The organism is Nocardiopsis codii (assembly GCF_036327455.1).
Taxonomy (GTDB): domain Bacteria; phylum Actinomycetota; class Actinomycetes; order Streptosporangiales; family Streptosporangiaceae; genus Nocardiopsis; species Nocardiopsis codii.
Genome location: NZ_JAUZMY010000001.1, coordinates 1 through 115,343 on the forward strand (window position 1 = coordinate 1; position 115,343 = coordinate 115,343).

Annotated in this window: 95 protein-coding genes (1 of these 95 running past the window's edge); 52 read left to right on the forward strand and 43 right to left on the reverse strand. The window is 72.1% G+C overall.

The window, feature by feature from the left end; all coding sequences use genetic code 11:
- Window positions 1-30: 30 nt before the first annotated feature.
- Window positions 31-2,727, reverse strand: a complete 2,697-nt coding sequence (gene ppdK, locus Q8791_RS00005; protein ID WP_330089442.1) for a pyruvate, phosphate dikinase — start codon at window positions 2,725-2,727, stop codon at window positions 31-33.
- Between the two features lie 550 nt (window positions 2,728-3,277).
- Between ppdK and trhA the strand changes: the two genes are divergently transcribed.
- A complete protein-coding gene (gene trhA / locus Q8791_RS00010; protein WP_330089776.1) occupies window positions 3,278-3,955 on the forward strand; it encodes a PAQR family membrane homeostasis protein TrhA in 678 nt (225 codons plus the stop codon).
- Window positions 3,956-4,481: 526 nt separating this feature from the next.
- Here the strand turns inward: trhA and Q8791_RS00015 are convergent.
- The 3 genes from Q8791_RS00015 to Q8791_RS00025 all read right to left on the reverse strand — a co-directional run bounded on the left by Q8791_RS00015 (window position 4,482) and on the right by Q8791_RS00025 (window position 10,175).
- Window positions 4,482-5,870: a glycine--tRNA ligase gene (locus Q8791_RS00015; protein WP_330089443.1), complete on the reverse strand. Its 1,389-nt coding sequence runs from the start codon at window positions 5,868-5,870 to the stop codon at window positions 4,482-4,484.
- A gap of 179 nt (window positions 5,871-6,049) precedes the next feature.
- A complete protein-coding gene (locus Q8791_RS00020; protein ID WP_330089444.1) occupies window positions 6,050-6,346 on the reverse strand; it encodes an antibiotic biosynthesis monooxygenase family protein in 297 nt (98 codons plus the stop codon).
- A 130-nt stretch (window positions 6,347-6,476) separates the two neighbouring features.
- On the reverse strand, window positions 6,477-10,175 hold the full coding sequence (locus tag Q8791_RS00025) for a CDP-glycerol glycerophosphotransferase family protein (RefSeq protein ID WP_330089445.1): 3,699 nt from the start codon (window positions 10,173-10,175) through the stop codon (window positions 6,477-6,479).
- Window positions 10,176-10,515: 340 nt separating this feature from the next.
- Between Q8791_RS00025 and Q8791_RS00030 the strand changes: the two genes are divergently transcribed.
- From Q8791_RS00030 to Q8791_RS00045, 4 genes are all read left to right on the forward strand, one after another.
- On the forward strand, window positions 10,516-10,905 hold the full coding sequence (locus Q8791_RS00030; RefSeq protein ID WP_330089446.1) for a DUF6703 family protein: 390 nt from the start codon (window positions 10,516-10,518) through the stop codon (window positions 10,903-10,905).
- A gap of 71 nt (window positions 10,906-10,976) precedes the next feature.
- Complete coding sequence (locus Q8791_RS00035; protein ID WP_330089447.1) at window positions 10,977-11,816, forward strand: metal ABC transporter ATP-binding protein; 840 nt, start codon at window positions 10,977-10,979, stop codon at window positions 11,814-11,816.
- Window positions 11,809-12,711 carry a metal ABC transporter permease gene (locus tag Q8791_RS00040; protein ID WP_330089448.1) on the forward strand — a complete coding sequence of 301 codons (903 nt, stop codon included), beginning with the start codon at window positions 11,809-11,811 and terminating at the stop codon, window positions 12,709-12,711. Before Q8791_RS00035 ends, Q8791_RS00040 begins: the two co-directional genes overlap by 8 nt.
- Entirely contained in the window at window positions 12,708-13,079 is a 372-nt protein-coding gene (locus tag Q8791_RS00045; protein ID WP_330089449.1) for a Fur family transcriptional regulator, read from the forward strand. The genes Q8791_RS00040 and Q8791_RS00045 overlap by 4 nt, the downstream gene beginning before the upstream one ends.
- Window positions 13,080-13,331: 252 nt before the next feature.
- Here Q8791_RS00045 and Q8791_RS00050 read toward each other — a convergent pair whose 3' ends face one another.
- The 4 genes from Q8791_RS00050 to recO all read right to left on the reverse strand — a co-directional run bounded on the left by Q8791_RS00050 (window position 13,332) and on the right by recO (window position 16,608).
- Window positions 13,332-14,153 carry an SGNH/GDSL hydrolase family protein gene (locus tag Q8791_RS00050; protein ID WP_330089450.1) on the reverse strand — a complete coding sequence of 274 codons (822 nt, stop codon included), beginning with the start codon at window positions 14,151-14,153 and terminating at the stop codon, window positions 13,332-13,334.
- A gap of 111 nt (window positions 14,154-14,264) precedes the next feature.
- Complete coding sequence (locus tag Q8791_RS00055) at window positions 14,265-15,059, reverse strand: SGNH/GDSL hydrolase family protein (protein ID WP_330089451.1); 795 nt, start codon at window positions 15,057-15,059, stop codon at window positions 14,265-14,267.
- The gene (locus tag Q8791_RS00060) at window positions 15,059-15,880 is read right to left on the reverse strand and encodes an isoprenyl transferase (protein WP_330089452.1); all 822 of its coding nucleotides are present in this window, start codon (window positions 15,878-15,880) and stop codon (window positions 15,059-15,061) included. The genes Q8791_RS00055 and Q8791_RS00060 overlap by 1 nt, the downstream gene beginning before the upstream one ends.
- Window positions 15,877-16,608, reverse strand: a complete 732-nt coding sequence (gene recO / locus Q8791_RS00065; protein WP_330089453.1) for a DNA repair protein RecO — start codon at window positions 16,606-16,608, stop codon at window positions 15,877-15,879. Before recO ends, Q8791_RS00060 begins: the two co-directional genes overlap by 4 nt.
- Window positions 16,609-16,944: 336 nt before the next feature.
- Between recO and Q8791_RS00070 the strand changes: the two genes are divergently transcribed.
- The 3 genes from Q8791_RS00070 (at window position 16,945) to Q8791_RS00080 (ending at window position 19,170) form a co-directional block, all read left to right on the forward strand.
- Window positions 16,945-17,781, forward strand: coding sequence for a CAP domain-containing protein (locus Q8791_RS00070; RefSeq protein WP_330089454.1), 837 nt, complete (start codon window positions 16,945-16,947; stop codon window positions 17,779-17,781).
- A gap of 165 nt (window positions 17,782-17,946) precedes the next feature.
- Window positions 17,947-18,411, forward strand: coding sequence for a GNAT family N-acetyltransferase (locus Q8791_RS00075; RefSeq protein ID WP_330089455.1), 465 nt, complete (start codon window positions 17,947-17,949; stop codon window positions 18,409-18,411).
- A 48-nt stretch (window positions 18,412-18,459) separates the two neighbouring features.
- Window positions 18,460-19,170, forward strand: a complete 711-nt coding sequence (locus Q8791_RS00080) for a DUF2625 family protein (RefSeq protein WP_330089456.1) — start codon at window positions 18,460-18,462, stop codon at window positions 19,168-19,170.
- Between the two features lie 126 nt (window positions 19,171-19,296).
- On the opposite strand, the gene leuA is transcribed toward Q8791_RS00080, so the two are convergent.
- Entirely contained in the window at window positions 19,297-20,997 is a 1,701-nt protein-coding gene (leuA, locus tag Q8791_RS00085; RefSeq protein ID WP_330089457.1) for a 2-isopropylmalate synthase, read from the reverse strand.
- 676 nt (window positions 20,998-21,673) lie between these two features.
- On the opposite strand from leuA, the gene Q8791_RS00090 reads away from it, so the two are divergent.
- Window positions 21,674-22,936 (forward strand): M14 family metallopeptidase, encoded by a 1,263-nt coding sequence (locus tag Q8791_RS00090; protein WP_407941932.1) that lies wholly within the window; start codon window positions 21,674-21,676, stop codon window positions 22,934-22,936.
- 52 nt (window positions 22,937-22,988) lie between these two features.
- On the opposite strand, the gene gcl is transcribed toward Q8791_RS00090, so the two are convergent.
- The 3 genes from gcl to Q8791_RS00105 all read right to left on the reverse strand — a co-directional run bounded on the left by gcl (window position 22,989) and on the right by Q8791_RS00105 (window position 26,606).
- Entirely contained in the window at window positions 22,989-24,704 is a 1,716-nt protein-coding gene (gcl, locus tag Q8791_RS00095) for a glyoxylate carboligase (protein WP_330089458.1), read from the reverse strand.
- 112 nt (window positions 24,705-24,816) lie between these two features.
- Window positions 24,817-25,701, reverse strand: a complete 885-nt coding sequence (locus Q8791_RS00100; RefSeq protein ID WP_330089459.1) for a 2-hydroxy-3-oxopropionate reductase — start codon at window positions 25,699-25,701, stop codon at window positions 24,817-24,819.
- Between the two features lie 107 nt (window positions 25,702-25,808).
- Window positions 25,809-26,606: a hydroxypyruvate isomerase family protein gene (locus Q8791_RS00105; protein WP_330089460.1), complete on the reverse strand. Its 798-nt coding sequence runs from the start codon at window positions 26,604-26,606 to the stop codon at window positions 25,809-25,811.
- 370 nt (window positions 26,607-26,976) lie between these two features.
- Between Q8791_RS00105 and uraD the strand changes: the two genes are divergently transcribed.
- The 6 genes from uraD (at window position 26,977) to alc (ending at window position 33,032) form a co-directional block, all read left to right on the forward strand.
- Entirely contained in the window at window positions 26,977-27,531 is a 555-nt protein-coding gene (gene uraD / locus Q8791_RS00110) for a 2-oxo-4-hydroxy-4-carboxy-5-ureidoimidazoline decarboxylase (protein ID WP_330089461.1), read from the forward strand.
- Window positions 27,528-27,872 (forward strand): hydroxyisourate hydrolase, encoded by a 345-nt coding sequence (gene uraH / locus Q8791_RS00115; protein WP_330089462.1) that lies wholly within the window; start codon window positions 27,528-27,530, stop codon window positions 27,870-27,872. Before uraD ends, uraH begins: the two co-directional genes overlap by 4 nt.
- Before the next feature lie 248 nt (window positions 27,873-28,120).
- Window positions 28,121-29,017: a factor-independent urate hydroxylase gene (gene pucL, locus Q8791_RS00120; RefSeq protein WP_330089463.1), complete on the forward strand. Its 897-nt coding sequence runs from the start codon at window positions 28,121-28,123 to the stop codon at window positions 29,015-29,017.
- Window positions 29,018-29,231: 214 nt separating this feature from the next.
- Window positions 29,232-30,737 carry a nucleobase:cation symporter-2 family protein gene (locus Q8791_RS00125; RefSeq protein ID WP_330089464.1) on the forward strand — a complete coding sequence of 502 codons (1,506 nt, stop codon included), beginning with the start codon at window positions 29,232-29,234 and terminating at the stop codon, window positions 30,735-30,737.
- A 154-nt stretch (window positions 30,738-30,891) separates the two neighbouring features.
- Entirely contained in the window at window positions 30,892-31,818 is a 927-nt protein-coding gene (locus tag Q8791_RS00130; RefSeq protein WP_330089465.1) for a LysR family transcriptional regulator, read from the forward strand.
- Between the two features lie 86 nt (window positions 31,819-31,904).
- Window positions 31,905-33,032 carry an allantoicase gene (alc, locus tag Q8791_RS00135; protein ID WP_330089466.1) on the forward strand — a complete coding sequence of 376 codons (1,128 nt, stop codon included), beginning with the start codon at window positions 31,905-31,907 and terminating at the stop codon, window positions 33,030-33,032.
- Between the two features lie 87 nt (window positions 33,033-33,119).
- Here the strand turns inward: alc and allB are convergent, their stop codons facing one another.
- Together allB and Q8791_RS00145 are read right to left on the reverse strand one after the other, a co-directional pair.
- Entirely contained in the window at window positions 33,120-34,469 is a 1,350-nt protein-coding gene (gene allB, locus Q8791_RS00140; RefSeq protein ID WP_330089467.1) for an allantoinase AllB, read from the reverse strand.
- Window positions 34,470-34,475: 6 nt separating this feature from the next.
- Window positions 34,476-35,777, reverse strand: a complete 1,302-nt coding sequence (locus tag Q8791_RS00145) for a DUF6986 family protein (RefSeq protein ID WP_330089468.1) — start codon at window positions 35,775-35,777, stop codon at window positions 34,476-34,478.
- Window positions 35,778-36,070: 293 nt separating this feature from the next.
- Between Q8791_RS00145 and Q8791_RS00150 the strand changes: the two genes are divergently transcribed.
- Window positions 36,071-36,805, forward strand: coding sequence for an IclR family transcriptional regulator (locus tag Q8791_RS00150; RefSeq protein ID WP_330089469.1), 735 nt, complete (start codon window positions 36,071-36,073; stop codon window positions 36,803-36,805).
- A gap of 65 nt (window positions 36,806-36,870) precedes the next feature.
- Here Q8791_RS00150 and era read toward each other — a convergent pair whose 3' ends face one another.
- The 6 genes from era to Q8791_RS00180 all read right to left on the reverse strand — a co-directional run bounded on the left by era (window position 36,871) and on the right by Q8791_RS00180 (window position 42,046).
- Window positions 36,871-37,839 (reverse strand): GTPase Era, encoded by a 969-nt coding sequence (era, locus tag Q8791_RS00155; RefSeq protein WP_330089470.1) that lies wholly within the window; start codon window positions 37,837-37,839, stop codon window positions 36,871-36,873.
- 9 nt (window positions 37,840-37,848) lie between these two features.
- A complete protein-coding gene (locus tag Q8791_RS00160; protein WP_330089471.1) occupies window positions 37,849-38,193 on the reverse strand; it encodes a cytidine deaminase in 345 nt (114 codons plus the stop codon).
- Window positions 38,190-39,596, reverse strand: coding sequence for a hemolysin family protein (locus tag Q8791_RS00165; protein ID WP_330089472.1), 1,407 nt, complete (start codon window positions 39,594-39,596; stop codon window positions 38,190-38,192). Before Q8791_RS00165 ends, Q8791_RS00160 begins: the two co-directional genes overlap by 4 nt.
- A complete protein-coding gene (gene ybeY, locus Q8791_RS00170) occupies window positions 39,596-40,081 on the reverse strand; it encodes an rRNA maturation RNase YbeY (RefSeq protein ID WP_330089473.1) in 486 nt (161 codons plus the stop codon). The genes Q8791_RS00165 and ybeY overlap by 1 nt, the downstream gene beginning before the upstream one ends.
- 143 nt (window positions 40,082-40,224) lie before the next feature.
- Window positions 40,225-41,352 carry a PhoH family protein gene (locus Q8791_RS00175; RefSeq protein ID WP_330089474.1) on the reverse strand — a complete coding sequence of 376 codons (1,128 nt, stop codon included), beginning with the start codon at window positions 41,350-41,352 and terminating at the stop codon, window positions 40,225-40,227.
- Between the two features lie 343 nt (window positions 41,353-41,695).
- Window positions 41,696-42,046: a histidine triad nucleotide-binding protein gene (locus Q8791_RS00180; RefSeq protein WP_330089475.1), complete on the reverse strand. Its 351-nt coding sequence runs from the start codon at window positions 42,044-42,046 to the stop codon at window positions 41,696-41,698.
- A gap of 342 nt (window positions 42,047-42,388) precedes the next feature.
- On the opposite strand from Q8791_RS00180, the gene Q8791_RS00185 reads away from it, so the two are divergent.
- Together Q8791_RS00185 and Q8791_RS00190 are read left to right on the forward strand one after the other, a co-directional pair.
- Entirely contained in the window at window positions 42,389-42,919 is a 531-nt protein-coding gene (locus Q8791_RS00185) for a SigE family RNA polymerase sigma factor (protein WP_330089778.1), read from the forward strand.
- Window positions 42,916-43,647: a hypothetical protein gene (locus Q8791_RS00190; RefSeq protein WP_330089476.1), complete on the forward strand. Its 732-nt coding sequence runs from the start codon at window positions 42,916-42,918 to the stop codon at window positions 43,645-43,647. The genes Q8791_RS00185 and Q8791_RS00190 overlap by 4 nt, the downstream gene beginning before the upstream one ends.
- A 144-nt stretch (window positions 43,648-43,791) precedes the next feature.
- Here Q8791_RS00190 and Q8791_RS00195 read toward each other — a convergent pair whose 3' ends face one another.
- The 3 genes from Q8791_RS00195 to hrcA are packed head-to-tail and all read right to left on the reverse strand — an operon-like array spanning window position 43,792 to window position 46,689.
- Window positions 43,792-44,529 carry a 16S rRNA (uracil(1498)-N(3))-methyltransferase gene (locus Q8791_RS00195; protein WP_330089477.1) on the reverse strand — a complete coding sequence of 246 codons (738 nt, stop codon included), beginning with the start codon at window positions 44,527-44,529 and terminating at the stop codon, window positions 43,792-43,794.
- On the reverse strand, window positions 44,526-45,671 hold the full coding sequence (gene dnaJ / locus Q8791_RS00200) for a molecular chaperone DnaJ (protein ID WP_330089478.1): 1,146 nt from the start codon (window positions 45,669-45,671) through the stop codon (window positions 44,526-44,528). The genes Q8791_RS00195 and dnaJ overlap by 4 nt, the downstream gene beginning before the upstream one ends.
- Before the next feature lie 4 nt (window positions 45,672-45,675).
- Window positions 45,676-46,689 (reverse strand): heat-inducible transcriptional repressor HrcA, encoded by a 1,014-nt coding sequence (gene hrcA, locus Q8791_RS00205; protein ID WP_330089779.1) that lies wholly within the window; start codon window positions 46,687-46,689, stop codon window positions 45,676-45,678.
- Between the two features lie 175 nt (window positions 46,690-46,864).
- Between hrcA and Q8791_RS00210 the strand changes: the two genes are divergently transcribed.
- From Q8791_RS00210 to Q8791_RS00220, 3 genes are all read left to right on the forward strand, one after another.
- Window positions 46,865-47,704, forward strand: a complete 840-nt coding sequence (locus Q8791_RS00210; protein ID WP_330089479.1) for a DUF3097 domain-containing protein — start codon at window positions 46,865-46,867, stop codon at window positions 47,702-47,704.
- A gap of 1,097 nt (window positions 47,705-48,801) precedes the next feature.
- Complete coding sequence (locus Q8791_RS00215; protein WP_330089780.1) at window positions 48,802-49,131, forward strand: DUF4870 domain-containing protein; 330 nt, start codon at window positions 48,802-48,804, stop codon at window positions 49,129-49,131.
- A gap of 46 nt (window positions 49,132-49,177) precedes the next feature.
- The gene (locus tag Q8791_RS00220; RefSeq protein ID WP_330089480.1) at window positions 49,178-49,984 is read left to right on the forward strand and encodes a DUF4870 domain-containing protein; all 807 of its coding nucleotides are present in this window, start codon (window positions 49,178-49,180) and stop codon (window positions 49,982-49,984) included.
- Here Q8791_RS00220 and hemW read toward each other — a convergent pair.
- Entirely contained in the window at window positions 49,977-51,209 is a 1,233-nt protein-coding gene (gene hemW, locus Q8791_RS00225; protein WP_330089481.1) for a radical SAM family heme chaperone HemW, read from the reverse strand. The genes Q8791_RS00220 and hemW overlap by 8 nt on opposite strands.
- A gap of 276 nt (window positions 51,210-51,485) precedes the next feature.
- Complete coding sequence (locus Q8791_RS00230) at window positions 51,486-52,571, reverse strand: LacI family DNA-binding transcriptional regulator (RefSeq protein WP_330089482.1); 1,086 nt, start codon at window positions 52,569-52,571, stop codon at window positions 51,486-51,488.
- 92 nt (window positions 52,572-52,663) lie between these two features.
- On the opposite strand from Q8791_RS00230, the gene Q8791_RS00235 reads away from it, so the two are divergent.
- The 4 genes from Q8791_RS00235 to Q8791_RS00250 all read left to right on the forward strand — a co-directional run bounded on the left by Q8791_RS00235 (window position 52,664) and on the right by Q8791_RS00250 (window position 58,576).
- Window positions 52,664-54,265, forward strand: coding sequence for a glycoside hydrolase family 13 protein (locus Q8791_RS00235; RefSeq protein ID WP_330089483.1), 1,602 nt, complete (start codon window positions 52,664-52,666; stop codon window positions 54,263-54,265).
- A 542-nt stretch (window positions 54,266-54,807) separates the two neighbouring features.
- Window positions 54,808-56,055, forward strand: coding sequence for a sugar ABC transporter substrate-binding protein (locus Q8791_RS00240; protein ID WP_330089484.1), 1,248 nt, complete (start codon window positions 54,808-54,810; stop codon window positions 56,053-56,055).
- A 2-nt stretch (window positions 56,056-56,057) separates the two neighbouring features.
- On the forward strand, window positions 56,058-57,671 hold the full coding sequence (locus tag Q8791_RS00245; RefSeq protein ID WP_330089485.1) for an ABC transporter permease subunit: 1,614 nt from the start codon (window positions 56,058-56,060) through the stop codon (window positions 57,669-57,671).
- Window positions 57,671-58,576, forward strand: a complete 906-nt coding sequence (locus tag Q8791_RS00250; protein WP_330089486.1) for a sugar ABC transporter permease — start codon at window positions 57,671-57,673, stop codon at window positions 58,574-58,576. The genes Q8791_RS00245 and Q8791_RS00250 overlap by 1 nt, the downstream gene beginning before the upstream one ends.
- 143 nt (window positions 58,577-58,719) lie before the next feature.
- On the opposite strand, the gene lepA is transcribed toward Q8791_RS00250, so the two are convergent.
- On the reverse strand, window positions 58,720-60,561 hold the full coding sequence (gene lepA / locus Q8791_RS00255; RefSeq protein ID WP_330089487.1) for a translation elongation factor 4: 1,842 nt from the start codon (window positions 60,559-60,561) through the stop codon (window positions 58,720-58,722).
- Window positions 60,562-60,814: 253 nt separating this feature from the next.
- Between lepA and Q8791_RS00260 the strand changes: the two genes are divergently transcribed.
- The 4 genes from Q8791_RS00260 (at window position 60,815) to Q8791_RS00275 (ending at window position 66,820) form a co-directional block, all read left to right on the forward strand.
- The gene (locus Q8791_RS00260; RefSeq protein WP_330089488.1) at window positions 60,815-61,789 is read left to right on the forward strand and encodes a hypothetical protein; all 975 of its coding nucleotides are present in this window, start codon (window positions 60,815-60,817) and stop codon (window positions 61,787-61,789) included.
- A gap of 528 nt (window positions 61,790-62,317) precedes the next feature.
- Entirely contained in the window at window positions 62,318-62,587 is a 270-nt protein-coding gene (rpsT, locus tag Q8791_RS00265; RefSeq protein ID WP_330089489.1) for a 30S ribosomal protein S20, read from the forward strand.
- Between the two features lie 938 nt (window positions 62,588-63,525).
- Window positions 63,526-64,422, forward strand: coding sequence for a helix-hairpin-helix domain-containing protein (locus Q8791_RS00270; protein WP_330089490.1), 897 nt, complete (start codon window positions 63,526-63,528; stop codon window positions 64,420-64,422).
- 55 nt (window positions 64,423-64,477) lie between these two features.
- Window positions 64,478-66,820 (forward strand): ComEC/Rec2 family competence protein, encoded by a 2,343-nt coding sequence (locus Q8791_RS00275; protein ID WP_330089491.1) that lies wholly within the window; start codon window positions 64,478-64,480, stop codon window positions 66,818-66,820.
- Between the two features lie 79 nt (window positions 66,821-66,899).
- Here the strand turns inward: Q8791_RS00275 and Q8791_RS00280 are convergent, their stop codons facing one another.
- Window positions 66,900-67,556, reverse strand: coding sequence for a pyridoxamine 5'-phosphate oxidase family protein (locus tag Q8791_RS00280; RefSeq protein WP_330089492.1), 657 nt, complete (start codon window positions 67,554-67,556; stop codon window positions 66,900-66,902).
- 61 nt (window positions 67,557-67,617) lie between these two features.
- Entirely contained in the window at window positions 67,618-68,367 is a 750-nt protein-coding gene (locus tag Q8791_RS00285; RefSeq protein WP_330089493.1) for a globin domain-containing protein, read from the reverse strand.
- 736 nt (window positions 68,368-69,103) lie between these two features.
- Between Q8791_RS00285 and holA the strand changes: the two genes are divergently transcribed.
- Window positions 69,104-70,066 carry a DNA polymerase III subunit delta gene (gene holA, locus Q8791_RS00290; RefSeq protein WP_330089494.1) on the forward strand — a complete coding sequence of 321 codons (963 nt, stop codon included), beginning with the start codon at window positions 69,104-69,106 and terminating at the stop codon, window positions 70,064-70,066.
- A gap of 118 nt (window positions 70,067-70,184) precedes the next feature.
- Here the strand turns inward: holA and Q8791_RS00295 are convergent, their stop codons facing one another.
- Together Q8791_RS00295 and hflX are read right to left on the reverse strand one after the other, a co-directional pair.
- Entirely contained in the window at window positions 70,185-71,393 is a 1,209-nt protein-coding gene (locus Q8791_RS00295; RefSeq protein ID WP_330089495.1) for an amidohydrolase family protein, read from the reverse strand.
- A 430-nt stretch (window positions 71,394-71,823) separates the two neighbouring features.
- On the reverse strand, window positions 71,824-73,362 hold the full coding sequence (hflX, locus tag Q8791_RS00300) for a GTPase HflX (RefSeq protein WP_330089496.1): 1,539 nt from the start codon (window positions 73,360-73,362) through the stop codon (window positions 71,824-71,826).
- 350 nt (window positions 73,363-73,712) lie between these two features.
- Between hflX and aceB the strand changes: the two genes are divergently transcribed.
- The 6 genes from aceB (at window position 73,713) to Q8791_RS00330 (ending at window position 81,712) form a co-directional block, all read left to right on the forward strand.
- The gene (gene aceB / locus Q8791_RS00305) at window positions 73,713-75,317 is read left to right on the forward strand and encodes a malate synthase A (protein ID WP_330089497.1); all 1,605 of its coding nucleotides are present in this window, start codon (window positions 73,713-73,715) and stop codon (window positions 75,315-75,317) included.
- Between the two features lie 142 nt (window positions 75,318-75,459).
- Window positions 75,460-76,950: an FAD-linked oxidase C-terminal domain-containing protein gene (locus Q8791_RS00310; protein WP_330089498.1), complete on the forward strand. Its 1,491-nt coding sequence runs from the start codon at window positions 75,460-75,462 to the stop codon at window positions 76,948-76,950.
- A gap of 44 nt (window positions 76,951-76,994) precedes the next feature.
- Window positions 76,995-78,419, forward strand: coding sequence for an FAD-binding oxidoreductase (locus tag Q8791_RS00315; RefSeq protein ID WP_330089781.1), 1,425 nt, complete (start codon window positions 76,995-76,997; stop codon window positions 78,417-78,419).
- 39 nt (window positions 78,420-78,458) lie between these two features.
- The gene (locus Q8791_RS00320; protein ID WP_330089499.1) at window positions 78,459-79,784 is read left to right on the forward strand and encodes a (Fe-S)-binding protein; all 1,326 of its coding nucleotides are present in this window, start codon (window positions 78,459-78,461) and stop codon (window positions 79,782-79,784) included.
- A gap of 288 nt (window positions 79,785-80,072) precedes the next feature.
- The gene (locus Q8791_RS00325; protein WP_330089500.1) at window positions 80,073-80,651 is read left to right on the forward strand and encodes an RNA polymerase sigma factor; all 579 of its coding nucleotides are present in this window, start codon (window positions 80,073-80,075) and stop codon (window positions 80,649-80,651) included.
- Window positions 80,618-81,712, forward strand: a complete 1,095-nt coding sequence (locus Q8791_RS00330) for a CU044_5270 family protein (RefSeq protein WP_330089501.1) — start codon at window positions 80,618-80,620, stop codon at window positions 81,710-81,712. Before Q8791_RS00325 ends, Q8791_RS00330 begins: the two co-directional genes overlap by 34 nt.
- A 220-nt stretch (window positions 81,713-81,932) precedes the next feature.
- Here Q8791_RS00330 and dapF read toward each other — a convergent pair whose 3' ends face one another.
- Entirely contained in the window at window positions 81,933-82,760 is an 828-nt protein-coding gene (gene dapF, locus Q8791_RS00335; protein WP_330089782.1) for a diaminopimelate epimerase, read from the reverse strand.
- A gap of 122 nt (window positions 82,761-82,882) precedes the next feature.
- Between dapF and miaA the strand changes: the two genes are divergently transcribed.
- The 3 genes from miaA (at window position 82,883) to Q8791_RS00350 (ending at window position 86,190) form a co-directional block, all read left to right on the forward strand.
- Window positions 82,883-83,884, forward strand: a complete 1,002-nt coding sequence (gene miaA / locus Q8791_RS00340) for a tRNA (adenosine(37)-N6)-dimethylallyltransferase MiaA (RefSeq protein ID WP_330089502.1) — start codon at window positions 82,883-82,885, stop codon at window positions 83,882-83,884.
- A gap of 232 nt (window positions 83,885-84,116) precedes the next feature.
- Complete coding sequence (locus tag Q8791_RS00345; RefSeq protein WP_330089503.1) at window positions 84,117-84,902, forward strand: TetR/AcrR family transcriptional regulator; 786 nt, start codon at window positions 84,117-84,119, stop codon at window positions 84,900-84,902.
- 19 nt (window positions 84,903-84,921) lie between these two features.
- A complete protein-coding gene (locus Q8791_RS00350; protein ID WP_330089504.1) occupies window positions 84,922-86,190 on the forward strand; it encodes a cytochrome P450 family protein in 1,269 nt (422 codons plus the stop codon).
- Between the two features lie 180 nt (window positions 86,191-86,370).
- On the opposite strand, the gene miaB is transcribed toward Q8791_RS00350, so the two are convergent.
- On the reverse strand, window positions 86,371-87,837 hold the full coding sequence (miaB, locus tag Q8791_RS00355; protein WP_330089783.1) for a tRNA (N6-isopentenyl adenosine(37)-C2)-methylthiotransferase MiaB: 1,467 nt from the start codon (window positions 87,835-87,837) through the stop codon (window positions 86,371-86,373).
- A 342-nt stretch (window positions 87,838-88,179) separates the two neighbouring features.
- Between miaB and Q8791_RS00360 the strand changes: the two genes are divergently transcribed.
- The 5 genes from Q8791_RS00360 (at window position 88,180) to Q8791_RS00380 (ending at window position 94,013) form a co-directional block, all read left to right on the forward strand.
- Window positions 88,180-88,923: an amino acid ABC transporter ATP-binding protein gene (locus tag Q8791_RS00360; RefSeq protein WP_330089505.1), complete on the forward strand. Its 744-nt coding sequence runs from the start codon at window positions 88,180-88,182 to the stop codon at window positions 88,921-88,923.
- Between the two features lie 55 nt (window positions 88,924-88,978).
- On the forward strand, window positions 88,979-89,827 hold the full coding sequence (locus Q8791_RS00365; RefSeq protein WP_330089506.1) for a glutamate ABC transporter substrate-binding protein: 849 nt from the start codon (window positions 88,979-88,981) through the stop codon (window positions 89,825-89,827).
- Window positions 89,828-89,907: 80 nt separating this feature from the next.
- On the forward strand, window positions 89,908-90,582 hold the full coding sequence (locus Q8791_RS00370) for an amino acid ABC transporter permease (protein WP_330089507.1): 675 nt from the start codon (window positions 89,908-89,910) through the stop codon (window positions 90,580-90,582).
- Window positions 90,579-91,685 (forward strand): amino acid ABC transporter permease, encoded by a 1,107-nt coding sequence (locus Q8791_RS00375; RefSeq protein ID WP_330089508.1) that lies wholly within the window; start codon window positions 90,579-90,581, stop codon window positions 91,683-91,685. The genes Q8791_RS00370 and Q8791_RS00375 overlap by 4 nt, the downstream gene beginning before the upstream one ends.
- A gap of 168 nt (window positions 91,686-91,853) precedes the next feature.
- Window positions 91,854-94,013, forward strand: a complete 2,160-nt coding sequence (locus Q8791_RS00380; protein WP_330089509.1) for a S9 family peptidase — start codon at window positions 91,854-91,856, stop codon at window positions 94,011-94,013.
- A gap of 70 nt (window positions 94,014-94,083) precedes the next feature.
- On the opposite strand, the gene Q8791_RS00385 is transcribed toward Q8791_RS00380, so the two are convergent.
- The 4 genes from Q8791_RS00385 to Q8791_RS00400 all read right to left on the reverse strand — a co-directional run bounded on the left by Q8791_RS00385 (window position 94,084) and on the right by Q8791_RS00400 (window position 96,570).
- Entirely contained in the window at window positions 94,084-94,416 is a 333-nt protein-coding gene (locus Q8791_RS00385) for a glyoxalase superfamily protein (RefSeq protein ID WP_330089510.1), read from the reverse strand.
- Between the two features lie 64 nt (window positions 94,417-94,480).
- Window positions 94,481-95,080, reverse strand: coding sequence for a recombination regulator RecX (gene recX / locus Q8791_RS00390; protein WP_330089511.1), 600 nt, complete (start codon window positions 95,078-95,080; stop codon window positions 94,481-94,483).
- Window positions 95,073-96,191 (reverse strand): recombinase RecA, encoded by a 1,119-nt coding sequence (gene recA / locus Q8791_RS00395; protein WP_407941933.1) that lies wholly within the window; start codon window positions 96,189-96,191, stop codon window positions 95,073-95,075. Before recA ends, recX begins: the two co-directional genes overlap by 8 nt.
- Before the next feature lie 184 nt (window positions 96,192-96,375).
- Window positions 96,376-96,570: a DUF3046 domain-containing protein gene (locus Q8791_RS00400; RefSeq protein ID WP_330089513.1), complete on the reverse strand. Its 195-nt coding sequence runs from the start codon at window positions 96,568-96,570 to the stop codon at window positions 96,376-96,378.
- Between the two features lie 78 nt (window positions 96,571-96,648).
- Here Q8791_RS00400 and Q8791_RS00405 point away from each other — a divergent pair, with 78 nt between their 5' ends.
- The 3 genes from Q8791_RS00405 to Q8791_RS00415 all read left to right on the forward strand — a co-directional run bounded on the left by Q8791_RS00405 (window position 96,649) and on the right by Q8791_RS00415 (window position 102,830).
- Window positions 96,649-101,364, forward strand: a complete 4,716-nt coding sequence (locus Q8791_RS00405) for a DEAD/DEAH box helicase (protein WP_330089514.1) — start codon at window positions 96,649-96,651, stop codon at window positions 101,362-101,364.
- 120 nt (window positions 101,365-101,484) lie between these two features.
- Window positions 101,485-101,973: a GNAT family N-acetyltransferase gene (locus Q8791_RS00410; RefSeq protein WP_330089784.1), complete on the forward strand. Its 489-nt coding sequence runs from the start codon at window positions 101,485-101,487 to the stop codon at window positions 101,971-101,973.
- Window positions 101,974-102,233: 260 nt separating this feature from the next.
- Window positions 102,234-102,830, forward strand: coding sequence for a hypothetical protein (locus Q8791_RS00415; protein ID WP_330089515.1), 597 nt, complete (start codon window positions 102,234-102,236; stop codon window positions 102,828-102,830).
- Between the two features lie 147 nt (window positions 102,831-102,977).
- On the opposite strand, the gene Q8791_RS00420 is transcribed toward Q8791_RS00415, so the two are convergent.
- Window positions 102,978-104,192, reverse strand: a complete 1,215-nt coding sequence (locus tag Q8791_RS00420) for an ROK family transcriptional regulator (protein WP_330089516.1) — start codon at window positions 104,190-104,192, stop codon at window positions 102,978-102,980.
- 254 nt (window positions 104,193-104,446) lie between these two features.
- Here Q8791_RS00420 and Q8791_RS00425 point away from each other — a divergent pair, with 254 nt between their 5' ends.
- The 5 genes from Q8791_RS00425 (at window position 104,447) to Q8791_RS00445 (ending at window position 110,131) form a co-directional block, all read left to right on the forward strand.
- Window positions 104,447-105,724 carry an extracellular solute-binding protein gene (locus Q8791_RS00425; protein WP_330089517.1) on the forward strand — a complete coding sequence of 426 codons (1,278 nt, stop codon included), beginning with the start codon at window positions 104,447-104,449 and terminating at the stop codon, window positions 105,722-105,724.
- Window positions 105,725-105,785: 61 nt separating this feature from the next.
- A complete protein-coding gene (locus Q8791_RS00430; RefSeq protein WP_330089518.1) occupies window positions 105,786-106,778 on the forward strand; it encodes a carbohydrate ABC transporter permease in 993 nt (330 codons plus the stop codon).
- Window positions 106,775-107,755: a carbohydrate ABC transporter permease gene (locus tag Q8791_RS00435; RefSeq protein WP_330089519.1), complete on the forward strand. Its 981-nt coding sequence runs from the start codon at window positions 106,775-106,777 to the stop codon at window positions 107,753-107,755. Before Q8791_RS00430 ends, Q8791_RS00435 begins: the two co-directional genes overlap by 4 nt.
- A gap of 191 nt (window positions 107,756-107,946) precedes the next feature.
- Window positions 107,947-109,419: a glycoside hydrolase family 3 protein gene (locus Q8791_RS00440; RefSeq protein ID WP_330089520.1), complete on the forward strand. Its 1,473-nt coding sequence runs from the start codon at window positions 107,947-107,949 to the stop codon at window positions 109,417-109,419.
- Between the two features lie 247 nt (window positions 109,420-109,666).
- Window positions 109,667-110,131, forward strand: coding sequence for an RrF2 family transcriptional regulator (locus tag Q8791_RS00445; protein WP_330089521.1), 465 nt, complete (start codon window positions 109,667-109,669; stop codon window positions 110,129-110,131).
- Between the two features lie 117 nt (window positions 110,132-110,248).
- Here Q8791_RS00445 and Q8791_RS00450 read toward each other — a convergent pair whose 3' ends face one another.
- The 6 genes from Q8791_RS00450 to Q8791_RS00475 form a co-directional block, all read right to left on the reverse strand.
- Window positions 110,249-110,605 carry a helix-turn-helix domain-containing protein gene (locus Q8791_RS00450; protein WP_330089522.1) on the reverse strand — a complete coding sequence of 119 codons (357 nt, stop codon included), beginning with the start codon at window positions 110,603-110,605 and terminating at the stop codon, window positions 110,249-110,251.
- Window positions 110,606-110,763: 158 nt separating this feature from the next.
- Window positions 110,764-111,321 (reverse strand): CinA family protein, encoded by a 558-nt coding sequence (locus tag Q8791_RS00455; RefSeq protein ID WP_330089523.1) that lies wholly within the window; start codon window positions 111,319-111,321, stop codon window positions 110,764-110,766.
- Window positions 111,318-111,920, reverse strand: coding sequence for a CDP-diacylglycerol--glycerol-3-phosphate 3-phosphatidyltransferase (gene pgsA / locus Q8791_RS00460; protein ID WP_330089524.1), 603 nt, complete (start codon window positions 111,918-111,920; stop codon window positions 111,318-111,320). The genes Q8791_RS00455 and pgsA overlap by 4 nt, the downstream gene beginning before the upstream one ends.
- On the reverse strand, window positions 111,917-113,365 hold the full coding sequence (gene rimO / locus Q8791_RS00465) for a 30S ribosomal protein S12 methylthiotransferase RimO (protein WP_330089525.1): 1,449 nt from the start codon (window positions 113,363-113,365) through the stop codon (window positions 111,917-111,919). The genes pgsA and rimO overlap by 4 nt, the downstream gene beginning before the upstream one ends.
- Window positions 113,366-113,538: 173 nt before the next feature.
- The gene (locus Q8791_RS00470) at window positions 113,539-114,681 is read right to left on the reverse strand and encodes a helix-turn-helix domain-containing protein (protein ID WP_330089526.1); all 1,143 of its coding nucleotides are present in this window, start codon (window positions 114,679-114,681) and stop codon (window positions 113,539-113,541) included.
- A 193-nt stretch (window positions 114,682-114,874) separates the two neighbouring features.
- On the reverse strand, window positions 114,875-115,343 hold the end of the coding sequence (locus tag Q8791_RS00475; RefSeq protein ID WP_330089527.1) for a DNA translocase FtsK. It continues 2,024 nt past the right edge of the window; 469 of the gene's 2,493 nt are visible here — the last part of the coding sequence; its start codon lies off the right edge, out of view; it ends in the stop codon at window positions 114,875-114,877.

Sequence of the window (115,343 nt, forward strand, 5' to 3'; positions counted from 1 at the left end):
GTCCGTCACAGGCCGCGTCCGGCACCGGTGTCAGACCGCGGGGCGCCCCGCGGCGCGCCCGGCCTCCAGGCGTGCGACGGGCACCCGGAACGGGGAGCAGGACACGTAGTCCAGGCCCACCTGGTGGAAGAAGTGCACCGAGGCGGGGTCGCCGCCGTGCTCGCCGCACACGCCGAGCTTGATGTCGGGCCGGGCCGCGCGGCCCTCCTCCACCGCGATGCGGATCAGGCGGCCCACGCCGTCCACGTCCAGGGACTCGAACGGCGACACCCCGAACACGCCCTTCTCCAGGTAGGCGGAGAAGAAGGAGGCCTCGACGTCGTCACGGGAGAAGCCCCACACGGTCTGGGTGAGGTCGTTGGTGCCGAACGAGAAGAACTCGGCGTTCTCCGCGATCTCACCGGCGGTCAGCGCCGCCCGCGGCAGCTCGATCATCGTGCCGATCGGGAAGTCGAGCTCGACTCCGTGCTCACGCTCCACCTCGCGCAGCACCCGCAGTGCGTCGTCGCGGATGATCTCCAGCTCCTGCACCGTGCCGACCAGCGGGATCATGATCTCGGGGCAGGGACGGCCACCCCCGGCGACCCGGTCGACCGCTGCCTCGGCGATGGCGCGCACCTGCATGGAGAACAGGCCGGGGACGACCAGGCCCAGGCGCACTCCGCGCAGGCCCAGCATCGGGTTCTGCTCGTGCAGCCTGTGCACCGCCTGGAGCACCCGCAGGTCGTTCTCGTGGCTCTCGCCGCGCGCCTCGGCGACCGCGACGCGCACCGAGAGCTCGGTGATGTCCGGCAGGAACTCGTGCAGCGGCGGGTCCAGCAGCCGCACCGTCACGGGCAGCCCGTCCATGGCCTCCAGGATGCCGCCGAAGTCCTCGCGCTGGAGGGGCAGCAGCTCCGCGAGCGCGTCGCGCTGCTCGTCCTCGGTGTCGGCGAGGATGAGCCGCTCCACCAGCTGGCGGCGGTCGCCGAGGAACATGTGCTCGGTCCGGCACAGGCCGATTCCCTGGGCGCCCATGCGGCGCGCGCGGGCGGCGTCCTCGGCGGTGTCCGCGTTGGCGCGCACCCGCATGCGGCGGGCGGCGTCGACGTAGTGCATGAGCCGGTCGACGGAGCGCACGAGGTCGTCGGCCCGGTCGGAGGCGGGGTCGATCTCGCCCTCGAAGTAGCGCACGACGGGCGAGTCCACGACGGGCACCTCGCCGAGGTACACCTCGCCGCTGGTGCCGTCGATGGAGATGACGTCGCCCTCCTCGACCACCTCGCCGCCGGGCGCGGTCAGGCGCCGGTTCTTGGTGTCCACGTCGATCTCCTCCGCGCCGCAGACACAGGTCTTGCCCATGCCCCGGGCGACGACGGCGGCGTGGGAGGTCTTGCCGCCGCGGCTGGTGAGGATGCCCTCGGCGGCGATCATGCCCTCCAGGTCGTCGGGGTTGGTCTCCCGGCGGCACAGGATCACCTTCTCGCCGCTGCGCGACCACTTGACGGCGGTGTAGGAGTCGAAGACGGCCTTGCCCACGGCGGCGCCGGGGGAGGCGTTCATGCCGCGGCCGATGCGGCGGATGCCGGCTCCGGCGACGGCGCCCTCGTCGAAGCGGGGGAACATCAGCTGGGCGAGCTGGTCCCCGGTGACGCGCTGCACGGCCTCGTCCAGGGTGATCATGCCCTGGTCGACCAGCTGGTCCGCGATGCGGAACGCGGCGGCGGCGGTGCGCTTGCCGACCCGGGTCTGGAGCATCCACAGCTTGCCGCGCTCGATCGTGAACTCGATGTCGCACAGGTCGCGGTAGTGGTTCTCCAGGGTGTCCATGATGCCCATCAGCTCGCCGTGGCTGCGGGCGTCGACCTTCTCCAGGTCCGCGAGGGGCACGGTGTTGCGGATGCCCGCCACCACGTCCTCCCCCTGGGCGTTCTGGAGGTAGTCGCCGTAGACGCCCGGCTGGCCGGAGGCGGGGTCGCGGGTGAAGGCGACGCCCGTGCCGGAGTCCATGCCGAGGTTGCCGAAGACCATGGCGCAGATGTTGACGGCGGTGCCGAGGTCGGCGGGGATGCGCTCCTGGCGGCGGTAGAGGACCGCGCGGGGGGCGTTCCAGGAGTCGAAAACCGCGTTGACGGCGAGGGTCATCTGCTCGCGGGGGTCGGCGGGGAAGGGCTGCCCCGTCTGCTCCAGCACGACGGCCTTGAAGCGGTCGACCAGCCCGCGGAAGTCGGCGGCGTCGAGGTCCAGGTCGTCGGTGACGCCCTTGGCGGCCTTGACCTCCTCGACGGCCTCCTCGAAGAGCTCGCCGTCGATGCCCTGGACGGTCTTGCCGAACATCTGGACGAGGCGGCGGTAGGAGTCCCAGGCGAAGCGCTCGTCCCCGCCCTGCGCGGCGAGGCCGACGACGGACTCGTCGTTGAGGCCGATGTTGAGGACGGTCTCCATCATGCCGGGCATGGAGAACCGCGCGCCCGAGCGCACGCTCACCAGGAGCGGGTCGTCGGCCTGGCCGAGGCGGCGTCCCATGGTCGCCTCCAGTTCGGCGAGGTTCGCCTCGACCTCGTCGTCCAGGCCGGCGGGGACGCTGCCGCGGGAGAGGTAGTGGCGGCACGCCTCGGTGGTGATCGTGAAGCCGGGGGGAACCGGGAGGCCGAGGTTGGTCATCTCGGCGAGGTTGGCCCCCTTGCCGCCGAGGAGATCCTTCAGGTCCTTGTTGCCCTCGGTGAACGTGTAGACGTACTTGGCCACGGGGGTTCTCCCTCGATTCTCGACGGCTCCGCGGTGGGCCGGCGCCTGTGCCCGGATGGGCGCGACTCTACCCACCCTCCGCATCATCACCCCTTCATGAACCACCATTTGTCGACAACTCCGCAGGTCAAGGACATTGAAGAGGTCTATACCAATGGTTCAGTCCGGGTACAGCGATTCCGTCCTCCCAGGTCAGAGGGAGGGGGTCCCGGCGCACACGACGCCGCTGGTCACGGGGATACGATCGCAGACTAACCCGTTTCGCCCCCCGCGCCCACCACCCCTGGGGCGCCCGCGACCAATCCCACGAGAAGCCCCACGCCGGAGGCCCCTGTGCCGCGCGACACAGGATTACCAATCAGTAACCTACGCAGCCGTAAGTTAGGCTGTGGAAGAGGCCCGCAGCGGCGCGGACCGCGGGACGGAGGGGAACAACGTGTCGGAGGAACAGGCGCGGAGCACCGGGTACGCGAGGACCGGCGGCGCCGGACCGGACGGAGCGGACGCCCGGCCCGAGGCGGGCGGCGGGAACCCGCAGGGGGACGCGTCCATGCCCGAGAGGGCCGTCGCGGCGGCCGGAGAGCTACTGGAGGCGGTCAAGCCCAGACTGCGCGGCTGGCTGCACCTGGGAACCGCGCCGATCGCCCTGGCGGCGGGCATCGTCCTGGTCGCGCTCTCCCCCACCGTGCCCGCACTGCTGGCCAGCGCCGTGTACGCGCTCAGCTCGGTGATGCTGTTCAGCACCTCGGCCGTCTACCACGTGGGCCGGTGGTCGCCGCGCGCACAGAAGGTCCTGCGGCGCATGGACCACTCGAACATCTACCTGATCATCGCGGGCACCTACACGCCGTTCATCGTCCTGGTCCTCGACGGGACCCTGCGCACGGCGATGCTGGCGCTGGTCTGGGGCGGGGCCATCGCCGGGGTCGGCTTCAAGCTGCTGTGGCTCAACGCCCCGCGCTGGCTGTCCACCGCCCTGTACCTGGCCATCGGCTGGGTGGCGGTGCTGTTCATCCCCGACCTGGTGCACGGCACCCACCCGGCGACGTGGATCCTCATCCTGGTCGGCGGGCTGCTGTACAGCATCGGAGCGGTCGTCTACGGGCTCAAGCGGCCCAACCCGGCACCGCGCTGGTTCGGCTTCCACGAGATCTTCCACTCGCTGACCATCGCGGCGTTCGTCTGCCACTACATCGCGGTGTCCTTCGTCGTGTACACCTCCGCCTGACGCTCCAGGACGGCACGGCCGGGGCGGCGCCACGCACCGGACCACCCCCTGCCGCGGGCCCGCTCGGGCGGGCGGACCGGACCGGACCACCGGAGGGTGGACCGGCGCCCGCCGGAGCGCATGCGCGTCGGTCGGACCCCATCCACGTCACGATTCGCTCACGCGGTAGGACAACCGGGGCGAAACACGCCTTTATCCCCGGTGGTCTGACGCTACGTTGAGAACCGGCGCCCCCGGCCGTGTGCGGCCGGAGGAACCGAAGAGGCGGCCGGAGACCACATCCCCCCGGGTCCGGCCGTCTCGCTGCTCTCCAGGACCTGTACGAACACTGACGCCCGCCTCCCCAGAGGGAGGCGGGCGTCAGTGTTTTCACGTGCTCGCAGGCTCGCAGCGGGGCTCGGCGCGCGAAGAGCCGGACTCTTCGTCGTCGCCCTCGCCTGCCGCTCGTCCCTCGCTCACGGCTCAGCTCCTCCTGCAGAACCCGGCGCGCCCCTCACGGAAACACGCACCCGCAGGCTCGCAGCGGTCAGCAGCCGGGCAGGCGCTCGAACAGGTAGGTCTCCACCCTGTCCAGGGACACCCGCTCCTGGGACATGGTGTCGCGCTCGCGCACGGTCACCGCGTTGTCCTCCAGGGTGTCGAAGTCCACCGTGACGCAGAACGGGGTGCCGATCTCGTCCTGGCGGCGGTAGCGGCGGCCGATCGCGCCGGCGTCGTCGAACTCCACGTTCCAGCGCTTGCGCAGGGCGGCGGCCAGGTCGCGGGCCTTCGGCGACAGGTCGGCGTTGCGCGACAGCGGCAGGACCGCGGCCTTGACCGGGGACAGGCGCGGGTCCAGGCGCATGACGGCGCGCTTCTCCAGCTTGCCCTTGGCGTTGGGCGCCTCGTCCACGTTGTACGCGTCCAGCATGAACGTGAGCACCGCCCGGTCGACACCGGCCGCGGGCTCGATGACGTAGGGGATGTAGCGCTCGTTGCTCTCCTGGTCGAAGTACGACAGGTCGACACCGGACGACTCGGCGTGCGTCTTCAGGTCGAAGTCGGTCCGGTTGGCGATGCCCTCCAGCTCGCCCCACTCGCTGCCCACGAAGTTGAAGCGGTACTCCACGTCCACCGTGCGGGTGGAGTAGTGGGAGAGCTTCTCCTTCGGGTGCTCGAACAGGCGCAGGTTGTCCTCGGCGATGCCCAGGTCGACGTACCACTGGAAACGGGTGTCGATCCAGTACTGGTGCCAGTCCGCGTCGGTGCCGGGCTTGACGAAGAACTCCATCTCCATCTGCTCGAACTCGCGGGTCCGGAAGATGAAGTTGCCGGGGGTGATCTCGTTGCGGAACGACTTGCCGATCTGGCCGATGCCGAAGGGAACCTTGCGGCGGGCGCTCTGCTCGACGTTCTTGTAGTTGATGAAGATGCCCTGGGCGGTCTCCGGGCGCAGGTACGCCAGGCCCTTCTCGTCCTGGACCGGGCCCAGGTAGGTGCGCAGGAGGCCGTTGAACATGCGGGGCTCGGTGAAGGAGGCCTTGGCGCCGCAGTTGGGGCAGGCGATGGCGGCGAGGCCGTCGGCGGGCTCGTGGCCGTGCTTCTCCTCGTAGGCCTCGACGAGGTGGTCCGCGCGGAAGCGCTTGTGGCAGGACTGGCACTCGGTGAGCGGGTCGACGAACGTCGACACGTGGCCGGAGGCCTCCCAGACCTCGCGGGCCAGGATGACGCTGGAGTCCAGGCCGACGATGTCCTCGCGCTCCTGGACCATCGAGCGCCACCACTGGCGCTTGACGTTGTTCTTCAGCTCAACGCCGAGGGGGCCGTAGTCCCAGGCGGCGCGCAGACCTCCGTAGATCTCACTGGAGGGGTAGACCAGACCTCGGCGCTTGGCGAGGTTGACCAGTGCGTCCATTGCCTCTGACTTGGCGGCCATGGGTGACTCTCCATCCGGCTGGCAGTCGGTGGATCGCGGTTCGCGATACATCGTCGTGTGGGAAGCGGTACGTGCGCCGAAACCAGGGAGTGGCACCGTCGGACGTCCGCGTCCACCCAGGCTAGAGCACCGGACAAGCCCTCGCACACGGTATTCGCTTCCGTACGGGGGCCGCCGCCTCAGGCGGGGGCGCCGCCCCCCGCGACGATCTCGTACGCGCTCGGTTCGTCGATGGCGCGGGACAGCAGCGGGACGGCGTTGACCTTGACGTCGAAGTCGGAGAGCGCCCGGCGGTAGAAGCCGGCGCCGTCCCACTCGGTGACCACGGTCCACAGGGCGGGGTCGTCCGCGGCACGGCCGATGCGGTGACCACGGAAACCGGGGCGGCGGGAGAGCGCCTGGACGGCGGCGTCGGCGTCGGCGCGGAAGGCGTCGAGGTCGGCCTCGGGCACGGAGTAGCGGGTGATGACGATCACCGCACCATTGTGTCCCACCCGGGGAGCGCCCGTGCTGCCGCGGACGGGGGTCCGCCGCCCGGAGTCACGCGGGAGCCCCGGCGGCCGTTCGGCCGCCGGGGCTCCGGGTCGCTGTCACCGCTCCCCCGGGTCAGCCCTCGCCGAAGACCCGGTCCACGACGCGCGCCGCGGCGCGGCCGTCGTCGAGCGGGCAGAACCGGTCGACGAACGACCTGTAGGACGGCTCGGCCCGGCGCGCCACCTCGTCGATGTCCAGGAGGGCTCCGATGACGTCGTCGGACTCGGTCAGCAGCGGGCCCGGCGCGGTCTCCTCGAAGTCGAAGTAGAACCCGCGCAGGTTGTCCCGGTAGCCCTCCAGGTCGTACGTGAAGAACAGCATCGGCCGGCCGGTGTTGGCGAAGTCGAACATCATGGAGGAGTAGTCCGTGATGAGCACGTCGGTGACCAGGAACAGCTCCATGATCTCCGGGTAGAGGGACACGTCGTGGACGAACCCCTCTCCCACGATCGGCACGCTGTCGACCACCCGGGGGTGGCGGCGCACCAGCAGCACGTGGTCATCGCCGAGCTTCTCGTACATCCGGCGCAGGTCCAGGTGCAGGTCGAGCTTGTGCTTGCCGCGCGTGTAGTACTTGTCGTCACGCCAGGTCGGCGCGTACAGCACCACCTTCTTGCCCTCGGGCAGGCCGAGGCGGCGGCGGGTGCGCTCCGCGATCGCCTCGCGGTCGGGCGAGAAGAAGATGTCGTTGCGCGGGTAGCCGGTCTCCAGGACCTCGCCGTCGAAGCGGAAGGCGCTGCGCAGGATCGGCGTCGCCCACGGGCTCGGCGAGACCAGGTAGTCCCACTGCCGGGTCTCCCAGGCGAGCTTGTCGAAGTAGTCGCGGGACTTGCCCCGGATGTTCTCGACGTCGAAGCCGATGCGCTTGAGCATCGAGCCGTGCCAGGTCTGCACGACGACCTGCTCGGGGTGCCGGTGGAACCAGGTGGGCTGGCGCGAGTTGGTCACCAGGTAGCGCGTGCGGGCCAGCGCCTCGTAGTACTCCCGGCCCCGGTGCCGGACGGGCGAGAGGTCGTCGGGCAGGCGCACCTGGCCGTCGGCCGCCAGCCACGACATGGGGTAGTCCGCCCACCGCTCGCGGCCGCGCAGCTCCGCGTAGATGCTCTGCGGGCTGTCGGAGTACTGGCGCCCGGTGTAGGTGTCGAACAGGATGCCGTCGGTGACCGGCTTCTCCCGCTCGGCCGGGTAGTACGTCTCCCGCAGCTCGCGCTGGGCGAAGCTGCCGCGCTCGACGGGGCGCAGGTCGCTGCCGACCTGGAGGACGGGGATGCCGCGCCCCTGGTAGGAGAGCTTGTAGGAGCGCTCGCTGGTCTGCATCTCCAGCGGCAGGCCCGTGATGAGCGTGTCGGAGAACTCCACGCCCACGTCCGTGGCGCCGGTCTCGACTCCCTCCGCCGCGCCCCGCACCCGCCCCCACAGCTGGTAGGTGCCCGCGGGCAGGGACAGGTCGCCGGACAGGGTGGGGATGTCCGCCGGGGAGAGCCTGGCCTCGAACCGCTTCCCGGAGCGCTCCACCCGCAGCCCGTGCTCCTCGTCGCGCCCCCGCGCCTTGACGACCAGGCGCAGGTCGGCGTCGGCGGGGAACTCCCCCTCCAGGAGGAGGGCGCGCCCCTCCCAGCGGGCCCCGTCGACGGAGGGCCGGGCATGGCCGGCGCGCAGCCTCAGGTAGCCGGTGGCGCCGCGCTGCACGACCAGCTCCTGGAGGGTGTCCTCGGTCGCGTAGGCGGTGGTGGCGACCTCCTCGGGCATGACCAGGGGGACGGCCTGCCGGTCGGGGGTGACCAGGTGGACGTCCCACTCCTCCTGGCGGATCACGCCGCCGCACTCGCTGACGCTGCGGTCGAAGAGCTCGTCGGCGCGCACCCGGGCGCTGAAGCGGCCCGCGTGCACGGAGACCGGGAGGGTGAGCACCGCGGTCCCCGGCCGCCGTGTCAGGCGCAGCTCGGTGGCCTCGGCGGCGGGCGCGGACAGCAGCTCGCCCTCCAGGTCCAGGTCGCCGGTGCGGGCGTCGAAGCGGTGGGAGGTGATCCGGGCGCGGGCCTGTTCGACCCCCACGACCAGCTGCCGGTCCTTGTTCCAGTGCGGACGGACCCACACGTCCTCGTCGACCTGGTGGTAGCCGGGGCGCTCGGGCGGCCCGGAGGCCGGGCTGGAGAGGTACTTGCGCCGGGTGATGCCGCGGTTGAGGACGACCAGCTCGATCTTCCAGTCCCCGGGCTCCCAGTTTCCGGAGGAGCGCAGCTTGCGCGGGTCGAGGATGACGCTGAAGCCGCCGTAGTCGTGGCGGGCGGCGTCGATGACGTCGGGGAGCTTGTACTCGGCGGCGAGCCGGGTGCGGACGGGCACGCGCACGCGGCGGTGGTCGGCGGTGTTGACGGCGAACGCGACCACGTGCTGCTGCCAGCGCCTGCGGGCCCGGAGGTGGCGGATGCCGACTCTGCCGCTGATGTGCAGGCGGCCGTCCTCCCAGCGGATCTCCTCGGTCTTCTGGCGGACCCGGATGTCCTCGTCGAGCCGGTACACCTCGCGGGGCACGGCACGGTTCGGGTCCTCGGACTCGAAGAAGGGGTAGCGGATGTAGTAGCCGAGGCCGCGCCTGACGACGGTGGCCTTCTTGATCTCCACGCTCTTGGCGAAGGTGGCCGCCTCCAGGACGTCGGCCACCCTCCGCTTGCGCACCAGGTGGTAGAGGAGGCGCGCGAGGACGTTGAGGCCGCGTAGCTGCTGCGCGGGGACGTGGTCCAGGTAGCCGTTGAGGAGGTCGACCGCGGTCTCGCGGACGTCGTCCTCGGCGTCCTCCAGGCGCAGGACCAGGTTGTGGAGCTCCCCGTTGAGGAGGGTGCGGTCCCACAGCTCGCGGTCGGCGGTGGTGAGGCTGGCCGCGAGGTCGCCCATGGCGGTGATGCGGCGGTTGAGGACCCCCTCCTCCAGCGGGAGCCGGACGCGCTCGCGCTCGCGCATGAGCAGGACGGGGCCGGGGAGCACGTCGACGGCGGAGGCCGCGAGGGCGGCTCTGCGCAGGCCCAGGTCGGCGTCCTCGGGGTGGAGCCCGTGGTCGGGCAGGGACTCCCAGAACCCCTTGCGCCAGAGCTTGTTGCCGAGTGTGGAGTCCGAGGCCAGGGCGGGGACGTTCCGGGGGTCCTCGGCCAGGCGGTGCTTGCCGCAGTAGCGCCGGTGGGCCCTGGAGGGGGAGGCCCCGAGCTCGTTGAACTTGTACACGTTACCGACGACCAGGTCGGATCGGCTGTCGGCGGCGCTCTTCACGAGGTAGGACAGGGCGTACCCGGTGAGGGCGTCGGAGCCCTCCAGGAAGAGCAGGTGGGTGCCGCCGGCCGCCTCGGCCCCGCGTGTGCGCGCGGTCGGCCGGTCGGGGGCGGGCTCGCCTCCCAGGAGGACGGCGGTGATGCCGGACGGCGGGGACGCGGCGAACGCGGCGGCCGTGGCGAGCCCGTCCTCACGGGCGGACTCGACGGCTTCGTCTCCCTGTTCGCCGTCCTCGGCCGGGACATCGGGGTCGGGGTCCTCCGCGGCGTCCTCGTCACCGTTGCCGTCCGTGTCCGCGTCGGCGGTGGGGGCTCCGGCGTCGGCGGTGCGGGGGCGGTCGCCGTTCGCGGCGCGGATCGGGACGAGGACGACCTCGATGTCCGTGTGCGGCTCGGAGGCCGCGGCCCCTTCCCTGTCGCCGCGGTGTTGGCGGCTCAGGGAGTCGAGGCAGTTCTGTAGGTGTGGCTCGGTGACGTCGAACGTCACGACGACAGTGGGTTCGGGCACGGAAGTTGACACCCTCCGGAGGGTTCGTTGCCGTGGGCAACGCGCGGGAACCGTCGGCGCGGGCCGCGTTTCTCAGACGACGAATAACAACTGAACGTAGGGGATGCATGACCATCGGTGTGCCGGACCCCGCACGACGGCGCGCCGCGCGGGTCGGGGGAGACGTGCGGCGGATGAGGCCGCGCCGGTGCCCGGCGGCGAGCCGGGGCCCTGCACTAGGGTCAGACACACAAGTATCACAGGCCCGGGAACCCGACGCCCACCGCCGCGGGGCGGGTGACCCCGGCGAACGGCCCCGACCCCCTCCCGGCGGCACGACCCAGAAGCGGATACGGACAGCATGGCCCCTCCTGAGCACGGTGACGAGAAGCGGCGTGGAGACGGGGACCTCCCCCTCCCCGGGGAGGGGGCCCCGTCCGCCCCCGGCCCGGGGAGGACTGGCGGCGCCGGGCGGCTGCGGCGGTCGGTGGAGGAGCGCAGCGCGGTGCCGCTGGTGTGGTTGCACCAGCGTCCTCGCTGGCTGGCGCCGCTGGTGCTGGGCGCACTGTTCATCGCGGGCCTGGCGGCGCCCGGCTTCGTGGGGGCGGCCTGCCTGCTCCTGGTGGCGGCGTTCTTCGTGTGGCTGGCGTTCCTGACCTGGCCCTCCCTGACCGGGCAGCAGAAGGTGCCGCGCGTGCTCATGGTGGGGGTCGTGCTGGTCCTGGCCGTGGCGCGGACCCAGGGATTCTGACCCCCGATCCGCCCTCGACAACATCCCTGTCACGTTTTGACAATCATTTTCGTTTTCGTCATAATGAGTAGGTGTCTGCCCAGTTCACGGACGTCGGAAGCGACGTACCGCCCGCCTTCCACATCGTCGAGGCCCGTGTCGCCTACGACGGCGTACGCGTGCTCGACGGTGTGAGCATCGACATACCCGTCGGCCAGACGATGGCGGTCCTGGGCCCCAACGGCTCCGGCAAGTCGACGCTGATGCGGGCGATGCTGGGCATCGTCCCCCTCACGTCCGGGCAGGTCCTCGTGCACGGCGCCCCGCTCCGGCGCTTCCGGGCCTGGCGCCGGATCGGCTACGTGCCCCAGCGGCTCACCGCCGGGGGCGCCGTCCCCGCCACCGTCCGCGAGATCGTCGCCTCAGGCCAGGTCGCCTCGCGCCGCCGCCTGTCCCTCACCACCCGGGCCGACCGGACCGCGGTCGAGGAGGCCCTGGAGACCGTCGGGCTGGCGGACCGCGCCCGCTCCTCGGTGCGCGAACTCTCCGGCGGCCAGCAGCAGCGCGTCCTCATCGCCCGCGCCCTCGCCGGGCGCCCCGACACCTTCGTCATGGACGAGCCCATGGCCGGCGTGGACGCCGAGAACCAGCGCGCGCTCGCCGACACCATCGCCCGCCTGCGCGACCGCGGCTCCACCGTGGTGCTGGTCCTGCACGAGCTGGGCCCGTTGGAGGACGTGATCGAGCGCGCCGTGGTCCTGGAGTCGGGCCGCGTCGCGCACGACGGCCTGGCGCCCGAGCCCACGGGCGAGTGCGCCCGCCCCGGCCACGAGCACCAGCACCCCCACCCCGACCCCAACGACCCCGCGAGGGCGGCCTCCGACACCGCCCCCACCAACCTGATCCGACTCGAGGTCCCCGGCCGTGACTGAACTGCTCCAGTACGAGTTCATGCGGCGGGCCCTGATCGCCGCCGTGCTGGTCGGCCTCGTCGCCCCGATCATCGGCACCTACCTCGTCCAGCGCCGCCTCGCCCTGCTGGGCGACGGCATCGGCCACGTGGCGCTGACCGGTGTCGCGCTGGGCCTGCTCACCAGCACCTCCCCCGTGCTCACCGCCGCCGTCGTGGCGACGGCGGGCGCCGTTCTCATCGAGATCGTGCGCGTGCGCACCCGCACCAGCGGCGACGTGGCCCTGGCCCTGCTGTTCTACGGCGGCATCGCCGGCGGCGTGCTGCTCATCGGCCTCACCCCGGGGGCGAGCAACGCCACCCTGGTCTCCTACCTGTTCGGCTCGGTCAGCACCGTGGAGGAGGCCGACCTGTGGGTCGTCGGCGTGCTCGCCGCGGGCGTGGTCGGCGTGGTCGCGGTGTTCGGCCGCGAACTGTTCGTCCTGTGCCAGGACGAGGAGGTGGCGCGGGCCCACGGGCTCCCGGTGCGCTTCCTGAGCGTGCTGCTGGCGGTGACCGCCGCCCTGACCGTGGTGATCGCGATGCGGGTGGTGGGGGTGCTCATGGTGAGCGCCCTGATGATCGTCCCGGTGGCCGCTGCGCAGCAGATGACCAGGAGCTTCCGGGTGACCATGCTGCTGGCCGTGGCGATCGGGCTGGTGTCCTCGCTGGGCGGGCTGACCACGTCGTTCTACGCCGACCTCTCGCCCGGCTCGACGATCGTCCTGCTGGCCCTCGCCGTCTACTGCGTCGCGGTGGCGGTGGGCGGCGTGCTGCGCCGCGCCTCCGGCGCGCGGACACCGGAGACCCGCCAGCCCGGGATGGGCGATCCGGCCGATACGATGCCCCAGACTGATCGGGGGAGGGTGAAACCATGAGTACACGACGCGACGCGGTCCGCCAGGCGCTGACCGAGTCCTCCGGCTTCCGCAGCGCCCAGGACCTCTACGCCGACCTGCGCGCCGACGGCTCCAAGATCGGGTTGACCACCGTCTACCGCGCGTTGCAGGCGCTGAGCGACTCCGGTCAGGTCGACGTCCTGCGGACCGACGAGGGCGAGGCCGTCTACCGGGCGTGCGACACCGAGAGCCACCACCACCACCTGGTCTGCCGGGTGTGTTCGACCGCCGTGGAGATCGAGGGCCCCGCGGTGGAGAAGTGGGCGGTCGAGATGGGCGCCAAGCACGGCTTCACCGGTGTGACGCACACCCTCGAGGTCTTCGGCACCTGCGCCCGCTGCTCCTGAGCCGGACTCCGGGCGGCCTCGGCCGTCCGGCTCCGTGCCGGCCTCCTGTGCGCTCCGACCGCTCCGCCCCGGCCGTGGTGTCGGATGATCCCACACGATGGTGCGGACACCGCCCGCGCGGAGACCGCCCCACCGGCGCCACCGGGGGGCGGCCCCCGGGAGGCCGCCGCACGGGGCCTCCCCGGCGCGGGCCGGGAGCCGGCCCCGGTGCCCTCCGACGGATCGCGTCGACGGGCGGGGCCGTGGCGCCCGTCAGTCCCGACGGGCGCGCAGGGGCTCCAGGCTGGGGCGCTTGGCGCTCACGTTGTCACCGGAGGAGCGGCCGGTGAGCCGCCGGTGGATCCACGGCACCAGGAACTCGCGGGCCCAGTGCAGGTCCTCCTGACGGGCGGTCCGCCAGTCGCGCGGCTCGGCGGGCGGCCACGGCTCGTTCCACTCCCCGCCCGCTCGCACGCCCAGGACCTCGCACACGCGCAGGGCGAGGCGGCGGTGGCCCTCCGGGGACAGGTGCAGGCGGTCCCAGTTCCAGGCGCGGGCGTCGTCGAGGACCCGCATGCTCCACACGTCCACCACGTCGCACCCGTAGCGGTCCGCGATGGCCCGCAGGTGCATGTTGTAGGTGGCGACCTTGCCGCGCATGTGGCGCATGACCGGCTGCCAGTTGGTGTCGAAACCGGTGAAGATGACGATGCGCGCGCCGGTCCGGCTCAGCTCCTCGATCGCGCCCGCGAACGTGGCGGCCACCGTGTCGGGGTCCGTCCCGGGGCGGATGATGTCGTTGCCGCCCGCGCACAGGGTGATCAGGTCGGGCGAGAGTTCGACGGCGCGGGGTATCTGCTCGTCGATGATCTGGTGCATGACCTTGCCGCGCACGGCGAGGTTGGCGTAACGCACCTCGTCGACGTGGTCGGCGAGGTGCTCCGCCACCCGGTCGGCCCAGCCCCGGTAGCGGCCGTTGGGCACGCTGCCGCTGTCCGGGTAGGGGTCGCTCATGCCCTCGGTGAAGCTGTCACCGAGGGCTACGTAGGACAGGATGTCCCCGCTCGTCAGATCCTTCGTCCCAAAACCACTCATAGTGCACGATGATCCAACTCCACCCCGTGGTTACGCGACAGTAGGTTGCCGTTCGCGCACGTTTTGGGTGGGAGGTCACACCACGGGAGGGGCGGTGACGGGGCCCGCGGGTCAGCGGTCCTTCGTGACCGGGGTCAGCTCCGGGCGCTTGGCCGTGAGCGCGTCCCCGGACGAGCGCCCGGTCAGGCGGCGTCCGATCCACGGCCCGAGCGAGTCCTTCACCCAGGCCAGGTCGTCGCGTCGGGCCCGGCTCCAGGGCACCTGCTCCTGCTCGGGCCACGGCTCGTCCCAGCGCTCGGCGACCGGCACGTCCAGCACCCCGGCCACGCGCAGCGCGAGGCGGCGGTGGCCCTCCGAGGACATGTGCAGCCGGTCCTCGTCCCACGCGCGGGAGTCGGTGAGCACGTCCATCGACCACTGGTCGACCAGGAAGCAGCCGTACTTGTCGGCGATCGCGCGCACGTTCATGTAGTAGCGGGCGAACAGGCCGATGGTGCCGCGCATGTAGCCGGTGCCGATGTTCACCCCCGTGAACAGCACGACCTGGCTCCCGGCCGCGCGCAGGCGGCCCACCGTGTGGTCCAGGATGCGGGCCATCCGCTCGGGGTCTCCGCCGGGGCGCAGCAGGTCGTTGCCGCCGGCGCTGAGCGTCACCAGGTCCGGTGCCATCTCCAGGACGGGCGGGACCTGGTCGGTGACGATCTGGCGCATCAGCTTGCCGCGCACCGCGAGGTTCGCGTACCCGATCTCGCCCACGTGGTCGGCGAGGTGTTCGGCCAGCCGGTCGGCCCAGCCGCGGAACGACCCTCCGTCCGGGTACGGGTCCCCCACCCCCTCGGTGAAGCTGTCCCCCACCGAGACGAGCGACATGCCCTGCCTGATCAGGGGTCCGTCGGATTCCGCCATCACTTCTCCTCCCCAGCCACCGCGTTGGGCAGGGCTCCGCCGTAGCGGCGGTCCCTGCTCGCATAGATCTCACAGGCCCGCCACAGGTCGCGGCGGTCGAAGTCGGGCCAGAGCGTGTCCAGGAACACGAACTCGGCGTAGGCGGACTGCCAGAGGAGGAAGTTGGACAGCCGCTGCTCCCCGGAGGAGCGCACGAAGAGGTCGACGGGGGGGACGTCCGGGGCGTAGAGGTACTTGGCGAGGGTGTCCTCGGTGATCTTGTCCGGTGAGAGCCGCCCCTGTGCGGCCTCGCGGGCCATCGCCCGGGCCGCGTCGACGATCTCCGCCTGTCCGCCGTAGTTCACACAGAACTGGAGGGTGAGCCCGGTGTTGTCCTTGGTCATCTCCTCCGCGTCGCGGAGCTCGCTGATGACGCTCTTCCAGAGCCGTCCGGCGCGCCCCGCCCACTTGACCCGGACCCCGCGCGCGTGCAGCTCGTCGCGCCGGTTGCGGATGGTGTCGCGGTTGAATCCCAGCAGGAAGCGGACCTCGTCGGGCGACCGCTTCCAGTTCTCGGTGGAGAAGGCGTAGGCGGACAGGTGGGAGACGCCCATCTCCAGGGCGCCCTCGATCACGTCGAAGAGGGAGGACTCCCCCGCCTTGTGCCCCTCCGTGCGCGGCAGTCCGCGTTCCTTGGCCCAGCGGCCGTTGCCGTCCATGACGACGGCCACGTGCCGGGGCACGAGGGCGGCGGGCAGCTCGGGGGGCCGCGCTCCGCTGGGGTGCGGGACGGGCGCGGCGTACTCCCGGCGTTTACCGGTGTCGAAGTTGAACAGACTCAAGAACGCTCCACATGGCGCAGTGATCGGATTCCGTTTTCCAGGTGCCACTGCAGGTAGGCCGCGACCAACCCGCTGCACTCGGAGCGGTGCCTGCCCTCGCTGGCGTCCGCGCTCTCCCAGTCCCCTCCGAGCAGGGCCGACATCAGCCGGAGCGTGTCGGGGGACGGGTGCACGGAACCGTGGGGACGGCACACCGAGCAGACCATACCGCCGGCGTGGACCGCGAAGGCGCGCTGCTCCCCCCGGCTGCCGCAGCGGGCGCACTCGCCGAGGGCCGGAGCGTACCCGGCGACGGCGAGCGAGCGGAGCAGGTACGCGTCCAGGACCAGCCGGGAGTCGTGGCTGCCCTCACCCAGGGTACGCAGTGCGCCGATGAGCAGAAGGAACTGGCGCAGCGCCGGGTCCTTCTCCACGGAGACGACCTTCTCCGCGGTCTCCAGCATCGCGGTGGCGGCGGTGTAGCGGGCGTAGTCGGACACGACCGCCTCGCCGTAGGAGCGCACGGTCTCGGCCTGGGTGATGACGTCCAGGGTGCGGCCCGTGTGCAGTTGCAGGTCGACGTGGGTGCAGGGTTCCAGGCGGGCGCCGAAGCGGGACTTGGTGCGACGGACCCCCTTGCCGACGGCGCGGACCAGACCGGTGCGCCGGGTCAGGAGGGTGACGATGCGGTCGGCCTCGCCCAGTTTCTGGTTGCGCAGGACGACGCCCTCGTCGCGGTAGAGACTCACTCCCCCATTGTCGCGGATGCCACCGACCACCCATGCGGCCCACCCTGCCCGTACCGACCGTGACTTGACCTGCTTTATTACGTTTTGGATTCCCTTTTTGCTCACTTTGCTCTACTGTCACGCGCTAGGGCACTCCGCATCGGACCCGCCGCCCCCTCACCCGCGGCTTTCGGAACGCCCCGCGCGCTCGCGCGCGGCCCCCGACAGGGTTCACGCAGAACTCACGTGCCCGTGGGCACGGGCAGAACCGGCTGCGGGCAGGACGACCCCAAGCCGCGACGCGGACCCGAACCTGCGGAAGTGTCCGTCCGAATTCCCATCACGGAGGAGAGCGATATGGCGCGTGGTCGCCGAGGCAAGCGCCGTTCGAGCGCTCGCGAGCACCGCTCACAGAACGACGGGCGGCGCCGCCGCCCCGTACCCCTCGTGGTGACGCTGGCAGCGGTTCCGGTCGGCCTGACCCTGGCCGGCGCACTGCTGGTCACCGGGGCGGGCGAGCACCTGAACCCGTTCCGGAACACCGCGGACGGCTCCCAGGCGCCGGGGGAGATCGGTGACGCCGTCGCCGACGACTCCCTCGTGCCCGAGGCCTCCGTGGACGACGACTTCTTCGCCGCGCCCAGCGCGTCACCGCAGGACCGGCCGACGCCGTCCGGCGCGGGCGATCCCCGGAGCGCGGACGTGACGGCCTCCTCCGTCCCCGAGGACGCCGAGGAGGACGAGACCTCGTCCGGCGGCGGAGGCGGTGGTGGTGGCAGCGGAGACGACGGCGGCGGAGACCGCGGCGGCTCCGGCTCCTCCTCCGGTGGAGGGGTGACCGACCAGGTCGTGAGCCTGGTCAACAGTGAGCGCGCGTCCGCCGGGTGCAGCCCGCTGAAGGTGGACCCACAGCTCACCGCCGCCGCCCAGGAGCACAGCGAGGACATGGACCGGCGCGACTACATGAGCCACGAGTCCCCCGAGGGCGAGGGACCGGCCGACCGGGCCGACCGCCACGGCTACGACGCGTGGGGCGCGGAGAACGTCGCCAAGGGGCAGACGAGCGCCGCGCAGGTCATGGACGCCTGGATGAACAGCCAGGGCCACCGCGACAACATCCTCAACTGCGGGCTGGTCGCGATCGGCGTCGGCGAGTCCGGCGACGCCTGGACCCAGAAGTTCGGCTGGGAGTAGCTCTCCCCCGACAAGGCGGCGGGCCCCGCTCCGGAGCGCGGCCCGCCGCCTTGTGTCCGGATCCGCCGCCGGGTCCGCCGGACGACGCCGTCGTACACGCTGCCCGGAACGGTCCCGTCGCGAAACCCCTACCGTCGGCGCTTTTCCGCGTTCTACGCTGGCGGGGTGCCCCCTGTCACGCGACCCGCGACCTCCGACGACCTCGACGCCGTCCTGTCCCTGCTCGGTGAACTCGCCCCGGAGGACCGGCCCCTCGCGGCGGCTTCGGCCGCGCGGATCTGGGCGGAGATCACCGGGGATCCCGGGCGGACCCTGCTGGTCCACGAGCGCGGCGGGCTCGTCGCCGGGACGGTGGACTGCCTGGTGGTACCCGGCCCGGGCCGGGACGGGCGTCCGGTGATGTTCGTGGAGAACCTCCTGGTCGCGGAGCCGCACCGGCGCTCGGGGGCGGGTCGGTCCCTGATGCGGTCGGCGGAACTGCTCGCGGTCGAGGCCCGCTGCCACAGGATGCAGCTGCTGGCCGCCGACGACGCCTACGTGCACGCGTTCTACCGCTCGTGCGGCTTCGTGTCCTGCGCCGACGGGTTCCGCAAGCACGTCCCCGCCGGGCCCGTCGGAGCCTCCCTGTAACCTGGTCCGTCGCCGCGCCTACCCCGCGGTGTGACGGAGGGTCCCCCGATGCGTGAACTGAGTGAGCTGGTCGAGGTCGAGGATCCCGCCTGGCCCGTCCTGTCCGAGCACCTGGCCGCGAGTCCGACCCCGGTGCGTGTGCTGCCGGTCGACCCGGTGGCGGGCCGGACCTGCCTGCACCGGCTCCAGGTGACCGCCCGGTCCTTCCTGGGCGCGATGGCCCTGGAGTGCGGCGGGCTGGTGCTCGACGGCGGTTGGCTGCGCGTGCACGGCGGGGGCGGCCCCGACCTGCCGGGGCTCGGCGAGGTCAACGACCTGAGCGCGGCCGTGGTGTTCGGACCGCCGCTGCGGCTGGTCGTCGGGCACGACGTGCTGGGCGGGGTGTTCGCCCTGAACGGTCCGGGCTCCGAGGGTGCGGAGCACCCGGGCAGACCCGGGGAGATGGTGTACTTCGCCCCGGACTCCCTGGAGTGGGAGCCGATGGACACCACGTACTCCTCGTGGCTGCTGTGGATGCTGGCGGGCAACCTGGCGGGCTTCTACGAGGGATTGCGCTGGCCCGGCTGGCGCGAGGAGGTGGAGGGTCTGGACCTGGCCCTGGGGCTCGCCGTCCACCCCTTCCTGTGGACCGCGGAGCACACGGCCGCCCCGGCCTCGACCTCCCGCAGGGCGGTTCCGCTGAGCGAGCTGACCGGGTCGAACCGGGAGTTCTGCGCCACCCTGGGCCTGCCCGACCCCGGTCCTTTCGGACTTCTCTGACACACGGCTCCGGGCCCCGCGGTCGCGGGGCCCGGAGCACGCGGGCGGGAACGGGCCGGGGCCCGGAGCGCGCGCCACCGCGCCGCCCCGGACCCCGGACTCACCCGTGGCGGGCGTCCACGCGCCTCAGACGCGGGCGATGGCGCTGCACAGGGCCTTCAGCGAGGCCGTGGTGATGCTGCTGTGGATGCCGACGCCCCACACGACCCGGCCCTCGATCTCGGCCTCCACGTAGGCGGCGGCGCGGGCGTCGCCGTCCTCGCCCATGGAGTGCTCCACGTAGTCCATGACGCGGACCTTGACGTCCACGCCGGCCAGGGCGTCGCAGAACGCGGAGATGGGGCCGTTGCCGGTACCCGACAGCTCGCGGATCTCACCGTTGACGCGGGCGTCGGCGTCGATCCGGTAGGTGCCGTCACCGTCGGTGGAGGAGCGGTGGGCCAGGACCGCGACCGGGCCCTGGTCGGCCAGGTAGGTCGAGGAGAAGATCTCCCAGATGCGGTCTCCGACGAACTCGCCGCCCTCGGCGTCGGTGAACTTCTGGATGACCTGCGAGAACTCGATCTGCAGGCGGCGCGGCAGGTCCAGCGAGTGGTCCCGCTGCATGATGTAGGAGACGCCGCCCTTGCCGGACTGGCTGTTGACGCGGATGACCGCCTCGTAGTTGCGGCCGACGTCCTTGGGGTCGATGGGCAGGTAGGGCACGTCCCAGGTGTGCTCGTCCACCGGGGTCCCGGCGGCCTCGGCGGCGGCCTCCTGCGCGGTGAAGCCCTTCTTGATGGCGTCCTGGTGGGAGCCGGAGAAGGCGGTGTAGACCAGGTCGCCGCCGTAGGGGTGGCGGGGGGCGACCGGCAGCTGGGTGCAGTGCTCGACGGTGCGGCGGATCTCGTCGATGTCGGAGAAGTCGATCTGGGGGTCGACGCCCTGGCTGAACAGGTTCATGCCCAGGGTGACCAGGCAGACGTTGCCGGTGCGCTCGCCGTGCCCGAACAGGCAGCCCTCGACCCGGTCGGCTCCGGCCATGACCGCCAGCTCGGCGGAGGCGACGCCGGTGCCCCGGTCGTTGTGCGGGTGCACGGACAGGACGACGTGCTCGCGGCGCGACAGGCTGCGGCTCATCCACTCGATCTGGTCGGCGTAGACGTTGGGGGTGGAGCGCTCGACGGTGGCGGGCAGGTTCAGGATGATCTCGCGGCCCGGCCCGGGGTTCCACACGTCCATGACGGCCTCGCAGACCTCCAGGGCGAAGTCCGGCTCGGTGTCGATGAAGATCTCGGGCGAGTACTCGTAGCCGAAGTACTCGGTCTCGCCCAGGTACTGCTCGGCGAAGCGCATGACGTGCCGGGTGCCCTCGACGGCGATGTTCTTGCAGGCCTCGCGGTCGACGCGGAAGACGACGCGGCGGAAGGTCGGGGCGGTGGCGTTGTACAGGTGCACGGTGGCGCGCTTGGCGCCGACCAGGCTCTGGACGGTGCGCTCGATCAGGTCCTCGCGGGCCTGGGTCAGCACCGAGATCTGTACGTCGTCGGGGATCAGCCCGTCCTCGATCAGGGACCGGACGAAGTCGAAGTCGGTCTGGCTCGCGGAGGGGAAGCCGACCTCGATCTCCTTGTAGCCCATCTGGACCAGCAGCCGGAACATCTCGTGCTTGCGCGCGGGGTCCATGGGCTCGATCAGCGCCTGGTTGCCGTCACGCAGGTCGGTGGAGAGCCAGCGGGGCGCGGTGTCGATGGTCTTCGACGGCCAGGTGCGGTCCGGCAGGTCCACCGGAGCGAAGGGCTCGTAACGGTGGAAGGGCATGGGGCTGGTCTTCTGCTGCGGCACCATCGCGGTGTCTCCTCGGGTGGTTCAGGCGTGTGGTCTGGTCGACCAGGAGCAAGCCGAAGTCCCGCGGCGAGGGAGCCGACCGTCTAACGACCCCCGCCGCGGCCGCTAAGGAGGAGCAGCACGCGCAGCATAACGATGATCACGCTAGCAGACGGCCCGAGTTTCCCGGTACCCCGCGTCCGGATGATGGGATGCGAGTCACCCACCTGCGACGATGCACCGAACGGGAATGGGATGCCGACGGAGGGGCGGTCCGGGCGCCCACTACGTGTACCTCGACTTCGAGATATCGCGCAGAGGTCTGTACCATTTCCTGTGAACCCTTCAGTGCTAGGGGGGTTGTTCGAGTCCCGCCGACGGGACCCAGGGTGCGGCCAACACCCGAGGCCGCCACCGACCGCGCCGAGTACGCGTAAGCCGCGGTGGTGGTGAGACCGGTACCGTCGGCGGGATTTCTCGTGCCCGCACGCCCCGCCACGGCCGGTGCCGTGGCCACATCCGGCCACGGGGAGCCCCGCCCCCTGTGAGGGGGAAGCGGGCTTCACCTGCCCGAGGGGGCAAACAAGGCACGCCGCCACGCCGGTGACGGAAAGTGAGTCGCATTGACAGCATGTGTCGCCCTCTTCTGCAATGACGCCACGTATCCGCAGCCTCACCCCCGCTCTCCGGAGGCATCGTGGGAATCACCCCCGTCAGAAGAACCCTCGTCACCGCGGCCGTCGGCGCGCTCTTCCTCAGTGTCCTGGGCACGAGCGGCGCCACCGCCGAACCCGCCCACGACCTCTACGAGGTCCGCGGCGCGGTCACCGCGCAGGACCGCTCGGAGATCGCCGCCACCGGCGCCGCGCTCGACCACGTGGGCGAGGACACGCTCCTGGTCACCGCCACCCCCGACGACGTCGAGGCGATCAGCGCTCTCGGCTACGACGTCGAGGAGTTCGACTCCCCCGTCCCCCTCGCCGACCCCGACCCGGGCTACACCTCCTACGCGGAACTGGTCGGCGTCGTCGACGAGGTCGTGGCAGCACACCCCGACATCGCGGCGAAGTCCGTCATCGGACAGTCGCACGAGGGGCGCGACCTGGTCGCGGTCAAGATCAGCGACAACGTGGGGGTGGACGAGGACCAGCCCGAGGTGCTGTTCGTCCACGCCCAGCACGCGCGCGAACACCTGACCGTCGAGATGGCGGTCCACCTGATGCGGCTGCTCACGGACGGGTACGGCAGCGACCCTCGGGTCACCGACCTGGTCGACGGCCGCGAGATCTGGATCCTGCCCAACGTCAACCCGGACGGCAGCGAGTACGACATGGCGGGCAGCACCTGGAGGGACTGGCGCAAGAACCGCCAGCCCAATGAGGGCTCCGCCGCCCTGGGCACCGACCTCAACCGCAACTGGGCCTACGAGTGGGGCTGCTGCGGGGGCTCCTCGGGCAGCCCGAGCAGCATCACCTACCGGGGCCCGGCGCCCGAGTCCGCACCCGAGGTCCGGGTCGTCGCCGACTTCGTGCGCGGCCGGGTGGTCGGCGGCGAGCAGCAGATCACCACCGCCATCGACTTCCACACCTACAGCGAGCTCATCCTCTGGCCCTTCGGCCACACCTACGACGACGTCACGGACGGCATGTCCCAGGCGGAGTACGACACCCACGAGGCGCTCGGCGAGCACATGGCCGAGGCGAACGGCTACACCCCCCAGCAGTCCAGCGACCTGTACGTCACCGACGGGTCGATCAACGACTGGCTGTGGGGCGACCAGCGGATCGTCAACTTCACGTACGAGATGTATCCGCGCAGCGCGGCGGACGGCGGCTTCTACCCGCCCTCCTCGGTGATCGAACGGGAGACCGCCCGCAACGAGGAGGCCGTGCTGCGCCTGCTCGACTACGCGGACTGCCCGTACCGGATCATCGGCGAGGAGGCCGCGTACTGCGGCTGATCCGACGGACGCGGCCGGGCCCCGGGGGGTTCTCCCCCGGGGCCCCCGCCCGTCAGGCGCCCGGGACCGGCTCGAACTCCTTCACCGCGTCGATCGCGGGGCCGTGCGGCGTGTTCGCCTCGCGCTCGATCATGATCTCGACGAGCACCGGCCGCGAGGTGGACCGGGCCTCCTTGCGGGCCCACTCCAGGGCCTCGCGGATCTCCCCGGGTTCCAGGACCCGGCGTCCGGAGCAGCCGTACGCCTCCATGAGCTTGACGTTGTCGGTGCCGTACTCGTCGTAGTGGACGTCCACCTGGTAGTTCATGTCGAACGGGATGGACGCCTGTCGGATCAGGCCCAGGTACTCGTTGTTCAGCATGATGATGACGTAGGGGACGTCGTACTGGGCCGCGACGGCCAGTTCCTCGACCATGTACTGGAAGCCGTAGTCGCCGACGATGCCGACGACCTCGGCGTCGGGCTCGGTGGCCGCCAGCGCCTTCTTGACGCCGATGGCCGCGGGGATCTCCCAGCCGAGCGGGCCGGCCTGGCCGCAGATCTGGTAGTGCCGGGGCTTGTACGCCTTCTGGTGCTGGCCTCCCCAGATCTGGTAGAGGCCGATCGCGGTGACGAAGTAGGTGTCCTCGTCGAAGACCTCGTTGATCTCCTTGTAGACGCGCGGCGCCTTGACCGGGACGGTGTCGAAGTCCTCGCGGCGCGTCAGGGTGCTCTTGAGCTCGCCGACCCGGTCGATCCACGGGCCGACCTCGGCCCTGGCGTCCCGGCGCCTGGCCGCGGCCAGCAGCTCGCGGAGGAACAGCCGCGCGTCGGAGACAACGCCCAGGTCGGGCTCGAAGACCCGTCCGATCTGGGTCGCCTCGATGTCCACGTGGACGAACTTCCGCTCGCCCCGGTAGACGTCGATCCGGCCCGTGTGGCGGTCGGCGAACCGCGCGCCCACCGCCAGGACCAGGTCCGACTCCAGGAAGGAGGCGTTGCCGTAGCGCTGGGAGGTCTGCACACCGGTCATACCGGAGTACAGGGGCGAGTCCTCGTCGAACGAGCCCTTGCCCATGAGGGTGACCTGCACGGGCACCCGCAGGTACTCGGCGAGTTCGCGCAGGTCCGCGGAGGCCTCGGCCAGGATCACTCCGCCCCCGGCGAGGATCAGCGGGCGCTCGGCCGCCAGCAGCAGGTCCAGCGCGCGCTCCACGCGGGGCAGGTGGGGCTCGACCGTGTTGACCTTCAGCGGGGCGTCGATGGCGGGGTCGTAGTCGATCAGCTTCTGCGCGACGTCCACCGGGATGTCGATCAGGACGGGCCCGGGGCGGCCCTCCCTCGCGATCCGGAACGCCTCGCGGAAGATCCACGGGGCGGTGGCGGCCTCCTTGATCTGGACGGCCCACTTGGTGACGGGCTTGGCGATCTCGACGATGTCGACCGCCTGGAAGCCCTCCTTGTCCAGGAGGTCCGTGCGCTGCTGGCCGGTGATGCACACGATCGGGACGGAGTCCGCGATGGCCGTGTACAGGCCGGTGATCATGTTGGTGCCGGCGGGACCGGAGGTGCCGATGGCCACACCGACCCTGCCGGTGGTCCGCGACCAGCCGTCGGCCATGTGGGTGGCGCCCTCCTCGTGGCGGACGGTGAGGTGCTCGATCCCGCCCACCTCCTCCATCGCCTTGTAGAGCGGGAGGATCGCGGCGCCGGGGCAGCCGAAGGCGGTGTCGACGCCCTCGTCCTTGAGGACCTCCACGACGGCGTTCATCACGGGCATCTGTGCCATGACGGGTGAACCCTTCAGTGCTAGGGGTGCTGGGGTGGTCGGTTCCGCCGCGGTGTCCCGGGTGCGGCCAACACGGGGGACGGCGGACGGAGGCCTTCCGGGGGCCGTCGCGCTAGGAGCGGCCGGAGAGCTGCTGGACGATCATCAGGAGCGCGGAGTGGTCGAGCCCGCCGTGCCCCTGGTTCCTGAGCGCGGCGACGGACTGTGCCACCTGGGCGCCGAGCGGGATGGCGACCCCCGCGGCGCGCGCGGAGTCGGTGACTATGCGCATGTCCTTGTCGTGCAGGGCGATGCGGAACCCCGGGGTGAAGTCGCGCTCGCGCATGGCCCTGCCCTTGCGCTGGAGCACCGTGCTGCCGGCGAGTCCGCCGCCGAGGACCTCCAGGCCCGACTCGGTGTCGACGCCGTGGGCCTCGAGGAAGACCAGGGCCTCCGCGAGGAGCTGGATGTTGCCCGCGACGATGAGCTGGTTGGCGGCCTTCACCGTCTGTCCGGCGCCGCTCGGCCCGACCAGGACGGGGGTGGTCCCCAGGACGTCGAAGAGGGGGCGGGCTGCCTCGAAGTCGGCCTGCGCCCCGCCGACCATGATGGACAGCTTGGCCTCGACGGCACCGGCCTCGCCTCCGCTCACGGGCGCGTCCAGGACGCGGAGTCCGCGTTCGGCTCCGGCCGCGGCGACGGCGCGGGAGACGTCCGGGCGGATGGTGCTCATGTCGATGACCAGGGTGCCGGGCTTGGCGTTCTCGTACACGCCCCCCGGGCCGAGCAGGAGCTCCTCCACGTCCGGGGAGTCGGGAACCATGGTGATGACGACGTCGGCGCCGGAGACGGCTCCGGCGACGCCGCCGCCGCGCAGGCCGCCCTCGGAGACGAGTGCGTCGACGCGGTCGGGGGTGAGGTTGTGGCCGGTGACGGTGTATCCGGCCCGGACCAGGTTGACGGCCATGGGCAGGCCCATGATCCCCAGGCCGATGAAGGCGATCTCGGTGTCGGGCATCGCTGTCCCTTTCGTGGCTGGGTCGTGCGGTGGCTGTGCGCTCGGTGGCTGTGTGTTCGGTGGCTGTGTGTTCGGTGGCTGTGCGTTCGGACGGTGCGGCGGGCGGATCAGGCCAGCCAGTCGAAGCTCTTGGCGCTGGGGACGGTCGGCTTGTACTCCAGGCCGACGAGCCCGTCGTAGCCGCTGTCCCGGAGCGCCCGGAAGAGGTCGTCGAACGGCAGGCGGCCGGTGCCGGGCTCGCCGCGGCCCGGCGAGTCGGCGATCTGGACGTGGCCGAACTCCGCGCCGTGGTCGCGGACCACGGCGAAGACGTCGTCCCGGTTGACCACGAGGTGGTAGAGGTCCGCGAGGAGGGCGACGTTGGCCGCCCCGGCCTCCCTGGCCCCGGCGACGAACGCGAGGCCCTCGGCCGCGGTGGTGAGCGGGTAGTCCTCGGATCCGCTGATGGGCTCGACGAGCACGGTGCCTCCGACGCGGGCCACGGCCTCGGCCGCCGCGAGGGTGTTCTCCAGGGCGACGCGGTCCTGTTCGGCGGGGTCCGCACCGGGGAGGCGCAGCCCGTGGAGGGCGTTGAAACCGGTGGTGCCGGTGCGCTCGGCGATGCGGGTGACGACGTCGACGTTGGCGCGGAACTCCTCGACCCTGGCGGGGTGCGAGAGCACGCCCCGGTCGGGCCCGGGGAGTACGCCGGCGAAGAAGTTGAGGCCGGTGAGGTGCACGCCGGCCCTGTCGAGGGAGGCGACGAAGGCGTCGATCTCGTCCTGGGGCGGGGTCGGGCTCTCGAAGGGCCACCAGAACTCGACGGCGTCGAAGCCGGCGTCGCGGGCCGCCCGGGGGCGTTCGTGGAGCGGCAGCTCGGTGAACAGCAGGGAGCAGTTCACCGTGTACCGGAGTGTGTGGCTCATGCAGTGCCTCCACCATCTACTTCCACATTGTGGAAAGTAGTTTTCGTTTTGAGGAATGTCATGAGTGTGCGGCCGGTCACCCTGGCTTGTCAACCGCCTCCAGTGGGCACTATCCGTCACAGAGAAACCACATAAGCCTCACAAGGCCCATAAGCCCCAGAGGTGGCGGGCGGTTCGAGTGTTCTTTGTGCGGGCGTACAGATTCTGGCGACTTTCACCGTTTGAGCCTTTTGAGTGTTGACAAGGTCACACCGCCATCAACTAGAGTCCCTCCAATCCGCAATACGGAATTAGCCGTCTGCACTACGAAAATTCTCGACCGGTTCAGCGACCGCCCCCGTCGCCGGCCGGTCGAGCCACGGGAGAGCACATGCCCGAGACCACACCGGAGGAGCCGGGGCGCGGTACCGATCCCGGCCTGGAGCGCCTGAACGCCCTGGCGGGAGAGGAGCTGCGCGCACGGCTCGCCCAGTGCCTGAACGTGGACCGCTGGGTCGCGGCCCTCGCGGCCCGGGCGCCCTTCCGGGACAGGGACGACCTGCTCGGGAGCGCGGACGACCACGCGCGCTCCATCACCCCGGAGGAGGTCGCCACCGCGCTGGCCCGCCACCCCCGCATCGGTGAGAAGGCGGAGGGTGCGGACACGGAGGCACGGTGGTCGCGGGGAGAGCAGTCCGCGTTCGCCGCGGACACCGACGACGCGTCGGCACGCGTCCAGCGGATCTTCGTCCACGCCCAGCGCGAGTACGAGGACAGGTTCGGGCAGATCTACCTCGTCTGCGCCAGCGGACGCTCCAGCCGCGAGCTCCTCGCCGACCTGGTCGCCCGGCTCGACAACGACGCGGCCACCGAACTCGGCGTCGTCGCGGACGAGCTCCGCCGGATCGCCGGGCTCCGCCTGGCCAAACTCCTGGAGAACCCATGAGCCACGTGACCACCCACATCCTGGACACCGCGCTGGGCGCTCCCGCCCGCGGCGTCCCCGTACGGCTGGAGAGCGCCGCCGACGGGCGCCGGGCGTCCTGGAAGACCCTCGCCGAGGGCCGCACCGACGACGACGGACGCGTCCCGGACCTCGGGCCCGACCGTCTCGCCACCGGGACCTACCGGCTCGTCTTCGACACCGCCGCCTACTTCGCGGCCGACGGCCGGACGGGGTTCTTCCCCGAGGTCACCGTCGCCTTCGACCTCACCGAGGAGCAGGACCACTACCACGTGCCCCTGCTCCTGAGCCCCTACTCCTACTCCACCTACCGGGGCTCCTAGTGAGAAGGCGCCCGGCCGCGGACGCCCACCCCTCCCGCCCGTGCGGCGGGCCCCCGGCAGCGCCCTCCGGGCGCGACCACCGACCGCGGAGAGGAGCGGGCGACACGGACCCTCAGCCGGCCAAGGTGTGACACCTGCTTCTTCGAGTGCGTGACAGGTCCTTCCGCATGACCACAGCGGTCCTCCCTCGTACGTACTGCGCACCGGCGCGACGATGACGGATATCCACGAACCTGGAGTTCACCCTGATGGGCATCAGACTCGGAGAGAACCAGTACGGCAAGGCCGAGGTACGCCTCGTCCACGTCAGACGCGACACCGACGTCCACGAGATCAAGGACGTCAACGTCACCTCACAGCTGCGCGGCGACCTGGAGACGGTCCACACACTCGGCGACAACACCACCTGCCTGCCGACCGACACCCAGAAGAACACCGTCTACGCCAAGGCCCGCGAATGGGGCGGCGTCGGCGCCATCGAGGACTTCGCCCTGCGCCTGGCCCGCCACTTCGTCGGGGAGCACGACTACGTGGACGGCGCCCGGCAGGAGATCCACGAGTACGCCTGGGAGCGCATCACCACCCCCGACGGACCGCACGACCACGCCTTCTCCCGCCGCGGCGGCGAGACCCGCACCACCGTCGTCACCAAGGACGACGGCGGCGAGTGGGTGGTGTCCGGGCTGGAGGGCCTCACCGTCCTCAAGTCCACGGGGTCGGAGTTCCACGGCTTCCCCAGGACCGGGTACACGACCCTCCAGGAGACCTCCGACCGCATCCTGGCGACCGACGTCACCGCCCGCTGGCGCTACATCGGCGTGGACCACGACTTCGACGCCGTCTACGCGTCGGTGCGCGGGCTGATGCTGGAGGCGTTCGCGACCACCCACAGCCTGGCGCTCCAGCAGTCGCTGTACGAGATGGGCCGCTCGGTGCTGGAGGCACACCCGGAGATCGCGGAGATCCGCTTCTCCATGCCCAACAAGCACCACTTCCTCGTGGACCTGTCACCCTTCGGGCTGGACAACCCCAACGAGGTGTTCTTCGCCGCGGACCGCCCCTACGGGAAGATCGAGGCCACCGTCGAACGCGACGACGCCCCCTCCCCCGGCAACGCCTGGAAGTCCGTGCCCGGCTTCGTGTAGGCCCCGCGCCGGGGCCCGTCTGTGCGGCCGGGCCCCGGCCCCCACCCCCGGTCGGGGCGTCCCCTCCGCCCCTCCGGCCCTCTCCCCTGCGGGTCACGCCGAGTTCCGGCGTACCTGGAGACGGACAGCCCGACCGGTGGCACCACCGGGCCACGCGCCCGAGATCCCCGCCCCCACAGGGGCGGCCACCAAGCGCAAAGGCTGGAAACTGGCCATGTCGAACAGTCCGTCCGCGAAGGACTCGGCCACAACGAACGCCACACCCCCCGCCCGCCCCGAGGACGAGAAGCTGCCCGCGCGGCTGCTGTTCGTCTACGGGCTCCAGCACATCCTGACCATGTACGCCGGTGCGGTGGCACCGGCACTCGTCATCGGCAGCGCCGCCGGACTCGCGAACGACCCCGCCTCCATGGGGATCCTCGTCAGCGGCGCACTCCTGGTGGCGGGCATCGCCACCCTCATCCAGTCCGTGGGCCACCGCCGCTTCGGCGCCCAGATGCCGATCGTGGTGGCCAGCTCCTTCATCCCCGTGAGCGCCGTCACCGCGCTGTCCGCGGGCCAGGACGGGGAGAACCTGCCCATCGCCTTCGGCGCCTCGCTCGTGGCCGGGGTCTTCGCCCTGGCCCTGACGCCGTTCTTCGGACAGCTGATCCGCTTCTTCCCCCCGATCGTGACGGGCACCATCATCACCGTCATCGGCGTCAGCCTGATGCCGGTGGCCGCGGGCTGGATCGTCGACGGCGCCACCCGGACCCTGGAGGACGGGACCGCCGTCCCCGCGGCACCGCTGTCCCACCTCGGCCTGGCCGGACTCACCCTGGCGGTCATCCTGCTCGGCTCCCGTGTGCTGCCCGGCATCTGGGGGCGGCTGTCCATCCTGATCGGCCTGCTCGTGGGCACCCTCGTCTCGCTGCCCCTGGGCATGGCCGACTTCAGCCGCGTCGGCGAGGCCGACATCGTCTTCGACCCCACCTCCGTCTTCTACTTCGGCGCCCCCCGGTTCGAGGTCGCCGCGATCGTCACGATGTGCGTCATCATGCTCGTGGTCCTCACCGAGGGCGCCTCGCACATCATCGCCGTCGGCGAGATCACCGGGTCCGAGGTGAACGCCAAGCGCATCTCGGCGGGTCTGCGGGCCGATGTCAGCGGATCGCTCATCGGACCGATCTTCAGCGCGACCCCCACCAGTTCGTTCGCACAGAACATCGGCCTGCTGGCCCTGACCAAGGTGCGCAGCCGGTACGTGGTCGCCACGGGCGCCGTCATCCTCGTCGCGCTGGGGCTGTTCCCGGTGCTCGGCGGCGTCATGGCCGCCATCCCGACCCCCGTCCTGGGCGGGGCCGGGCTGGTGCTGTTCGGCAGCGTGGCCGCCAGCGGGATCAAGACCCTGGCCAAGGTGGACTTCACCGACAACCTCAACCTGGTCCTGGTGGCCGCCTCCGTCGGGGTGGCGGTCATCCCCCTGGCCTACCCGACCTTCTACACCCACCTGCCCGAGTCGGTGGAGCTGGTCGCCCACTCGGGGATCATCGGCGCCGCGGTCGTCGCGATCCTGTTGAACATCTGCTTCCACGTGATCGGCCGCGGTCCGGCCACGGAGGCCCCCGCACGGATCGACCACGACGAGATCGGCAGCGCAGGCCCCGGAGAGGCCAAGTACACCGACCAGGCCGGAGCGGTCTACCGCGACGGCGAGCCCGAGGCGCCGAAGGGGGTGTAGGGCCCGGCACCCGGCCCCGGCCCCGCCCCCGGGTGAGCGCCGGAGCGGGCGTCTCCCGGTCCGCGGGGCGGGCGCCGCTGGACAGGCGCCCCGCCCCGCGGACCGCACGGAACCGCGGATTCCGTTCGGGGGCGCCGAATGGTATTCCTGGGAGGTGACCGACTGGGACCTCCGCAAACTCCGTGTTCTCCGCGCCCTCGAGGAGTTCGGGACCGTCAGGGCGACCGCGGAGGCCCTGAGCATGACGCCGTCCGCCGTCTCCCAACAGCTCTCCTCCCTCTCGCACCAGGTGGGGGTGGCGCTGTTGGAGGCGCACGGGAGGCGGGTCCGCCTCACCGACGCCGCGCACGTCCTGCTCAGGCACACCGACATCGTGCTGGCCCAGCTGGAACGGGCCGAGGCCGAGCTGGACGGGTTCGTCCGGGGCGAGATCGGGCACGTGCGCGTCGGCGCCTTCGCCACGGCCATCCCCCGCCTCGTGGTCCCCGCCCTGAACGCCCTCCGCCGCGAGTACCCCGGCCTGACGACGAAGGTGCACCAGGCCGACGCCGCCGAGGTCTACGACCTCCTCTCGGCGGGCGAGATCGACGTCGGCCTGTCCCTGGCCGCCCAGGCGCCGTCCGCGCACGACGGCCGCCACGACCGGCGCGAACTCCTCACGGACCCCCTGGACGTGGCCCTCCCCGCGCACCACCGCCTCGCTTCGGCCCGTGCCCTGCGCCTGCGCGACCTCTCCGACGAGCCCTGGATCTACGGGGCGTCCGGCCCCTGGCGGGACATCACGCTCTCCGCCTGCGCCCAGGCGGGGTTCGTGCCCGAACAGGCGCACGTGGCCTCCGACTGGAGGGCCATCCTCGACATGGTCGCCGCCGGCATGGGCGTCGCCCTGGTCCCGCGCCTGGCCGACGCGTCCGGCTCCCCCGGGGTCGGCCTGCGGGTCACGCACCCCGACCAGCCGCGCCGCCACGTGGTGACCGCCGTCCGGTCGGGTGCCGGGGAGCACCCGCGGATCGCCGCGGTGCTGGGCGCCCTGGCGCAGACGGCCGCGGGGCTCGGCGGCACAAGCGTTCAGCTCAACTGAACAGAGTGATCACAAAGTTTCGCTAGAAGTTACCGGTTTCTCTTGGGACCCTGAAAGCGTCCGACGACCTCCATCCCGGGAGAGACATGAGCCGAGCCCGCCCCTTCGACCCGCGCGACTACAACGCCCAGCCCTACGCTGGCGGAGACCCCTACGCCGACTACCGGGACGGCGAACACGACTTCTCCGGCCTCGTCGACCTGGCCGACCGACGGCTGGGGGGCGGCGTCGTCGCCGCCAACGACGAGTTCTTCGCCCAGCGCGAGAACCTCCTCAAGCCCGACCGCGCGGCGTTCGACCCCCACGCCTTCGGACACAAGGGCAAGGTCATGGACGGCTGGGAGACCAGGCGCCGGCGCGGCTCCGGCGCCGAGGAGCCCCACCCCGCCGCCGACGACCACGACTGGGCCCTCGTCCGCCTCGGCCTGCCCGGCGTCGTCCGCGGGCTGGTCGTCGACACGGCGCACTTCCGCGGCAACCACCCCACCGAGGTGTCCGTCGAGGCGGCCCACCTGGTCGGCACGCCTTCCACCGACGAGCTCCTGGCCGCCGAGTGGACCGAGATCGTGCCGCGTGTACCCGTCCACGGACACGCCGCCAACGACTTCGCGGTGGCCGCCGAACGACGGTGGACCCACCTGCGCCTCAAGCAGTTCCCCGACGGCGGGGTCGCGCGCCTGCGCGTGTACGGCGACCCCGTGGCCGACCCCGCCTGGCTGGCGTCCCTGGGCGGCTTCGACCTGGCGGCCCTGGTCAACGGCGGCACGGTCGAGGACGCCTCGGACCGCTTCTACTCCTCGCCCAACAACATCATCCTCCCGGGGCGCTCGCAGAAGATGGACGACGGCTGGGAGAACCGCCGGCGCCGCGACACCGGGCACGACTGGGTGCGCTTCCGCCTCACCGCCCAGGCCACCGTCCGCGCGCTGGAGATCGACACCGCCTACCTCAAGGGCAACTCCGCCGGCTGGGTGGCGGTCCTGGGACGGGACGCGGGGTCGGACGACCCGGACGCGTGGTTCGAGATCGTGGGCCGGACCCGGCTCCAGCCCGACAGCGCCCACCGCTTCGTCCTGGACACCCCCGTCACGGCCACCCACGTGCGCACCGACGTGTTCCCCGACGGTGGCATCGCCCGCCTGAACGTCTACGGATCCCTGACCGGGTCCGGCACCGCCGACCTCACCCGACGCTGGAGTGCCCTCCAGGGCTGACCGCCGGGACGCGCACCGCGCGGAACACGCGCCCCCGGTCCCGTCCCCGGCGGGGCGCCGTGGACGGGAAGCCGCCTCGGACCGGCCTCAGTCCCGGACCAGCATCCGCCCGCCCGTGCCGGTCGGCCCGACGTCCTCGCCCCGCAGGACGGTGCGGCGCACGCGTCCCACCAGCTCCGCCCCGTCGTAGGGGCTCACCGGGTTGCGGTGCCGGAGCGCCCGGACGTCCACCCGGAAGGGCTCCTCGGGGGCGACCACCGCGAAGTCGGCGTCGTGTCCCACGGCGATCGCACCCTTGTTGCGCACCCCGGCCACCCGCGCGGGCCCCGAGGACATCCACCGCACCACGTCCACCAGGGCCACGCCGCGGCGGCGCGCCTCCGTCCACACGGCCGCGAAACCCACCTGGAGCCCCGACACACCGCCCCACGCGGTCCCGAAGTCACCGGTGTCCAGGGCCTTCAGGTCGGGGGTGCTCGGTGAGTGGTCGCTGACCACGCAGTCGACCAGTCCGTCCTGGAGCGCACGCCACAGGAGGTCCCGGTTGGCGGAGTCGCGGATGGGCGGGCAGCACTTGAACTGCGTGGCCCCGGCGGGCACCGCCTCGGCCTCCAGGGTGAGGTAGTGCGGGCAGGTCTCCACCGTCAGGGGCACGCCGTCCGCCCTGGCCCGGGCGATCAGCGGAAGCGCGGAGGCGCTGGACAGGTGCAGGATGTGCGCCCTGGTGCCCGTGCGCCGCGCCACGTCGATCACCCGCGCGATCGCCTCGTGCTCGGCGGTGTCGGGACGCGACGCCAGGAAGTCGGCGTAGTCGCGTCCGGCTGCGGGCGGCGCCGCCTCCAGCACGGCGGGGTCCTCGGCGTGCACGATGATCCTGCCGCCGAACCCGCCGACGGCCTCGGCGGCGGTCAGCAGCTCGTCCGGGGAGAGGTGGCCGAACTCGTCCACCCCCGACGGGGACAGGAACGCCTTGAACCCGAAGACGCCCCGTTCCCAGAGCGCGGCCAGTTCCTTCGTGCCGCCGGGGCCGCTGTTCTCGGGGACCGCACCTCCCCAGAACCCCACGTCCACGGCGAGCTTGCCCTCGGCGGCGGCCCGCTTGGCGTCCAGTCCCGCGACGGTGGTGGTCGGGGGCACGCTGTTCAGGGGCATGTCGAGCAGGGTCGTGACACCGCCCAGGGCGGCGGCGCCGGTGGCCGAGGCGAACCCCTCCCACTCGGTGCGTCCCGGTTCGTTGACGTGCACGTGGGTGTCGACCAGGCCGGGAAGCAGGACTTCGTCGTCGGCGAGGGTGATCTCCCTGCGGGCGATCAGCGGGGCGCGGTCGCCGACGAGGATGTCCACCACCCTGCCGTCGCGCACCCCGACGGTGACCGGGCGCTCCCCCTCGGGGGTGACGGCTCTGCGGGCACGTACGGCGAGATCGTGTCGGGTCATGTGTCGCTACTCCTGTCCGACGCGTCGTGTGGCCAGACCGACCAGGGTCGCCGTCTCGGCTCCGGTGGCCTCGGCGACCTCGGCCTCGTCCAGGGCCCCGCAGCGTACCCCGCTGACCAGGGCGGAGGCCAGGGCCTGCGCGGTGGCCGGCTCGTCCAGCACCCCTCCGGCGACGGCTCCGAGGTAGGCCCGGAGCCGGGCGGCCGCGGGGGCGAAGGCCTCCCGGTAGAAGGCGTAGGTGGCCAGGTACCGGGTGACCAGCTGGTGCGGGTGCAGGTCCCACCCCTGGTAGAAACCGCGTTCCAGGGAGCGGCGGACCAGGGAGGCGTGCAGCCTCCAGGCGGAGTGCACCTCCTCGGGCGCTCCCACGGGCAGCATGTTGGTCGACCCGTCCGAGAGCCACACGCCGGTACCGGCCGCGGCCACCTGCATGACGGCCTTGGCGTGGTCCGCGACCGGGTGGGCCATGCTCTGGTAGGCGGCGGTGACCCCGCAGGCGGCGCTGTAGTCGTAGGTCCCGTAGTGCAGGGCGCTGACCCGGCCCTGCCCCGCGTGGATCATGCGGGCGACAGCGGCGGTGCCGTCGGGGAGCAGGATCGACTGCGGCGTCTCGATCTGCAGCTCGAAGCGCAGCCGTCCCGCGTCCAGGCCGAGGCGCTTCTCCAACTCGTCGGTGAGCCACACCATGGCCTCGACCTGCTCCACCGAGGTGATCTTGGGCAGGGTGAGGACCAGGTTGCCGGGAAGCGCGCCGTTCTCCTCCAGGAGGGTGCGCAGGAACAGCGCGAGGCTGCGGGCCCCCCGGGCGCGCCCGGCGGCCTCCATGCCCTTCATGCGGATGCCGAAGTGGGGCGGGGCCTGCCCGGCTGCCAGGTCGGCCGAGAGGGCGCGGGCCGCCGAGACCACGTCGGCGTCCTCGACCTCGTCGCCCCGGTCGCCGTAGCCGTCCTCCAGGTCGGCGCGCAGGTCCTCGACCGGCTCGGAGGCGAGCTTGTCCCTCAGCCGGGGAAGGATCTCGGACACCGCGGCCTCGTCGGTCCCCGTCGCCGCCGCCAGGTGGGCGGCCGTCGGCGCGTACTCGGCCAGCGAGGCCGCCGCGTCCCTTCCCCATTCGGCTCCGAGACCGGGCCGCACCCGGTCCGCCGGGACGTACACGGTGTGCACCGGCTGCCGGGCTCCGGAGGAGCCGGGGTAGGCGAGGGCGAGCCGGGCGTCCGCGTCGGCGAGGCGCGCGTTCAACCCGGCGGTGAGCACGTCCAGGTCGAGATCGGGCTCCGTGCGACGGATGTCGGACCGGTCCTCTTCCACGTGTGTGTCCTCTCCCAAGCGAAGTTTTTCCTATCGTGGATGCTAACTTTTGCAATCCGGAAGAACAAGAGAGACCATGGGGTAGTCCGGGATGCTCGGATCACAGCGGGCCGGAACACTCGGACAGCTGGTTTAGCCCGTGCTATAGAAGACACTGATGCCGGGAACCAGTTTTCGTATCGCAGAAGCAAGAGCCTGAACCCACGCCACGGCCCATGGGAGCGCGTCCGTTGTCAGTCCCACAGACCTCTCTAATCACCGACGAATCGGGCAAACGCGGGCGCTCCGGTGGCGTGCAGTCACTCGACCGCGCCTTCTCCCTGCTGGAGATCATGGCGGAGGCCGGCGGCGAGACCTCGCTGAGCCAGCTGGCCGAGTCCTCCGGCCTGCCGCTTCCGACCATCCACCGCATCATCCGCACCCTGGTGGGCAACGGGTACGTGCGCCAGCTCCCGTCCCGCCGCTACGCGCTCGGCCCCCGGCTCATCGGCCTGGGCGACAAGGCCTCGCAGATGCTCGGCACCTGGGCCAGGCCGCACCTGGCGCAGTTGGTGGAGGACCTGGGCGAGACCGCCAACCTGGCCATGCTGGACGGCGACAAGGTCATCTACGTGGCGCAGGTCCCCTCCCCGCACGCCATGCGCATGTTCACCGAGGTCGGCCGCCGCGTGCTGCCGCACTCCGCCGGGGTCGGCAAGGCACTGCTCTCGCAGTTGGGCGACGAGGAGGCCCTGGCCACGGTGCGCCGCACCGGGATGCCCGCGGCCACCGACCGCACCATCACCGAGCCCGAGCGGTTCGTCACCGAGCTGCACAGGGTCCGCGACCAGGGGTTCGCCATCGACGACGGCGAGCAGGAGATCGGCGTGCGCTGCGTCGCGGTCCCGGTCACGGGCGCCCCGTCGGGCATGGCGGTGTCCGTCTCCGGCCCGGAGGCCCGCGTGAGCTGGGAGTTCGTGGAGCGCGCCGCGCCGATCGTGCAGCGCTGCGCGGCCATGCTCGCCACGGACCTCAACAACCAGGCCTGACCCGTACCGGGGACGGACGAAGGGGCGGACCGGCCGAAGCCGGTCCGCCCCTTGCGCGCGAGGGTCTACGTCTGCTGGTCGAAGCCCAGCTTGCGCAGCTGCTTGGGGTCGCGCTGCCAGTCCTTGGCCACGCGCACCCGCAGGTCGAGGAACACCCGCTGGCCCAGCAGGCCCTCGATCTGCTTGCGGGCCCGCGAACCCACGTCCCGCAGGCGCGAGCCCTTGGACCCGATGACGATCGCCTTCTGGCTGGGGCGCTCCACGTACAGCGACGCGTAGATGTCCACCAGCTCCTTGCCCGGACGGGTGTTCTCCCGCTGGAACATCTCGTCCACGACCACCGCGATGGAGTGCGGCAGCTCGTCGCGCACGCCCTCCAGGGCGGCCTCGCGGACCAGCTCGGCCACGAGCATCTCGTCGGGCTCGTCGGTCAGGTCGCCGTCCGGGTACAGCGGCGGCCCCTCCGGCAGGTGCGAGCACAGCACGTCGGTCACGGTGTCCAGCTGGAACGCGCCCTGCGCGGACACCGGGACGATGTCGGCCCAGTCCCCCAGCTCGTCCACCGCCATCAGGTGCTTGCCCACGGCCTCCTTGTCGACCAGGTCGGTCTTGGTGACCAGGGCGACCACCGGGGTGTTGCGCTGCTCCGCCAGCTCCTTGGCGATGTAGGTGTCACCCCGGCCGATCGGCTCGTTGGCGGGCAGGCAGAAGGCGATCACGTCCACCTCGACCAGGGTGGACCGCACCAGCGAGTCCAGCCGCTCGCCCAGCAGGGTGCGCGGCTTGTGCAGACCGGGGGTGTCCACGATGATCAGCTGGGCGTCGGGCCGGTGCACGATACCGCGCACCGTGCGCCGCGTGGTCTGCGGCCGGTTGCTGGTGATCGCCACCTTCTGCCCGACCAGCGCGTTCATCAGCGTGGACTTGCCCACGTTCGGGCGGCCCACGAAGCAGGCGAAGCCGCTGCGGAAACCCTCCGGGTGGGAGGGCGCCGGCAGCGGGATGCGCAGCTTCTCGAGGTCGAGGTCGTTCATCGGTCCTTCTCAGCGCCGGGTGATGCTCGCGGGCACCCCGTCAGGGGTGGCGATCACCACCACCTGGGTCTTCAGGTCGTCCGCCACCGCGCGGTCGTCCTCGGTCAGTTCCTCGGCCTCGGTGACGACCACCGCCGCCTCCAGGGCGGAGGCCTCGCTGGAGGCGGCCGCGGCCACGGCCGCCTGCAGCGCCGTCAGCCGCAGGGAGGGCAGCGACACCGTCGTGGCCACGTACGTGCGCCCCGTCTCGTCGCGCACAGCCGCGCCCTCCGCCGCCGCGTTGCGGGCCCGGGAGGCCCGTGCGAGGGTGATGAGCTTGCCGTCCTCGGGGCCGAGCCCCGTCGTCTCCGTCACTGGTCAGTGCTCCTTACGTCCTCGTTCCGGCCCCGGCCGTCCGACGCCTCGGCGCCCTCGGCGGGCAGACGCTCCACCAGGACCGTCGTCATCCGGTTCCGGCGGCTGCTCTTGCCCTCGAGGGTGAGCCTCAGTCCAGCGTATTCGGCCTGGGCTCCGCCGACCGGGACCCGGCCCAGCACGAACGCGACGAGTCCGCCGACGGTCTCCACGTCCGGGACGTCGAGGTCCCGGTCCGGGAACAGCTCGTCGAGCTCGCCCAGCGGCAGCCGGGCCGTCACGCGCACCCGGTCGTCGTCCAGCCAGTCCACCGGCGGGATCTCGTGGTCGTACTCGTCGGTGATCTCCCCGACGATCTCCTCCACGATGTCCTCCAGCGTGACCAGGCCCGCCGTGCCGCCGTACTCGTCGATGGCCACCGCGACGTGGTTGCGCTGCTGCTGCATCTCGCGGAGCAGCTCGTCGATGGGCTTGGTGTCGGGGACGTAGGTCGCCGGGCGCATCACGTCGGCCGCGGTGAGCGGCACGTCCGCCCCGGCACTGCCCGCGGCCGCCGCCCAGCGGTCGCGGAGCTGGTCCACCAGGTCCTTGAGGTAGACGATGCCGACGACGTCGTCCTCGTCCTCGCCGGTCACGGGGATCCGCGAGTAGCCGCTCCCCAGCGCCAGGGTGAGGACCGCGTCGGCGTCGGCCTCGCGGCTCGTGAACACGATGTCCGGGCGGGGCACCATGACCTCGCGCACGGAGGTGTCGTCGAGCTTGAAGACGGAGTGGATCATCTGCCGCTCCTCGGCGTCGATCACCTCCCCCTGCTCGGCGAGGTCGACCAGCTGCCGCAGCTCCACCTCGGTGCTGAACGGCCCCTCGCGGTCGCCCTTGCCGCGCGGGGTGATGGCACGGCCCGCGCCGACCAGGAGCTGGGCGAGCGGACCCACCACGACCTGGACCGGGTAGACGACCGCCGCGCTCGCACGGGCCACCGGACCGGCGAACTGCCGTCCGAGGATGCGCGGCGCGATCGCGATCAGCACCGACTCCACGACGACCATCGCCACGGCGGTGAGCGCGAGGGCGGGCCACCCCAGCCCGAGGAGGAACACCATCCCCATGACGGCCGCGATGACCGCGCACACCTCGCACACCACGCGCAGGAAGAGCAGCACGTTGAGGTGGCGGGTGGGGTCTGCGGCCACCTTGCCCCAGAGTCCGCCGGTCCTGGCGGCGCGCTCGGCTCCGGTCGCCTCGGGAAGGCCCACGGACATGACCCGGGTGACGGCGACCTCCGCCGCCACCAGGAACCCGGCCACCGCGGTCAGCACCAGTGCGATCGCGAAGGCGGAGATCCACTCGGCGGGCTCGCCCGTGGTCATGGGAGCGACGTCAGGCCACATCAGGGGTCTCATCAGGAGCTCTCGTCCCCTGCGGTCTCCGCCGTCTCCCGCTCACGCCAGGCCGCGAGGATCTCGCCCTGGAGGCCGAACATCTCCTTGTGCTCGTCGGGCTCGGCGTGGTCGTAGCCCAGCAGGTGCAGGATGCCGTGGGTGCACAGCAGGTCGATCTCGGCCCGGGTGCTGTGCCCGGCCTTCTCGGCCTGGCGCTCCGCCACCTGCGGGCAGATGATCACGTCACCGAGGACACCGGGTTCACTGGTCCGGCCGGGGCCGCCGGGGCGCAGCTCGTCCATGGGGAAGGAGAGCACGTCGGTGGGGCCCGGTTCGTCCATCCACCGCACGTGCAGGTCGGTCATGGGTCCCTCGTCCACCAGCACGACGGACAGCTCGGCCAGGGGGTGGACGCGCATGGCGTCGAGCACGTGCCGGGCCAGGCGGGAGAGTCGCTCCTCGTCCACGGTGGTGACGCCGGACTCGTTGGCGACGTCGATACTCATCTGTTGGGGCTGCCTCACTTGGAATCGTCTCGGCCGGGCGGCGCGCCCGGCCGGTGGGTGCGCCGTCTCCGGCCCGCACCCGGGACACCCGAACCGGTGGGCCCGCCTACTCACGGACCCACCGGTGCGAATGCCGTACTACCTCAGTCTGCCCGCTCCCCGGGGCGGCTGCTCCCCGTCCCCGGCTCCTTCGGGGTGTCGGAGGGGTCGCTGCGCGGGGACAGGCCCCTGGAGCGGCCTCCTCCGGAGCCCCGGCGGTTGCCCCTGCGGTCGCCCTGGCGGTCGTCCCGGAGGGCGTCGTAACGCCCGTAGGCGTCGACGATCTTCCCCACGAGCTTGTGCCGGACGACGTCCTCGCTGGTCAGCCGACAGAATGCGATGTCATCGATGTCACTCAGGATCGTCTCGATGGTCCGCAGTCCGCTGGCCTGCCCGCCGGGCAGGTCCACCTGGGTGACGTCACCGGTGACCACGATCCGGGAGCCGAAGCCCAGACGCGTGAGGAACATCTTCATCTGCTCGGGCGAGGTGTTCTGGGCCTCGTCCAGGATGATGAAGGAGTCGTTCAGGGTCCGGCCCCTCATGTACGCCAGGGGCGCGACCTCGATCGTCCCGGCGGCCATCAGCTTGGGGATGGAGTCGGGGTCGAGCATGTCGTGCAGGGCGTCGTAGAGGGGACGCAGGTAGGGGTCGATCTTGTCGTAGAGCGTGCCCGGCAGGAAGCCGAGGCGCTCCCCCGCCTCCACGGCGGGACGGGTCAGGATGATCCGGTTGACCTCTTTGTCCTGGAGCGCCTTGACCGCCTTGGCCATGGCCAGGTAGGTCTTGCCGGTGCCCGCGGGCCCGATGCCGAACACCACGGTGCTGCGGTCGATGGTGTCGACGTAGCGCTTCTGGTTGAGCGTCTTGGGCCGGATGGTCTTGCCGCGGTTGGACAGGATGTTGGTGGTGAGCACGTCCGCGGGCCGCTCCGACCCGGGCGCCGCCAGCATGTGGACCATGCGCTCGATGGTGTCGGGGGTGACGTGCGTGCCGCTCTTGGCGAGTTCGATCAGCTCCTCGACGAGGCGGACCACGACAGTGGTCTCCTCGGGGGTGCCGCTGATGGTGAACTCGTTGCCGCGGACGTGGATGTCACTGTCGAAGGCCCGCTCCAACGCCCTGAGGAGTTCGTCCCCCGAGCCGAGCAGGCTGATCATCGTGTGCTCGTCGGGCACCACGACCTTGACCTGTGTGTCCCGTCGCGGGTGCGTGTGCGTTGTCTCGGCCATGATGTGGCCTTGCGGCCGCTGTCCTACCCTTCGATCGGGCGCCCCGGCCTGGGCCGGCGCGGCGCCTCCTGGACGGCCCCGGCACCGTGCGGGGCGCCGGGTGCGGCTCCTCGCCGGTGTTCCACTGGAGTCCCACCGGACCCTCGGAGCCCACGGTCACGAGTCTACCAAGGCGTCCACGGCCCGCTCGATGGGTTATTCGGCCTGTGGACGGCGGCGCCGGAGAGGGAGCGCGGGACGGCGCGGGGAGCGGCGGAGCACAGCGGGCTCCGGAGGGTTCCCGCCCGCCCCCGCGCCCGGGCCCCGGAGCAGTGTGCGGAGGGGGTCCCGGGCGGGCGGTCCCCTATCCGGGAGGCCAGTTGAGCCCGCGGCCGCCCAGGAGGTGGGCGTGGAGGTGGAAGACCGTCTGCCCGGCCCCGCTCCCGGTGTTGAACACCAGCCGGTACCCGGTCTCGGCGATGCCCTCCGCCAGGGCCACCTCGTGGGCGTCGCTGGTGATCTGGTCCAGCAGACCGGTGCCCTCGGCCGCCGCGGCGGCGGCGTCGGCGTGGTGCTCGCGCGGGACGATCAGCACGTGTGTGGGGGCCTGGGGGTTGATGTCGCGGAAGGCGAGGGTCCGCTCGCCCTCGCGGACGATCTCGGCGGGCACCTCCCCCTTCACGATCTTGCAGAAGAGGCAGTCCTCGTGGGCCATCGCGAACCTCCTTGGTGTGTCCGTGGTGTGTTCGTGGTGTGTGCGCGGCCGCGGAACGGCCGCCGTCCGGGATTGTCCGGGACCATGATGCCGCAGGTCGGTGGTGGGCGGCCCTTTCCGAAGGAGGCCTCACGCCCGGCCTGGAAGCCGGTTCGGCGGCGGCCTCCGTCCCAGTCGCGATAGTCTTCCACCCGTGCGCGGCGGGTCGTCGGAAACGTCCACCGGCGGACCGGTCCCCACGTGTTCGGATTGAAACGCGCGTCTACCTGGAAAAGAAGAGGTATGCCCTTTCGTAAACCCCGCGACAAGGGTGTGCGTCGAACTGAAGTGACGACAGAAACGATGGTGGCCGGAGCCGCCACGGCTCCGCTCTCAGTGGAGTGGGACGCCGACCATGCCGTGACGGAGCTCTACAGGGAGCACTACCGTCCACTCGTTCGGCTCGCAGCCCTGCTCGTCCGCGACCACGCGACCGCGGAGGAGGTTGTCCAGGACTCGTTCGTCGCGATGCACGCCGCATGGCGTCGCCTGCGCGACCCGAACAAGGCCCTGTCCTACCTTCGTCAGGCAGTGGTGAACAAGGCCCGGTCCGTGCTCCGCCACCGGGCGGTGGTGGAGAAGCACGCCCCCAAGGCCCTACCCGACGCCCCCAGCGCCGAACACGGCGCACTGAACCTGTTGGAGCGGGAGGCGGTCATCCGTGCTCTGCGCAAACTACCCACCCGTCAGCGAGAGGCCATCGTGCTCCGGTACTACGGCGACCTGTCAGAGGCTCAGATCGCGGACGCGATGGGGATCAGCCGCGGCGCGGTGAAGAGCCACACGTCCCGTGGCATCTCCTCTCTCCGCTCTGTCCTGGAGCAGACGACATGACCGGCCCGACAGATCCGATGAACGACGCGTTCGAGGAGCGGCTGCGCCAGGTCCTCAGATCCGAGGCGGACGCGGTCGCGCCCTCGCCGGAGGCCCTCAACCTCATCCGCGACCGGACGGACCGGAACCGCGGCGTCTCCTGGTTCGGCCTGCCCTGGCTACGACCGGTGGCGGCGGTCGCGGGAGCCGTGATGATCGCCGCCTCGGTGATCATGTCCAGCCCCCAGGTCCGCGACCAGGTGCTGGAGTTCGTCCCGGCGGGCGCCGACCGCCACGGCACTCCGCCCGAGCACGACGAGGACGGCGGCGGCGTCGCGGCCCCCGACCCCTCCTCCGACTCCACCGAGGGGACCACGCAGCAGTCGGCGGAACCCCTGGACGACGCCGAGAGCCCTCCCGTTCCCGGCGAGGAGGAGGACCCGGCCGAGGAGGGCTTCGAGTCCACGTCCACGTGTCCGCCCTCCGAGGACGACACCCTGCCCTCGCCCACCCCGTCCGCGGAGGCGAAGGACGACCGGTCCCCCTCGGAGGACGGCTGTGAGCCGAGCGAGGAGCCGACCGCCGGCGAGGGCGGCGGCGACGAGGGCGGCAACGGCGGCGGAGGCGTGGAGACCCCCGGCACCGGCGGCGGGGACGAGGGCAGCGGCGGCGGCGAGGAGACCTCCGGCAGCGGTCCCGGCGTCCCCGGCAGCGACACCAGCAGCAACCGGACCGTGACGGAGAACTGACGCACCGGCCCGGCCCACCGGGCAGGACGGACGAGGCGCCCGGGGAGATCTCCCCGGGCGCCTCGTCCGTCGTCCCGTCCGTGCACTGCGACCCTCCGGCCCGGCGCCGTTGCGCGCCGGAAGGGGCCGTGTCCGCCCCGCCCGCTACCAGCGTCCGGTACGGGCCTGGAGCACCGCCAGGGCGGCGACCCCGGCGGTGGAGGTGCGCAGCACGCTCGGCCCCAGCAGGGCGCGCACGGCGCCCGCTGCGCCGAACGCGTCGAGTTCGGCGTCGGAGAAGCCTCCCTCGGGCCCGACCACCACGACGATCCCCGGCCCGTCCCCGGAGGGCAGGTCCAGTTCGGCCAGGCGCCCTGCCCCGCCCTCGTGGAGCACCACACCGAGGTCGGCTCCGGCCAGCAGCCCGGCCACGGCGGACCGGTCCGCGAGGTCGGCGACCTCGGGCAGCCGCCCCCGCCTGGCCTGTTTGGCCGCCTCCCTCGCGGTGGCGCGCCACTTGGCCAGGGCCTTGGCGGCCCTGTCGCCCTTCCATCGGGTGACGGAGCGTTCCGCGGCCCAGGGGACGACCGTGTCGACCCCGGCCTCGGTCATCATCTCCACGGCCAGTTCGCCGCGGTCGCCCTTGGGGAGCGCCTGGACGACGGTCAGGCGGGGGCGGGGCGCCGGCTCCTCGCTGCGCTCCACCACCGCGCAGACGATGTGGTCCCTGCCCACGCCGGACACCGTGCACCGGGCACGCAGGCCGAGACCGTCGGACAGGTCGACGGTCTCACCCTCCCTGATGCGCCGCACCACCGCGGCGTGGCGCCCCTCGGAGCCGTCCACCGTCACCCGGTCGGCCGCCAGGTCGGCGGTCTCGACCAGGAAGACCGGCGGTGTCACTTGTTGGCGCCGAAGGCGTCGCGGAGCTTGGCGAAGAGGCCGCCGTGCCCGGGGCTGAACCGGCCCGGGGACTGGTCCTCACCGCGCAGCTCGGCGAACTTGCGGAGAAGGTTCTCCTGCTCCTCGTCGAGCTTGCCCGGGGTCTCCACGTCGACGCGGATGCGCAGGTCGCCCCGGCCGCCGCCGTCCAGGTGGGTGACGCCCTTGTTGGACAGGGTGATGACGTGGCCGGAGTTGGTGCCCGGACGCAGGTCGATGTTCTCGGTGCCGTCGAGGGTGTCGAAGGCGAAGGAGGCGCCCAGCGCGGCGGCCGTCATGGGGACGGTCACCGTGCAGTGCAGGTCGTCGCCCCGCCGCTCGAAGGTGGGGTGGGGGCGCTGGATGATCTCCAGGATGATGTCGCCGCGGGGGCCGCCGTTGGGGCCGACCTCGCCCTCACCGGCGAGCTGGATCCGGGTGCCGTCGTCGACGCCGGCGGGGATCTTGACGGTACGGGTGACCTTCTCCCGCACACGCCCCTCTCCCGCGCAGTCGCCGCACGGGTTGGTGATGACCGAGCCCTGCCCCGAGCACTGCGGACAGGGACGGGAGGTCATCACCTGACCCAGGAACGAGCGGGTGACCTGGGAGACCTCGCCCTGCCCGTGGCACATCTCGCACGTGGTGCGGTGCGAACCGGCCGCGGTCCCCTCGCCCTGGCACGTCTCGCACAGGATCGCGGTGGGGAAGGTGATCTCCTTGCTGACCCCGAACGCTGTCTCCACCAGGTCCAGCTCGACCCGGATCTTGATGCTCCGACCGCGCCGGACCCGGTCCCGGGGGCCGCGCCCGCCGGGCTGGCCGCCGCCGAAGAAGGCGTTCATGATGTCGTCGAAGGCGAAGCCGCCCGCGCCGCCGCCGAAGCCTCCCGCGCCGCCTCCGCCGGGAGCGTAGGGGTCCTGGCCCATGTCGAACATCCGGCGCTTGTTCTCGTCGGAGAGGACCTCGTAGGCCTGGGTCACCTCCTTGAAGCGCTCCTGCGTCGCGGGGTCGGGGTTGATGTCCGGATGGAGCTCGCGTGCGAGCCTCCGGTACGCCTTCTTGATCTCGTCCTTGGACGCGTCGCGACGCACCCCGAGAACCTGGTAATAGTCTCTGGCCACTGAGTTACTGTCCTGCCAAAATCTGTCCGACGTACCGAGCCACGGCGCGTACCGCTCCCATTGTTCCCGGATAGTCCATCCGGGTGGGTCCCACGACACCGATCTTGGCGAGCGACTGGTTTCCCACACCGTAGTCGGCCGAGACGATGGAGGTGGACCGGAGACCCTCGTGGAAGTTCTCCGCGCCGATGCGCACCGTGAGCATTGACGGGTCCTTCGCCTCACCCAGCAAACGGATGAGGACCATGTTCTCTTCCAGCGCCTCCAGGACGTCCCTCAGGCTGGCGGCGAAGTCGACGGCGGCGAGGTTGGCCGTCCCGGCGAGGACGATCTTCTCCTCGTGCCGTTCGACGAGGCTGTCCAGCAGGACGGAGAGGACGGCGACCGCCATCTGGCGGTGTTCCGGCGGAACCTGCGCGGGCAGGTCCGCCACAGCGTCGGGCACCTCTCCGAGGTGGAGACCGGAGATGGCGCGGTTGAGCATGGAGCGCAGGTCGTGGACCGCTGTCCCGTTGACCTCTCCGAGGCCGTCGATGACGCGCTGTTCGACCCTGCCCGTGTCGGTGATCACGACCATCATGACCCGCTGGCCCCCGAGGGGGACCAGCTCGACGTGCTGCACCGACGACCGGGTCAGCGACGGGTACTGCACGATCGCGACCTGGCGTGTGAGCTGGGAGAGGAGCCGCACGGTCCGGGCGACGATCTCGTCCAGGTCCACCGCTCCGGCGAGGAAGGACTCGATGGCGCGGCGCTCCGGGGCCGACAGGGGCTTGACCGAGGAGAGCCGGTCGACGAAGAGCCGGTACCCCTTGTCGGTCGGCACGCGCCCCGCGCTGGTGTGGGGTTGGGCGATGTACCCGTCCTCCTCCAGCGCGACCATGTCGTTGCGGATGGTCGCGGGCGAGACCCCGAGCCTGTGCCGGTCGGCCAGGGCCCTGGAGCCCACGGGTTCGTTCGTGTTGACGAAGTCCTCCACGACCGCGCGCAGGACCGCGAGCTTGCGCTCGTCCAGCAACTCGCCACCTCCTGGCACTCCGGGTTCCTCGGTGCTAATTCTATGCCCGGCCGCAAACCCGGACGGGTACCCGCCGGTAGTAACACCGGGGGGCACGCCTGATCTTCCCTCCGGTGCGGCGACGTGCGCCACGACACGGGTGAAGCGACACCCTCCCCCAGTAGACTGCACGACCGTGGCTACCAAGGGAACCGGCCGCTACGGCCGCGACGTACTCGCCGACGACTGGCGGCTGCCCCGCAAGGGCGCCGTACGCGAGGTCCCCCTGAGTCGGGACCTGGTCGTGGAGGACGCCGACGAGGCGTTCTGCGGAGCGGTCCTGACGTGGGACAAGTCCACCGTGACCCTGGAGGACCGCGCCGGCCGCCGCAGGGTGTTCGACCTGGGGCCGGCCGCCTTCCTGCTCGACGGGAAGCCCGTGACCCTGGTGCGCCCCGCCGCGGCGCCGAGGGGACCCCTGCGCAGCGCCTCCGGCTCGGTGGCGGTGACCGGCGCCGCCGCGCGTACGGCGCGCGGGAGCCGCATCTACGTGGAGGGCGCGCACGACGCCGAGCTGGTGGAGAAGGTCTGGGGCCACGACCTGCGCGTCGAGGGGATCGCCGTCGAGTTCCTGGAGGGCGTCGACGACCTGCCCGCGATCGTGGCGGACTTCGCCCCCGGTCCGGACCGGCGCCTCGGGGTCCTCGTGGACCATCTGGTCCCGGGATCCAAGGAGAGCCGGATCGCCGAGCGGGTACGCGCGGAGCACGTACTGGTGGCCGGCCACCCCTATGTCGACGTCTGGCAGGCCGTGCGGCCCGCCGCCGTGGGGATCAGGGCCTGGCCCGAGGTTCCGCGCGGCCGCCCCTGGAAGGAGGGCGTCGTCGAGGCCCTGGGGTGGCGGATGGAGACCGGTGAGGCGTGGCGCCGGATCCTCGGATCCGTCGGTACCTATGCTGACCTGGAGCCGTCCCTGCTCGGACGTGTGGAGGAGCTCATCGACTTCGTCACGGGACCCCACCCGGACGAACCCTAGGACGTGTCGTCGCGTCACGGTAGGGTTCCTGCCCCTGACAGGGCCGTTTTCGCGGTGGAACGGAGTCAGGACCTAGGATTCTGCCCAGGGCGCGGTCCGGACACCCGGTGTCCGGGGCCGCGGTCGCCCGCCTCCGGCCCTGCGCGGTCGTCGGTACCGAGCGAAAGTACAAGAACCGCCACTCATCAGCGGAGCCAAGGAAGAGCATGAGCGAGACCCCGACGAACCCCCCGTCCCCGGAGGACCCCGACCAGGACCGGCAGCCCCGGCAGCCGGAAGGCGGGCAGCAGGAGTACGGCCGCCAGGACGAAGGCCGGCCGCAGCAGCCCGGGTACGCCCAGCCCTCGGGCGGGCAGTCGCCGTACGCCCCCCAGCCCGACCAGGGCCAGCCGTCGTACGGGCAGCCGTCCTACGGACAGCCCTCCGGCGCACAGCCCGCGTACGGGCAGCAGCCCCAGCCCGGCCCCCCGGGCGGCGCGTCGCCGTACGCCCCGCAACCCGACCAGGGACAGCCGTCCCACGGACAGCCCACGGGCGGCCAGCCCTCGTACGGGCAGCAGCCCCAGCCCGGGTACGCCCAGCCCTCGGGCGGCCAGTCCCCGTACGCCCCCCAGCCCGACCAGGGCCACCAGCAGGACTACGGCCAGCAGGCCCCGCAGTCCTACGGCCAGCCCCCACAGGCACAGCAGCCCCCGGCGCAACCCGGTTTCGCGCCTCCCGGCGGCTCCGCCGAGCAGCACGCCTACGGGCAGCCCCAGCACCCCCAGCAGCCCTACGGCCAGCCCGGGTACGGTCATCAGCCCGCAGGGCAGCCGCCCCAGCCCGGGTACGCCCAGCCCTCGGGCGGCCAGTCCCCGTACGCCCCCCAGCCCGACCAGGGCAACCAGCAGGACTACGGCCAGCAGGCCGCACAGCCCTACGGCCAGCCCCCACAGGCACAGCAGCCCTACGGGCAGCAGGCCGGCGCGCAGCAGGGCTACGTCCCGCAGCCCGAGTACGCCCAGCAGCAGCACGCCTACGGCCAGCCGCAGTACCCCGGCCCCTACGGCCAGCCTCAGCAGCCCGCGCAGGGGAACGACAACGGCACGCTCGTGGCCATGCTGGCCCACCTGTCGGGCTTCGTGATCGCGTGCTTCGGCTGGATTCCGCCGCTGGCCGTCTACCTCGCCAAGCGCAACCAGTCGCCGTTCGTGCGCCACCACGCCTCGGAGGCGGCCAACTTCCAGATCACGCTGCTGATCCCGTACGTCTTCGCCTGGGTCGTCTTCATCGGACTGGGTATCTTCTTCCCGAGCCTGTCCTGGATCGGCTCCCTTCTCATCGCGCTCGTCTGGATCGTGTCGATCGTCTTCGGGGTCATGGGCGCCAACAGCGCGAACAAGGGGACCTGGTACCGCTACCCGGTCAGCATCCGCCTGCTGAAGTGAGGCGCGCCCCTCACAGGCCCGAGCGAGTCCACACGAAGGAACCGACATGTCGTACCCGAACAACCCGTCCGAGGACCCCTACGGCCAGGGCTACCAGCCCGGCCACAACGACGGCTCCGGCGGCTACCCCGGCCAGCACCCGGGTCAGCCCGGCGGCTACCCGGCTCCCGGCGGCCAGCAGCCCGGCGGCTACCCGCCGCCCCCGCAGGGCGACCCCTCGCAGGGGTACCAGAGCGGCGGTTACCCGCCGCCGCACGGCGACCCGTCCCAGGGGTACCCGGGTGGCGCCCACCCCGGTCACCAGCAGGGCGGATACCCGCCCCCCGGCCAGCCCGGCGGCTACCCGGGCCAGGACCAGGCCGGCGGCTACCCGGCTCCCGGGTACCCCCAGGGCGGTTACCCGCCCCCGGGCGGCCAGCCGGGATACGGCCAGCCCGGGTACGGCCAGCCCGGAGCGGACGACAGGCAGATGGCCTTCCTCGCCCACCTGGGCGGCGGCATCCTCGGCGTCCTGGTCCCCCTGATCATCTTCCTGGTCAAGAAGGACTCCTCGCCGTTCGTCCGCCAGCAGTCCCTGAGCGCCCTCAACTTCCAGCTGGTCCTGTTGATCGGCTACATCGTCTCCTCGGTGCTCTCGTTCATCTTCATCGGCGCGCTCCTCGGCCTCGGAATCTGGATCTTCGCCGTCGTCGTCGGGCTCCAGCGCGGCCAGGCGGTCAACCGGGGCGAGATGCCCCAGCCGTACCCCATCACCGTCACCTGGGTGAATAACGCCCGACCCGCCCATCCAGAACGCTCCCGGCGCGCGCCGGGCCCCTTCTGCATGTGCGGTACGCGGCGCACCCTCAGGTGAGGTCGCGCACCACGGCGTCGGCGAGCAGGCGCCCCCGGCGGGTCAGGACGGCGCGGCCCGCGCCGTGGGCGCCGGCCTCCAGCAGGCCCTCGGCGACGGCGCGCTCGGCCGCGGCGCGCCCGTGCGGCTCCAGCAGGTCCAGCGGGCACCCCTGCTCCACACGCAGTTCCAGCAGGACCCGCTCGAAGCGGCGCTCCTCCGGTGTGAGCACCTCGCGGGCCTGGCCCGGGCTGTCGCCGGCGGCCAGTCGCGCGGCGTAGGCGGCCGGGTGCTTGACGTTCCACCACCGGGTGCCGCCGACGTGGCTGTGCGCGCCGGGGCCGACGCCCCACCAGTGCCCGCCGGTCCAGTAGAGGAGGTTGTGGGCGCTGCGCCCCTCGGGGGTGCGCGCCCAGTTGGAGACCTCGTAGGCCGCGAACCCGGCCTTGGCGAGGGCGTCGTCGGCCATCAGGTAGCGGTCGGCCATCGTGTCGTCGTCGGGCTCGGTGAGCTCGCCCCTGCGCACCCGGGCGGCGAGGCGGGTCCCCTCCTCCACGATCAGCGAGTAGGCGGAGACGTGGTCGGGCCCGGCGGAGACCGCCGCGTCGAGGGAGGCGCGCCAGTCGTCGTCGGTCTCGCCCGGCGTGCCGTAGATCAGGTCCAGGTTGACGTGGTCGAACCCGGCGTCGCGCGCCCACCCGACGCACTGCTCGGGGCGTCCGGGGGTGTGGCCGCGCTCCAGGACCTTCAGCACGTGCGGGCGGGCGCTCTGCATGCCGAAGGAGATCCGGGTGAACCCGGCCTCGCGCAGGCGCACCAGGTACTCCGGCGTGACGGTCTCGGGGTTCGCCTCCGTGGTGACCTCGGCCCCGGGGGTGAACCCGAAGCGGTCGCGGACCGCGGCGACGATCCGCCCCAGGTCCTCGGCGGACAGCAGGGTCGGGGTTCCTCCGCCGACGAACACGGTGCTGACCGGGGGCCTCTCCCCCGACAGGGCGCGGTCGGCCAGCGCGACCTCGGCGACGGCCTGGTCCGCGTACGTGGCCCGGGAGGCCGTGGCGGTCCCGTCCCGGGAGACGAGCTCCTCGGCCGTGTAGGTGTTGAAGTCGCAGTAGCCGCAGCGTGTGACGCAGAAGGGCACGTGGACGTAGAACCCGAGCGGCTGCTCGCCGAGCTCGGCGAGGGAGGCTTCGGGCAGTTCCCCGGTACGCGGTACGGGGTCGCCGTCGAGGGCAACGGAAGGCATGCCTCCAGTGTCACCGACACGGCGGCGTGCCCCGGCCGGACCTCGGCCGCGACGCGCCCGGCACGGACGCGGGGCGCGGAGAGATGGGACACACGCTCCCGCGCGCCCCGCCGGCCCGCACCGGGAGGAGGTACGGAGCGCGGCTGTGCGGGCGGAGGCGGGGTGGGAGGCCGGGGCCTGTCCGGGGGCCGCGGGGACGGATCCCGGGGCTCCGGACACGGGGACGCGTGACAGGGGGTGGAGGGGAGGGGGAACGGGGTGGGTGCGGGGCGCGGGTCAGGGGTTGGCGTGAGCCGGGGACGCGGACTGCGGGGAGAGGGCTCCCCGGGAGGGGGCGACGCGTCCGGACGCGGTCTGCCGGTCGGGGGCGATCGCGGTGGATCCGCGCACGACCAGTTCGGGATCGAACACGAACTCGGTGTGGGAGACGGGGTGCCCGGCGATCTCGTCGCACAGGGCGCGCACCGCGGCCAGGGCCATCGCGTTGACCGGCTGGCGGACGGTGGTCAGCGGCGGGTCGGTGAAGGCGATGAGCTGGGAGTCGTCGTAGCCGACCACGGAGAAGTCCTGGGGGACGCGCAGGCCCCGCTGGCGGGCGGCCCGGATGGCCCCGAGGGCCATCATGTCGGATCCGCAGACCATGGCGGTGACGCCGCGTTCGATCAGCCGCACGGCGGCCGCGTGTCCGCCCTCGACACCGAACAGGGACAGCTCCACCAGGTCGTCCCCGTCGAGGCCGTGCAGGGCGAGGGCCTGGTGATAGCCCTCCAGCTTGCGGCGGACCGGGACGTAGCGCTCGGGGCCGCTGGTGAAGCCGATGCGGGTGTGGCCGAGGGCGACCAGGTGGTTGACGGCCAGCCTGCCTGCCTCCCGGTCGTCCGCGGAGATGAACGCCGACGGGATGGCCTCGGCGAACCCGTTGACCAGGACGATCGGCAGTCTTCGTGAGACCAGTGCGTGGTAGCGCTCGTGCGGGGCCGTGGTGTCGGCGTGCTTGCCGGAGACGAAGAGGATGCCGGAGACGTTGCGCTCCAGGAGCAGCTCCACGTACTCGTCCTCTGTTATTCCGCCGGGGGTCTGGGTGCACAGAACCGGCGTGTACCCGCGTTGGGCCAGCGCTCCCTCGGCGGCCTGGGCGAACATCGGGAAGACCGGGTTCTCGAGTTCGGGGATGACCATGCCGACCAGCCCGGCCGACCGCTGTCGCAGCCTCGCGGGGCGCTCGTAGCCGAGGACGTCGAGGGCGGTCAGGACGGCCTTGCGGGTTTCGGTGCCGACCCCCGGCTTGTCATTGAGCACCCGCGAGACGGTGGCCTCGCTGACGCCTGCGTGCCGTGCGATGTCGGCAAGTCGTGGACCCATGGCGTAACTCTAGTCGAGATCGCCGTCACATGGCCGAAAGTTCGCGGTAATCTTGCGCAAGAACTTGCAGTCGCCACAGGGAAGGACCCCCGATGGAGCCTCAGTCTCGCTGGTGGCGTGAAGCGGCCATCTACCAGATCTACGTGCGCAGCTTCGCCGACTCCAACGGTGACGGGGAGGGCGATCTCACCGGTATCCGGGAGCGCCTCCCCCACCTGGCCGAGCTCGGCGTGGACGCGATCTGGCTGACCCCGTTCTACGTCTCACCCCTCGCCGACGGCGGCTACGACGTCGCCGACTACCGCGACGTCGACCCCCGGTTCGGCACGCTGGAGGACTTCGACGCCCTCCTCGGCGCAGCCCACGGCCTGGGCATCCGCCTGATCATCGACGTGGTGCCCAACCACTCCTCCTCCGCACACCGGTGGTTCCGCGAGGCCGTCGCCGCCGAGCCCGGCAGCGCGGCCCGCTCCCGGTACCTCTTCCGTGACGGCAAGGGCCCCGACGGGGAGCAGCCGCCCAACAACTGGCAGTCGATCTTCGGCGGCCCCGCCTGGACGCGCCTCAAGCGCCCCGACGGCACACCCGAGCAGTGGTACCTGCACCTGTTCGACCCCGAGCAGCCCGACCTCGACTGGACCAACCAGGAGGTGCACGACGAGTTCGACGACGTGCTGCGCTTCTGGCTGGACCGGGGCGTGGACGGGTTCCGCATCGACGTCGCGCACGGCATGGTCAAGGACCCGGCGCTGCCCGACATCGCCGAGGGGGCCAAGTCCGACCTGCTCGACGGCAGCACCACGCTTCCCTACTTCGACCAGGACGGCGTGCACGACATCTACCGCCGATGGTCGGCCATCGCCGCCTCCTACCCGGGTGAGCGCGCGCTGGTGGCGGAGGCGTGGGTGGAGGACGCGGACCGGGTGGCCCGCTACCTGCGGCCGGACGAACTGCACCAGGCCTTCAACTTCGAGTACCTGACCGCCCCCTGGGACGCCGCGCGCCTGCGGGAGGTCATCGACGGGTCCCTGGCCGCCAACGGCGCGGTGGGCGCCACCACGACGTGGGTGCTGTCCAACCACGACGTGACCCGCCACGTGACCCGTTTCGGCGGCGGCGAGCAGGGGCTGCGCCGAGCGCGCGCGGCGACGCTGCTGATGCTGGGCCTGCCCGGCTCGGTGTACCTGTACCAGGGCGAGGAGCTGGGCCTTCCGGAGGTCACCGACCTGCCGGACGAGGCGCTCCAGGACCCGACCTGGGAGCGTTCGGGCCGCACCGAGCGCGGCCGGGACGGCTGCCGGGTGCCGCTGCCCTGGGAGGACGGGAGCGCCCCGTTCGGGTTCGGCCCGGAGGGAAGCACCCCGTGGCTGCCCGTTCCCGAGGGCTGGGGCGCCCTGTCGCGCGCGTCCCAGCGCGGCGTGGAGGGCTCGACCCTGGAGCTGTACACCAGGGCGCTCGGGCTCCGCCGCGAGCTGGACGCCCTGGGCGACGGCTCCATGACCTGGCTGGACGCGCCCGAGGGCGTGCTGTACTTCCAGCGCGAGCCGGGCGTACGGGTCGCGGTGAACTTCACCGGGGCTCCCGTGGAGATCGCGGCGACGGGCGAGGTGCTCGTGTCCAGCGGTCCGGTGACCGGGCCGGCCGACGGCTCCCTGGGCCTCCCCGCCGAGACGGCGGTCTGGCTGCGCGGCTGACGCCGTGCGGGCGGTGCCGGGCCCCCGGCACCGCCCGTCCTCTCTCCCGCGTCCCGCCCCGGGGCGCCCGTGCCGCCCCCGCGCACGGCCCCCGTTCCGGATACCGCGGCCCCCGCGCCTCCGCCCCCGGCCCTCCGCTCCGCGCCCCTGCCGCCGCGAGCGCCTTGGTCCGCTCCTCCGCGCCCCCGGGCGCCGAGCCTCCAGGACCGGCCGGGGACGCCCACCGCATCCACCCCGTGCGCACCTCGGCCGACCGCCGCCCGAGCCCTGCGCCGGGCCCCGTCACACCCAATGGTGTGACTAAATGATCGTTCATCACAGATATCATCATCCCGCGGTCACCGCACAACTACGCAAGGCAGGCGATCACACGCCCGTTTCCGCGGTGTTTCCACATCTTTATGCAGCAAGCCTGCAAAGCCTTTCAAAGCTTGCAAGTTATTGCTAACGTCACATCACCACGCATGCCGGCGACGGGCCCGGGGCCACCGGCGAACCGCATGCGCGACCTCCTCAGCACGGCCTCCCGGAAGGAACACACCATGAGATTCCGCAGCGCACCAGTGGTGGCAGGCATCGCCGCGATCACACTGATGGCGACCGCGTGCGGCAGCGGCGGTGAGGGAGGGGGCGACGACGCGTCGGCCGAGGGCACCCTCGTCATCTGGTCCGACCCGGAGCGCGCCGACGCCATCCAGGCCGCCGCCGCGGAGTTCGCGGAGGCCAACGGGATCGAGGTCGACGTCCAGGGCCTGGCCTTCGACGACATCCAGGGCGACCTCCTCAACGCCCACCAGGCCGGGAACGCCCCCGACGTCTTCATCGGCGCCCACGACTGGACCGGGAACCTGGTGCGCAACGGCGCGGTCCAGCCCGTCGAGCTCCCGCAGGGCCGCGCCGACGGCCTGGAGGCCACGGCCATCGACGCGCTGACCTACGACGGCCAGCTCTTCGGCGTGCCGTACTCGCAGGAGAACATCTTCCTGATGCGCAACACCGAACTGGTGCCCGACGCCCCCGAGACGTTCGAGGAGCTGGTCGAGGCCGGCACCGAGCTCAAGGACGCGGGCGAGACCAGCGAGGTCCTGGCCATGGCCGTCGGGCAGGAGGGCGAGCCCTTCCGCATGAACGCGCTCTTCACCTCCGCGGGCGGCTACCTCTTCGGCCAGGACGACACCGGTACCTGGAACCCCGCCGACCTGGGCGTGGGCTCCGACGACTCCGTGGCCGCCATGGAGAGGATCGCCGAGTACGGCGAGGCGGGCGAGGGCGTGCTGCGGCGGTCCATCGACACGGAGAACGACGCCGTCCTGTTCTACGAGGAGGACGCCCCGTTCTTCATCGCCGGCCCGTGGAACGTCGGTGACGCCAACGACTCCGGCGTCGACTTCGGGATCAGCGCCATCCCGGGCTTCGAGGGCGAGGACCCGGCCAGCCCCTACATCGGCTACCACGCCTTCTTCGTCACCGAGGGCAGCGCCAACAGCGCCCTCGCCCAGGAGTTCGTGACCAACTACGTCACGGACACCGAGTTCGTCCTCAGCCTCTACGAGGCCGACCCGCGCACCCCCGTGCAGGTGGAGGCCCTGGAATCGGTCTCCGCGGACGACCCCAACGTCGCCGCGATCGCCGAGGCCGGCGCCGACGGCATGCCGATGCCCTCCATCCCCGAGATGGGCGAGACCTGGGAGCCGCTGGGCATCGCCCAGGCCGCCGCCATCTCCGGCGAGGACGTCCGTGAGGCCATGGAGGCCGCCCACGAGACGATCGCCGCCCAGATCGGCGAGTAGCGGTGGCCTCCAGGAAATCCGACACCGCGGGCGCCCCCGGCAAGGGGGCGCCCGCCCGCCCCGCCCTCCCGGGCGGACGGTTCGCCGGCGACGGCTCACTCGGCGGACAGCTCCTCAAGATCTCCCTGCTCGGCCTGTTCACCGCCCTCGGGGCGTGGGCGGCCCTGCCCCTGTACGTGGCGGGCAACTGGCCGGGCATCGCCCTGGTCGCCGCCGTCGTCGCGCTCGTCTACTGGATCTACCTGTCCAAGCGCGCCGTCCCGGTCAAGTACCTCGTACCGGGCGTGCTGTTCCTGCTGGCCTTCCAGATCCTCCCCGTGCTCTACACGATGAGCACGTCCGTCACGAACCTCAGCGACGGTCACCGCGGCGACAAGCAGCAGGCGATCGCCGCCATCGAGGCGTACTCGGTGACCAGCCCCGACGGGGCCCGGGAGTACATTCTCACCGTGGCCGTCACCGGCTCTCCCGAGACCGGTGAGCTGGTCTTCCTCCTCGTCGACGACGACGGCACCGCCTACGCGGGCGACGCGGAGGGGCTCACCGAGCTCACCGGGGCGACGGTCGAACCCTCCGGCAAGGTCACCGAGGCCTTCGGATACTCGATCCTGACCCCGACCGAGGTCAACGCCCGCAGCGAGGAGCTCTCGGCGTTCGCCGTACCCTCGGGGAACGGGTCCGGGATCCGCTCCAGCGGCCTGTCCAGCGCTTTCGAGGGCACGGCCACCCGCGTCTACGACGCGGACTGCGACTGCGTCACCGACTCCGAGACCGGGGTGGTCTACCACGCCGACGACGAGCGCGGCGCGTTCTACGACGACGAGGGGCAGCGCCTGGCGCAGGGCTGGCAGGTGGGCGTCGGCTTCGACAACTTCGCCCGCTTCCTGTTCAACCCCACCTTCGCGGCGTCGTTCTTCAGCATCCTGGTGTGGAACATCGCCTTCGCCGTCTCGGTCACCTTCCTGGTGTTCGTGGTGGGCCTGGCGGTCGCCCTCACGCTGCACGTGCCCAGGCTGCGCGGCAAGGTCGTGTACCGGATCCTCGTGGTCCTGCCGTACGCGATGAGCTCCCTCGCGATGTTCCTGCTGTGGCGGGACATGTTCAACACCGACTTCGGCCTGTTCAACCGGATGCTCGGCCTGCAGGTCGACTGGTTGGGCGACCAGTGGAGCGCACGGGCGGCGGTGATCATCGCCAACGTGTGGCTGGGCTACCCGTACATGTTCCTGGTGGCCACCGGGGCTCTCCAGGCCATCCCCCGTGAGCTCGGACAGGCGGCGCAGATCGACGGCGCGGGACCCTGGCAGGCGTTCCGCAACGTCACCCTCCCCCTGCTGATGGTCGCCATGACGCCGATCCTCATCGCGACGTTCGCGTTCAACTTCAACAACTTCAACGCGGTGTGGCTGATCAGCCGGGGCGGCCCCTTCTCACCGGAGAACCCGACGGCCGGGGCCACCGACCTGCTCATCACGTACACCTACCGTCTCGCCTTCAACGAGGCCACCGCCCAGTACGGGTACGCGGCCGCGCTGTCGGTCATGATCTTCCTGATCGTGGCGGGGATGTCCGTGATCAGTCTCAGCCGCAGCAAGGCCCTCGAGGAGGTGGACTGATGGCGGTGGACGCCACCGGCACCGCACGCACGCCCTACCGGCGCAGCGCGGGAACCCGGTTCTCCCTGTGGGCCGTCAGGTTCGGCTGGCGCCACCTGGTGATGCTGGCGGTCGTGGCCTTCGCGGTCTTCCCGGTCCTGTTCGTCGTGTCCGCCGCCCTCAACCCGCTGGGCACCCTGTCCAGCGCACAGCTGTGGCCGACCGGGGCGAGCCTGGACAACGCCCGGGACCTCTTCACGAACACGCCGTTCACCACCTGGTACGCGAACTCGCTGTTCTTCGCGGTCACCAACGCGGCCGCGACGGTGATGCTGTCGGCGCTCGCCGCGTACGCGTTCAGCCGTATGCGGTTCAGGGGTCGCAAGGTGGGGCTGATCGGCCTCCTGGTGATCCAGATGTTCCCGCAGTTCCTGGCGATCGTGGCGATCTACCTGATGTTCACCACGCTCGGCGAGTACTACCCGGGGATCGGCTTCGACACGCGGTGGGGGCTGCTGCTGGTGTACCTGGGCGGCGCGCTCAGCATCAACACGTGGCTCATGAAGGGCTTCTTCGACACCGTGCCGAAGGAACTGGACGAGTCGGCGCAGATCGACGGCGCCTCACACGCCCAGGTGTTCTTCCGGATCATGCTGCCGCTGGTGACGCCCGTGCTGGCGATCGTGGGGCTGCTGGTGTTCATCTCCACCATCAACGAGTTCCTGATGGCGAGCGTGTTCCTGCGCGACACCGACGCCAAGACCCTGGGGCTCGGGCTCTACCAGCTGGTGTCGTCCCAGCGGAACGCGAACTTCGGGATGTTCGCGGTGGGCGCCATCATGCTGTCCCTGCCCACCCTGGCCGTGTTCTGGTTCCTCCAGCGCTACATCACGGAGGGCCTGACCGCCGGAGCCGTCAAGGGATAGCCCCCTGCCGCCCGGCCCCCGGGATCCCCGCGGGCGCCGGGCAGGGCCTCGCCGTCCGCGCGCCGGACGCCGCGGACGACGGAGGGGGTGCCCGTTCGGGCACCCCCTCCGTCGTTCCCCGGACCCGCCCGGTCCGGGAACCACTACTTCTTCTTCTTGTCCTCGGCACCGCCGCCGTCGGTGGACAGGGCGGAGATGAAGGCCTCCTGGGGCACCTCGACCCGGCCGACCATCTTCATCCGCTTCTTGCCCTCCTTCTGCTTCTCCAGCAGCTTGCGCTTACGGCTGATGTCGCCGCCGTAGCACTTGGCGAGCACGTCCTTGCGGATGGCGCGGATGTTCTCACGCGCGATCACCCGGGCGCCGATGGCGGCCTGGATGGGGACCTCGAACTGCTGCCGCGGGATCAGCTCGCGCAGCTTCTTGGTCATGTCCACGCCGTACGTGTAGGCCTTGTCCTTGTGGACGATCGCGGAGAACGCGTCGACGGCCTCGCCCTGGAGCAGGATGTCGACCTTGACCAGGTCGGCCTGCTGCTCGCCGGTGGGCTCGTAGTCCAGGGACGCGTAGCCCTTGGTCCGCGACTTGAGGTGGTCGAAGAAGTCGAACACGATCTCGGCCATGGGCAGCATGTACCGCATCTCCACGCGGTCCTCGGACAGGTAGTCCATGCCCTGGAGGTCGCCGCGCCGCTCCTGGCACAGCTCCATGATCTGGCCGATGTGGTCGGAGGGGCTCAGCACCGTCGCCTTGACCATCGGCTCGTAGATCGCGGCGATCTTGCCGGCCGGGAACTCGCTGGGGTTGGTCACGACGTGCTCGACGCCGTCCTCCATCTCCACCCGGTAGACCACGTTGGGTGCCGTGGAGATGAGGTCGAGGTTGAACTCGCGCTCCAGGCGGGCCCGGGTGATCTCCAGGTGGAGCAGGCCGAGGAACCCGCAGCGGAAGCCGAAGCCCAGCGCCGCGGAGGTCTCCGGCTCGAACACCAGGGCGGCGTCGTTGAGCTGGAGCTTCTCCAGGGCGTCGCGCAGCACCGGGTAGTCGGTGCCCTCGAGCGGGTACAGGCCCGAGAACACCATGGGCTTGGGTTCCTGGTACCCGCCGAGCATCTCGGTCGCCGGTTTGTTCAGGGAGGTGATGGTGTCACCGACCTTGGACTGGCGGACGTCCTTGACACCGGTGATGATGTAGCCGACCTCGCCCACGCCCAGACCACCGCACTTGGTGGGCTCGGGCGAGCTGACGCCGATCTCCAGGATCTCGTGCGAGGCCCGGGTCGACATCATCTGGATGCGCTCGCGCGGGCTGAGCTTGCCGTCGATCACACGGACGTAGGTGACGACGCCGCGGTAGGTGTCGTAGACCGAGTCGAAGATCATCGCGCGGGCGGGCGCGTCCGCGTCGCCGACGGGCGCGGGGATCTGGTTGACGATCTCGTTGAGGAGCTCCTCGACGCCCTGCCCCGTCTTAGCGCTGACCTTGAGCACGTCGGAGGGCTCGCAGCCGATGATGCCCGCGATCTCCTCCGCGTACTTCTCCGGCTGGGCGGCCGGGAGGTCGATCTTGTTGAGCACGGGGATGACGGTGAGGTCGTTCTCCAGCGCCATGTACAGGTTGGCGAGGGTCTGCGCCTCGATGCCCTGCGCGGCGTCCACCAGGAGGACCGCGCCCTCGCAGGCGGCGAGCGAACGCGAGACCTCGTAGGTGAAGTCGACGTGCCCGGGGGTGTCGATGAGGTCCAGCGTGTACGTCTTGTCGTCGAGCGCCGTGAACGGGATCCGCACGGCCTGCGACTTGATGGTGATGCCGCGCTCGCGCTCGATGTCCATGCGGTCCAGGTACTGGGCGCGCATCTGGCGGTCCTCGACGACTCCGGTGATCTGGAGCATCCGGTCGGCCAGCGTCGACTTGCCATGGTCGATGTGCGCGATGATGCAGAAGTTGCGGATCAGCGCGGGATCGGTCCAGTTCGGCTGTGCCACCGTGCTCCGTTCACAGGTTAGGGTCCGGGTCGCGTGTGCGCCTGCGGCGTCACCGCCCCGCCGCGGCGTGGGCCGACGGCATCGTCAATCCTCCCACGGCGACGGGGTCGCCCTCCCCTGGGACGGCCGCCGACCGTGCGGCAGTATGGGGTTCGGGTGTGGGACTCGTGTCCAGATTATGTGACCTGGTACCGGGAACGTGCCGTTCGCACACGGGGCACGGGCGCGGCCGGAGCGTGTGAGGAGCATTCGGGTGAAGTGGCTGTTGACACGATTGTTCGCCGGGCTGGCCGCGATCGCGGTGGTCCTGGTGGGCGCGGGGGCACTGCTGGCCTACCAGTACTCGGGCGACCCCGCCCCGTGGGCGGCCTCCCAGGGCGCCGACGCCGCGTGGGTGGGCTCGTGGGAGGACACCGGGAACCTGGCGCGGGTGCTCGACACCGGCGGGGTGGACACGGTGTACGTGTACGCGGGCGACATCGACGCCGAGGGCGCGGTGGAACGGGTGGAGGACACCGGGGCCCTGCTCTCGTGGCTGGGCTCGGAGTACCCGGACGTGCGCGCGCTGGCGTGGCTGCGGCACGGGGCGGACGGGTCGTCGCTGATCCGCGACCGGTTCGGCGCCGAGGCCCGTGACGCCCTGGCGCCGGCCGTCGCCGAGGTGGCGGCCGACGGGTTCGCCGGGGTCCACCTGGACATCCGGCCGGTGACCGTGAACGACCCCTCGATGCCCGAGCTCATGGCACGGGTGCGCGAGGAGCTGGGCGAGGACCCCGTGCTGTCGCTGCAGGCGCACCACGTGGAGCTGGTGCCCGGCGGCCGGGTCCCCTCGTTCGTCGCCGACGGCGGGGAGAAGTACTGGTCCAAGGGCTATCTGGACCGGATGGCCGAGCACGCCGACGAGGTCGTGCTGCCGGGCGTGGGCGCGGACATGCCGGCCGAGGCGATGTACGGGGGGTTCATGGTGCGGCAGGTGACCGAGTCGCTGGCCGCCCTGAGCACGCGCGAGGACGTGGCCGTGCGCTTCGGCCTGCCGACCTACAGCGGCGAGGAGTGGGGGCCGCCGGTCGGGAACGAGTCGGCCGCGACCGCGCTCGCCGGGATCCGGCTCGGCCTGACACAGGCGGAGCCCGCGGAGGGGAGGACGCTCGGGGTGGCGTTCTACCTCGGGGACGAGACGGGCGAGGCGGACGTGGCCGCGTACACCGCCGGTTGGCTGCTGTCCTAGCGCGCACGCTCCGCCGGAGCGGCGTGCCGCCCGTGCGGCCCCGGGAGGCGCGTGCGGCCCCTGACGTGACAGGCGGGGGCGGGTGGAACCCGGCGGGCCCCTGCGGCCCGCGTCGGACCCGGTCGGGCGCGGCCCGCCAGCCGCCGACGACCCCGCGCCGTGTCGGGGGACACCGCCGTTCCTCCCGCGTGACACGGCCGGAGGAAACCGCGGGGATAAGCGCTCCGGAACTCCCGGACACCCGGTCACGGGGAGCGGACGTCCCGGCCCGGGGCGCCCCGGGCCGGGACGGGGAGCCGCGCCGTGGATCACCGGCCCGTGTACGTGACGGGACCTGCGTGCGCGAGTGGTGGCCGTGTGCTGCATACTGGAAGTCCGTGTCTCGGACTTCCACGTTCCAATATGAGCCCCGTGGACTCACACACCCGGCGTCGGCGCCCACCCTGGCCTCTCGCGGAACGGCTGCCCGCGAGTTGAGCCGCTTGTTCGACCGACGCGATCATCAGAGTAACTGGAGCACGTTTTCGCATGGCGAACATCAAGTCGCAGAAGAAGCGCATTCGGCAGAACGAGAAGGCCCGTGTCCGCAACCAGGCGGTGCGCTCCTCGCTGAAGACGGCCATCCGCAAGTTCCGTGAGGCTTCCGAGGCCGGGGACGTCGAGAAGGCCACTGTCGCGCAGCGCGACGCCGCGCGCGCGCTGGACAAGGCCCAGAGCAAGGGCGTCATCCACAAGAACCAGGCCGCGAACCGCAAGAGCGCGATCGCCAAGCGCCTGCACGAGCTTCAGTCCGCCTAGGGCAGACCTGCTTCGACCGGCCCGGTGTCCGCACCGGGCCGGTTTTGTCGTTCCCGGGCCCCGCACGCACCGTTGTCCACAGGTGGAAACAGGCCGATGACAGAGCGTTCGCGGCTTCCTAACGTTGTCGTATGACCGCTCCGCGCCGTCCCCGGCGCCACCGTCCCGTGTACGACCAGCAGGCCCGGCTCCGGGCGCTCACCCTGGACTCCTCCCCCACCGCGCAGAGGCTGCGGGCGCGGATCCCACGGCCTCCCCTCGACCCCCTGCCGACCGTGTCCCCGGCTCCCCCGCCCTCCGCCGCGAGGCCCGTGGACGCTGCCCGGACCGAGGCGCGTGCGGGGCACGGGGACACCGCGCCTCCGGCGGGCTCCCCGCCTCCTCCGGCGCGGGTGCCGGCCCCGCGCCCCTCATCCTCCGGAGGGCCGTCGGCCCCCGTGCGCGCGTCCCCCGCGCCCGCGGGGGCGCGGCCCGAGGGCTCGCCCATCCCGAGCGCCCCCTACGCCGTGGGCGGGGCCGGTTCCGAGGTTCCGTACCGTCCGCGGGCAGCACGACGGGGAGGCCCACCTGCGTACCCGGCACGGACCGCCCCGGCGGAGCACCGCGGCGTGTGGCCGGACAGGGCCCCGGAGGACACCCTGACCGTGGTTTCGCCGCCGACGGCCCTGCCCGCCTGCGGGAGGGCGGCGCCGTCCGGCGTCGGTGGCCCCGGAGGGCGGGGCGGGAGCGGCGCGGAGAGCGCGGTCCTCGGCGCCCGCCGCCCGGAGGGCGCTCCGCGGGCCGCGTCCCGGGAGGAGGCCGCCGGCCGGCCCCCGGCCGCGCCCGCTCCGCGGGGAGGATCCCCCGCAAGCCCGTCCGCGGACACGGACCGCACGTGGCGGGAGCCCTCGCCGGAGCGGGCCGGGGCCGCCCCCGGCCCGGCGCGGAGGTCCACCTCCGTGCCGGCCGCGGGCGGGAGCAGGGGACGCACGGCGCCGGCCCGCACGGGCGCGGGCGGGCACGGGTTCGGGAAGCCGGACCCGCGGCAGGAGGACGGGACCGGGGAGGCCGCCGGGCCCTGGGCGGAGCCCGACGGGGAGCGGGGACGCCACCGTCGCGCGGAGCGGCCCCCGTCGGGTTACACGGAGTTCGTCCCGGAGCCGCCGCACGCCTTCCTGGAGCGCCTGTCGCAGCGCTGGTCGCCCCACGCGACCCTGTCCCGGCGTTCGGTGCTCACCCTCATCGTGATCGGTGTGCTGGCCGTCGCGGCGGTCCTGGTGCTGCACGAGCGGCCCACCACCGTGTCGGCGCCGGAGATGGTCGCCCAGTCCGCCTCCGCCCCCGCGTCCGGTGAGCCCGCCGGGGCCGGGTCCGCCGGGGCCGAGCCCTCGGACGGCCCTGCACCGGCCGACGCAGAGGCCGACCTGGTCGTGCACGTGGGCGGTGAGGTGGCGGAACCTGGCCTGTACACGCTGCCCCCGGGGTCGCGTGTCGCCGACGCCGTGGAGGAGGCGGGCGGGGCCCTGCCGGAGGCCGACCTCGACCTGCTCAATCTCGCCCGTGCGCTGGTCGACGGCGAGCAGATCCTGGTGGGCGTCCCCCCGCCCCCGGGGACCTCCGTGAACGGCCCGCCGGGTTCCGACGGGGCCGCGGGCGCGGGGGCCCTGGTCGACGTCAACCGGGCCGACGGAGCGCTGTTGGAGACCCTGCCCGGGGTGGGGCCGGTGATCGCGGAGAACATCATCGCGTACCGGGAGGCCCACGGCCCGTTCTCCAGCGTCGACGACCTCATCAACGTGGACAGGATCGGCGAGAAGGTGCTCGCCGACCTCTCCCCCCACGCGACGGCGGGGTGAGGACCGTGTCGGCCCCGGCCCGCGGGCCCCTCACCACCCCGGGGGTGCCCCGGACATGGTGACGTGGCTGGGAACCGACGCCCACGGTCTGGGGCGGCCCACGGACCTCCGACTGCTCGTGCCCGCCGCGGCGGCGTGGCTCGCCGCCCTGGGCGCCCTCGCGGCGCCTCCGCCGGCGGCGTGGGTGTTCGGCGGCGCCGCCGGATGCGCGGCGGTGGTCCTGTTCGCGGTGTCGCGGCCCCCGTCCGAGGCCCCCGTCCTCACCGTCGTGGCGACCCTGGTCTGCGCGGCCACCGTGGCGGCGGTGACCGGTGTCCACGTGCACCGTGTGGCCGGCAGCGCGGCGACGGAGGCCGCCCGGCACGGGCGCGAGGTGCAGTTCGCGGCGGTGGCGGTCGGCGACCCGGCGGCGCGCGCGGGCACACCGAGGCCGGGGCGGGCCGAGTGGGTGGTGCGCTCCCGCACCACGTGGGTCCGGCTCGGGGCCGGGCCCCGGTCCTCACGCGCCCCGGTGGTGGTCCTGGCCTCCGGCGAGGGCTGGGAAGGCCTCCTGCCCGGGCAGGCCTTCCGCGCGCGGGGGGTCTTCCTCGAGGTCGGGGACGACCCCCTGACGGCGGCCCTGGTCCTGGTGCGCGGGCCTCCCGAGGAGGTGTCCGACCCTGGACGGTCCCAGGCCTTCGCCGGTCAGGTCCGGGAGGGGCTGCGGAACGCGTCGTCCGGGCTCCCGCAACCGGAGCGCGGGCTGCTTCCTGCGCTGATCGTCGGCGACGCGTCCCTGCTGCCGCACGACACCGCGGAGGACTTCCGGGCCACCGGTATGACGCACCTCCTGACCGTGTCCGGAGCCAACCTGGCGATCCTCACCGGTTTCGTCCTGGCGGCGGCCCGACTGCTCCGGGCCCCGCCCTGGTGTGCGGTGGTGGGCGGCGCGGTGATGATCTGGGTGTTCGTGCTGGTGTGCCGTCCGGAGCCGAGCGTGGTGCGGGCCGCCTTCATGGGATCGGTGGGGCTGCTGGCACTGGCGACCGGCCGTGCGCAGGCGGGGCTCGGCGCCCTGAGCGCCACCGTCGTCGGGGTCCTGTTCGTCTCCCCCGGGTTGGCCGCCTCCTTCGGCTTCGCCCTCTCGGTCCTGGCCACCGCGGGCATCCTGCTGCTGGTTCCCGCGTGGACACGGGCGTGGTCGGAGCACATGCCGCCGCCGGTGGCGGAGGCGTTCGCGGTGGCCGTGGCCGCCCACGTCGCCGTCGCCCCCGTGCTGGTGATGCTCTCGGGCGAGCTCTCGTGGGTGGCGGTTCCGGCGAACGTCCTGGCGGCCCCGCTGGTCGCCGCGGTCACCGTGACGGGTTCGGCGGTGGCGGCGCTGGCCGCGGTGTGGCCCGGTGCGGCGTCGGCGGCTGTGCACCTGCCCGCCCTGGGGGTGTCGTGGATCGCGGCGGTCGCCGGGGTCGGCGCCCGCGTCCCGTACGGGGCGCTGTCCTGGCGCCCGGACGTCGTGGGCGGGGTGTTCCTGGCGGTCGTCCTGGCCGCCCTCCTGCTGTCCCGGGGTCGGCTGCGCGCGATGGTCGCGGCGGTCATGGCGACCGTGCTGGTCCTGGCTCTGGCCGCACGGTGCGTTCCCGGAGGGTGGCCGCCCTCGGGGTGGGCACTGGTCGCGTGCGACGTGGGCCAGGGGACCTCGTTCGTGCTGTCCGTGGCCCCGGGCTCGGCGGTGGTCGCCGACACCGGTGAGCATCCCGACCTGGTGGACGGCTGCCTGGACCGCCTCGGCGTGCGGGAGGTTCCGCTGCTCCTCCTCAGCCACGACCACGCCGACCACGTCGACGGGACCCCCGGTGTGCTGCGGCACCGGCGGGTGCACACGGCGATGGCGCCGCCGGGGTTCGGGGGCACACCGGTCGGACGGCTGTTGACCGGGTCCGGGGTCGAACTGGCGGAGGCCGAGCCGGGGCGGGCTCTGCGGGTCGGACCGTGGCTGTTCCGGGTGCTGTGGCCCGACCCGGGGTTCTCGGGCTCGCTCAACGACACCTCGATGGTGGTGCGCGCGGACGGCACGGGGCCGTCGGTGCTGTTGACCGGCGATGTCGAGGAGGTGGCCCAGCGCCGACTGCTGGCCGGGCCGGACGCGGACCTGCTGGCGGTGACCGTCCTGGCCACTCCGCACCACGGGGCGGGGACCCAGGATCCGGCGTTCCTTGAGGCGACCGATCCGGTGGTGTCGGTGACCTCGGTGGGGGCCGACAACCGGTACGGGCACCCGGCACCGTTCACGTGGGGCGTCCTGGAGCGGGTCGCGGAGGTGAACCTGCGTACGGACCGCGACGGCGACGTGGCGGTCCTGGACGGCATCGGGTCCGGCCCGGAGATCGCGGTGGTGCGGGGCCCCGATCCCGCGCGCTGAGCCGGGGACCGGGGCACGGCGGGCCGTACGGCCCCACCGGAGGTGGTCGCGGTGGGGCCGCGGCTCGGAGCCGCACCGCTCAGGCGTGGCGGCCGGCGGCCGGTGCCCGGGGCGTGCTCCACGGCGAGGGGGTCTGTTTGGCGGCGAAGTGGTCGCCCCCCTTGCTCTGGACGTCGTCCGTCCCCCAGTCCTCGTCCCTGCCGACCGTGCGCAGGTGGGGGATGTGCTTGCGGCAGTGGATGTAGGCCTCCTCGATGTGGACCATCGTCCACAGCATCGCCCGCTGTCCGGGCACCTCCGGCACGGGCAGGCCGCGGACGTGGCCCCGCAGCTTCTCGTCCTCCAGGAGACGGGCCCGGCCGTTGACGTGCAGGCCGATCCGTTCGCGCTGGAAGTCGAGGAACATCAGGCCGATGTGCGGGTTCTCCATGATGTTCCCGGCGCTGGCGAACACCCCGTTCCCGCGGTACTCGGGGTAGACCAGGGTCTGCTCGTCGACGACGTGGACGAACCCGGGCGGCCCGGCCCGGAAGCTGGAGTCGCACTCGCCCTTGCTGTCCGAGGTGGCGATGAACAGCATCTCCTGGCGGGCGATGAACTCGCTCATCCTGGGGTTGAGCCGGTCCAGCATCTGGTCCCGGTAGAAGCGGTCGGCCCGCTCTGTCGTGCCCGTGACCGTCTGGACGTAGCGCTCGCCCTCGGTACCCGGTGTACGGCTCTGGTCGGTCTCACTCATCACAATGGACTTTCGACGGGATACGGGACAGGGGATGGGGTGGCCCGGCGATCGAACGGGGTCAGCGCGTCGGCTGGGAGGCGCCGTAGGGCCCCGGGCTGTCGTACGAGTGCTGGGCCCCGGACGGGCGCTGCTCGCCGTACGGACCCGGGCTGTCGTACGAGCGCCCGGACCCGGAGGAGCGCTGCTCCCCCGACGGGCGCGGGGCGTCGTAGGAGTGCCGGGCCCCGGAGGAGCGCTGCTCCCCCGACGGGCGCGGGCTGTCGTACGAGTGCCGGGCCCCGGACGAACGCCGGTCTCCGGACGGGCGCTGGTCTCCGTACGCCCTCGTGTCGCCGGTCGCGGGCCGCGCGCCCGACTCCCGGGCCATGGCCTCCTCGGCGCCCGCGAGCATGGTGGCGGTGATCCACTCGTAGACCAGCACCCACGCGGAGCTCATGGAGGACGACCAGGTCGGCGACACCTCGCTGACCGCGCGGACGAGGGCGCGGCCCACGAAGGGGTAGTGCTCGGGCTTGACGCCGAGCTCCCGGTAGTGTCGGCCTCCGAGCTCCCTGAGGAACTGCGCGACCTGGTCCGGCGCGTCGAGGTAGCGGACGACCTCCACGAGAGCGTCGGCCATGCGCCTCTGCTGCGGCCGGATGTCGTCGGGGAACATGGCCCGGACATCGGGGGCCATGACGAAGAGGTTCGCGTAGAAGCACTCGGAGAGCCGGGTCGAGCCCGCGGGCAGGCTCGCGCACGACTCGCGGACCGCCTCGATGACCGAGGCGTTGGGCAGGGGGACTTCGGTGATACGACGGGGTTGCAAGGGCGGTTCCAGGTGTTCGGGTGGTGGGGGCGCTGCAGGACGGTGTCCCTTCCCCCGGTCCGCGCGGTCGGCGCGTGTTCCGGTGGGGACTGGGACCTCGGGGATGCCTCACTGCGGCCCGACCACGGTTCCGGGCGAACGCGGACCGATCGGTACTCACTTGTTCTCGGGATGTGCCCCCGGGTACGGACGGATCAGGCGGTTCGGAGACCGCCTTGCCGCTGGGGTCGCACCGTGACGGGGCCGGAACGGAGGTGGTGTTCCGGGGTTGTCGGCACGTGTGCCACCCCCGGCCGCACCACGACGGTCCGTCGGGAGTGCCGGGGGCCGACCGTGCGCGCCGCCCCGGTCCGGGGCTGGAGGACGCGACGGGTGTCGGACAGGATCGAGATTGCGGGATCCCTCAACGCTGCCTAGCCTTTTCCGGTCTCAGGTCTCCCCTGGGAGCCGGGGCGGTCCCGGAGACCATGTGTCGAGGGAGGCAGGGGGGCGAAAATTCGCATACCTAACCCTCTGTACTGGTATGTGTCGTGCACTGTAACAGACGTGCCCGCACGTCACACACTTACTGATGCGTACCTCACGTCCCCTACGCCCCCGTATCTCCTCCGGGCAGCGCAGGAACGCGACGACCTCGCAGGGTGACGGGCACACGCGGAACGGCGCCCCCGGCGGCCTCCCGTCCGGTCCGCGAAACCGGGCGGGAAACGTCCCCCGGTCATGGCATCCTCGTTGTATGCCTGCACCCGCCCCGCTCACGATCATCGTCGGCGACGAGGAGCTCCTCGTCGACCGGGCGGTCGCCGCCGTCGTGGCCGCGGCCCGCGAGAACGACCCCGGCGTGGACGTCCACGACCTGGTGCCCTCCCAGGTGACCGTGAACACGGTCGTGGAGGTCACCTCCCCCTCCCTGTTCGGCGACCGGCGGGTGGTGGTGCTGCGCTCCTCCCAGGACCTCGTCAAGGACCTGGCCGCGACCGTCACCGACTACCTGAAGGACCCCGCCGACGACGTCAACCTGGTGCTCACGCACGCGGGCGGCAACAAGGGCAAGGCGTTGTTGCAGGCCGCGGTCAAGGCGGGCGCCCAGCGGGTGGAGTGCAAGGGGCCGACGAAGGGCCCCGAGAGGGTGGCGTTCGTCAAGGGCGAGTTCTCCTCCGCCGGTCGGCAGATCACCCCGGACGCCGCCCAGGCGCTGGTGGACGCGGTGGGCACCGACCTGCGGGAGATCGCGGCGGCGTGTACGCAGCTGGTGGCCGACACCGAGGGCCGGGTGGACGCGGCGGCGGTGGCCCGCTACCACTCCGGCAAGGCGGAGGCCTCGGGATTCAGCGTGGCTGACCGCGCCGTCGAGGGGCGGTTGCCCGAGGCGTTGGAGCAGTTGCGCTGGTCGCTGGCGGTGGGTACCGCCCCGGTGCTGATCAACAGCGCCCTGGCCGGAGCGGTGCGCGGTATCGCCGTCGCCGCCCAGCCTCCGCGCGGGATGTCCGAGGCCGATCTGGCCAAGCGGGCCAAGGTGCCGCCGTGGAAGCTGCGCACCCTGCGCCAGCAGGCCCGCGGCTGGAGCGCCGCGGGGGTCACGCGGGCGATGGCGGTGGTCGCCGAGACCGACGCGCTCATCAAGGGCGCCGGACGCGATCCGGAGTACGCGCTGGAGCGCGCCGTCATCGAGATCGCCCGTGCCCGGGGAACGCGCTGACCGGATTCGTTCCGCCCGGCCGGTGACGGCCGACGCGGGGAGGAGGCGGGCCGGCGCGGTCCGGGCCGCGACGGCGACCGGGGTCCCCGCCCGGCGGGAACGCTCACGTGTGGGGGCGTCAGCGGATGGTCTTGCCGCCCTGCCAGACACGCAGGGTGTTCAGCCCCATCGACCAGGCGAACGCGCCCTCGTGGTCGGCGTCCCACTGGACCAGGTCGGCCAGGCTGCCCGGTGCGAGCATCCCCCGGTCGCTGAGTCCCAGGGAGTGGGCGCTGCCCACGGTGGCGGCGTGCAGCGCCTCGTGCACGGTCATCTCGAACATGGAGATGGCCAGGGAGATCACCAGCGGCATCGACGTGGTCCCGGACAGGCCCGGGTTGTGGTCGGTTCCCAGGCCGATCGGCACCCCGTGGTCGAGCAGGGACCGCACGGGAGGGGTGCGGCGCTCGTGCAGGGACGTGGTCGGGCAGGCCACCACCGGGGTGCGGGTGGTGGCCAGTGCGAGGATGTCCTGGTCGTCGGTCTCGTGCAGCAGGTCCACCGACGAGCAGCCGAGCTCGGTGGCCATCCGCACCGCGCCGTGGCGGGGGCGGGAACAGGCGTGCAGGGTGGTGCGCAGCCCCACGGACTGGCCCACGCCCAGCAGCATCCGGGCGTCCTCGGTGGTGAACTGCTGGTTGTCGCAGTACACGTCCACACCGTCGGCACCGGCCAGGGCGGCGTCGCTGAGCCACGAGGCCGCGGTCGCCACGTAGTCCTTGGGGCGGCCGAAGAATTCGGGGGGCACCCCGTGCGCGGGGAAGAAGGTCACGTGCAGCCGCGGCATCCCGGGCTCCTCCTCCAGGGAGCGCAGCAGGCGCACGTCGGCCAGTTCGCCGTCCCGGGTGAGGTGGTAGCCGGTCTTGGCCTCGACCGTGGTGCTCCCGGTCAGCACCCAGTGCCGGAGCCGTTCGCGGACCGCGTTGCACAGGGTCCACGGGTCGGTCCCGCGGGTGATGGTGACGGTGGTGGACACGCCCCCGCCCGCGGCGAAGATGTCGCCCTTGGAGGCGCCCTTCGCCCACATGTTGACCTCGGCGTAGCGGTCGCCCGCGTAGACCGGGTGGCAGTGGGCGTCGACCAGCCCGGGGGTGATGAGACCGCCGCCGATGTTGATGACGTCGTCGACGTCGGTGAGGTCGTCCACCACGCCGGGGATGCGCTGGGGCAGCTCGGCGGCGGGCCCGACCCAGGCCACGCGGTCCTCGTCCATCAGGAGCGCGGCCTTGGTGAGCATCTCGTTCCCGGTCCACAGCCGACCGATGTTGCTGAGGAGTACTACCGTCATGGGGTTTTCCGCCCTCGCCGGTCAGTTCCGCCCACGCGGGTGCGCAACACGGTCGTGGGATGCACGGGCGGACATAACGACCTCGTATCTGGAACGATCCGACAGAGCCGGTGGGGGGCGGCCGTGGGGCCGCCGCGGTGCCGTGGCAGTGGAGAGGAGTCGGCTGTCGGGGGGACAGCGGCCACTGTCGGCCAGTGCTCCAAAACCGTAGTCCATCCGCGGACTCCGTGTACACCTCTCCTGAAGGACGAATGCGAGCGTGGCGGAGTAAATCTCGCGAGTGAACTGCGTGATGAGGGCCACCGGCCCTCCCCGATCCCGGTTTCGTACGCCGGGACACGGCCCACGACGCACGCAACCGGGGCACCCCCGTTCGGGGGTGCCCCGGTTGCGGCCGGTGGCCGGCGCGGCCCTCGGGGCCGCTCCGTGCTCAGGCCCTGCTGGGCGCGTACTCGTTGAGCTTCGCCGCGAGCAGCTCGGGGACGAAGGCGTGGATCGCCGTGCCGTCTCCGGTGTGCTCCTCGCTGATGATGCGTCCCTCCTGGTGCACCTTGGCGATGAGGTCGCCCCGCGTGTACGGCACGAGCGCGTTGACCTCGTGCGCTAGTTCGGGCAGCGCCTCGGCGAGCGCAGCGACCAGTTCGGGCACGCCCTCGCCGGTGCGGGCCGAGACCTCGACCATGGTCGGGTAGCGGGTGCGCAGCACCTTGAGCACGTCCGGGTCGGCGGCGTCCACCTTGTTGACCACGATGAGCTCGGGCACGTCTCCGGCCTCGATGTCGGCGAAGACCTCGTGGACCGCGCGGATCTGGCTCTCGGGGTCGGGGTGCGACCCGTCGATCACGTGCAGGATCAGGTCGGAGTCGGCGACTTCCTCCAGGGTGGAGCGGAACGCCTCCACCAGCTGGTGCGGCAGGTGCCGGACGAATCCGACGGTGTCGCTGAGGGTGAAGCCGCGGCCGTCGGGCGTGCGCGCCTGGCGGACGGTCGGGTCCAGGGTGGCGAACAGGGCGTTCTCCACCAGGACCCCGGCTCCCGTCAGCCGGTTGAGCAGGCTCGACTTGCCCGCGTTGGTGTACCCGGCGATGGCCACGGACGGCACCTCGCGGGTGCGCCGGACGTCGCGCTTGACGTCGCGCGCGGTGCGCATGTGGGCGAGCTGACGGCGCAGCTTGGCCATCTTGTCGTTGATGCGCCGACGGTCGGTCTCGATCTTGGTCTCACCGGGACCGCGTGTGCCCACGCCGCCGCCCGCACCGCCGCCGGAACCGCCGGCCTGCCGGGAGAGCGAGTCGCCCCAGCCGCGCAGTCGGGGCAGCAGGTAGCTGAGCTGGGCCAGTTCGACCTGGGCCTTGCCCTCGCTGCTGCTGGCGTGCTGGGCGAAGATGTCCAGGATCAGTGCGGTGCGGTCGACCACCTTGACCTTGACGACGTCCTCGAGCTGGCGCAGCTGGCCGGGGGTGAGCTCCCCGTCGCAGATGACGGTGTCGGCGCCGGTCGCCTCGACGATGTCGCGCAGCTCGGCAGCCTTGCCCTTGCCGACGTAGGTCGCCGGGTCGGGCTTGGAGCGGCGCTGGGTGAGGCCTTCGAGGACGAGCGCCCCGGCGGTCTCGGACAGTGCCGCGAGTTCGGTGAGCGAGTTGTCGGCGTCGGTCTGGTTGCCGCTGGTCCACACGCCGATGAGGACGACGCGTTCCAGCCGCAGTGCGCGGTACTCGACCTCGGTGATGTCGGTGAGTTCGGTGGAGAGCCCCTGCACGCGACGGAGCGCGTGGCGTTCGGCCAGTTCCATCTCACCCTGGTCGGGGGTGTTCCTCGGACCGTCATGGCGGTCGCCGTCGGCCTCGGCCCTACGGGTCGCGTCGGTTCCGTCGACCCCGTCCCCGATGGTGATCGCCTCGCGGAACGCGTCCTCGCCTGCGGCCTCGTGGCCGTGCTCGGAGCTTCCGCGGGTGTCAGCTGTATTCATATCCCTCCAGGTGGGTCAACGCGGCCGCCGCCGTGATTCTTCCCGTGAGCGGGCCCGCGGTGGGTGCCCTGTCGATGGTGGCACTTCGCCGCCGCCGGGGCATCTGAATTATCGCAGGCCAGGTGACAGGCGACACTGCGCCTTTCGGAGCGGTGCGCAGTGGACCGGTTACCCTCCGTCGATACTGACCGAAGAAGTTCGGAACTTCCAGGCGGAATTTTCCGGAAGCTTCACATCGCGGGAAAGTTTCCGATCATGTGCCCGGGCAGCGACGTTGACCGCGCGGCGGCGCTGACGGTAGCGTCGTTTTCCACATACCAAAAGCATATTTCGTATTGCGGAAGGTTTCCATGGGCGCCACGCACGGGGTCGAGATCACCGGCCCCCTCCACGACCGGTTCGACGAGATCCTCACGGATGAGGCCCTCGCCCTCGTCGCCGAACTCCACCGCACCTTCGAGGGACGCCGCCAGGAGCTCCTCGCCGCGCGCAGGACCCGCGAGGAGCAGATCTCCGCGGGGACCGACCTCGACTTCCTCCCCGAGACCAAGCACATCCGCGAGGACGACAGCTGGCAGGTCGCCCCGCCCGCCCCGGGCATCACGGACCGCCGGGTCGAGATCACCGGCCCCACCGACCGCAAGATGACCATCAACGCGCTCAACTCCGGCGCGAAGGTGTGGCTGGCCGACTTCGAGGACGCCAACACCCCGCTGTGGGAGAACATGATCGGCGGGCAGCTCAACCTGCGTGACGCCCTCGACCGGCAGATCGACTTCACCTCCCCGCAGGGCAAGACCTACGCCCTGAAGGAGGACGGCGAGCTCGCGACCATCGTCGTGCGCCCGCGCGGCTGGCACCTGGACGAGAAGCACATCCTCGTCGACGGCCGGCGGGTGAGCGGCGGCATCGTCGACTTCGCGCTCTACTTCCTCCACAGCGCCGAGCGGCAGATCGCCAAGGGCAAGGGCCCGTACTTCTACCTGCCCAAGATGCAGAGCCACCTGGAGGCGCGGCTCTGGAACGACATCTTCGTCCTGGCCCAGGAGCGTTCGGGCATCCCGCGCGGCACCATCCGCGCCACCTGCCTGATCGAGACCATCCCGGCCGCGTTCGAGATGGAGGAGATCCTCTACGAGCTGCGCGAGCACTCCGCCGGCCTCAACGCCGGCCGCTGGGACTACCTGTTCAGCATCATCAAGACGCACCGCACCCGTGGCCGCCGCTTCCTGCTGCCCGAGCGCAACGCCGTGACCATGACCGCGCCGTTCATGCGCGCGTACACCGAGCTGCTGGTCAAGACCTGCCACAAGCGCGGCGCCCACGCCATCGGCGGCATGGCCGCGTTCATCCCGTCCCGCAGGGACGCCGAGGTGAACGAGGTCGCCTTCGCCAAGGTCCGCGACGACAAGTCCCGCGAGTCCGGCGACGGGTTCGACGGTTCGTGGGTGGCCCACCCGGACCTGGTCCCGGTCGCCATGGAGATCTTCGACGGCGTCCTCGGCGAACGTCCGAACCAGATCGACAAGAAGCGCCCCGAGGTCGAGGCGACCTCGGCGGACCTGCTCTCCGTCGACCGGACTCCGGGCGGCGTCACCCTCGCCGGCCTGAGCGGCAACATCAACGTCGCCCTCCAGTACCTGGCGGCCTGGATGGGCGGCAACGGCGCGGTGGCCATCCACAACCTGATGGAGGACGCCGCGACCGCCGAGATCTCCCGGTCCCAGATCTGGCAGTGGCTGCACAACGACGTCACCCTCGACGGCGGGGAGAAGGTCACCGCCGAACTGGTCAGGCGGCTCATCGACGAGGAGCTCGCGACCATCCGGGAGTCCCAGGGGGAGGCGTTCGACGAGGGCCTCTACCAGCAGGCCAAGGAGCTGTTCTCCGAGGTCGCCCTCGCCGACGACTACGTGGACTTCCTGACGCTGCCGGCCTACGAGCGCATGCCGTAGCCCGAAGCTGATTCCATAAACCGGAAGAGAGTTTCCACTGCACCCCTTGCTCCGGCAGGGGGTGCAGTCGTACGTTCCCCTTGCGAGGTCGCAGCCGGGGAAGGCGATCCCGGACCCGCTTCGGAACAGCCCGGGAGGCGCCATGTCCGAGACCGCACCCGCGACGCGGATCCCGGCGGCACTGGCCGCCCTGGTCCCCCGGCTACGGGAGATCTGCGGTGAGGACGGCGTCCTGACCGACACCTCCCGGCGCCGCACCTTCGAGAGCGACGGGCTCACCCACCACCGGTCCGTCCCCGGCGTCGTCGTGCTCCCCACCACCGCCGACCAGGTCGCCGCCGTCGTCCGGCTCTGCGCCGACCGCGGCGTCCCCTTCGTGCCGCGCGGGGCCGGCACCGGGCTCTCCGCGGGGGCGCTCCCCCACGCCGAGGGCGTCCTGATCGTCACCTCGAGGATGCGCCGCATCATCGAGATCGACGTCGCGAACGAGTGCGCCGTCGTCGAGCCCGGGGTGGCCAACCTCGACGTCACCCGCGCCGCGGCCCCCTACGGCTACTACTACGCGCCCGACCCGTCCAGCCAGCAGGTGTGCTCGGTGGGCGGCAACGTCGCCGAGAACTCCGGCGGCGCCCACTGCCTCAAGTACGGGTTCACCGTCAACCACGTGCGCGGCCTCGACATCGTCACTCCCTCCGGTGAGCTCGTCCGCCTCGGCGGCCGGAGCCCCGACGCGCCCGGCTACGACCTCATCGGCGCGTTCGTCGGTTCCGAGGGCACCCTCGGCATCGCCACCCGCATCACCGTCAACCTGACCCGCGCCCCGGAGAAGACCGTGACCCTGCTGTCCGCGTTCGCGTCGATGGACGCGGGCGGCCGGGCGGTCAGCTCCATCATCTCCGCCGGGGTGCTGCCCTCCGCCATCGAGATGATGGACGCGCTCGCCATCGAGGCCGCCGAACGCGCCGTGGCCTGCGGCTACCCCGAGGGTGCGGCGGCGGTGCTGGTCGTGGAGCTGGACGGCCCGGCCGAGGAGGTCGACGCCCAGCTCGTCGAGGTCACCCGGCTGTGCGGTGACGCGGGCTCCTTCGAGACCCGGGCCGCCAGCGGCGCCGAGGAGCGCGCCCGCATCTGGAAGGGCCGCAAGTCGGCGTTCGCCGCCGTGGGCAGGATCAGCCCCGCCTACATCGTCCAGGACGGCGTCGTCCCCCGCACCGCCCTGCCCGAGGTGCTGCGCCGCATCACCGAGCTGTCGGAGTCCAGCGGCATCCGCGTCGCCAACGTCTTCCACGCCGGTGACGGCAACCTCCACCCCCTCGTCCTGTTCGACGACTCCGAGCCCGGCGCGGGAGACCGTGCGGAGGAGGTCTCCGGGGCCATCCTCGACCTGTGCATCGAACACGGCGGCTCCATCACCGGCGAACACGGCGTCGGCGTGGACAAGGCGTGCAAGATGCCGCGCATGTACGGGCCGGACGACCTCGCGACGTTCGACCTCTTCCGCCGGTCCTTCGACCCCGACGGCATCGCCAACCCGGACAAGCTGCTCCCCACGCCCCGCCTGTGCGGCGAACGGCCGGGTGTCCGCAGGGGCGTGCACCCGCTCGTGGAGTCGGGGCGGGCCGAACAGTTCTGAGCGACGGCCCCGACAACGAGGGAGAGCACGTGACACCCGCCGAGATGCCGGACGTCGCGGGGTGCGCCCTGCGGAGGGGGGCCTCCGACGACGCCGTGGGGGCGATCGTCCCCGACCACGTGGCGCGGCCCGACGACACCGGCGCGCTCGGCCGGGTCATGGCGGCGGCCGAGAGGCACGGACTGACCGTCGTCGCGCGCGGCAACGGCACCGCCATGGACTGGGGCGGCGTCCCGCGCGGCGCGTCCCTGCTCGTCGACACCGCCGGCCTGTCCTGGATCGACCACATCGCGGGCGACCTCGTCGTCGAGGCGGGCGCGGGCACCCCCGTCGCCGACCTCTTCGCCGTGCTGGAAACCGCCGGGCAGCGCCTGTCCGTGGACCCCGTCCGCGAGGGCGGCACCGTCGGCGGCATGGTCGCCACGGGGGTGTGCGGCCCGCGCCGCCTGCTCACGGGCGCTCTGCGCGACCTGGTCATCGGCATGACCGTCGTACGCGCCGACGGGGTGGTGGCGCGCAGCGGCGGCCGGGTGGTCAAGAACGTGGCTGGGTACGACCTGGCCAAGCTGCACACCGGGGGCTTCGGCACCCTCGGCGTGATCGCGTCGGTGGCCTTCCGCCTGCACCCGCTGCCACCCGCCGTGCGCGTGGTGACCGCCCCCCTGGCCTCACGCGAGCACGCGGAGCGGATCACGGCCGCCCTGCGCGCGACCACGGTCGTCCCCGCGGCGGTGGAGCTCCACTGGCCCTCCCGTCTCCCTCCACCACCCTCAACCGACGCCTCCGGCGCAGCCCAACCCTCCCGTCTCCCTCCACCACCCTCAACCGACGCCTCCGGCGCAGCCCAACCCACCCGTCTCCCTCCACCACCCTCAACCGACGCCTCCGGCACCCCCAGCACCCCGAGCACCGCCGGCACCGACCGTCCCCACGACGTCCGGGGCCCACTGCTGCAGGTGGTGCTGGAGGGGACGCCAGAGGGGCTGGACGCCCGGACCGCCACGGTGCTCGCAGTGCTCAGCGGCACAGGCCCGCGGGACGGCTCCGTCCCGGACGCGCCCAGGGTCGACCGGGACCTGCCGACGGGTTGGGGGCTGCTCCCGGCAGGAGGCACCGTCGCCCGCGTGACCGTCCCCCCGGCCGAGTCGGTGGCCGCCGCCGAGGCCCTGGGAGCCGTGGCAGGGACCGTGCACGGAGCCGACGCCCGGATCTCCGGTTCGGTGCCCCGAGGGGCCCTCTTCGCCGCGTTCGCCCCGGGCACGCCCGCCGACGCCGTGGCCGGTGTGCTGGCCGAGGCCCGTTCCCGCCCCGGCTGGTCGGCGACCCTGCTGCGCGCGGAACCGCACGTCCACGCCGCCGGGGTGGACCCGTGGGGCGAGATCCCCGGCCTGCCGCTGATGCGGGCCGTCAGGGACGCCTTCGACCCCGGCCGCCGCCTGGCCCCCGGGCGTTTCGCCGACGGCGCCTGAACCGGCGCCCGCACCTTCCGAGAACCTGAGGGAGAGCCCGTGACCGACCACCCGACCGACACCCCGCGCGAACGCGACCAGGTGTTCGGCGACCTGTTGAACGAGTGCGTCCACTGCGGTTTCTGCCTTCCCACCTGCCCCACGAACGTGCTCTGGGGACAGGAGATGGACTCCCCGCGCGGCCGCATCCACCTGATGTCCCAGATGCACACCGAGGACGTCCTCACGCCCACGGCGGTCGGTCACTTCGACAACTGCCTGGGATGCCTGGCGTGCGTCTCGTCGTGCCCGTCCGGCGTGGCCTACGACGCCCTCATCGAGCACACGCGGCAGAGGGTGGAGGAGGAGCACGAACGCCCGCCGGGCGAGCGGGTCCTGCGGGGAGCCGTCTTCTCCCTGTTCCCCTACCGGCGCAGGCTGCGCCTCATGCGGGGACCGCTGCGCGCCTACCAGGCCACGGGGGTGTCCTCCCTGGTCCGCCGCTCGGGGCTCCTGGAACGGATCTCCCCGGCCCTCGCCACCATGGAGCGCATCTCACCGCCGCTGTCGTCGCCCCCTCCCCCGCTCCCCTCCCTGGTTCCCGCCGTCGGAAGGGCGCGCGCCCGGGTGGGCATGCTCGTCGGGTGCGTCCAGGGGGCGTTCTTCCCCGAGGTCAACACCGCGACCGCGCGCGTGCTGGCCCTGGAGGGCTGCGACGTCGTGATCCCCCGTTCGCAGGGGTGCTGCGGGGCCCTCTCCGGGCACTCCGGGCGCTTGGAGGAGTCCGCCGGTTTCGCCCGGCGCCTCGTCGAGGTGTTCGAGCGGGCGGGCGTCGACCGGATCGTGGTCAACTCCGCCGGATGCGGCTCCAGCATGAAGCACTTCGACCGCACCCTGGCCGAGGCGGGCGCGGACGACGCGTGGGTGCGGCGGGCGCGTGACCTGTCCGCGAAGGTCGTGGACCTCACCGAGTTCCTGGTGGACCTGGGGCCGAAGGCCGAGCGCCATCCCCTGCCGCTGCACGTCGCCTACCACGACGCGTGCCACCTCTCCCACGGCCAGGGGATCACCCGGGCGCCCCGCGCGCTCCTCGCGGGCGTCCCGGGACTGCGCGTGTCCGACCTGCCGGACAAGGAGATCTGCTGCGGTTCAGCGGGCGTGTACAACCTGCTCCGACCGGAGGCCGCCCGGGAGCTCGGCGACCGCAAGGGCGAGGGCGTGGCCTCCACCGGGGCCGACGTGCTGGTGTCGGGCAACCCCGGATGCTCACTCCAGATCGCGTCCGCGATGGAGCGCGCGGGGACACCGGTCGCGGTCACCCACACCGCCCGGGTGCTCGACGCGTCACTGCGCGGGCTCACCGTCGACCGGTTGCTGGGGCGCTGACCCGGGGCCGGAGTCGTCCACAGGTACCGGCCGGGGCTGCCCCCACCGGCTCTTCGATGGTTTCCTGGAAACAGGGGGGTTCCCTCCCCCGCGCGCTGTGACGTGCCCCGGGACGCCCGCGCCCCCGGGGCCACCCGCACGCCCCGGGGCGCCCGCCTCCGCCGCCCGCTGCTCCGACCCGCACCGTCTCGCGTGACCCACATCACGATCATCCGCGCGGTTTTTTCCTCTCCCCCTCGAACAACGGCCGCCCCGCCGACACAAGAGGGTGACAGAGAGGAGTTGCCGATGGCGAGAATCCACGACGGCGACCCGCCCGGACACGCGGAGTTCAACGCGGTGTTCGAGAAGCACTACGACGCGGTGTACAACTACGCGCGCCGCCGGGTCGGCCCCGACCTGGCCGACGACGTCGCCTCCGAGGCGTTCGTCGTCGCATGGCGGCGGCGGGACAGGGTGCCCACGGACCGGGAACTCCCCTGGCTGTACGCCTGCGCCCGCCGCATCACCCTCGCGGCGCTGCGCGACGTCCGGAAGCGGGGCGAGGTCCCCGTTCCCCCGGACGAGCTCTGGCGGGACTCCCAGGACGACACCGAGCAGGTCATCCGCCGCGAGACCGCGCTCACCGCGCTGGCCGGGCTCTCCGACACCGACCGCGAGCTCGTGATGCTCGTGACCTGGGAGGGCTTGAGCAGCCGCGAGGCGGCCCGGGTGGTGGGCTGTGCGCCCGTGACCGCCCGGGGGCGCCTCCACCGCGCCCGCAGACGACTTCAGGCGCTCCTGGACGACACCGCCCAGGCCGCCCCGGACACCCCTGACAGAGAGGACGCGTCGTGGACGACGTCAACGCGCTTCGCTCGCTCCTGAACGACACCGACCCCCGCGCCGGGCGAACGACCGACTTCTCCGACCGCCAGCGCGCCCGTACGAAGGCCATCGCCATGCTCGACACCGCTCCCGCCCAGCGCCCCCTGTGGCGCCGGATCCCCGTTCTCGCCGGCGCCGCCGGGTTCGTCGCCGCCACCACCGCCGCCGTCCTGGTGATCGGCACCGCGGGCGGCGGGCCGGCGGGGATCCCCGCCGCGTACGCGGCGCCGCCGGAACCCATCGACGTCACCTCCGGCACGCCCGAACCCGGCGCCGACAGGCTGCTCGCCCTCGCGGAGACGGCCGGGACCGGCGGCGAGGCCCCCGGCGACGGCGACGTCGCCCATGTCTCCTCGACCGGGCAGGAGCTGTTCACCGTCACCAGCTTCGCCGGTGAGGAGCCCAGTGACGACGACCTGCACAGTGCGGGCTTCATCCCCTACGACTGGCAGTACTGGCAGGGCCCCGGGGGCGACATCCGGGAGCTCCGCACGGCGGGAGAGGCCGAGGACACCCGCGGCGACGTCGAGGACCACCGGGAGTTCCTCGACAACCGGTCCGACGACTACGAGAGCACCATTCACGAGAGCCTCGTCCTCCCGCGGGACCTTCCCACCGACGCGGACTCCATGACGCAGGCCCTCCTCGGCTGGGGGGAGGGCGAGGTCCCCCCGGCCGACAGCCCCGAAGCGGACGCGGCCGTCATCAACGCCCTGAACCACCTCTACGACAACCGTCCGCTCGACGGCGACGAGCTGGCCGCCACCCTGCGCGTCCTCGCCGGGTTCTCCGGCGTCGAGTACGCCGGACCGACCCAGGACCCCATCGCCCGCGACGGCGAAATCTTCCAGGTCCGGGTGGAGGAGGCCACGCAGACCAACGAGTACCGCTACGTCCTCGACACCGACACCGGCGCCGTGCTCTACCGCGACGTCACCCTGCTCGAGGAGGAGCCCGGCGAGTCCTCCCTGGAGCAGCACGGCCTCGAACTCCCGGTGACCGTGTCCTACCGGACCTACGTCTGGTCGGGTTGGGTTCCGGAGATCGGTGACCGCCCCTGACCCGGGCCCCGTGTCCGGCTCCGGTGAGGGGCCGCACGTGAACCAGGCGGTGCCCGGTCCGGCGCGCGGACCGGGCACCGCCGTGTCCGGGTTCGGAGGCGGTCCGCTCCGGACGGTCGGGCATGCGCCCCGGCACCGCGCGGAGGGGCGCCGGGGGGCGGAGCCCCGCCCGGTGGTCGCCGCGCCCGGCCGGAAAGGACCCGGCCGGGGCGGCCGACCGTCAGATGACCAGGGAGGTCTCGCCCTCCGCCACGATGGCGGCGGGGCCGCTCAGCCTCGCGCCGTCGGAGTCCAGGAACACGGTGCACTCACCGCCGAGGACCCGCACGCGCCAGGTGGCGCCCTCGCCGGCCGGGGTGGCCGCGGCCGCGGCGGCGACGATCCCGGTTCCGCAGGAGCGGGTCTCACCGGAGCCGCGCTCGAAGACGCGCATCTCCAGGACTCCGGGCTCGACCTCGGTGTACACCTCGACGTTGGCGCCCGCGGGGAAGGCCTCGCGGTCCAGCAGCGGCGGCTCGGTCAGGTCCACGTCCGCGACGGGTCCGGACACCTCGCAGGCCAGGTGCGGGTTGCCCACCGAGATCTGCGCCCCGTGCACCACCTGCCGCGCGAGCTTCGCCGACGACGTGCCCTGCCTCTCGACCCGGCCCATGTCGACGGTGATGTCGCCGTCGGCCTCGACCCGGGCCTCCTTGGCTCCGTCCCTCGTCCCCACCTCGAAGACGTCGCCCTCGACCAGCCCGGCGTGCAGCAGGTAACGGGCGAACACCCGCACACCGTTGCCGCACATCTCCGCGACAGTCCCGTCGGAGTTGCGGTAGTCCATGAACCACTCCGCGCGTTCCGCGGTGCGCGCGGACGGCGCGAGCGCCTCGCCCAGGACCCGTGTACGCACGACGCGCAGGATCCCGTCACCGCCGATGCCCGCACGGCGGTCGCACAGCAGACGGACGGCCTCCTCCGTGAGGTCGAGCTCCCCGTCGGGGTCGGGGAGGATCACGAAGTCGTTCTCTGTTCCGTGGCCCTTGGCGAATCGCATGCCGACCATCCTAGGCGTGGTCACGGCGTGTCCCCGCCCCCCCGCCTCCTGCGCGGGCGCCGGGCTCCACCGCACGGGCGCCGATCCTCCGAACCGGCCGAGGCAGGCCGCGGACTGACTACGCTGGAGGAATGATCAAGGTGATCGCGGTTGTCGGCCCGACCGCTGTGGGCAAGTCGGATCTCGCCGTCGAGCTGGCCCTCCGGCTCGAGGAACGCACCGGACGTCGCGGCGAGGTCATCAACGCCGACTCCATGCAGCTCTACCGCGGCATGGACATCGGCACCGCCAAGCTCGGCACGGCCGAGAGACGCGAGGTCCCCCACCACCTGCTGGACGTCTGGGAGGTCAGCGAACCCGCCGACGTGGCCAGCTACCAGGACATGGCCCGCGAGCGCGTGGAGGACTGCGCCGACAGGGACGTCATCCCCGTCCTCGTGGGGGGTTCCGGGCTCTACGTCCGAGCGGTCCTGGACCATCTGGAGTTTCCCGGCACCGATCCCGGTGTGCGGGCCCGCCTGGAGTCGGAGCTGGGCGACGTCGGCCCGGGGGTGCTCCACGCACGGCTGGCGGAGGCCGACCCCGCGGCCGCGCGCACCATCCTGCCCGGGAACGGGCGGCGGATCGTGCGTGCGCTGGAGGTCATCGAGCTGACCGGGCAGCCGTTCACCGCGAACCTGCCGGACCACACGTCCTTCTACCCGTGCACGCAGATCGGGGTGTCCTCCCCCCGCCCCGAACTGGACGAGCGCATCGACGCCCGCGTGGAGCGCATGTGGGACCAGGGCCTCCTGGAGGAGGTCCGCGCCCTGGACGGACAGGGTCTGCGCGAGGGCCGTACGGCGTCCCGCGCCCTCGGGTACGCCCAGGCACTGGCCCAGCTCGACGGCGAGATGTCCGCGGAGGAGGCGAAGGCGGCCACCGCCCAGGCGACCCGGCGCTTCGCCCGCCGCCAGGAGTCGTGGTTCCGCCGCGACCCCCGGGTGCGCTGGCTGCCCTACGACGCCCCTGACCTGGTCGAGCGCGCCCTGGCCCAGGTGGAGACGGCGCTGTCCGGCACGCCCGAGGAGCCGGGGGAGGCCCTGGTCGACGTGGCGACGCTGGTCCCGCACGCGCAGCACTACGCCGGGTAGCCCCCGGGCACGACACGCAGTTTCGGAGGACCGGACCCCGCCGGGGGCCGGTCCTCTTCGTCATGGCGCCTCTCCACCCCTTGTCCCCGGAGGATCCTTCGTCTACTTTGACTCTGTGACCAGATTTCAAAATCAGTCACAGAGTCAGAACGGAGAGGTGGGGATATGGTCGTCGCGTCAACATGCGTGGTCAAGCCGTACCCCGCCCGTCCCAGACTCGCAGGAGCACACCGTGGCCCCGTCGACCGGCCCGCACCCGGGCCCCTCCACCGCCCCCTCCTCCCCGGCCGCCGAGGCTGCCGCGACCGAACGGGAACTGCGGTCCGACCGCATCCTGGACGCGGCGGAGGAGCTGCTGGTGGCCTGGGGGCGCCGCAAGATCACCATCGAGGACGTCGCCAGGAGGGCGAAGGTCGGCAAGGGCACCGTGTACCTCCACTTCGCCACCAAGGAGGCCCTGCTGCTCACCGTGGTCATGCGGGCGCAGCTCGGCCTGATGCGGCAGGTCCTCGACTTCATGGGCCGGTCGCCCGACAACGTGCGGCCCAGCGAGGTCGCCCGGTCCGTCTACCTGAGCCATCTCGACTCCCCGCTGATGCGGGCCGTCTTCACGGGAGGCACCGAATCCCTCGGCAACCTCTCGCGCGACGCGGCCGCCCTGGTCGGGGAGATCGTCGTCGAGCGCCAGAGGAGCATGGAAGCCTACTGGGGCGTGCTGCGCGACCTCGGCCTGCTGCGCTCCGACCTGCCCGCCGACAACCAGCTGTACGCCTACAACGCGCTCGTCCTCGCCCACCTGGTCACCCCGCCGGTCCTCGAACAACAGGGACTGCACGTGCCCGACCACGACGAGCGCGCCGACCTCATGGCACGGAGCATCCGGCTGCTCCTGGAGCAGGACACCGCGCCGGAGGACACGCGCAAGGCCCAGACCAGGGCCCTGGAGATCCTCTCCGCCCTGTACAGGAGCATGCGCTCGGAGATCGAACGACTGCAACAGTCACCACGCACCGCCTGACACCTCCCGAGGAGGGCCCATGCCGCCCACGCCCCCGACCGCCCGCGACGACCTCATCGACCTGCGCTCCCCCGAGTTCGCAGCCGACCCCTTCCCGGTGATCGAGCGGGTCCGCGCCGCCGGCGGGTCGGCCCCGGCCCTGTTCGTCGACACCATGGAAGCCGTCCTCTTCGTGGAGGACGAGGACGTGCGCACCATCCTCGGCGACCGCCGGTTCGTCCTCGACCCCGCCAACGTCAGGGGGGAGGCCACGGCGACGCGCTCCGACGTCCTCAGCAGTCTGGGCATCCGGCCGGACCTGGTCACCTACCTGACCGAGTCCCTCCTCGACAAGGACGCCGAGGACCACACCCGGCTGCGCAAGCTCGTCTCGCGGACGTTCACCGTGCGCCGGGTCAACGAGATGCGGCCCAGGGTCCAGCGGATCACCGACGACCTGCTCTCCCGGCTCCCCGACCTGGCCGACGCGGACGGGGTCGTGGACCTCATGCCGCACTTCGCCTATCCGCTGCCCATCGCGGTGATCTGCGACCTGGTCGGGGTCCCGGCGGAGGAACGCGACGTGTGGCGGTCGTGGAGCGACCGGCTGTCAGGGTTCGACCCCGCCCGCCCCGACCTCATGAACAGCGCTCTCGGCGAGATGGTCGAGCACATCAGGGGGATGCTGGCCGCGCGGAGGACCGAGCCGACCGACGACCTGCTCGGCGCCCTGGTCCGGGCCCGCGACGAGGACGGCGGACGCCTCAGTGAGAGCGAGCTCATCACACTGGTGTTCACACTGGTCATCGCCGGTCACGAGACGACCGCGCACCTGCTCGGCAACGGCGTCCGCGCCCTGCTCGACCACCCGGCCCAGTGGGGGATGCTCCGCGAGGACCCGGGGCTGCTGCCCTCGGCCGTGCACGAGATGCTCCGCTACGGCGGCACCGCGGTGATCGCCAAGGCCAGGTACGCCGTCGAGGACGTCGAACTGCGGGCCGGCCTCGTCGCGGCCGGACAGCGCGCCATCGCGGTCATCGGCGGCGCCAACCGCGACCCGTCGGTCCACGCGGACCCCGGCCGGTTCGACATCACGCGCCACCACGGCAGGCCGGGGGAGGCCCACGTGGGCTTCGGCCACGGCCTCCACTACTGCCTGGGGGCCGCACTGGCCCGCCAGGAGGGGGAGGTGGGCGTCGGTTCGCTGATCGCGGCCCATCCGAACCTGTCCCTGGTCCCCGGACGCGAGCCGCGGCCGGGACGCGTGCCCGGCACCCTGCGGATGGACAGCCTGCCGGTCCGTCTCTGAGCCCGGCCGCCGGGCCCCGGGCGGCGCCACGCCCCGGGCCCGGCGGTCCGGCGGCCCCTCCTCGGCCGGGGCCTCCGCCGCGATGGGCTCCGGGAACGGTGACGGCCCCCGGCGCTCATCGCGCCGGGGGCCGTCGTGTTCGTTACCGCGTCCGGGGACCGGTTCCCCGACCGGACGCCCTCAGGCGTCGCAGCACCCGCCGGCGGCGGCGGGCTGCTCCTCGGGGACGCCGATCCGGGGCATCCCCAGCAGGACCTCGGGCTTGGCGGCCTCGACCGGTCGACCGTTCCGGGCCGCCCAGGCGTCGCCCGAGCGGGTGCGGCGCAGTCCGCGGATCCCCGAGTCGGACACCAGGTGGTGCGGTGCCGCGTAGGTGACCTCGACGGTCACCACGTCCCCGGGACGCGGCTCCTCGCCCCCGCCGACCGCGAAGTGGACCAGGCGGTTGTCGGGGGCGCGGCCGGACAGGCGCCGGTGCTCGCCGTCCTTCTTGCCCTCGCCCTCGGACACCAGCAGGTCGACCTCGCGGCCGACCAGCTTCTTGTTCTCCTCCCAGGAGACCTGGTCCTGGAGGTCGACGAGCCGCTGGTAGCGGTCCTTGACGACCTCCGGCGGGACCTGGCCGTCCATGGTGGCGGCCGGGGTCCCGGGGCGCTTGGAGTACTGGAAGGTGTACGCCATGGAGAAGCGTGCCTCGCGGACCACGTGGAGGGTCTCCTGGAAGTCCTCCTCCGTCTCCCCGGGGAAGCCCACGATGATGTCCGTGGTGATCGCGGCGTGCGGCATGGCGGCGCGCACCTTCTCCACGATGCCGAGGAAGCGCTCCTGGCGGTAGGAGCGGCGCATGTCCTTGAGGACCTTGCTGGACCCCGACTGCAGCGGCATGTGCAGCTGCGGCATGACGTTGGGGGTCTCGGCCATGGCCTCGATGACGTCGTCGGTGAAGTCGCGCGGGTGCGGGGAGGTGAAGCGCACGCGCTCCAGCCCCTCGACCTCGCCGCAGGCGCGCAGCAGCTTGGAGAAGGCCTGGCGGTCGCCGAAGCCGCTGCCGTAGGCGTTGACGTTCTGGCCGAGCAGGGTGATCTCGCTGACGCCCTCGTCGACGAGGGCGCGCACCTCGGCGAGCACGTCTCCCGGACGGCGGTCCTGCTCCTTGCCGCGCAGGGCGGGCACGATGCAGAAGGTGCACGTGTTGTTGCACCCCACGGAGATCGACACCCACGCGGCGTACGCGGACTCGCGGCGGCTGGGGAGTGTGGAGGGGAAGTGCTCCAGGGACTCGGCGATCTCGACCTGGGCCTCGCGCTGGACGCGTGCGCGCTCCAGCAGCGTGGGCAGCGAACCGATGTTGTGGGTGCCGAACACGACGTCGACCCAGGGGGCGCGGCGCACGATCTCGCCGCGGTCCTTCTGGGCCAGGCAGCCGCCGACGGCGATCTGCATCCCGGGGTTGGCGTCCTTGACCGGGCGCAGGTGCCCGAGGTTGCCGTAGAGGCGGTTGTCTGCGTTCTCCCGGACCGCACAGGTGTTGAAGACGACGATGTCTGCGGCGGTGTCCTCGGCTGCGCGCGCGTACCCAGCGTCCTCCAGCAGACCGGAGAGGCGCTCGGAGTCGTGGACGTTCATCTGGCAGCCGTAGGTCCGCACTTGGTAGGTACGACTCTGGCTCACGGGACCAGGCTATCCGGTGCGGTGCACCGCCCGGAGCCCTCGCGGCGCCTCCGGCCGTCCGCTCCCGGACACGCACCGTAGCGCGCGCCTCCGAGGGCGTTCGGTATCGCCCGGGAACGGAAGCGGATTCCGGGGTGACCGATAGTCGGCGCCGCGCATCGGAGATGCCACGGGGCCAGTACTCAGAGTGGCGAAAACAAACCGAACAACGTTCACTGGTAACGTTTCCAGTCGTGAGTCTGTAACAAGTACGCCACCGCCAATTCGCGTGGCGTTTTCAGGGTGACAGTGCTCGTCGAACCCACTAAGTTCCCCCACATGACATCAACTCCTCTCGTCGTGCTGGAGAACGTCAACAAGCACTTCGGCGACCTTCACGTGCTCCAAGACATCAACCTGACGGTCAACTCCGGCGAGGTGGTAGTCGTCATCGGACCGTCCGGGTCCGGAAAGTCGACTCTATGCCGGGCGATCAACCGTCTGGAGACCATCGACTCCGGGGTGATCACCCTGGACGGACAGCCCCTCCCTGCGGAGGGGCGCGGCCTCGCCAAGCTCCGCAGCGACGTCGGCATGGTGTTCCAGTCCTTCAACCTGTTCGCACACAAGACCGTGTTGCAGAACGTGACGCTGGGCCCCACCAAGGTCCTGCGCAAGTCGAAGGCCGACGCCGACAAGCGCGGCATGGAGCTGCTGGACCGGGTCCGGATCGGCAACCAGGCGAACAAGTACCCCGCCCAGCTCTCCGGCGGGCAGCAGCAGCGTGTGGCCATCGCCCGTGCCCTGGCGATGAACCCCAAGGTGCTCCTCTTCGACGAGCCCACCTCCGCGCTCGACCCGGAGATGGTCCAGGAGGTCCTGGACGTCATGACCGACCTCGCGACCGAGGGTATGACCATGGTCGTCGTCACCCACGAGATGGGCTTCGCCCGTCGCGCCGCCAACCGTGTGGTCTTCATGGCCGACGGTCAGATCGTCGAGGAGAACACGCCGGACGAGTTCTTCACGAACCCCCGGTCCGAGCGGGCCCAGGACTTCCTGTCCAAGATCCTGTCCCACTAGGCATCCCCCCTTTCCTCCCCTTTTCTCCTCACGAACCCAAGGAAGAGGTCCCGACATGCGAGTCGGACGTATCAGTAGCATCCTCGGCGGCGCCGCGGCTCTGTCCTTCGCCCTCACCGCCTGCGGTACCGCCGACGTCGGCGGCGGCGGCGACGACAGCGGCGACGGCGAGGGCGGTGGCGACACCATCACCATCGGCGTCAAGTACGACCAGCCGGGCCTCGGCCTCCTGGAGGGCGACACCCCCGTCGGCTTCGACGTCGACGTCGCCACCTACATCGCCGGCGAGCTCGGCTACTCCCCCGAGCAGATCAACTGGGAGGAGGCTGCCTCCGCCAACCGCGAGTCCTTCCTCCAGCAGGGCACCGTCGACATGGTGATCGCCACCTACTCGATCACCGACGAGCGCCGCCAGGTCGTCGACTTCGCGGGTCCGTACTACGTCGCCCAGCAGGACATCCTGGTGGCCGCCGACAACACCGACATCGAGGGTCCCGAGGACCTGGACGGCCAGGTGCTGTGTTCGGCCTCCGGCTCCCGGTCGGCCAACAACATCGTCGACGACATGGGGATCGACGCCGAGCTGCGCGAGGCCGGCAACTACTCCGAGTGCCTCGAACTCCTCGGCAACGGCACCGTCGACGCGGTGACCACGGACAACACCATCCTCGCGGGCTTCGCGGCGCAGAACCCCGACACCTACCGGATGGTCAACAACCCGTTCGGCGAGGAGAAGTACGGTGTGGGCCTGCCCGCCGGCTCCACCGAGCGCTGCGAGGAGGTCAACGCCGCCATCACGCAGATGTGGGAGGAGGGCGCCGCGACCGACGCCCTGGAGACCGCCTTCGGCGCCACCGACTTCGCCTTCGAAGAGGAAGTCCCCGCGATCGAGGACTGCGCCTAAGTCCACCCCTGTACTGACCGCGTGCCCGCGGCGGGGCCGGATTCCAGACCCGCCGCGCGGCCCTTGACCAGCTGGGACCCATGGAAGCCTTTCTCAGCAATATCGACAGGGTTGTCGACGGTTTCTCATGGACCGTCCGGCTCACCCTCCTCAGCGCTCTCTTCTCCTTCGTTCTGGGCATCCTGCTCACCGCGATGCGGGTCTCCCCCGTGCCGCTGCTGCGTGCCCTTTCCACGGCCTACGTGGAGGGCGTCAGGAACACCCCCCTGACCCTGGTTCTCCTGTTCTGCGGGCTGGGCCTCAACAGCGCCCTCGGGCTGAGCCTGTCCGGCACAGTGGCGTGGGACGTGTTCTGGTGGGCGGTCATCGGGCTCTCCGCCTACACCGCCTGCTTCGTCTCCGAGTCACTGCGCTCGGGCATCAACACCATCCCCCTCGGACAGGTGGAGGCGGCCCGCTCCCTGGGTCTGACCTTCACCCAGAACCTGCGGCTGATCGTCATTCCGCAGGCTCTGCGCACCGTCGTCGGCCCGCTGGGCAGTGTGCTCATCGCGCTGACCAAGAACACGACCGTCGCCTCCGTAGCGGGGCTGGGCGTTCAGGAGGCGTCCAGGGAGATGAAGCTCATGTTCGACCAGGGCATCGCGCCGGTCCTGCCGACCTTCGTCGGCTTCGCGATCGGCTTCCTGATCCTGACCCTGCCGACGGGCTACCTCTTCGGTTGGCTCTCCAAGCGCCTGGCGGTGGTCCGATGAGCGCGCAGAGTGTTCTCTTCGACGCCCCCGGTCCCAAGGCCCGTGCGCGCAACGTGGTCTACACGGTCGGCACGCTGATCCTGTTCGCGATCGGCCTGGCGATCCTGTACCTGGGCTTCAACCGCACCCTCACGGAGCGGGAGACGGGTCTGTTCGACCCGGCGACCTGGGCGGTCAACCCGTCCGGGCAGTGGACGGCCGCCAAGTGGGAGCCGTTCCTGCGGCCCGACACCTGGACCGACTACGTCATCCCGGGTCTGCAGAACACCCTGACCGCCGCGCTGACCGCCGCTGTGCTGGCCATCGCGTTCGGTCTGGTGTTCGGCATCGGCCGCATGTCGGACCACTGGTGGATCCGCATCCCGTCCGGGGCGATCGTGGAGTTCTTCCGCGGTATCCCGCTGCTGATGCTGATCTTCTTCACGATGGCGCTGCCCATCGTGGCGTACCAGGTGTTCGACATCCCCACCGGCACGTTCCAGGTGACGGCGCTGGTCGCCGTCGTCGCGGGTCTGACCCTGTACAACGGTTCGGTGCTGGCGGAGGTGTTCCGCGCGGGTGTGCTCGCCGTCCCCAAGGGGCAGTCCGAGGCCGCGCAGGCCATCGGTATGACGAAGAGCCAGAACATGTGGCTCATCCTCATCCCGCAGGCGATCACCTCGATGATGCCGGCGATCGTCGCCCAGCTGGTGGTCCTGCTCAAGGACTCCGCGCTGGGCTACATCGTCGCCTTCCCGGAACTGCTGCGCAGCTTCACGCTGGTGGCGACGCGGGAGAGCAACGTGATCCCCGCGGCGATCATCTGCGCGATCATCTACATCGTCATCAACCTCTCCCTGAGCCGGTTCGCGATCTGGCTGGAGCGTCGCAACTCGCGTCGCGGCAGGCCTTCCGCCAAGCCCACGGCCGCCGGTGGCGCGCCCGTGGCGGTGGCGACCGCGACCGGCCCGGCTCCCGCTCCGACCGCCGGCGAGGTGTCCCCCGAGGCCACCGCCCCGGAGACCGGTCCGAGCACGGACGCCGGACCCGGACCCGACAGCCCGGCCGCGCCGGGCGAGGGCTCCGGCAAGGACGACGAAGGCCCGGAGGACCGGCGGGACTGATCCCCCGCCCCAGGCCGCCGACGGCCCCGTGCACGCCCCCGCGGCGTGTGCGGGGCCGTCGTCTTTCCCACTCCGGACACGGCGCCCGGCGGGACTGCACAGGAACCCCTGTGAGGACTAAGGTCGACATGTCATCTGATCGAACCCACGACCCATCCTGAGCGGGACATGTCTGAACTGTCGAGCCCCTACGGCTCCTGGCCATCGCCCATCAGCGCCGGCGACGTCGCCCGAGGAGTGCGCCGGATGGCGTTCCCCTCCGTCGTGGGCGGCGCGGTCTGGTGGGAGGAGGGCCGCCCGGAGGAGGCGCGGACCACCCTCATGCGGCGTGACGCCGACGGAACGGTGACCGACCTGCTGTCCGCGCCCTGGAGCGCGGGCACGAGGGTCCACGAGTACGGGGGGCGTGCTTTCCTGCCCGTCCCCCGGCGTGACGACAAGGCCATCGCCCGTGTGGGCGTCGTGTTCTCCCAGTCCTCCGACCAGCGCCTCTACCTGCTGGAACGCGGAACGAGGGAGCCCGTCCCCCTCACCCCGGAGCCCGAGGCGCACGCTGCGCTGCGCTACGCCGACCCCGCGCTGAGCCCGGACGGGCGCAGCGTGCTGTGCGTGCGCGAGGAGCACACGGCGGACGGGGTGCGCCGGTCGATCGTCTCGGTGCCGCTGTCCGGGAGGGGCGCCCAGGATCCGTCCGCGGTGCGTGAACTGGTGTCCGGTGCGGACTTCTACGCCTCCCCCACCCCTTCACCCGGCGGCGGCCACCTGGCGTACGTGCGCTGGAACCACCCGCGTATGCCCTGGGACGGCAGCGAGCTGCGCGTGGGCGCGCTGGGCGAGTCGGGCCTGTCCGCCGAGTACACGATCAAGGGCGGCGTGGACGAGTCCGTGGTGTCCCCGGCCTGGGCGGACGACACTTCCCTGTACGTGGCGTCGGACTGGCCCGGCTGGTGGAACCTGTACCAGGCGGGCACGACCGGTCAGCCGATCGCGCTGTACCCCGCGGAGGAGGAGTTCCACGCGTCGCCGGGGCGGCTGGGCAACCGGTCGTTCTGCGTGCTGGAGTCCGGGAAGGTCGTGGCGCTGCACGGGCACGCCGACCTGACACCGAGCGTGTACGACCCCGACACCCTCGACCTGACGCCGGTCGGGACCGACCTGACGACCTGGGGGATGCTGGACACGGACGGGCACGCGGTGGTGGCGGTCGCCTCGTCCCCGACCGAACCCCCGTGTCTGGTCCGGCTCGACCCGGTCTCCGGCCTGGTGGAGGTGCTGCGCCGGGGCTCCGACGAGGCGCCCGACCCCGCCTACCTCCCCGTCCCGAGGCAGGAGCGGCTGCCCGGGCGCTACGGGGCGCCCGTGTACGCCAACGTGTACCCGCCGACCCACCCCGGCGCCGGCGCCGAGGGGCCCGCGCCGTACGTGGTGTGGGCGCACGGCGGTCCGGTGTCGGTGAGCACGTTGGAGTTCGACCTGGCCAAGGCGTACTTCACCAGCCGCGGGATCGGTGTGGTGGACGTCAACTACGGAGGATCCACCGGGTACGGGCGCTCGTACCGCAAGCGCCTGCACAAGGAGTGGGGCGTGGTGGACGTGGAGGACTGCGCCGCCGCCGCGCGGGCCCTGGTGGAGCAGGGGATCGCCGACCCGGAGCGGCTGGCGATCCGGGGGCCGAGCGCGGGCGGGTACACGGCGCTGATGGCGCTGACCGGGGACACCTTCGCGTGCGGGGTGTCGCTGTTCGGGGTCACCGACCTCCTGGGGTTCTCGGAGAGCACCCACGACTTCGAGTCCCGCTTCCTCGACTCCCTGGTCGGTACGCTCCCCGGGTTCGTGGAACGGTACCGGGAGCGGTCGCCGGTCAACCGTGCCGGGGAGATCGGCGCGCCGGTCCTGCTGCTGCAGGGGCTCGACGACCCCGTGGTCACCCCGGACCAGGCCTTCTCGATGGCGACGGCGCTGGGGCGCAACGCGACCCCGTACGCACTGCTGGAGTTCGAGGGCGAGGCGCACGGGTTCACGGCGGAGGACGTCCGTGTCCGGGCCCTGGAGGCCGAGCTGGCCTTCTACGCGCGGGTGTTCGGGTTCACAGCGGACGTCGCACCGCTGGAACTGGTGACCGCCCCGCCGGAGCCGCGCCCCGTACCGGAGCCCGAGGACGCCGAACCCTCGGGGGCCGACGCGGCGGTGGAGCCGCAGCCCGACGCGGACCCGACGGCCGGGGGCGCCGACGCCCCGCCCGAGTCCGCGGACACCGCCGGCCGGGACGGCGCGGGGGAACAGGCGGCGCATCCCGCGGAAACGGCCGGGCCCGTCGCCTCCGAGTGAGGCTGCCGGCGCCCTCGGACCGGCTCCGGCCCGCGTCCCCCGTCTCCGGGCGGGGTGCGCGGGGCGGGGGTCAGTCCTTCGGGGTTCCCACCCTCAGACGGTTGCCGTCGGGGTCGCGCAGCCGGGTCTCCCGTGCCCACGGCGCGTCCTCCACCGGGACACCGAACTCGGCGGCGACGGCGTCGACGTCCCGCACCCGCAGGTAGACCAGGGTGTCGGGGCGGGCGTCGCCCTCGTGCTCGGACAGGAACAGCCGGACCGGACCGCGGGCGACCTCGACGAAGGCCGGGAGACCGGGTTCGAACCGGTGCACCCACTCGGGGGTGAAGCCCAGGCGCCGGTACCAGGCCGCGGCCGCCTCCGCGTCGGCGACGCGCAGGATCGGGACGGCTTCCTCGTGCACGGGGCTCTCCTGGTGCGTGGTGGCGCGGACGGGGACGGCGGCCGTCCGGTCCGGCGCCGACCGGTCAGAGGTCGGGGTCGTACAGGTCGGCTTCGACGCCCTCGCGTTCGAGCTCCTCCCGGACGATCCGGTAGGAGAGCCCCGAGGCGTAGCCCTTGCGGGCGAGGACGCCCAGGGCGCGTCTGATGCGGACCTCACGGTCCTTGCCGCGGGTCGTGGCGAGGCGGCGGCGGGCCAGGTCGCGGGCGGCCTCCTCCTCGTCCTCGTCGCTCAGTTCGGCGACCGCCCCCTTGACGGTGTCCTCCTCCACGCCCCTGGTGCGCAGCTCCTGCGCGAGGGCGCGCCGGGACAGCCTCCTGCCGTGGTGGCGGGAGGACACCCAGGCGTGGGAGAAGGCCACGTCGTCGATCAGCCCGGCGTCGCCGAACGCGCCCAGGACGGCGTCGACGACCTCCTCGGGGAACTCCCGCCGGTGCAGCGCCCGTTCGAGCTGGGCGCGGGTGCGCGGGGAGTGGGTGAGCATCCGCAGGCACAGGGCGCGGGCCCGTGCCTCGGGATCGTCCCCGGGCGGGTTCGTCCCGCCCGGGGAGGTGTCTTCGGAGGTGTCCTCGGGGCGTCCGTCGTCGGACTGGCGCCGCCCCCTGGACCTGCTCCGGTCACGCATCCGGCGCGGGCGCCTTGGCGGTCTTGGCCGGGGCCCGCTTGGCGGGGGCCTTGGCCGAGGCGTCCGCGGACTCCTTGGCGGACTCGGCCGCGGGGCCGGAGGCGCTGTCGTCGCCCTTCACGGGGACGCCCAGCTTCTCCTTGATCTTCTTCTCGATCTCGTTGGCCAGGTCGGCGTTCTCGCGCATGAACGTGCGCGCGTTCTCCTTGCCCTGTCCCAGCTGGGTGCCCTCGTACGTGTACCAGGCGCCGGACTTGCGCACGATGCCGTGCTCCACGCCCAGGTCGATGAGGCTGCCCTCGCGGGAGACGCCGACACCGTAGATGATGTCGAACTCGGCCTGCTTGAAGGGCGGCGCGATCTTGTTCTTGACCACCTTGACGCGGGTGCGGTTGCCGACCGCGTCCGTGCCGTCCTTGAGCGTCTCGATTCGGCGCACGTCCAGGCGGACCGACGCGTAGAACTTGAGCGCCTTGCCGCCGGTGGTCGTCTCCGGGGAGCCGAACATGACGCCGATCTTCTCGCGCAGCTGGTTGATGAAGATCGCGGTGGTGCCCGTCTGGTGCAGGACACCGGCCATCTTGCGCAGCGCCTGCGACATCAGGCGGGCCTGGAGGCCGACGTGGCTGTCGCCCATCTCGCCCTCGATCTCGGCCCGGGGGACCAGGGCGGCCACCGAGTCGATCACGACGATGGAGACCGCGCCGGAGCGCACCAGCATGTCGACGATCTCCAGGGCCTGCTCACCGGTGTCCGGCTGGGAGAGCAGGAGGTTGTCGGTGTCGACGCCGATCTTCTTGGCGTACTCGGGGTCGAGCGCGTGCTCGGCGTCGACGAAGGCGGCGATGCCGCCCATCCTCTGCGCGCTGGCCACCGCGTGCAGGGCGACGGTGGTCTTACCGCTCGACTCGGGGCCGTAGACCTCGATGATCCGCCCCCGGGGCAGACCGCCGATGCCGAGCGCCACGTCGAGGGCGATCGCCCCGGTGGGGATCGACTCGATCGGCGGGCGATCATCGTCGCCCAGGCGCATGATGGAGCCCTTGCCGAACTGCCGCTCGATCTGCGCGAGCGCTGTGTCGAGAGCTTTGTCTCGGTCTCCAGATGCCACGGGATACCCCTGTTGTTGGGTGGATGCCTTCTTCTTCATGATGCGCACGACGCTACGCGGTCGATACGACAATCGCGACGTCCGACGTTCGCCTGTGGACAACCCACACTACCCGAACCTCTGTTCGATTTCGTGTGTGACTCGCGTACGAACCGGGGCTGCGGCGCGTCGGCGGCCCGCATCGTCACCGCACCGAGAACGGAAGGTCGAACGCGTCACACACCGCCCGCCACACCTCCTTCGGGCTCGCCCCGTCGGCGAGCGCCTGCTGGACCGTCCTGGAGCCGAGCCCCTCGATGACGTAGTCCTTGGCCAGGCTCTGCGCGTACGCCTCGCCGAACTGCCGGTTCATGTTGTTCCAGAAAGCAGTGAGTCTCATCGGGCCCAGTATCGGGGATCGGCGCGCCCGCCGCGCACCTTCCGCGGTTCTGTCGCCCGCGGCGGGCACACTGACGGGATGAGTCGTGCGCCCCATCCCCTCGAACGCTTCGGACCGGCCACGCGGACCTGGTTCGACCAGGCCTTTCCCGCCGGCCCCACCACCGCGCAGTCGGGCGCCTGGGAGTCCGTCTCGGAGGGGCGCAACACGCTCGTCGTGGCCCCGACGGGGTCGGGCAAGACCCTGTCCGCGTTCCTGTGGTCGCTGGACCGGTTGCTCACGGCCCCCGCTCCCGAGGACCGGTCCCGGCGGTGCCGCGTGCTCTACGTGTCCCCGCTCAAGGCGCTCGCCGCCGACGTGGAGCGCAACCTGCGCGTCCCCCTGGCGGGGATCGCCGCGGCCGCCGGCGCCGCCGGACAGGAGCTGTCCCGGGTCACCGTGGGCGTGCGCACCGGGGACACCCCCGCCGACGAGCGGCGCAGGCTCGCCACCCGCCCGCCGGACATCCTCATCACGACGCCCGAGTCGCTGTTCCTGGTGCTCACCTCGCGCGCCCGCGAAGGGCTGTCCGGGGTGGAGACGGTGATCGTGGACGAGGTGCACGCCCTCGCGGGCACCAAGCGCGGCGCCCACCTGGCGCTCAGCCTGGAACGGCTGGAGGCCCTGCTGGAGCGGCCCGCGCAGCGGATCGGCCTGTCGGCCACCGTGCGCCCGCCCGAGCTCGTCGCCGAGTTCCTCGGCGGCGCCGCGATCGTGTCCCCGCCCGACGCCCCCGGTCTGGACCTGCGCGTGGTGGTGCCCGTCCCCGACATGGAGGAACCCGACGCCCCCGAACGTGCGGTCCTCCCGCCCGACGCCCCCGAGGAGACCGGCGCCGAGGAGACGGGCGCGGAGATCGAGCCGGTCACCGGGGGTGCGCCCGCGGCGGTCGACCGGAGCGCGTTCCCCGACCGCCCCGAACCGGACCCGCGCGGCGGCGGGACCCGGCGGGGAGGGTCCATCTGGCCGCACGTCGAACGCCGGGTCCTGGACCTCGTCGAGTCCCACCGCTCCACGATCGTGTTCACCAACGGGCGCCGCACGGCGGAGAAGCTGTGCGCCCGCGTCAACGACCTGCACGCCGAGCGGCACGGGCGGGAGCTGCCGCCGGAGGAGTCGGCCGCCCAGGTCATGGGCCAGTCCGGGCAGAGCCGGGGCGCGGACGCCGTGGTGGCGCGCGCCCACCACGGTTCGATGTCCAAGTCGGAGCGGGCGCTGATCGAGGACGACCTCAAGGCGGGCCGCCTGCGCTGCGTGGTGGCCACCTCCAGCCTGGAGCTGGGCGTGGACATGGGCGCGGTCGACCTCGTGGTCCAGGTGGCGTCGCCGCCGTCGGTGGCCAGCGGCCTGCAGAGGGTCGGCCGGGCCGGGCACCAGGTCGGCGAGACCTCGCGCGGGGTGTTCCTGCCCCAGTTCCGCGGCGACCTGCTGGCCACGACCGTGGTGGCCGAACGCATGCGCGCGGGCGGCATCGAGCGCCTGGAGATGCCGGTCAATCCGCTGGACGTGCTGTCGCAGCACATCGTGGCGATGGTGGCGATGGACGACTGGACGGTGGACGGGCTCGCCGCGCTGGTGCGGCGGGCGGCTCCGTTCGCCGGCCTGGCCGACTCCGTGCTGGAGTCGGTCCTGGACATGCTGTCGGGCCGCTACCCCTCGGACGAGTTCGCCGAGCTGCGCCCGCGCGTGGTGTGGGACCGGGAGGCGGACGTCCTGCGTTCCCGGCCGGGGGCGCAGCGGCTGGCCGTGATCAGCGGCGGCACCATCCCGGACCGCGGCCTGTACGGCGTGCACCTGGCCGCGGGGCCGGACGGCGACCGGGGCGGGCGGGCGCCCACCAGGGTCGGCGAGCTGGACGAGGAGATGGTCTACGAGTCGCGCGTGGGCGACGTGTTCGTGCTGGGCTCCACGTCGTGGCGGATCGAGGCGATCACCGCCGACCGGGTCCTGGTCTCCCCGGCGCCCGGCAGACCGGGCCGGATGCCGTTCTGGAAGGCCGACGCCCAGGGGCGCCCGGTGGAGCTCGGCCGCGCGATCGGCGCCATGACCAGGGAACTCGCCGACTCCGAGCCGGAGGAGGCGCTGGCCCTGGCCGAGGAGGCGGGGCTGGACCGGTGGGCGGCCCGCAACCTGGTGGCCTACGTCGCCGACCAGCGGTGGGCCACCGGCCAGGTGCCGGACGAGCGGACGATCGTGGTCGAGCGCTTCCGCGACCAGGTCGGCGACTGGCGCGCGGTGGTCCACTCACCGCTGGGCGCGCGGGTCCACGCGCCGTGGGCGCTGGCGATCGCCGCCCGGGTGCGGGAGCGGTTCGGGGCGGACGCCCAGGTGGTCCACGGCGACGACGGGATCGTGCTGCGTCTGCCCGACACCGACGACCTCGACCGCGCGGGCGGGCTGGCCGACCTGGTGGCCCTGGACCCCGAGACCGTGGAGGCGGTCGTCACCGACGAGCTGACCGGTTCGGCGCTGTTCGCCGCACGGTTCCGTGAGTGCGCGGCGCGGGCCCTGCTGCTGCCCCGCCAGCGCCCGGACCGGCGGATGCCGCTGTGGCAGCAGCGGCTGCGGGCCTCGCATCTGCTGTCGGTGGCGGGGCGGTACGGGTCGTTCCCGATCGTGTTGGAGACGGTGCGCGAGTGCCTCCAGGACGTGTTCGACGTGCCGGCGCTGGTGGAGGTGCTCGGTGACCTCCGCGCCCGGCGGACGCGCGTGGTGGAGGTGCGCACGGAGCGCGCGTCGCCGTTCGCGCAGTCGCTGCTGATGGAGTACACGGCGGCGTTCCTGTACGAGGGGGACGCACCGGCCGCCGAGGTGCGCGCGCAGGCGCTCACCCTGGACCCGTCCCTGCTGGCCGACCTGCTGGGCCACGCGGACCTGCGCGAACTCCTGGACCCGGACGTGGTGGAGCAGGTCGGCGCCCTGTTGCAGAGGACGGCCGCCCCGGTGCGGGACGCCGAGGGAGCGGCGGACCTGCTGCGCGAGGTGGGCCCTCTGACCACGGAGGAGGCGGCGCTCCGGGGTGTCGCGGCGGAGTGGCTGGAAGGGCTGGAGGACGAGGGCCGGATCGTGCGGATGCGCCTCCCCGGGGCCCCGCCGGGGGCCCCGAGCTGGTGCGCCGTGGAGGACGTGGCGCGGCTGCGCGACGCCCTGGGCGCCGAGCCGCCGCCGGGGGTGCCCGCGGCCCTGCTGGAACCGGTGTCGGCCCCCGGGCGCGATCTGGTGTCGCGGTACGCGCGCACGCACGGTCCGTTCACCTCCGCCGAGGCCGCGGCCCGGCTGGGCCTGTCCGAGGACGAGGTGCTGGGTGTGCTGCGGGTCCTGTCGCGTGAGGGCCGCGTGTCGCAGGGCGGGTTCAGGCCGGTCGGAACGGCGCCGCGGGGCTCCGTCGGGGACGGCGGAGGCGGCACGGCGGGCGGGTCGGCCACCGAGTGGTGCGACGCCGACGTGCTCCGGAGGCTGAGGCGCGGGTCGATCGCGCGCCTGCGCCGGGAGGTGGAGCCGGTGGACCCGGCCGTCCTGGCCCGGTTCGCACCGCTGTGGCAGCGGGCGACGCCCTCGGAGCGGTGGCGAGGTCCGGACGCGGTGTTCGAGGCGGTGGAGTCGTTGCGGGGCGCGCCCGTGGCGGCCTCCTCCCTGGAGTCGCTGGTGCTGCCCGCCAGGGTCGAGGGGTACGCGCCGAACCGCCTGGACGAGCTGACCCAGGCGGGCGAGGTGGTCTGGGCCGGGGTCGGGACCCTGCCGGGCGAGGACGGGTGGCTGACACTGGTCCCCGCGGACGAGGCCGCTGTGCTGCTGCCCGATCCCCTGCCGCCGGACGAGGGGACCCTGCCGCACACCGTGCTGGGTGTGCTGCGGGAGGGCGGAGCGCTGTTCTTCCGGGACGTGGCAGACAGGACGGCCCGCGTCACGGGTGCCTCGGCCGTCACCGACCGGGACCTGGTGGAGGCGCTGTGGGAGCTGGTGTGGGACGGCCTGGTCACCAACGACACGCTCGCACCGCTGCGCGCCCGGCTGGGGGCGGGCGCCGCCCCGCGCAGGGCTCCCTCGCGCGCGGGGCGGATCCGGCGTCCGGTGCTGCCGACCCGGTCGGGTCCGCCCTCGGTGGCGGGCCGCTGGTGGGTGCTGCCCGAACGCGAGCCGGACCCCACACGGCGCGCGCTCGCGCGGGTGGAGGCCCGGCTGGAGCGGGCCGGCCTGCTGGTCAGGGGATGGCAGGGGCGCAACGTCTCCCAGGAGGAGTACCGGGTGCTGCGGTCCATGGAGGAGTCCGGGCGAGCGCGCCGCGGCTACTTCGTGGAGGGGTTGGGCGGGGCCCAGTTCGCGCTGGCGGGGGCGGTGGACCGGTTGCGGGCGCTGTCCGGGGACGCGCCCGGCGGCCCGCTCGCCCCGGTGGTGCTGGCGGCGACCGACCCGGCCAACCCGTTCGGCACGGACCTGCCGTGGCCGCGGGGGTCCGAGGAGATGGTGCTCGCGTCGCGGCCCGGACGGAACCCGGGCGCCGTGGTGGTGGTCGACGGGGGCAGGCTGACCCTCTACGCGGGGCGGGGAGGGCGTTCCGTGCTCACGTTCGGGTCTCCCCCGGACCTCTTGGAGCGGGCCGCCCGGGCGCTGGCCGCGGTGGTGCGGGAGGGGGCCGTGGGCGCTCTGACCGTGGAGCGCGCGGACGGCGCGGAGGTGTTCGGAACCCCGGTGGACGCCGCCCTGGTGTCGGCCGGGTTCCACGTCACCCCCAAGGGGCTGCGCCTGCGGCCCTGACCGTCGGAAACCCGTTGCCGGGCGGTGGGGGCGGGACCAGAATGGCCTTCGGCCGGGCGAGGAGCGCCCCGGACCGGCGCAAGGCGGAGGAGGACGTTGGTGGACCCGGAGATCCGGCCGATGCGGCCGGAGGACGAACCGCGCGTGGTGGAGGTGTCCCTGGCCGCGGACACGGTGTTCGCCGACGCTGGTGTGGTGCTCCCGCCGGACGACCCGCGGGAGGTGCTCGCGCACGCGGAGCGGGTCCTGGTGGCGTGCGGACCGCGGGGAGGTCCGGTCGTCGGCCTGGCCGCGACCGTGACCGTCGGCGAGGACCCCCACCTGGAGCAGCTGGCCGTCCACCCCGCCCACGGGCGGCGCGGCGCGGGGTCCGCCCTCCTGGAGGCGGTGTGCGCCGAGGCTGCGGCCTCCGGCCACACGCGCCTCACCCTCACCACGTTCCGCGACCTGCCGTGGAACGGCCCGTGGTACGCGGCCCGGGGGTTCTCGGTCCTGCCCCGTGCCGCCTGGGGCCCCGCGCTGGAGGGCGTGTGGAACGCGGAGGAGCGTGCGGGGATCGGTGTCCTGCCACGCGTGGTGATGGAGCGCCGTCTCTCCCCCACCACCTGACAGGGGTTTCCCGCCCTGGTCCGCGGCTCCGCGGATCGGTCCCGTCCCTCGCAGGCCGGCGCGGGCGCCGAGTCCGCCGCGGGTGTCCGCGGAACACGCCGTAGACTCACGATCCCGTGTCCCCCCGCACCGGAGGCCCCGTGCCGAGTCCCGACGCAGTTCCCTCCCCCCACGGAACCACCGCGGACGGATCCCCGTCAGCCGTCCCGGAACGGGTCCGCCCGCCCCACCCCCCGGGCAGCCGGACACAGGGCCTGCTGATGATCGGCCTCAGCCTGGTGGCCGTCACCGCGGTCGCCGGCTCCCTGCTCGCGTTCGGCAGCGGGTCCCCCCTCGCCCAGGAGGTGCCGGCTCCGGCCGCGACGGCGGAGGGCCCCGCCCTCGTCGACTTCACCGATGAACACGTGTCCCTCAGGTACCCCGAGGGGTGGACGGTCGCGGGACCCGCGCCCCTGCCCGAGCCCGGGGAGTCGGAAGTCCTCTCCTTCCAGAGGATCACGGCGCCGGGCGGTGAGCACACGTTCTGTTTCAACGCGCACGAGACCGACGGCGGGCTCACCTCCATGGAACAGCAGGAGGAGTGGGAGGCGGGCCTCCTCGACGGGGCGGGCATCTCCGACGTGCGCAGAATCGCTCTGAAGCAGGACACGTCGGCTCCACTCGGGTGGGACACGAGCCGTCTGGAGCTGACCTACACCAACACCCGGTGGGACGAGCCCGACCGGTGGGTCGTCTGGCAGTACACCGTCATCGAGGGCCGCGGGTACTTCGTGCAGGCCGACATCCCCGCGGCGGACCTGCCCGCGTACGAGGACCTCGTCGACGCGGTGCTGGACACGTTCGAGCCCGTGCTCTGACACCGGCCCCGGCCGTCCCGGGTCCGTCCGCGCCGGGCGCCCGCCGGCCCCGGGCCTCGGGACCGAACAACCCCGGGCGCACCGTCGGCCGCCGTGCCCCGACGGGTGAGGAGGGGCGGGACACGGCGGCCGACGGTACGCCACAGGTCAGACGGTGGAGGAGAACACCTCGTCGCGAGCGTGTTCGAGGGCGTGCAGGAGCGCGCCGCGCACCACCGGGCTGCCCTCGACCAGGCCCAGCCCGACCTCGGTGGCGTTGGGGGCTATGCGGGCGGTGGCCGCCTGGACCCTCTCGGCCAGCTTGGCCCCGCCCACCCGGGCGACGTCGCCGCCCAGGACCACGAGCCCCGGGTCGAGGATGACGCTGACCGCCGCCACACCGCGCGCCAGGCGTTCGGCGAAGGCGTCCAGGAACGCGTCGCCCTCGGGCGACCCGGCTTCCGACGCCTTCTCCACCACGTCCACGACGTCGGTGCCGTCGATCCCGCACTCCGCCGCGAGCCGGACCACCTGTCCCGCCTTGACCAGCGCCTGGAACCCGTGGGGGAGCTCACGGGAGGCACCGTCCCGCAGGGACTCGTAGCCGCCCGACAGCCCGACGTCGACCGGCATCGGGGCGCCGGGGACCGGCAGGTAGCCGATCTCGCCCGCGCCGCCGGAGCGGCCCCGGTGGATGCGGCCGTCGATCATGGTGGACATGCCCACGCCGCCCGCGGCGCTGAGCCAGATGAGCACGAACTCGGCGACCCCCACGGCGGCCCCCTCGGCGTGTTCGGCCAGGGCCGCCAGGTTGACGTCGTTCTCGATCATGACCGAGCGCTTGAGGTCGGCCCGGAGGGCCTCCAGGATGCCCTCGTGCCAGGAGATCAGGTCGAAGGAGAAGCGGATGTCGCCGGTGCGGGGGTCGACGACGCCGGGGGTGCCGATGACGCACGCCCGCACCTTGTCGAGGGGCACTCCGGCGGTGTCCGCCAGCCGCATGACGGCGGTGTGGACGAGGGAGACCGGGTCGTCGGAGGCACTGGGGTCGACGGTGACCTCGCTCATCACGCGGCCGGTGATGTCGGCGATCGTCGCGGTCACGCGGTGCGCGCTCACGTCCAGGGCCGCCACGTAGGCGCTCTCCGGTACCACCGCGTACAGGGCGGCGTTGGGGCCCCGTCCCCCCGCCTGACTGCCCACGACGCGTACCAGGTCCCGCTCCTCCAGCCGCGCGAGCAGCTGGGAGGCGGTCACCTTGGACAGGCCGGTACGCGTCCCCAACTGCGTCCTGGTCAGCGGTCCCGCGGACAGCAGTAGCTCCAGTGCCGCGCGATCGTTGAGCTGGCGTAGCAGCCGGGGAGTCCCCGGACGTTGAGACATAACCGTGACACCTCACCCTGTTTTTATTAGGAAAGTTTCCTGTTAATTTAGCTCACAACCTCACAGGAGGTCACGTCCTGGCAGGTCCGCGTTAACTTCGGGCCCTCCGGTACCCGCGCCGGGAGGCCAACGTGCTGTCCCAGCACAACCCCCACAGAGACGTCGAGTCGGCGGGTGATCGTTCCATCATCCCAGCCCGGCTCGAGCACAGGCGTCGTACCCCGGCGCGTGGTGCGAAGGGAGATGAGGTACACATGAGGTTCCCCAAGATCGCAGCGGCCACGGCCGTGGTCCTTCTGGCAGCCGCTTGCGGCAGTGGTTCCGACGACTCGGGCGGCGGTGAGGCAGAGAGCCTGACCGTCTGGGTCATGGGCACCTCCCAGGACCCCCTCGTCGAGTACTTCGACGACGCCGAGGCCCGCTTCCAGGAGACCCACCCCGGTGTCGAGGTCAACGTCGAGTTCATCCCCTGGCCCGACGCGCAGGAGTCCATCACCAACGCCCTCGCCGGCGGTGACGCCCCCGACGTCCTGGAGGTCGGCAACGACCAGGTCGCCGGCTGGGCCGCGCAGGGCGCCCTCCTCGACATCAGCGAGCAGGTCGGCGGCTGGGACGCCGCGGCGGGCATCGACGAGAACGCCCTCGAGTACGGCACCTACGAGGGCGTCCAGTACGGCGTCCCGTGGTTCTCGGGCGTCCGCACCCTCTACTACCGCGCCGACTGGCTGCGCGAGCTCGGACACGAGCCCCCCGCCACCTGGGACGAGCTCGTCGAGGTCTCCGAGGCCATCCAGGACGAGTACGACGTCCCCGGCTTCGCGGCGCCGACCGACTTCACCAACGGCATCGCCAGCTTCATCTGGAGCAACGGCGGCGAGATCGCGACGATGAACGGCGACGAGTGGCAGGGCAACCTGACCGACCCCGCCACCGTCGAGGCCGTCGAGTTCTACGCGAGCCTGACCACCGACGGCATCTCCCCGCAGGGCTACGTCGGTGAGAACGAGCTCGTCGCCCTGGCCGACATGGCCAACAGCGAGCTGGGCATGTACATCGACGGCGGCTGGGCCCTGGGCTCCATGGAGGAGCAGGCCGAGGACCCGGCGGTCATGGACAACATCGCCTCGGCCCCGATCCCCGGCGCCGACGGCATCGCCCCGGTCTTCGCGGGCGGTTCCGCCCTGACGGTGTTCACCACCACCGAGCACCCCGCCGAGGCCTTCGACCTCCTCACCGTCCTCGGTGACGAGGAGGGCGGCAAGGCCTACGCCGACGTCGCCGGCTTCTTCCCGGCCTACCCGGCACTCCTGGAGACGCCCGAGTACCAGGAGGACCCGGAGCGCGCGGCGGCGGCCACCCAGATGCAGAACACCCGGTTCTTCCCGACCACCCCGCGCTGGACCGCGGCCGACCAGGACAGCAAGATCCTGCCCGGCGCCGTCCTGGACATCGTCCGCGGCGGTGACGCCGAGGAGGTCCTGGGCGCCGCCAACGAGGAGCTGGCCTCGATCCTCAACCAGCCGGTCGAGTAGTCCTCTCCACCCCACTGTGTAGAGCCGTGCGCGGTCGGCCCACGCCTCGATTGAGAAGACCATGGCACAAACCGTCGAACCAGCGGACGCCCGCGCGGACGCGGAGGCCTTCGCCCCGGCCTCCGCCGAGCCCGCGCCGCGCCGCCGCAGAATTCCCACCCCGTACCTGCTCATCACCCCGGCACTGATCCTCCTCGCGGTCGTGCTGCTCTGGCCGATCGTGCAGATGGTGTGGTACTCGCTCACCAGCTTCACCACGCGCAACCTCCTGCCGAACCAGCCCGGTCCGGAGTGGAACGGCTTCGCCCACTACCAGCAGCTGCTGACCGACCCCGCGTTCTGGACGATCCTGCGCAACACGGTCGTGGTCTGCGCGCTGATGGTCGGCATCACGATGGTGCTGGGCACCCTCGTGGGCCTGATGCTGCACAAGCTGCCCAAGTGGTTCGCCGGGTTCGTGTCCATCGGCATGATGCTCGCCTGGGCCACTCCCGCGCTGAGCGCCTCGCTGGTCTTCCGCTGGCTGTTCCTGCCCGAGCGCGGACTGGTCAACGTCCTCCTGGACAGACTGCCGAACTGGCTGGTCGGCGACGGGTGGCTGGAGTACAACTGGTTCCTCGAACCGGGGTCGCTGTTCTCCGTCCTGATCATGGTGATCGTCTGGCAGTCCTTCCCGTTCGTGGCCGTCTCCGTCCTCGCCGGGCTCAAGAGCATCCCGAACGAGCTGTACGAGGCCGCGAGGATGGACGGCGCGAGCGCCTGGAAGGCCTTCTGGAACGTCACGTTCCCGATGCTGCGGCCGCTGTTCGCCCTGCTGCTGGTCCTCCAGATCATCTGGGACCTGCGGGTGTTCACCCAGCTGTACATCCTGGCGAACAGCTTCCAGAACAAGGACGTCTACCTGCTCTCGTACTACATCTACCAGCAGGGCTTCACCGCCAGCCCGGCCAACTACGGCATGGGATCGGCGATCGCGGTGGTCATGACCGTGATGATCCTCGGAGTCACCGCGTACTACCTGCGCATCATGATCCGCCAGGGGGAGACCCGATGACCGCGATCGACAACACCACCGGCACCGCCGCCCGCGCGGGCACCGCCACCGCCTCCGCCGGGGGCTCCGGATCGGGCGCCGGCCGGGGCGGCACGCGCGCCTACCGCCGCAGCCCGCTGCGCCGCCTGCGCTCCCTGCCGCTGTACCTGGCCGGACTCGCGGTCTTCCTCTTCTCGGTCTTCCCGGTGTACTGGATGGTCGTCACGGCCTTCAAGCCGGTGGGCGAGATCTTCACCCGCGACCAGACCCTGTTCCCGAGCGCGCCCACCCTGGCCCACTTCGACCGGGTCATCAACGGCCAGCTCATCCCGGGTGTGAACTTCTGGCAGTTCCTCGGCAACAGCCTCCTCGTCACCCTCTTCGCCGTGGGCATGGGAGCGTTCCTGTCGCTGCTCGCGGCGGTGGCCGTCGCCCGCTTCAGGTTCAAGCTGCGCACCGCGTTCATCATCCTGCTGATGGTCATCCAGATGGTGCCGATGGAAGCGATGATCATCTCGATCTTCCTCAACTTCCGCCAGCTGTCCGAGGCCAGCGGCGTGCAGCTGCTCGGCAACCTGTCCGGCCTGCTCATCGTCTACACGGCCGTGTCCCTGCCGATCACCATCATGATGCTGCGCGGGTTCGTCGCGGCGGTGCCCAAGGAGCTGGAGGAGGCCGCGGCCATCGACGGCGCCAGCGGGTGGACGATCTTCTGGCGCATCCTGATGCCGCTGGTCGCGCCGGGCCTGGTCGCGGCGAGCATCTTCGCGTTCATCACCGCCTGGAACGAGTTCATCGTCGCCCTGACGTTCCTGGGCCGCAGCACGGACAACTACACGCTGCCGCTGACCCTGTCGTACTACTTCGGCCGGTTCGGCACCGAGTGGGGACCGATCATGGCGGCCTCCACCCTGCTGACCATCCCCGTGATGATCTTCTTCCTGTTCGTCCAGCGGCGCATGGTCTCCGGTCTGACCATGGGAGCCGTCAAGGGCTGACCCGGCCGCCGCCCCGAGCGGGTCCGCGACGAACGCCGTGGGCCCGCACCGGGCACGCCCCGCCACACCGATCCGTGCCCGTGTCCCGCCACCCGTCTGCCCGCACGTCGCCCTCCACCACCCCAACGGGGAGCCCCCGGCTCCAGTGGTGACCCCCCGGGCACCCCTATGCTCACCGAACGGAGCTCGTCATGCCGCACGACCCGACCCTGGCGCGTCTGGCCAACGCCGCGCTGCTGGTGCCCTTCGAGTCCTACCACGCCCCTCGCTGGGTCCTGGAGGGTCTGGCGGACGGCATCTCCGGCGTCTGCCTGTTCCACAACAACCTGGACACCCCCGAACAGGTGACCGCGCTCAACGCGGCCCTGTCCGAGGCCGCGGACACCCCGCTGATCTCGCTGGACGAGGAGGGCGGCGACGTCACCCGCATCGGCCAGGCGCGCGGCAGCGACTACCCGGGCAACGCCGCCCTGGGAGCGGTGGACGACCCGGACCTGACCCGCGACACACACCGCTCGATGGGCGACCGCCTCGCCGAACTGGGCTTCAACCTCGACCTGGCGCCGTCGGTGGACGTCAACGTCGCCGACGACAACCCCGTGATCGGCACCCGCTCCTTCGGTTCCGACCCCGAACTGGTCGCCCGCCACGCGGCTGCCGCCGTGATCGGGCTCCAGTCCTCCGGCGTGGCCGCGTGCGCCAAGCACTTCCCGGGCCACGGCGCCACCTCGCAGGACTCCCACCACACGCTGCCCCGCGTCGAGGCCGACGCCGACCTGCTGCGCCGCCGTGAGCTGCTGCCGTTCCGGGCCGCGGTGGAGGCGGGGGTGCAGTCGATCCTGACCGCGCACATCGAGCTGCCCGGGCTGGGCGGCGAGGGCCCGGCGACGCTGGCGCCGCACATCCTCAACGACCTGCTCCGCGACGAGCTGGGCTTCCGGGGCGCCGTGGTCAGCGACGCGATGGAGATGGAGGGCGTCAGCGGCCGGATCGGGATCGCGGAGGCGAGCGTGCGCGCGGTGGCGGCCGGCGTGGACCTGCTGTGCCTCGGCCGCCGGGTGTACGCGGACCAGGTCGAGCTGATCCGCGCCGCACTCGTCGGTGCGGTCCGCGAGGGCCGCCTCCCGGGGCAGCGCCTGGAGGAGGCCGCGGAGCGCAACGCGCGCCTGCGCTCCTGGATCCGCGAGTCGGCCGCACGGCGGGTGGCTGCTCCCTCCGGCGGACCCGTGGGCCTGGCCGGGGCCCGGCGCGCCGTTCGCGTGGACGGGGACCTGCCGCCCCTGAACGACCCCTTCGTGGTCGAGGTGGACGCGCCCGCCGGCATGGCCGTGGGCGAGGTTCCCTGGGGCCTGGGCCCCTGGTTCCCCGGCTCCGAGCGCGTCGCCCCCGACCCGGCCCACGCCGACCGGCTCGTCGCCGGGGCCCGGGGCCGCGACCTGGTGGTCGTGGTCAGGGACGCGCACCGGTACCCGGAGGCCCGGGCGCTCGTGAGCCGCCTGCTCGACGCCCGCCCCGGGGCCGTGGTCGTGGAGATGGGCCTGCCCATCTGGCGGCCCGACTGCGGCGCCTACGTGAGCACGTACGGGGCCGCGCACGTCAACGGTCTGAGCGCGGCCGAACTGCTGGGGGGCGCCGTGGCCGCCCCCTCCCCCGGCAGGAGCTGATCCCCCGGTCCCCGGGAGGGGCGCCGAACCCGGTCGCCCACCCCGTCCGGCCCGGTTCCGCCGTACGGTGGAACCGGGCCGGAGCCGTTCGCACCGTTGCCGGACGCTCCGCACCGGAGAGGAACATCACCGATGTCCCCGAAACCCGGTAGGAGAAGTACCCTTGGCCTGTAGCATCCCGGTCCGTCGGCACACCCGTCGACGCCCGGTGCCCCATTCGCCCTTCTAACCACGGCATAATCACAGCATGCGCCTTTCAGCCCGGGTCGATTACGCGCTTCGCGCGGCAGCGGAACTCGCTGTCGCCAGCGAGGGGCCGGTGACGGCCGAGCAGCTAGCACGCGCTCAGGCCATCCCCGGCAAATTCCTAGAGAACATCCTCACCCAGCTACGCCGTGCCGGGCTGGTGCGCAGCCAACGCGGACCTGTCGGCGGTTACTGGCTGGCCAGACCAGCGGCGGAGATCTCTCTCGCCGACATCATCCGAGCGGTCGATGGACCGCTCGCCAACGTGCGCGGGGAACGCCCCGAGCACGTGGACTACGACGGAGCGGCCCGCAGCCTGCAACAGGTGTGGATCGCCCTGCGCGCCAGCGAACGCGCCATCCTGGAGGGGGTCAACCTCCAGCACCTGGTGACGAACGAGCTGCCCGATGCGGTGCGGACGCTGGCGGAGGACCCCGAGGCCTGGGTGAACCACACCCACCGCTGACCGCGGCGGCCACGGAGGACGTCCTCCCGTCCCCGACGTGAAGGAGCCGACCACCCGAGGGTGGTCGGCTCCTTCACGTCGTCAGGATGCGGCTGTACGGACTGTTCCTGGCCGGGGTCAGACCCCGACCATGTCGGCGACCTGGGGAACACGATCCGGTACCGGCTCGATGCCGAGGTCCTGGGCGGGGACGGGGTCGGTCGTGACCGCGTCGCCCAGCAGGGCGGCCTCCTGGAGCTCGGCGAGGGCGAGCTGGTCGGACACCTCCCGCATTACCTGCGAAAGCGGGACCCCCAGGGCCCCGCAGATCGACGAGAGCAGCTCGGAAGAGGCTTCCTTCTGCCCCCTCTCGACCTCGGACAGGTATCCGAGGGATACACGCGCATCGGCCGACACCTCGCGGAGGGTGCGGCCCTGGCGCTGCCGCAGCCGCCTGAGCACGTCACCCAGTAGGTGACGAAGCAGGACCATCATTCGCGCTCCCTCCCACCGGTAGCGACCTTCATATACAACACCGTACCTGCCCCACGCCCGATTCGGGCACCTCTTGCCGTCCTGTTCGCTGGAGGGGGAACCTCACCCGGGGGTGGTTTTGTTCCCGAGTGACAGGAGAAGGGAAGGGTCCGAAAGATTCAGGTTCGTGCGTTTCCCGCCGTGCTCCCGCGAACAGCCGAGTCCAGGAGCAACAGCGCACCCTCGACCGTGCGGTATCGGATACCCGAACGATCCCCGGTGAAACGGAACTGGTGGACAGTAGTCCGCTCGTCCCTGGTGGCGACCGCCACATGGACGGTGCCGACGGGCTGTCCGTCCTGCGGTTCGGGCCCGGCGACGCCGGTCACCGCGACGCCGTGGTCGGCCCCCAGCAGGCGCCTGACCCCGCGCGCCATGTGGGCCGCCACCTCGGGGTGCACCGCGCCGTGCTCGGCCAGGAGGTCCTCGGGGACGCCCAACACGCCGGTCTTGGTGTCGGTGGCGTAGGTCACCACGCCGCCGCGGTAGGTGCGGGAGGAGCCGGGGACGGCGGTCAGGTGGGCGCCGATGAGGCCGCCGGTCAGGGACTCGGCGGTGGCACAGGTCTCACCCCGTTCCCACAGGGCCCGGTGGACGGCCCCGGCCGCGGTCATCGCCTCGACGGGGAACTCCAGCCCCTCCGAGTCCAGACCCACGCGGTCCTCCTCCGGGCTCATGCCTCGGCTTCCCTCCTGGCGCGGACCGCGCGCACGGCGTCGAGCACGTAGGCCCCGCCGGTCCACAGGGTCACGAACAGGGCCGCGCCCATGACGATGTGCGCGAACCACGTGAAGACGTCGCTGAACGGCAGGACGTGGAGCGGGAACAGGTAGACGCTGATCGCGACGATCTGGAGGACCGTCTTGAGCTTGCCGCCCTTGCTCGCCGGCATGACGACGTAGCGCAGGACCGCGAAGCGCAGGGCGGTGACACCCCACTCGCGGACCAGGATGGCGATGGTCACCCACCACCACAGGTCGCCCTGGAGGGACAGCACGACGAGCGCGGCCCCGGTGAGCGCCTTGTCCGCGATGGGGTCGGCGATCTTGCCGAAGTCGGTGACCAGGTTGTGGCGCCGGGCGAGCTCGCCGTCGATGCGGTCGGTGATGGCGGCGAGCACGAAGACGGCGAAGGCGGCGAACCGCCACCAGGAGCCGTCCAGGAACATGAACCACACGAAGACCGGGACCATGACCAGTCGGCTCATGGTGAGGATGTTCGCGATGTTCCACAGCGGAACGTGGGGGGCGGGCGTCGCCGCGTCGTGGCTGCTCATCTGTCTCCGGCTTCCCCGTCCGGACCGGTCTCGTCCTGCTCGGCCACGAGGTCGGCACCGGCCGACTGGATGACCGTGGCGCGCACCAGGTCGCCGACGGCGAGGCCCTCGCCGTACAGGATGGTGCTGCCGTCCACCTCGGGGGCCTGGTGCTCGGAGCGGCCCTCGTAGGCGCCGTCCTCCAGGACGGTCTCCACCAGGACGGTCACCTCGGAGCCGATCCGCTCCTCGGCGCGCTGGACCATCAGCTCCTCGGAGAGCCGGTTGAGCCGGTCCACGCGTTCCTGGACGACCTCGGCGGGGAGCTTGCCCTCGTGGGAGAGGGCCTCGGTGCCGTCCTCGTCCGAGTACCCGAAGATGCCGATGGCGTCGAGGCGGGCCTCGGAGAGGAAGGAGACGAGGTCCTCGAACTCGGCCTCGGTCTCACCGGGGAAGCCCACGATGAAGTTGGAGCGCGCCCCGGCCTCGGGGGTCCGCTTGCGCACGGTGTCGAGGAGCTCCAGGAAGCGCTCGCGGTCGCCGAAGCGGCGCATGCGGCGCAGCAGGGTGCCGCTGGCGTGCTGGAAGGACAGGTCGAAGTAGGGGACGACGCCGGGGGTGCCGGTGAGGACGTCCACCAGGCCGGGCCGGACCTCGGCGGGCTGGAGGTAGCTGACCCGGACGCGTTCCAGGCCCTCGACGGCGGCCAGGCGGGGCAGCAGCTTCTCCAGCGCGCGCACGTCGCCCAGGTCCTTGCCGTAGGACGTGGAGTTCTCACTGACCAGGAAGACCTCGCGCACGCCCTCGCCCGCCAGCCACTCGGCCTCGCGCACGATCTCGTCGGGGTGCCGGGAGATGTAGGCGCCGCGGAAGGTCGGGATGGCGCAGAAGGTGCAGCGGCGGTCGCAGCCGGAGGCGATCTTGAGGTTGGCGACCGGCCCGCCGGAGAGGCGGCGGCGCGGGACCGCCGCGCGGTAGGGCAGCTCGGTGCCGTCGGCCCCGGGCGCCTCGGCGAAGCCCGCGTGGCCGGGGACGTGCACCTGGGCGGCGTTCCGGTCGGCGGGGCTGATGGGCAGGAGCGTGCGCCGGTCGCGGGGGTCGTGCGGGACCAGGGTGCGGCCGGCCACGACGTCGTCGAGCCGGTCGGTGATGGCCGAGTAGTCGTCGAACCCGATGACCTGGGCCTCGGGGAGGGCGTCGGCCAGCTCCGAGCCGTACCGTTCCGCCATGCACCCCGCGGCGACGACCTTGCCGCCGTTCTCGGCCGCTTCGAGGAGGGTCTCGATGGAGTCCTGTTTGGCGGCGTCGATGAAACCGCAGGTGTTGACCACGGTGACGTCGGCCTTGGTGTCGCCGTCGACGAGGTCCCAGCCGCCCGCGGACAGACGCCCGGCCAGCTCTTCGGAGTCGACCTCGTTACGCGCACACCCCAGGGTGACGAGAGAGACAGTACGGCGCGATGACATGGCTTCCAAGCGTGTGGGAGAGCTTCGAGTGTGATGCGGGGGCCGGGGCGGACCGCTCGGACCGCGCGCACGGCACGGCGCCGGTCGGCGCCGCCCGCAGCCCCCCACATTACCTTGACCGGCTCACCCGCCCGTACCCCGGCCCGACTTCCCCCAGGCCGCGGGCAGTGTCATCACTGGTCGAAGCCGTCCGGGCCGATGGCGACCTCCTTGACCTCACCGCTCTCCCCGGCGGGTCCGATGTCCTTGCCGTCGATCGAGACCTGGACCGCTCCGGCGTTGCCGACCCACAGCATGACGCCCTCCTCCGCCGTGAACTCCTGCTCCTCGTCCTCCAGGAGGAAGCCGGTGAACAGGTCGTCGCCGTCGGCACCGGTGAGCTTGATCCAGCTGCGCTGGGCGGACACCAGTCCGAGGGTGAACTCGGCGGGCTCCTCCACGGCCTGCTTCGCCGCGGGGGCCGCCGCCGCTTCGCCCGCGCCCTCCACGCCCTCTTCGGGCAGTACCGCGGAGTCCACGGTCCCGCCGCCGCCGTTGGACTCGAAGGCGGTGCGCAGCGGGTTGTCGCCCTCCCAGTCCTGCCAGGTGCGGACGCCGACGACGACGCCCAGGAGGATGATGATGCCGACCACCGCCCAGGGCCAGTGGCGGCGGACCGCCTCGCCCCGCCCGGGGCGCGTTTCCGTGACGGTCGGGCGCGGCACGGTCCGGGTGTCCCCGGGGCCGGTGCCGTGTTCGTCCCTGACCCGGGGGATGCCCCTGGTCCCCCGCCGTCGCTCCGGCGACCGCGGCTCGGGGACGGCGACCGCCTCCTCCGGCTCGATCTCCTTCGCCTTCTCCTTGCGGGTCCGGCCCCGCCGCAGTCCGCGGCCCAGGTTCTGGGTGCGCTCGAAGTGGCCCCACTGCTCGGAGTTGGATCCGGGGTCGGCGGCGTCGTCGCCGAAGCGCCGGACCGGTCCGGCCATCGGCTCCTCGTCGCCGACCACGACCGTGCCGTTCCTGGAGGCCGCCACCGCTGCCCTGACAGCGGCGGGCGAGGCCGCCGGGTGGCGCGGTAGGGGCACGAACGCGGGCGCGTCCGAGGACGCGTGCTCGCGGTCGTACTCGGCCAGCAGCGGCGCCGGGTCCAGGCCGAGCGCCCTGCTGAGGCCGCGGATGTGGCCGCGTGCGTAGAAGTCCCCACCGCAGGGGACGAAGTCCTCCTCCTCGATGCCCTCGAGGACGGAGTCCCGGATGCGTGTACGGGCGCTGAGATCCGCGACCGTGTACCCCGCTGCGATTCGGGCGGCGGCCAGAGTGTGACCGATCGTCGCCATGAGCACTCTCCCGGCAACTGTGTGTGACTGACGTGTCCCACTCTGCCGTCCGTGGCTCTCCGATGCAGGTCACCACGCCCCATGAAGCCCTCAAGAACACGCCAAATCGGTCACTGGCACACAGAATGCCACCGATTTCTCGCCCTGTCGGGTCTCCGGGACCGCGGGCGCGTGTCGCGGCCCGGTCGGCGCCTCAGCCCCCGCGGATCTCCGTCAGGACTCCGGGGAGCTCGTCCGGCGTGACGAGGACGTCGCGGGCCTTGGAGCCCTCGCTGGGGCCGACCACGTCGCGGCTCTCCATCAGGTCCATCAGGCGGCCCGCCTTGGCGAAGCCGACGCGCAGCTTGCGCTGGAGCATGGACGTCGACCCGAACTGGGTGGTGACCACCAGTTCGACGGCCTGGAGGAGGACGTCGAGATCGTCGCCGATGTCCTCGTCGATCTCCTTCTTCTTGCCCTCGGGGGCCGCGACGTCCTCACGGTAGCTGGGCTCGGACTGCTTCTTGCAGTGCTCGACGATCGCCCGGATCTCCTTCTCCGACACCCAGGCGTTCTGGAGGCGGATGGCCTTGCCCGCGCCCATCGGGAGGAAGAGCGAGTCGCCCTTGCCGACCAGCTTCTCGGCGCCGGGCTGGTCGAGGATGACGCGGCTGTCGGCGAGG

Bases quoted from the DNA above. Each gene is read 5' to 3' on its own strand.
- trhA (WP_330089776.1), top strand. From the start codon at position 3,278: ATGCCCGAGAGGGCCGTCGCGGCGGCCGGAGAGCTACTGGAGGCGGTC.
- Q8791_RS00015 (WP_330089443.1), bottom strand. From the start codon at position 5,870: ATGGCCGCCAAGTCAGAGGCAATGGACGCACTGGTCAACCTCGCCAAG.
- Q8791_RS00030 (WP_330089446.1), top strand. From the start codon at position 10,516: ATGGCCCCTCCTGAGCACGGTGACGAGAAGCGGCGTGGAGACGGGGAC.
- Q8791_RS00045 (WP_330089449.1), top strand. From the start codon at position 12,708: ATGAGTACACGACGCGACGCGGTCCGCCAGGCGCTGACCGAGTCCTCC.
- Q8791_RS00050 (WP_330089450.1), bottom strand. From the start codon at position 14,153: ATGAGTGGTTTTGGGACGAAGGATCTGACGAGCGGGGACATCCTGTCC.
- Q8791_RS00055 (WP_330089451.1), bottom strand. From the start codon at position 15,059: ATGGCGGAATCCGACGGACCCCTGATCAGGCAGGGCATGTCGCTCGTC.
- Q8791_RS00070 (WP_330089454.1), top strand. From the start codon at position 16,945: ATGGCGCGTGGTCGCCGAGGCAAGCGCCGTTCGAGCGCTCGCGAGCAC.
- Q8791_RS00080 (WP_330089456.1), top strand. From the start codon at position 18,460: ATGCGTGAACTGAGTGAGCTGGTCGAGGTCGAGGATCCCGCCTGGCCC.
- leuA (WP_330089457.1), bottom strand. From the start codon at position 20,997: ATGGTGCCGCAGCAGAAGACCAGCCCCATGCCCTTCCACCGTTACGAG.
- gcl (WP_330089458.1), bottom strand. From the start codon at position 24,704: ATGGCACAGATGCCCGTGATGAACGCCGTCGTGGAGGTCCTCAAGGAC.
- Q8791_RS00100 (WP_330089459.1), bottom strand. From the start codon at position 25,701: ATGCCCGACACCGAGATCGCCTTCATCGGCCTGGGGATCATGGGCCTG.
- Q8791_RS00105 (WP_330089460.1), bottom strand. From the start codon at position 26,606: ATGAGCCACACACTCCGGTACACGGTGAACTGCTCCCTGCTGTTCACC.
- uraD (WP_330089461.1), top strand. From the start codon at position 26,977: ATGCCCGAGACCACACCGGAGGAGCCGGGGCGCGGTACCGATCCCGGC.
- uraH (WP_330089462.1), top strand. From the start codon at position 27,528: ATGAGCCACGTGACCACCCACATCCTGGACACCGCGCTGGGCGCTCCC.
- pucL (WP_330089463.1), top strand. From the start codon at position 28,121: ATGGGCATCAGACTCGGAGAGAACCAGTACGGCAAGGCCGAGGTACGC.
- Q8791_RS00125 (WP_330089464.1), top strand. From the start codon at position 29,232: ATGTCGAACAGTCCGTCCGCGAAGGACTCGGCCACAACGAACGCCACA.
- alc (WP_330089466.1), top strand. From the start codon at position 31,905: ATGAGCCGAGCCCGCCCCTTCGACCCGCGCGACTACAACGCCCAGCCC.
- allB (WP_330089467.1), bottom strand. From the start codon at position 34,469: ATGACCCGACACGATCTCGCCGTACGTGCCCGCAGAGCCGTCACCCCC.
- era (WP_330089470.1), bottom strand. From the start codon at position 37,839: ATGAACGACCTCGACCTCGAGAAGCTGCGCATCCCGCTGCCGGCGCCC.
- Q8791_RS00165 (WP_330089472.1), bottom strand. From the start codon at position 39,596: ATGAGACCCCTGATGTGGCCTGACGTCGCTCCCATGACCACGGGCGAG.
- ybeY (WP_330089473.1), bottom strand. From the start codon at position 40,081: ATGAGTATCGACGTCGCCAACGAGTCCGGCGTCACCACCGTGGACGAG.
- Q8791_RS00175 (WP_330089474.1), bottom strand. From the start codon at position 41,352: ATGGCCGAGACAACGCACACGCACCCGCGACGGGACACACAGGTCAAG.
- Q8791_RS00180 (WP_330089475.1), bottom strand. From the start codon at position 42,046: ATGGCCCACGAGGACTGCCTCTTCTGCAAGATCGTGAAGGGGGAGGTG.
- Q8791_RS00185 (WP_330089778.1), top strand. From the start codon at position 42,389: ATGGTGGCCGGAGCCGCCACGGCTCCGCTCTCAGTGGAGTGGGACGCC.
- Q8791_RS00190 (WP_330089476.1), top strand. From the start codon at position 42,916: ATGACCGGCCCGACAGATCCGATGAACGACGCGTTCGAGGAGCGGCTG.
- Q8791_RS00215 (WP_330089780.1), top strand. From the start codon at position 48,802: ATGCTGGCCCACCTGTCGGGCTTCGTGATCGCGTGCTTCGGCTGGATT.
- Q8791_RS00220 (WP_330089480.1), top strand. From the start codon at position 49,178: ATGTCGTACCCGAACAACCCGTCCGAGGACCCCTACGGCCAGGGCTAC.
- hemW (WP_330089481.1), bottom strand. From the start codon at position 51,209: ATGCCTTCCGTTGCCCTCGACGGCGACCCCGTACCGCGTACCGGGGAA.
- Q8791_RS00230 (WP_330089482.1), bottom strand. From the start codon at position 52,571: ATGGGTCCACGACTTGCCGACATCGCACGGCACGCAGGCGTCAGCGAG.
- Q8791_RS00235 (WP_330089483.1), top strand. From the start codon at position 52,664: ATGGAGCCTCAGTCTCGCTGGTGGCGTGAAGCGGCCATCTACCAGATC.
- Q8791_RS00240 (WP_330089484.1), top strand. From the start codon at position 54,808: ATGAGATTCCGCAGCGCACCAGTGGTGGCAGGCATCGCCGCGATCACA.
- Q8791_RS00250 (WP_330089486.1), top strand. From the start codon at position 57,671: ATGGCGGTGGACGCCACCGGCACCGCACGCACGCCCTACCGGCGCAGC.
- rpsT (WP_330089489.1), top strand. From the start codon at position 62,318: ATGGCGAACATCAAGTCGCAGAAGAAGCGCATTCGGCAGAACGAGAAG.
- Q8791_RS00275 (WP_330089491.1), top strand. From the start codon at position 64,478: ATGGTGACGTGGCTGGGAACCGACGCCCACGGTCTGGGGCGGCCCACG.
- Q8791_RS00280 (WP_330089492.1), bottom strand. From the start codon at position 67,556: ATGAGTGAGACCGACCAGAGCCGTACACCGGGTACCGAGGGCGAGCGC.
- holA (WP_330089494.1), top strand. From the start codon at position 69,104: ATGCCTGCACCCGCCCCGCTCACGATCATCGTCGGCGACGAGGAGCTC.
- Q8791_RS00295 (WP_330089495.1), bottom strand. From the start codon at position 71,393: ATGACGGTAGTACTCCTCAGCAACATCGGTCGGCTGTGGACCGGGAAC.
- hflX (WP_330089496.1), bottom strand. From the start codon at position 73,362: ATGAATACAGCTGACACCCGCGGAAGCTCCGAGCACGGCCACGAGGCC.
- aceB (WP_330089497.1), top strand. From the start codon at position 73,713: ATGGGCGCCACGCACGGGGTCGAGATCACCGGCCCCCTCCACGACCGG.
- Q8791_RS00310 (WP_330089498.1), top strand. From the start codon at position 75,460: ATGTCCGAGACCGCACCCGCGACGCGGATCCCGGCGGCACTGGCCGCC.
- Q8791_RS00315 (WP_330089781.1), top strand. From the start codon at position 76,995: ATGCCGGACGTCGCGGGGTGCGCCCTGCGGAGGGGGGCCTCCGACGAC.
- Q8791_RS00325 (WP_330089500.1), top strand. From the start codon at position 80,073: ATGGCGAGAATCCACGACGGCGACCCGCCCGGACACGCGGAGTTCAAC.
- dapF (WP_330089782.1), bottom strand. From the start codon at position 82,760: ATGGTCGGCATGCGATTCGCCAAGGGCCACGGAACAGAGAACGACTTC.
- miaA (WP_330089502.1), top strand. From the start codon at position 82,883: ATGATCAAGGTGATCGCGGTTGTCGGCCCGACCGCTGTGGGCAAGTCG.
- Q8791_RS00350 (WP_330089504.1), top strand. From the start codon at position 84,922: ATGCCGCCCACGCCCCCGACCGCCCGCGACGACCTCATCGACCTGCGC.
- Q8791_RS00360 (WP_330089505.1), top strand. From the start codon at position 88,180: ATGACATCAACTCCTCTCGTCGTGCTGGAGAACGTCAACAAGCACTTC.
- Q8791_RS00365 (WP_330089506.1), top strand. From the start codon at position 88,979: ATGCGAGTCGGACGTATCAGTAGCATCCTCGGCGGCGCCGCGGCTCTG.
- Q8791_RS00370 (WP_330089507.1), top strand. From the start codon at position 89,908: ATGGAAGCCTTTCTCAGCAATATCGACAGGGTTGTCGACGGTTTCTCA.
- Q8791_RS00375 (WP_330089508.1), top strand. From the start codon at position 90,579: ATGAGCGCGCAGAGTGTTCTCTTCGACGCCCCCGGTCCCAAGGCCCGT.
- Q8791_RS00380 (WP_330089509.1), top strand. From the start codon at position 91,854: ATGTCTGAACTGTCGAGCCCCTACGGCTCCTGGCCATCGCCCATCAGC.
- recX (WP_330089511.1), bottom strand. From the start codon at position 95,080: ATGCGTGACCGGAGCAGGTCCAGGGGGCGGCGCCAGTCCGACGACGGA.
- Q8791_RS00400 (WP_330089513.1), bottom strand. From the start codon at position 96,570: ATGAGACTCACTGCTTTCTGGAACAACATGAACCGGCAGTTCGGCGAG.
- Q8791_RS00405 (WP_330089514.1), top strand. From the start codon at position 96,649: ATGAGTCGTGCGCCCCATCCCCTCGAACGCTTCGGACCGGCCACGCGG.
- Q8791_RS00410 (WP_330089784.1), top strand. From the start codon at position 101,485: ATGCGGCCGGAGGACGAACCGCGCGTGGTGGAGGTGTCCCTGGCCGCG.
- Q8791_RS00415 (WP_330089515.1), top strand. From the start codon at position 102,234: ATGATCGGCCTCAGCCTGGTGGCCGTCACCGCGGTCGCCGGCTCCCTG.
- Q8791_RS00420 (WP_330089516.1), bottom strand. From the start codon at position 104,192: ATGTCTCAACGTCCGGGGACTCCCCGGCTGCTACGCCAGCTCAACGAT.
- Q8791_RS00425 (WP_330089517.1), top strand. From the start codon at position 104,447: ATGAGGTTCCCCAAGATCGCAGCGGCCACGGCCGTGGTCCTTCTGGCA.
- Q8791_RS00430 (WP_330089518.1), top strand. From the start codon at position 105,786: ATGGCACAAACCGTCGAACCAGCGGACGCCCGCGCGGACGCGGAGGCC.
- Q8791_RS00435 (WP_330089519.1), top strand. From the start codon at position 106,775: ATGACCGCGATCGACAACACCACCGGCACCGCCGCCCGCGCGGGCACC.
- Q8791_RS00440 (WP_330089520.1), top strand. From the start codon at position 107,947: ATGCCGCACGACCCGACCCTGGCGCGTCTGGCCAACGCCGCGCTGCTG.
- Q8791_RS00445 (WP_330089521.1), top strand. From the start codon at position 109,667: ATGCGCCTTTCAGCCCGGGTCGATTACGCGCTTCGCGCGGCAGCGGAA.
- Q8791_RS00450 (WP_330089522.1), bottom strand. From the start codon at position 110,605: ATGATGGTCCTGCTTCGTCACCTACTGGGTGACGTGCTCAGGCGGCTG.
- Q8791_RS00455 (WP_330089523.1), bottom strand. From the start codon at position 111,321: ATGAGCCCGGAGGAGGACCGCGTGGGTCTGGACTCGGAGGGGCTGGAG.
- pgsA (WP_330089524.1), bottom strand. From the start codon at position 111,920: ATGAGCAGCCACGACGCGGCGACGCCCGCCCCCCACGTTCCGCTGTGG.
- rimO (WP_330089525.1), bottom strand. From the start codon at position 113,365: ATGTCATCGCGCCGTACTGTCTCTCTCGTCACCCTGGGGTGTGCGCGT.
- Q8791_RS00470 (WP_330089526.1), bottom strand. From the start codon at position 114,681: ATGGCGACGATCGGTCACACTCTGGCCGCCGCCCGAATCGCAGCGGGG.